This is a genomic window from Rhodoferax sp. U2-2l (assembly GCF_020594515.1).
In the GTDB taxonomy this organism is placed as follows: Bacteria; Pseudomonadota; Gammaproteobacteria; order Burkholderiales; family Burkholderiaceae_C; genus Rhodoferax.
Map to the genome: position 1 here is coordinate 56,143 of NZ_JAJCTH010000007.1, position 113,193 is coordinate 169,335.

The 113,193-nt window shown below is 61.1% G+C and carries 111 protein-coding genes and 4 tRNA genes (2 of these 115 cut by a window edge); 57 read left to right on the forward strand and 58 right to left on the reverse strand.

The window, feature by feature from the left end; genetic code table 11:
* The 5 genes in view from hemW to LHU53_RS08190 are tightly spaced (at most 56 nt apart) and all read right to left on the reverse strand, a layout consistent with a single transcriptional unit that may run on beyond the window.
* Positions 1-343, reverse strand: partial view of a radical SAM family heme chaperone HemW gene (gene hemW, locus LHU53_RS08170; protein WP_227332149.1) — the start only. 896 nt of this gene lie to the left of the window's left edge; 343 of the gene's 1,239 nt are visible here — the first part of the coding sequence; its start codon is at positions 341-343; its stop codon lies off the left edge, out of view.
* Positions 340-939 carry an RdgB/HAM1 family non-canonical purine NTP pyrophosphatase gene (rdgB, locus tag LHU53_RS08175; protein ID WP_227332150.1) on the reverse strand — a complete coding sequence of 200 codons (600 nt, stop codon included), beginning with the start codon at positions 937-939 and terminating at the stop codon, positions 340-342. The genes hemW and rdgB overlap by 4 nt, the downstream gene beginning before the upstream one ends.
* A 56-nt stretch (positions 940-995) precedes the next feature.
* Positions 996-1,718, reverse strand: a complete 723-nt coding sequence (rph, locus tag LHU53_RS08180; protein ID WP_227332151.1) for a ribonuclease PH — start codon at positions 1,716-1,718, stop codon at positions 996-998.
* A gap of 24 nt (positions 1,719-1,742) precedes the next feature.
* Positions 1,743-2,660 (reverse strand): PP2C family serine/threonine-protein phosphatase, encoded by a 918-nt coding sequence (locus LHU53_RS08185; RefSeq protein ID WP_227332152.1) that lies wholly within the window; start codon positions 2,658-2,660, stop codon positions 1,743-1,745.
* Positions 2,660-3,664 (reverse strand): serine/threonine-protein kinase, encoded by a 1,005-nt coding sequence (locus LHU53_RS08190; RefSeq protein WP_227332153.1) that lies wholly within the window; start codon positions 3,662-3,664, stop codon positions 2,660-2,662. Before LHU53_RS08190 ends, LHU53_RS08185 begins: the two co-directional genes overlap by 1 nt.
* 76 nt (positions 3,665-3,740) lie before the next feature.
* Between LHU53_RS08190 and LHU53_RS08195 the strand changes: the two genes are divergently transcribed.
* The 4 genes from LHU53_RS08195 to LHU53_RS08210 all read left to right on the forward strand — a co-directional run bounded on the left by LHU53_RS08195 (position 3,741) and on the right by LHU53_RS08210 (position 7,892).
* Positions 3,741-4,658, forward strand: a complete 918-nt coding sequence (locus LHU53_RS08195; RefSeq protein ID WP_227332154.1) for a YicC/YloC family endoribonuclease — start codon at positions 3,741-3,743, stop codon at positions 4,656-4,658.
* Positions 4,659-4,662: 4 nt separating this feature from the next.
* On the forward strand, positions 4,663-5,283 hold the full coding sequence (gmk, locus tag LHU53_RS08200; protein WP_227332155.1) for a guanylate kinase: 621 nt from the start codon (positions 4,663-4,665) through the stop codon (positions 5,281-5,283).
* A 26-nt stretch (positions 5,284-5,309) separates the two neighbouring features.
* Positions 5,310-5,513, forward strand: a complete 204-nt coding sequence (gene rpoZ / locus LHU53_RS08205) for a DNA-directed RNA polymerase subunit omega (RefSeq protein ID WP_227332156.1) — start codon at positions 5,310-5,312, stop codon at positions 5,511-5,513.
* Positions 5,514-5,606: 93 nt separating this feature from the next.
* The gene (locus LHU53_RS08210) at positions 5,607-7,892 is read left to right on the forward strand and encodes a bifunctional (p)ppGpp synthetase/guanosine-3',5'-bis(diphosphate) 3'-pyrophosphohydrolase (protein WP_227332157.1); all 2,286 of its coding nucleotides are present in this window, start codon (positions 5,607-5,609) and stop codon (positions 7,890-7,892) included.
* Positions 7,893-7,922: 30 nt separating this feature from the next.
* Here LHU53_RS08210 and LHU53_RS08215 read toward each other — a convergent pair whose 3' ends face one another.
* From LHU53_RS08215 to LHU53_RS08265, 11 genes are all read right to left on the reverse strand, one after another.
* Positions 7,923-9,026, reverse strand: a complete 1,104-nt coding sequence (locus tag LHU53_RS08215) for a sugar phosphate nucleotidyltransferase (protein ID WP_227332158.1) — start codon at positions 9,024-9,026, stop codon at positions 7,923-7,925.
* 96 nt (positions 9,027-9,122) lie between these two features.
* The gene (locus tag LHU53_RS08220) at positions 9,123-11,531 is read right to left on the reverse strand and encodes a glycosyltransferase family 2 protein (RefSeq protein ID WP_227332159.1); all 2,409 of its coding nucleotides are present in this window, start codon (positions 11,529-11,531) and stop codon (positions 9,123-9,125) included.
* Between the two features lie 18 nt (positions 11,532-11,549).
* Positions 11,550-12,521 carry a glycosyltransferase family 32 protein gene (locus tag LHU53_RS08225; RefSeq protein ID WP_227332160.1) on the reverse strand — a complete coding sequence of 324 codons (972 nt, stop codon included), beginning with the start codon at positions 12,519-12,521 and terminating at the stop codon, positions 11,550-11,552.
* Positions 12,522-12,624: 103 nt separating this feature from the next.
* Complete coding sequence (locus tag LHU53_RS08230; RefSeq protein WP_227332161.1) at positions 12,625-13,947, reverse strand: UDP-glucose/GDP-mannose dehydrogenase family protein; 1,323 nt, start codon at positions 13,945-13,947, stop codon at positions 12,625-12,627.
* 79 nt (positions 13,948-14,026) lie between these two features.
* On the reverse strand, positions 14,027-14,797 hold the full coding sequence (locus LHU53_RS08235) for a glycosyltransferase family 25 protein (protein ID WP_227332162.1): 771 nt from the start codon (positions 14,795-14,797) through the stop codon (positions 14,027-14,029).
* Positions 14,798-14,817: 20 nt separating this feature from the next.
* Positions 14,818-16,272, reverse strand: a complete 1,455-nt coding sequence (locus LHU53_RS08240) for a lipopolysaccharide biosynthesis protein (protein WP_227332163.1) — start codon at positions 16,270-16,272, stop codon at positions 14,818-14,820.
* A 90-nt stretch (positions 16,273-16,362) separates the two neighbouring features.
* Complete coding sequence (locus LHU53_RS08245) at positions 16,363-17,154, reverse strand: WecB/TagA/CpsF family glycosyltransferase (protein ID WP_227332164.1); 792 nt, start codon at positions 17,152-17,154, stop codon at positions 16,363-16,365.
* A 6-nt stretch (positions 17,155-17,160) separates the two neighbouring features.
* The gene (locus LHU53_RS08250) at positions 17,161-18,297 is read right to left on the reverse strand and encodes a hypothetical protein (protein WP_227332165.1); all 1,137 of its coding nucleotides are present in this window, start codon (positions 18,295-18,297) and stop codon (positions 17,161-17,163) included.
* A gap of 149 nt (positions 18,298-18,446) precedes the next feature.
* Positions 18,447-19,457 carry a glycoside hydrolase family 5 protein gene (locus LHU53_RS08255; RefSeq protein ID WP_227332166.1) on the reverse strand — a complete coding sequence of 337 codons (1,011 nt, stop codon included), beginning with the start codon at positions 19,455-19,457 and terminating at the stop codon, positions 18,447-18,449.
* Positions 19,454-20,587: a glycosyltransferase family 4 protein gene (locus tag LHU53_RS08260; RefSeq protein WP_227332167.1), complete on the reverse strand. Its 1,134-nt coding sequence runs from the start codon at positions 20,585-20,587 to the stop codon at positions 19,454-19,456. The genes LHU53_RS08255 and LHU53_RS08260 overlap by 4 nt, the downstream gene beginning before the upstream one ends.
* Positions 20,584-21,894, reverse strand: a complete 1,311-nt coding sequence (locus LHU53_RS08265; protein WP_227332168.1) for a polysaccharide polymerase — start codon at positions 21,892-21,894, stop codon at positions 20,584-20,586. Before LHU53_RS08265 ends, LHU53_RS08260 begins: the two co-directional genes overlap by 4 nt.
* A gap of 148 nt (positions 21,895-22,042) precedes the next feature.
* Here LHU53_RS08265 and LHU53_RS08270 point away from each other — a divergent pair, with 148 nt between their 5' ends.
* Positions 22,043-22,417, forward strand: a complete 375-nt coding sequence (locus LHU53_RS08270; protein WP_227332169.1) for a VanZ family protein — start codon at positions 22,043-22,045, stop codon at positions 22,415-22,417.
* Here LHU53_RS08270 and epsG read toward each other — a convergent pair.
* From epsG to LHU53_RS08305, 7 genes are all read right to left on the reverse strand, one after another.
* A complete protein-coding gene (gene epsG, locus LHU53_RS08275) occupies positions 22,404-23,291 on the reverse strand; it encodes a chain length determinant protein tyrosine kinase EpsG (protein WP_227332170.1) in 888 nt (295 codons plus the stop codon). The two genes, LHU53_RS08270 and epsG, sit on opposite strands and share 14 nt — an antisense overlap.
* Positions 23,288-24,637 carry a chain length determinant protein EpsF gene (gene epsF, locus LHU53_RS08280; protein ID WP_227332171.1) on the reverse strand — a complete coding sequence of 450 codons (1,350 nt, stop codon included), beginning with the start codon at positions 24,635-24,637 and terminating at the stop codon, positions 23,288-23,290. The genes epsG and epsF overlap by 4 nt, the downstream gene beginning before the upstream one ends.
* Positions 24,637-25,446, reverse strand: coding sequence for a polysaccharide export protein EpsE (gene epsE / locus LHU53_RS08285; RefSeq protein ID WP_227332172.1), 810 nt, complete (start codon positions 25,444-25,446; stop codon positions 24,637-24,639). The genes epsF and epsE overlap by 1 nt, the downstream gene beginning before the upstream one ends.
* A 79-nt stretch (positions 25,447-25,525) precedes the next feature.
* A complete protein-coding gene (gene epsL / locus LHU53_RS08290; RefSeq protein ID WP_227332173.1) occupies positions 25,526-26,737 on the reverse strand; it encodes an XrtB/PEP-CTERM-associated polysaccharide biosynthesis outer membrane protein EpsL in 1,212 nt (403 codons plus the stop codon).
* Positions 26,738-26,740: 3 nt separating this feature from the next.
* Positions 26,741-28,147, reverse strand: a complete 1,407-nt coding sequence (locus LHU53_RS08295; RefSeq protein WP_370632252.1) for an undecaprenyl-phosphate glucose phosphotransferase — start codon at positions 28,145-28,147, stop codon at positions 26,741-26,743.
* Positions 28,148-28,252: 105 nt separating this feature from the next.
* Positions 28,253-28,423, reverse strand: a complete 171-nt coding sequence (locus tag LHU53_RS08300; protein WP_227332174.1) for a PEP-CTERM sorting domain-containing protein — start codon at positions 28,421-28,423, stop codon at positions 28,253-28,255.
* 193 nt (positions 28,424-28,616) lie between these two features.
* Positions 28,617-29,144, reverse strand: a complete 528-nt coding sequence (locus tag LHU53_RS08305; RefSeq protein ID WP_227332175.1) for a Crp/Fnr family transcriptional regulator — start codon at positions 29,142-29,144, stop codon at positions 28,617-28,619.
* A gap of 151 nt (positions 29,145-29,295) precedes the next feature.
* On the opposite strand from LHU53_RS08305, the gene epsA reads away from it, so the two are divergent.
* Positions 29,296-30,273, forward strand: a complete 978-nt coding sequence (gene epsA, locus LHU53_RS08310; RefSeq protein WP_227332176.1) for an XrtB/PEP-CTERM-associated transcriptional regulator EpsA — start codon at positions 29,296-29,298, stop codon at positions 30,271-30,273.
* Between the two features lie 151 nt (positions 30,274-30,424).
* On the opposite strand, the gene LHU53_RS08315 is transcribed toward epsA, so the two are convergent.
* The 3 genes from LHU53_RS08315 to hrcA all read right to left on the reverse strand — a co-directional run bounded on the left by LHU53_RS08315 (position 30,425) and on the right by hrcA (position 31,634).
* Positions 30,425-30,501, reverse strand: a tRNA-Arg gene (locus LHU53_RS08315).
* A gap of 27 nt (positions 30,502-30,528) precedes the next feature.
* A tRNA-Ile gene (locus tag LHU53_RS08320) sits at positions 30,529-30,605 on the reverse strand.
* Between the two features lie 24 nt (positions 30,606-30,629).
* Positions 30,630-31,634 carry a heat-inducible transcriptional repressor HrcA gene (hrcA, locus tag LHU53_RS08325; protein WP_227332177.1) on the reverse strand — a complete coding sequence of 335 codons (1,005 nt, stop codon included), beginning with the start codon at positions 31,632-31,634 and terminating at the stop codon, positions 30,630-30,632.
* A 28-nt stretch (positions 31,635-31,662) separates the two neighbouring features.
* Between hrcA and LHU53_RS08330 the strand changes: the two genes are divergently transcribed.
* Genes LHU53_RS08330 through rapZ form a run of 3 tightly spaced genes read left to right on the forward strand, consistent with a single transcriptional unit; the run spans position 31,663 to position 35,106 of the window.
* Positions 31,663-32,565: an NAD kinase gene (locus tag LHU53_RS08330; protein ID WP_227332178.1), complete on the forward strand. Its 903-nt coding sequence runs from the start codon at positions 31,663-31,665 to the stop codon at positions 32,563-32,565.
* Positions 32,562-34,214: a DNA repair protein RecN gene (gene recN / locus LHU53_RS08335; RefSeq protein ID WP_227332179.1), complete on the forward strand. Its 1,653-nt coding sequence runs from the start codon at positions 32,562-32,564 to the stop codon at positions 34,212-34,214. The genes LHU53_RS08330 and recN overlap by 4 nt, the downstream gene beginning before the upstream one ends.
* Before the next feature lies 1 nt (position 34,215).
* Positions 34,216-35,106 (forward strand): RNase adapter RapZ, encoded by an 891-nt coding sequence (gene rapZ / locus LHU53_RS08340; RefSeq protein WP_227332180.1) that lies wholly within the window; start codon positions 34,216-34,218, stop codon positions 35,104-35,106.
* Between the two features lie 159 nt (positions 35,107-35,265).
* On the opposite strand, the gene mutY is transcribed toward rapZ, so the two are convergent.
* The 3 genes from mutY to mutM form a co-directional block, all read right to left on the reverse strand.
* Positions 35,266-36,312, reverse strand: coding sequence for an A/G-specific adenine glycosylase (gene mutY / locus LHU53_RS08345; RefSeq protein WP_227332181.1), 1,047 nt, complete (start codon positions 36,310-36,312; stop codon positions 35,266-35,268).
* Entirely contained in the window at positions 36,302-38,257 is a 1,956-nt protein-coding gene (locus LHU53_RS08350; protein ID WP_227332182.1) for a dynamin family protein, read from the reverse strand. The genes mutY and LHU53_RS08350 overlap by 11 nt, the downstream gene beginning before the upstream one ends.
* 67 nt (positions 38,258-38,324) lie before the next feature.
* The gene (mutM, locus tag LHU53_RS08355) at positions 38,325-39,140 is read right to left on the reverse strand and encodes a bifunctional DNA-formamidopyrimidine glycosylase/DNA-(apurinic or apyrimidinic site) lyase (RefSeq protein ID WP_227332183.1); all 816 of its coding nucleotides are present in this window, start codon (positions 39,138-39,140) and stop codon (positions 38,325-38,327) included.
* A gap of 83 nt (positions 39,141-39,223) precedes the next feature.
* Between mutM and LHU53_RS08360 the strand changes: the two genes are divergently transcribed.
* The 8 genes from LHU53_RS08360 (at position 39,224) to LHU53_RS08395 (ending at position 45,396) form a co-directional block, all read left to right on the forward strand.
* A complete protein-coding gene (locus LHU53_RS08360) occupies positions 39,224-40,909 on the forward strand; it encodes a tetratricopeptide repeat protein (protein WP_227332184.1) in 1,686 nt (561 codons plus the stop codon).
* Between the two features lie 122 nt (positions 40,910-41,031).
* Positions 41,032-41,424 (forward strand): lipoprotein insertase outer membrane protein LolB, encoded by a 393-nt coding sequence (locus LHU53_RS08365; RefSeq protein ID WP_255631962.1) that lies wholly within the window; start codon positions 41,032-41,034, stop codon positions 41,422-41,424.
* A 27-nt stretch (positions 41,425-41,451) separates the two neighbouring features.
* The gene (gene ispE / locus LHU53_RS08370; RefSeq protein WP_227332185.1) at positions 41,452-42,288 is read left to right on the forward strand and encodes a 4-(cytidine 5'-diphospho)-2-C-methyl-D-erythritol kinase; all 837 of its coding nucleotides are present in this window, start codon (positions 41,452-41,454) and stop codon (positions 42,286-42,288) included.
* Positions 42,289-42,330: 42 nt separating this feature from the next.
* Positions 42,331-42,407, forward strand: a tRNA-Gln gene (locus tag LHU53_RS08375).
* A gap of 63 nt (positions 42,408-42,470) precedes the next feature.
* Positions 42,471-43,448: a ribose-phosphate pyrophosphokinase gene (locus LHU53_RS08380; RefSeq protein ID WP_227332186.1), complete on the forward strand. Its 978-nt coding sequence runs from the start codon at positions 42,471-42,473 to the stop codon at positions 43,446-43,448.
* A gap of 95 nt (positions 43,449-43,543) precedes the next feature.
* On the forward strand, positions 43,544-44,200 hold the full coding sequence (locus LHU53_RS08385; RefSeq protein WP_227332187.1) for a 50S ribosomal protein L25/general stress protein Ctc: 657 nt from the start codon (positions 43,544-43,546) through the stop codon (positions 44,198-44,200).
* Between the two features lie 69 nt (positions 44,201-44,269).
* Positions 44,270-44,938: an aminoacyl-tRNA hydrolase gene (pth, locus tag LHU53_RS08390; RefSeq protein WP_227332188.1), complete on the forward strand. Its 669-nt coding sequence runs from the start codon at positions 44,270-44,272 to the stop codon at positions 44,936-44,938.
* Positions 44,935-45,396 carry a hypothetical protein gene (locus tag LHU53_RS08395; RefSeq protein WP_227332189.1) on the forward strand — a complete coding sequence of 154 codons (462 nt, stop codon included), beginning with the start codon at positions 44,935-44,937 and terminating at the stop codon, positions 45,394-45,396. Before pth ends, LHU53_RS08395 begins: the two co-directional genes overlap by 4 nt.
* On the opposite strand, the gene LHU53_RS08400 is transcribed toward LHU53_RS08395, so the two are convergent.
* The 6 genes from LHU53_RS08400 to LHU53_RS08425 all read right to left on the reverse strand — a co-directional run bounded on the left by LHU53_RS08400 (position 45,393) and on the right by LHU53_RS08425 (position 50,279).
* Positions 45,393-45,668 carry a YfhL family 4Fe-4S dicluster ferredoxin gene (locus LHU53_RS08400; RefSeq protein WP_227332190.1) on the reverse strand — a complete coding sequence of 92 codons (276 nt, stop codon included), beginning with the start codon at positions 45,666-45,668 and terminating at the stop codon, positions 45,393-45,395. The two genes, LHU53_RS08395 and LHU53_RS08400, sit on opposite strands and share 4 nt — an antisense overlap.
* 39 nt (positions 45,669-45,707) lie before the next feature.
* Positions 45,708-46,163 carry a universal stress protein gene (locus LHU53_RS08405; RefSeq protein ID WP_227332191.1) on the reverse strand — a complete coding sequence of 152 codons (456 nt, stop codon included), beginning with the start codon at positions 46,161-46,163 and terminating at the stop codon, positions 45,708-45,710.
* 21 nt (positions 46,164-46,184) lie between these two features.
* Positions 46,185-46,685, reverse strand: a complete 501-nt coding sequence (gene coaD, locus LHU53_RS08410) for a pantetheine-phosphate adenylyltransferase (RefSeq protein WP_227332192.1) — start codon at positions 46,683-46,685, stop codon at positions 46,185-46,187.
* Positions 46,686-46,752: 67 nt separating this feature from the next.
* Positions 46,753-47,382 carry a 16S rRNA (guanine(966)-N(2))-methyltransferase RsmD gene (gene rsmD, locus LHU53_RS08415; RefSeq protein ID WP_227332193.1) on the reverse strand — a complete coding sequence of 210 codons (630 nt, stop codon included), beginning with the start codon at positions 47,380-47,382 and terminating at the stop codon, positions 46,753-46,755.
* Between the two features lie 31 nt (positions 47,383-47,413).
* The gene (locus LHU53_RS08420; protein WP_227332194.1) at positions 47,414-48,790 is read right to left on the reverse strand and encodes a pitrilysin family protein; all 1,377 of its coding nucleotides are present in this window, start codon (positions 48,788-48,790) and stop codon (positions 47,414-47,416) included.
* Between the two features lie 19 nt (positions 48,791-48,809).
* Entirely contained in the window at positions 48,810-50,279 is a 1,470-nt protein-coding gene (locus LHU53_RS08425) for a M16 family metallopeptidase (RefSeq protein WP_370632255.1), read from the reverse strand.
* A 29-nt stretch (positions 50,280-50,308) separates the two neighbouring features.
* Here LHU53_RS08425 and ftsY point away from each other — a divergent pair, with 29 nt between their 5' ends.
* The 3 genes from ftsY (at position 50,309) to LHU53_RS08440 (ending at position 54,594) form a co-directional block, all read left to right on the forward strand.
* Entirely contained in the window at positions 50,309-51,493 is a 1,185-nt protein-coding gene (gene ftsY, locus LHU53_RS08430; RefSeq protein ID WP_227332195.1) for a signal recognition particle-docking protein FtsY, read from the forward strand.
* Between the two features lie 120 nt (positions 51,494-51,613).
* Positions 51,614-53,347 carry a type IV-A pilus assembly ATPase PilB gene (pilB, locus tag LHU53_RS08435; protein ID WP_227332196.1) on the forward strand — a complete coding sequence of 578 codons (1,734 nt, stop codon included), beginning with the start codon at positions 51,614-51,616 and terminating at the stop codon, positions 53,345-53,347.
* Positions 53,348-53,367: 20 nt separating this feature from the next.
* Positions 53,368-54,594, forward strand: coding sequence for a type II secretion system F family protein (locus tag LHU53_RS08440; protein ID WP_227332197.1), 1,227 nt, complete (start codon positions 53,368-53,370; stop codon positions 54,592-54,594).
* Positions 54,595-54,642: 48 nt separating this feature from the next.
* Here the strand turns inward: LHU53_RS08440 and LHU53_RS08445 are convergent, their stop codons facing one another.
* From LHU53_RS08445 to LHU53_RS08455, 3 genes are read right to left on the reverse strand one after another with little or no spacing between them, the layout of a single operon-like run.
* Positions 54,643-54,927, reverse strand: a complete 285-nt coding sequence (locus LHU53_RS08445; protein WP_227332198.1) for a YqjK-like family protein — start codon at positions 54,925-54,927, stop codon at positions 54,643-54,645.
* The gene (locus tag LHU53_RS08450; protein WP_227332199.1) at positions 54,920-55,315 is read right to left on the reverse strand and encodes a phage holin family protein; all 396 of its coding nucleotides are present in this window, start codon (positions 55,313-55,315) and stop codon (positions 54,920-54,922) included. The genes LHU53_RS08445 and LHU53_RS08450 overlap by 8 nt, the downstream gene beginning before the upstream one ends.
* A gap of 11 nt (positions 55,316-55,326) precedes the next feature.
* Entirely contained in the window at positions 55,327-55,638 is a 312-nt protein-coding gene (locus tag LHU53_RS08455) for a YqjD family protein (protein ID WP_227332200.1), read from the reverse strand.
* Positions 55,639-55,877: 239 nt separating this feature from the next.
* Between LHU53_RS08455 and LHU53_RS08460 the strand changes: the two genes are divergently transcribed.
* Genes LHU53_RS08460 through LHU53_RS08475 form a run of 4 tightly spaced genes read left to right on the forward strand, consistent with a single transcriptional unit; the run spans position 55,878 to position 58,338 of the window.
* Positions 55,878-56,735, forward strand: coding sequence for an A24 family peptidase (locus tag LHU53_RS08460; RefSeq protein ID WP_227332201.1), 858 nt, complete (start codon positions 55,878-55,880; stop codon positions 56,733-56,735).
* A 3-nt stretch (positions 56,736-56,738) separates the two neighbouring features.
* Positions 56,739-57,380, forward strand: coding sequence for a dephospho-CoA kinase (gene coaE, locus LHU53_RS08465; protein WP_227332202.1), 642 nt, complete (start codon positions 56,739-56,741; stop codon positions 57,378-57,380).
* On the forward strand, positions 57,377-58,132 hold the full coding sequence (zapD, locus tag LHU53_RS08470) for a cell division protein ZapD (protein WP_227332203.1): 756 nt from the start codon (positions 57,377-57,379) through the stop codon (positions 58,130-58,132). The genes coaE and zapD overlap by 4 nt, the downstream gene beginning before the upstream one ends.
* On the forward strand, positions 58,129-58,338 hold the full coding sequence (locus LHU53_RS08475; protein WP_227332204.1) for a DNA gyrase inhibitor YacG: 210 nt from the start codon (positions 58,129-58,131) through the stop codon (positions 58,336-58,338). The genes zapD and LHU53_RS08475 overlap by 4 nt, the downstream gene beginning before the upstream one ends.
* A gap of 81 nt (positions 58,339-58,419) precedes the next feature.
* Here the strand turns inward: LHU53_RS08475 and LHU53_RS08480 are convergent, their stop codons facing one another.
* On the reverse strand, positions 58,420-59,187 hold the full coding sequence (locus LHU53_RS08480) for a sulfite exporter TauE/SafE family protein (RefSeq protein WP_227332205.1): 768 nt from the start codon (positions 59,185-59,187) through the stop codon (positions 58,420-58,422).
* 17 nt (positions 59,188-59,204) lie between these two features.
* Here LHU53_RS08480 and LHU53_RS08485 point away from each other — a divergent pair, with 17 nt between their 5' ends.
* The 11 genes from LHU53_RS08485 (at position 59,205) to LHU53_RS08535 (ending at position 70,732) form a co-directional block, all read left to right on the forward strand.
* The gene (locus tag LHU53_RS08485) at positions 59,205-59,843 is read left to right on the forward strand and encodes a trimeric intracellular cation channel family protein (protein ID WP_227332206.1); all 639 of its coding nucleotides are present in this window, start codon (positions 59,205-59,207) and stop codon (positions 59,841-59,843) included.
* Between the two features lie 35 nt (positions 59,844-59,878).
* Positions 59,879-60,313, forward strand: coding sequence for a DUF1841 family protein (locus LHU53_RS08490; protein WP_227332207.1), 435 nt, complete (start codon positions 59,879-59,881; stop codon positions 60,311-60,313).
* A 71-nt stretch (positions 60,314-60,384) separates the two neighbouring features.
* Entirely contained in the window at positions 60,385-61,239 is an 855-nt protein-coding gene (locus LHU53_RS08495) for a MoxR family ATPase (protein ID WP_227332208.1), read from the forward strand.
* Between the two features lie 18 nt (positions 61,240-61,257).
* Complete coding sequence (locus tag LHU53_RS08500; protein WP_227332209.1) at positions 61,258-61,854, forward strand: GNAT family N-acetyltransferase; 597 nt, start codon at positions 61,258-61,260, stop codon at positions 61,852-61,854.
* A gap of 55 nt (positions 61,855-61,909) precedes the next feature.
* Positions 61,910-62,251, forward strand: coding sequence for an antitoxin (locus tag LHU53_RS08505; RefSeq protein WP_227332210.1), 342 nt, complete (start codon positions 61,910-61,912; stop codon positions 62,249-62,251).
* Positions 62,248-62,652: a type II toxin-antitoxin system VapC family toxin gene (locus tag LHU53_RS08510; protein WP_227332211.1), complete on the forward strand. Its 405-nt coding sequence runs from the start codon at positions 62,248-62,250 to the stop codon at positions 62,650-62,652. The genes LHU53_RS08505 and LHU53_RS08510 overlap by 4 nt, the downstream gene beginning before the upstream one ends.
* Positions 62,649-63,542: a putative phage abortive infection protein gene (locus LHU53_RS08515; protein WP_227332212.1), complete on the forward strand. Its 894-nt coding sequence runs from the start codon at positions 62,649-62,651 to the stop codon at positions 63,540-63,542. Before LHU53_RS08510 ends, LHU53_RS08515 begins: the two co-directional genes overlap by 4 nt.
* Positions 63,536-64,750, forward strand: coding sequence for a VWA domain-containing protein (locus tag LHU53_RS08520; RefSeq protein ID WP_227332213.1), 1,215 nt, complete (start codon positions 63,536-63,538; stop codon positions 64,748-64,750). Before LHU53_RS08515 ends, LHU53_RS08520 begins: the two co-directional genes overlap by 7 nt.
* Entirely contained in the window at positions 64,747-66,678 is a 1,932-nt protein-coding gene (locus LHU53_RS08525; RefSeq protein ID WP_227332214.1) for an autotransporter assembly complex family protein, read from the forward strand. Before LHU53_RS08520 ends, LHU53_RS08525 begins: the two co-directional genes overlap by 4 nt.
* Positions 66,675-70,610, forward strand: a complete 3,936-nt coding sequence (locus LHU53_RS08530; protein ID WP_227332215.1) for a translocation/assembly module TamB domain-containing protein — start codon at positions 66,675-66,677, stop codon at positions 70,608-70,610. Before LHU53_RS08525 ends, LHU53_RS08530 begins: the two co-directional genes overlap by 4 nt.
* 47 nt (positions 70,611-70,657) lie before the next feature.
* A tRNA-Arg gene (locus tag LHU53_RS08535) sits at positions 70,658-70,732 on the forward strand.
* Between the two features lie 27 nt (positions 70,733-70,759).
* Here LHU53_RS08535 and LHU53_RS08540 read toward each other — a convergent pair.
* The 8 genes from LHU53_RS08540 to LHU53_RS08575 form a co-directional block, all read right to left on the reverse strand.
* Entirely contained in the window at positions 70,760-71,143 is a 384-nt protein-coding gene (locus tag LHU53_RS08540) for a hypothetical protein (RefSeq protein WP_227332216.1), read from the reverse strand.
* Between the two features lie 309 nt (positions 71,144-71,452).
* Entirely contained in the window at positions 71,453-72,646 is a 1,194-nt protein-coding gene (locus LHU53_RS08545) for a phosphoglycerate kinase (protein WP_227332217.1), read from the reverse strand.
* Between the two features lie 160 nt (positions 72,647-72,806).
* Positions 72,807-73,475 (reverse strand): HAD-IA family hydrolase, encoded by a 669-nt coding sequence (locus tag LHU53_RS08550; RefSeq protein WP_227332218.1) that lies wholly within the window; start codon positions 73,473-73,475, stop codon positions 72,807-72,809.
* Between the two features lie 8 nt (positions 73,476-73,483).
* Positions 73,484-75,553: a transketolase gene (gene tkt, locus LHU53_RS08555; RefSeq protein ID WP_227332219.1), complete on the reverse strand. Its 2,070-nt coding sequence runs from the start codon at positions 75,551-75,553 to the stop codon at positions 73,484-73,486.
* Between the two features lie 157 nt (positions 75,554-75,710).
* A complete protein-coding gene (locus LHU53_RS08560; protein WP_227332220.1) occupies positions 75,711-76,586 on the reverse strand; it encodes a phosphoribulokinase in 876 nt (291 codons plus the stop codon).
* Between the two features lie 155 nt (positions 76,587-76,741).
* Positions 76,742-77,839 (reverse strand): class 1 fructose-bisphosphatase, encoded by a 1,098-nt coding sequence (locus LHU53_RS08565; RefSeq protein ID WP_370632260.1) that lies wholly within the window; start codon positions 77,837-77,839, stop codon positions 76,742-76,744.
* Positions 77,840-77,886: 47 nt separating this feature from the next.
* Positions 77,887-78,585 (reverse strand): ribulose-phosphate 3-epimerase, encoded by a 699-nt coding sequence (gene rpe, locus LHU53_RS08570; RefSeq protein WP_227332222.1) that lies wholly within the window; start codon positions 78,583-78,585, stop codon positions 77,887-77,889.
* A 45-nt stretch (positions 78,586-78,630) separates the two neighbouring features.
* Positions 78,631-79,350, reverse strand: coding sequence for an HAD-IA family hydrolase (locus LHU53_RS08575; protein WP_227332223.1), 720 nt, complete (start codon positions 79,348-79,350; stop codon positions 78,631-78,633).
* Positions 79,351-79,490: 140 nt separating this feature from the next.
* Between LHU53_RS08575 and LHU53_RS08580 the strand changes: the two genes are divergently transcribed.
* Entirely contained in the window at positions 79,491-80,402 is a 912-nt protein-coding gene (locus tag LHU53_RS08580; RefSeq protein ID WP_227332224.1) for a LysR family transcriptional regulator, read from the forward strand.
* 20 nt (positions 80,403-80,422) lie between these two features.
* Here the strand turns inward: LHU53_RS08580 and LHU53_RS08585 are convergent, their stop codons facing one another.
* Positions 80,423-81,334, reverse strand: a complete 912-nt coding sequence (locus tag LHU53_RS08585) for a bestrophin family ion channel (protein ID WP_227332225.1) — start codon at positions 81,332-81,334, stop codon at positions 80,423-80,425.
* Between the two features lie 135 nt (positions 81,335-81,469).
* On the opposite strand from LHU53_RS08585, the gene LHU53_RS08590 reads away from it, so the two are divergent.
* A complete protein-coding gene (locus tag LHU53_RS08590; protein ID WP_227332226.1) occupies positions 81,470-81,745 on the forward strand; it encodes a hypothetical protein in 276 nt (91 codons plus the stop codon).
* 102 nt (positions 81,746-81,847) lie between these two features.
* Positions 81,848-82,042: a hypothetical protein gene (locus tag LHU53_RS08595; RefSeq protein WP_227332227.1), complete on the forward strand. Its 195-nt coding sequence runs from the start codon at positions 81,848-81,850 to the stop codon at positions 82,040-82,042.
* 83 nt (positions 82,043-82,125) lie between these two features.
* On the opposite strand, the gene LHU53_RS08600 is transcribed toward LHU53_RS08595, so the two are convergent.
* Positions 82,126-82,893: a ParA family protein gene (locus LHU53_RS08600; protein ID WP_227332228.1), complete on the reverse strand. Its 768-nt coding sequence runs from the start codon at positions 82,891-82,893 to the stop codon at positions 82,126-82,128.
* Between the two features lie 246 nt (positions 82,894-83,139).
* Between LHU53_RS08600 and LHU53_RS08605 the strand changes: the two genes are divergently transcribed.
* The 3 genes from LHU53_RS08605 to LHU53_RS08615 all read left to right on the forward strand — a co-directional run bounded on the left by LHU53_RS08605 (position 83,140) and on the right by LHU53_RS08615 (position 88,231).
* Positions 83,140-84,519: a ribulose-bisphosphate carboxylase gene (locus tag LHU53_RS08605; protein WP_227332229.1), complete on the forward strand. Its 1,380-nt coding sequence runs from the start codon at positions 83,140-83,142 to the stop codon at positions 84,517-84,519.
* Between the two features lie 565 nt (positions 84,520-85,084).
* Positions 85,085-85,891 (forward strand): CbbQ/NirQ/NorQ/GpvN family protein, encoded by an 807-nt coding sequence (locus LHU53_RS08610; RefSeq protein WP_227332230.1) that lies wholly within the window; start codon positions 85,085-85,087, stop codon positions 85,889-85,891.
* Between the two features lie 15 nt (positions 85,892-85,906).
* Positions 85,907-88,231, forward strand: coding sequence for a nitric oxide reductase activation protein NorD (locus LHU53_RS08615; protein ID WP_227332231.1), 2,325 nt, complete (start codon positions 85,907-85,909; stop codon positions 88,229-88,231).
* 112 nt (positions 88,232-88,343) lie between these two features.
* Here the strand turns inward: LHU53_RS08615 and LHU53_RS08620 are convergent, their stop codons facing one another.
* Together LHU53_RS08620 and LHU53_RS08625 are read right to left on the reverse strand one after the other, a co-directional pair.
* Entirely contained in the window at positions 88,344-88,763 is a 420-nt protein-coding gene (locus LHU53_RS08620) for a hypothetical protein (RefSeq protein ID WP_227332232.1), read from the reverse strand.
* Positions 88,764-88,831: 68 nt separating this feature from the next.
* A complete protein-coding gene (locus tag LHU53_RS08625; RefSeq protein ID WP_227332233.1) occupies positions 88,832-89,803 on the reverse strand; it encodes a carbamate kinase in 972 nt (323 codons plus the stop codon).
* A 393-nt stretch (positions 89,804-90,196) separates the two neighbouring features.
* Here LHU53_RS08625 and LHU53_RS08630 point away from each other — a divergent pair, with 393 nt between their 5' ends.
* The 12 genes from LHU53_RS08630 to LHU53_RS08685 all read left to right on the forward strand — a co-directional run bounded on the left by LHU53_RS08630 (position 90,197) and on the right by LHU53_RS08685 (position 104,152).
* On the forward strand, positions 90,197-91,750 hold the full coding sequence (locus LHU53_RS08630) for a xanthine permease (protein WP_227332234.1): 1,554 nt from the start codon (positions 90,197-90,199) through the stop codon (positions 91,748-91,750).
* A 52-nt stretch (positions 91,751-91,802) separates the two neighbouring features.
* The gene (locus LHU53_RS08635; RefSeq protein ID WP_227332235.1) at positions 91,803-92,984 is read left to right on the forward strand and encodes an ankyrin repeat domain-containing protein; all 1,182 of its coding nucleotides are present in this window, start codon (positions 91,803-91,805) and stop codon (positions 92,982-92,984) included.
* Between the two features lie 21 nt (positions 92,985-93,005).
* Positions 93,006-94,070 (forward strand): DUF2877 domain-containing protein, encoded by a 1,065-nt coding sequence (locus LHU53_RS08640; protein WP_227332236.1) that lies wholly within the window; start codon positions 93,006-93,008, stop codon positions 94,068-94,070.
* 55 nt (positions 94,071-94,125) lie between these two features.
* Positions 94,126-95,673, forward strand: a complete 1,548-nt coding sequence (gene fdrA / locus LHU53_RS08645) for an acyl-CoA synthetase FdrA (protein ID WP_227332237.1) — start codon at positions 94,126-94,128, stop codon at positions 95,671-95,673.
* Positions 95,673-97,106: a DUF1116 domain-containing protein gene (locus LHU53_RS08650; protein WP_227332238.1), complete on the forward strand. Its 1,434-nt coding sequence runs from the start codon at positions 95,673-95,675 to the stop codon at positions 97,104-97,106. The genes fdrA and LHU53_RS08650 overlap by 1 nt, the downstream gene beginning before the upstream one ends.
* A gap of 105 nt (positions 97,107-97,211) precedes the next feature.
* Positions 97,212-98,471, forward strand: coding sequence for an amidohydrolase family protein (locus LHU53_RS08655; protein ID WP_227332239.1), 1,260 nt, complete (start codon positions 97,212-97,214; stop codon positions 98,469-98,471).
* Between the two features lie 147 nt (positions 98,472-98,618).
* A complete protein-coding gene (allS, locus tag LHU53_RS08660) occupies positions 98,619-99,554 on the forward strand; it encodes an HTH-type transcriptional activator AllS (RefSeq protein WP_227332266.1) in 936 nt (311 codons plus the stop codon).
* A 291-nt stretch (positions 99,555-99,845) separates the two neighbouring features.
* Positions 99,846-100,091 carry a hypothetical protein gene (locus LHU53_RS08665; RefSeq protein ID WP_227332240.1) on the forward strand — a complete coding sequence of 82 codons (246 nt, stop codon included), beginning with the start codon at positions 99,846-99,848 and terminating at the stop codon, positions 100,089-100,091.
* A gap of 210 nt (positions 100,092-100,301) precedes the next feature.
* Positions 100,302-101,921 carry a tetrathionate reductase family octaheme c-type cytochrome gene (locus LHU53_RS08670; RefSeq protein ID WP_227332241.1) on the forward strand — a complete coding sequence of 540 codons (1,620 nt, stop codon included), beginning with the start codon at positions 100,302-100,304 and terminating at the stop codon, positions 101,919-101,921.
* Between the two features lie 11 nt (positions 101,922-101,932).
* Positions 101,933-102,529, forward strand: a complete 597-nt coding sequence (locus LHU53_RS08675) for a cytochrome b/b6 domain-containing protein (RefSeq protein ID WP_227332242.1) — start codon at positions 101,933-101,935, stop codon at positions 102,527-102,529.
* Positions 102,530-102,557: 28 nt separating this feature from the next.
* Entirely contained in the window at positions 102,558-102,950 is a 393-nt protein-coding gene (locus tag LHU53_RS08680) for a hypothetical protein (protein ID WP_227332243.1), read from the forward strand.
* A 41-nt stretch (positions 102,951-102,991) separates the two neighbouring features.
* Positions 102,992-104,152, forward strand: coding sequence for a rhodanese-like domain-containing protein (locus LHU53_RS08685; protein WP_227332244.1), 1,161 nt, complete (start codon positions 102,992-102,994; stop codon positions 104,150-104,152).
* A 34-nt stretch (positions 104,153-104,186) separates the two neighbouring features.
* Here the strand turns inward: LHU53_RS08685 and LHU53_RS08690 are convergent, their stop codons facing one another.
* The 7 genes from LHU53_RS08690 to LHU53_RS08720 all read right to left on the reverse strand — a co-directional run bounded on the left by LHU53_RS08690 (position 104,187) and on the right by LHU53_RS08720 (position 109,351).
* Positions 104,187-104,891, reverse strand: coding sequence for a Crp/Fnr family transcriptional regulator (locus LHU53_RS08690; RefSeq protein WP_227332245.1), 705 nt, complete (start codon positions 104,889-104,891; stop codon positions 104,187-104,189).
* Positions 104,892-104,948: 57 nt separating this feature from the next.
* Positions 104,949-105,284 (reverse strand): helix-turn-helix transcriptional regulator, encoded by a 336-nt coding sequence (locus tag LHU53_RS08695; RefSeq protein WP_227332246.1) that lies wholly within the window; start codon positions 105,282-105,284, stop codon positions 104,949-104,951.
* 153 nt (positions 105,285-105,437) lie between these two features.
* Positions 105,438-106,745, reverse strand: a complete 1,308-nt coding sequence (locus LHU53_RS08700) for a dihydroorotase (protein ID WP_227332247.1) — start codon at positions 106,743-106,745, stop codon at positions 105,438-105,440.
* Between the two features lie 28 nt (positions 106,746-106,773).
* The gene (locus tag LHU53_RS08705) at positions 106,774-107,736 is read right to left on the reverse strand and encodes an aspartate carbamoyltransferase catalytic subunit (protein ID WP_227332248.1); all 963 of its coding nucleotides are present in this window, start codon (positions 107,734-107,736) and stop codon (positions 106,774-106,776) included.
* 2 nt (positions 107,737-107,738) lie between these two features.
* A complete protein-coding gene (gene pyrR / locus LHU53_RS08710; RefSeq protein WP_227332249.1) occupies positions 107,739-108,236 on the reverse strand; it encodes a bifunctional pyr operon transcriptional regulator/uracil phosphoribosyltransferase PyrR in 498 nt (165 codons plus the stop codon).
* Positions 108,233-108,673 carry a Holliday junction resolvase RuvX gene (ruvX, locus tag LHU53_RS08715; protein WP_227332250.1) on the reverse strand — a complete coding sequence of 147 codons (441 nt, stop codon included), beginning with the start codon at positions 108,671-108,673 and terminating at the stop codon, positions 108,233-108,235. Before ruvX ends, pyrR begins: the two co-directional genes overlap by 4 nt.
* Positions 108,674-108,751: 78 nt before the next feature.
* On the reverse strand, positions 108,752-109,351 hold the full coding sequence (locus LHU53_RS08720) for a YqgE/AlgH family protein (protein ID WP_227332251.1): 600 nt from the start codon (positions 109,349-109,351) through the stop codon (positions 108,752-108,754).
* A 33-nt stretch (positions 109,352-109,384) separates the two neighbouring features.
* Between LHU53_RS08720 and LHU53_RS08725 the strand changes: the two genes are divergently transcribed.
* From LHU53_RS08725 to LHU53_RS08735, 4 genes are all read left to right on the forward strand, one after another.
* Complete coding sequence (locus LHU53_RS08725) at positions 109,385-110,860, forward strand: deoxyribodipyrimidine photo-lyase (RefSeq protein ID WP_227332252.1); 1,476 nt, start codon at positions 109,385-109,387, stop codon at positions 110,858-110,860.
* A gap of 524 nt (positions 110,861-111,384) precedes the next feature.
* On the forward strand, positions 111,385-111,885 hold the full coding sequence (locus LHU53_RS08730) for a saccharopine dehydrogenase NADP-binding domain-containing protein (RefSeq protein WP_227332253.1): 501 nt from the start codon (positions 111,385-111,387) through the stop codon (positions 111,883-111,885).
* A gap of 107 nt (positions 111,886-111,992) precedes the next feature.
* Positions 111,993-112,127, forward strand: coding sequence for a hypothetical protein (locus tag LHU53_RS19685; RefSeq protein WP_255631963.1), 135 nt, complete (start codon positions 111,993-111,995; stop codon positions 112,125-112,127).
* Positions 112,120-113,193, forward strand: the 5' portion of a protein-coding gene (locus LHU53_RS08735) for a flavodoxin family protein (protein ID WP_227332254.1). Its footprint extends 12 nt past the window's final position; 1,074 of the gene's 1,086 nt are visible here — the first part of the coding sequence; it begins with the start codon at positions 112,120-112,122; the stop codon falls past the right edge of the window. The genes LHU53_RS19685 and LHU53_RS08735 overlap by 8 nt, the downstream gene beginning before the upstream one ends.

Here is a 113,193-nt window from a genome sequence, read left to right on the forward strand (position 1 = left end):
TACCGCCCAAGAGTTGATCAATGGCTGCTGGCGAAAACAGGCTGGGCGTGCCACCCCCAATGAACACGGTCTGCACGCTGCGACCCCAGATGAGCGGCAGCGATGCTTCCAGATCGGCCATCAGGGCGTTGATGTAAGCCTGCTCAGGCAGCTCGGACGTGCGCAGTTCGTGGGAGTTGAAGTCGCAATACGGACACTTTTTCAGGCACCATGGTAGGTGGATGTAGAGCGACAGTGGTGGCAGGCTGGTGAGCTGCAGCGTGCCTGGGCGCATGTAGTGCTGGATATCGTGCGGCTGCACGGCCTGCTCTGGCGCGTCTGATGTTGGCTGGATCGGGATCACAGCCAGCGCTCACGCATCAGTGCCACCATGGCCGCCGCCGCCCGACCGCGGTGGCTGTGGGCGTTTTTCACCTCGGTGGGCAACTGGGCAAAGGTCTGGCCAAACGCGGGGATGAACATCACCGGATCAAAGCCAAATCCATTGCTGCCCAGACGCTCGCACGCAATCTCGCCCACCACCCGGCCCACCGCCACCAGTGGCTCGGGGTCTTGCGGGTTGCGCACGGCTACCAGCGTGCTGACCATCGCGGCGCGGCGGTTCTCTACACCCGCCATCTGCTCCAGCAAGGCACGCACATTGTTGTCGTCGCTCTTGGGGTAACCAAACTGGGTGGCGTAATACGCGGTTTGCACGCCGGGCAGACCACCAAACGCGTCCACGCACAGGCCGGCGTCATCGGCCACCGCAGGCAGACCGCTGTGCTCGGCGGCGTGGCGGGCCTTGGCCAGCGCGTTTTCAATGAAGGTGTGAAACGGCTCGGCCGCCTCCGCAATGCCCAGGCTGCCCTGGGTGATCAGCTCAAAACCCAGCGGCGCAAACATGGCCTGCAATTCAGCCAGCTTGCCGGGGTTGTTGGATGCCAGAACGATTTTCATGAGACAAATAAGCGTCAAGCGCTTTTAGATAAGGGAAGGGGCACAGAGCTGTCAAATCAATAAGCGGCCCGTTGCAGTTGGATCAGTTCACGAATGCCCTTGTCGGCCAGCGCCAGCAGCGCATCCATCTCGGCACGGGTGAAGGCCGCGCCCTCGGCGGTGCCTTGTACTTCGACAAAATGACCGGCACCGGTCATCACCACATTCATGTCGGTGTCACAGGCCGAGTCTTCCACATAGTCCAGATCCAGCAGCGGCGTGCCTTGCACAATGCCCACCGAGACGGCGGCCACGTGGTTCAGGATCGGTGACTCGGTGAGTTTGCCCTGCGCCAGCAGCCAGTTGACTGCGTCCTGCGCCGCCACAAACGCGCCGGTGATCGCCGCAGTGCGGGTACCGCCGTCAGCCTGCAACACGTCGCAGTCCAGGTGGATGGTGCGCTCGCCCAGGCGTTTCAAATCAAACACGCTGCGCAGCGCGCGGCCAATCAGGCGCTGAATCTCTTGCGTGCGGCCGGACTGTTTGCCGCGGGCGGCCTCGCGGTCGCTGCGGGTGTGGGTGGCGCGCGGCAACATGCCGTATTCGGCGGTAACCCAGCCTTCGCCGCTGCCTTTTTTATGGCCGGGTACTTTCTCCTCAACAGAGGCGGTGCACAACACCCGGGTGTTGCCAAACGCGATCAGCACCGAGCCTTCGGCGTGCATGGTGTAGTGGCGGGTGATGGTCACCGGGCGCAAAGCATCTGCGGCGCGCGCCTCGGTGCGTAAAAAATCAGTCATCAGGGATACCTTTGCAGTCAAAAATCAGGTCTTTTTCTTCAGGGATGAGCGGCGAATGGCCTCGTTGATCTCGGCAATCGAGCGCTCGATGGCGTCGTCATCCAGATCGTCCGAGTCCGGGTCCAGCCAGCCACCCTGCACCGTGGAGGCAAACACCCCGTCCAGAATCGAGTCAGTGGTGATCGAACCCCGGGTAGATTCAAACGTGTCGGGCGTTTCCCAAGCCATCGCCAGGCAGGTGACGTTATCCGATTTGCGACCCGCCAGGCGCAAGGCCTTCTCCACCAGCTCCGGCACCGCCACATCCACCGGTTGACGGGTCAGATCAGCAACGATGTCCTCTTCCTTCAGGGCCGACCACAAGCCGTCGGAGCACAGCATGATGCGGTCACCCTGTTGCAGGTTCACCGGCCCCACCACCGAAAACACGGGCTTGGTGGGCGAGCCCAGGCAGGTAAACAACACGTTGCGGTTTTTGGGGGCTTGCGGCTGCGATGCCGAGGGCTTGAGCAAATCGTGCTCCAGCAACGAGTGGTCACGCGTGCGGGTCAGCAGCTCGCCACGGCGAATCAGGTACAGCCGCGAGTCGCCACAGTGCGTCCAGGCGACGCAGCCTTCTTGCACCACGGCCACCACCAAGGTGGTGCGCGGGGGGTCGAGCATGGCGCGGTCCATGGCGTAACGCAAGATTTGCCGATGCGCCGCCCGCACCACATTGTTCAAAAACGCCTGTACATCAGGCAGTTCGGGGCGGGCCTCGTTCTGGAACATGGTGGCGATGGTCTGTACCGCCAGCTGCGCCGCCACCTCACCATCGGGGTGCCCACCCATGCCGTCGGCGAGCATGAAAATGGCCGATCCGCTGGTGTAGCAATAACCCATGCGGTCTTCGTTTTTGTCGCGCCCGCCTTTGCGGCTCACCTGAAAAACGGAGAACTTCATCACACTTTGTGGCTGGGCCCCGTGGCCTTGAGCACGGTCTTTTTGGTGCCAGTGACCATGTTGTCAAACTGCAGACGCACCTTGTCGCCCACGCTCAGCCGGGTGTAGCGCCGCTCGCCGGGGCTATTGAACTCTCTTTGCAGGGCAAACACCGACTGCGGGCGCGCCAACGGGTCCAGCGCCATGCACCACTGCACCACCTCGATCAGGTTGTCGGAATAGATGCCCTGCAGCCGCTTGAAGGCTTGCGCCATCGGATCGGTGGCGACACGTTGCGGCGCCTCGTTGGGCGGAAACCCCTGCATGCAGGCGAAGATACAGGCGCCAATGGCGTAAATATCGGTCCAGGGGCCCATGGCACTGTCGCGCCGGTACATCTCGGGGGCGGCAAAACCTGGCGTGTACATCGGGCGGATGAAGTTGCCCTCTTTGCTGAGCACCTCACGCGCCGCGCCGAAGTCAATCAGCACCGCCTTGTTGTCGTCGGTGATGAAGATGTTGGCCGGCTTGATGTCCAGGTGCAGCATCTTGTGCTGGTGCACGATGCGCAGGCCACGCAAGATCTCCTCAAACAGCGAGCGGATGGTGGACTCGCGAAACACCTTGGGCTGCTTCAGGTCACGCGCGATGATGATGAAATCCTGCAGGCTGGCGCCTTCCAGGTAGTTCATCACCATGTAGACCGTGTCGTTTTCCCGAAAAAAATTCATCACACTCACCACCGAGGGGTGGGAGATCTGGGCCAGCGACCGGCCTTCCTCAAAAAAACTTTTCAAGCCCAGCCGGTACAAAGACAACTTTTCAGGCGCCACCTGCGGCGCCAACTCACCCGGCTCGCGGCTGGTCAGCGACGCGGGCAAATACTCCTTGATGGCCACTTGCTGGCCCTCAGCGTCGGTGGCCTGGTACACCACGCCAAATCCCCCGGCCGCCACCTTGCGCACAACCTGATACCCACCAATCAAGGTGCCAGGCGGCAGGGGAGATGGCTTGACCTTGGACATATTTTTCAATCGGGGAACCGCGCACTGGGTGAGAACCGGGTTATTCTCAAACTCACCCCATTTGAAGAAGATCGCAATGTCAGTTTACAGCATGACTGGTTACGCCAGCGCCCAGTACAGCCCTGCCAAAGAGGCCTCTGACGGTGATGGCAAGAGCCCCGCAAGCCCGCGCTTGGGGCTGGAAATCCGGGCGGTGAACAGCCGTTTTCTGGACCTGTCTTTTCGCCTGCCCGAAGAATTGCGTGCCTGCGAACCCGCCCTGCGCGAAAAGCTGGGCGCACGGCTCAAACGTGGCAAGGTCGAGTTGCGCGCAGCCATTGAAAGCACCACCGCCAGCGTCGTCACCGAACCCTCCACCCGGCTGCTGCAACGCCTGAACGCGATTCAAGACAATGTGAGGGCGTGGTTGCCCTCGGCGCAGCCGCTGAGCGTGGCCGAGGTCATCCGCCTGGCGGTGAACGAATCACCCCCTGGCAAAGAATGGCAAACCGAGGCACTGCAACTGGCGGATGATGTGCTCAACGCCTTGATGTCGGCGCGTGAGCGCGAAGGCGCCCGGCTCGCGACCATGCTGTTTGACCGCATCGGCCAACTGCGTTCCCTGGCCGCCCAGGCCGAGCCGCTGATCCCGCAACTGGTGGCGCAGCAACGCCAGCGCTTTCTGGACCGCTGGGCCCAAGCCATGGAGATAACCGACGGCCAGGCCAAGTCCGACATGGCGCAAGACCGCGCCCTGACCGAGGCCACCGCCTTTGCCATCCGCATTGATGTGGCCGAAGAACTGACGCGGCTGGCATCGCATCTGGACGAACTGGAGCGGCTGGTGAAAAAAGGCGGCGAAATCGGCAAACGACTCGACTTTTTGATTCAGGAATTACACCGCGAGGCCAACACGCTGGGCTCCAAATCCGCTGCGCTGGAGCTCACCCATATCTCGGTTGACATGAAAGTACTGATCGAGCAAATGCGCGAACAAGTGCAAAACATAGAGTAAACGTATGGACTACCCGGGAAACCTTTTTGTCGTGGCGGCTCCCAGCGGGGCTGGCAAATCCAGCCTGGTCAAAGCGCTGATGGAAGTGGACTCGCACGTGCAGCCCTCGGTGTCACACACCACACGGGCGCCGCGCGGGCAGGAAAAACACGGGCGCGAGTACTTTTTTGTCTCAGAGACAGAGTTCGACGCGATGGTGCAGGCCGACGCCTTTGTCGAGTGGGCCCATGTGCACAACCACCGCTACGGCACCTCCAAAAAAGCCATCGAAGAGCGCATGAGCCAGGGTGCTGACGTGATCCTGGAGATTGACTTTCAGGGCGCCTTGCAGATCAAACAAGTTTTCGCCAATGCGGTGACGATCTTCATCCTGCCGCCCAGCTGGGACGAATTACGTTCCCGGCTGGAGCGGCGCGGCGAAGACGCCTCCGAAGTGATCGAAGTCAGGCTGCATAACGCCGCGCTGGAGATGGCGCAGGTGAGCCAATTCGACTTCGTTATAATCAACGAGTTGTTTGACCGGGCCGTGTTTGACCTCAAATCCATTGTCCACGCTCAACGACTCAAGTATCTGGCGCAGCGCCGCGCCAGGGCTGAAACATTCAAAGCACTGCATATTTCTTAGTGCGCCCACCTGGTTTTGGAGAAGTCATGGCCCGTATCACTGTTGAAGACTGCCTGGTGCAGATTCCCAATCGCTTTCAGCTGGTGTTGGCCGCGTCCTACCGTGCCCGCATGCTGAGCCAAGGTCACACCCCCAAGGTCGAGAGCAAGAACAAACCGGGCGTGACCGCCCTGCGCGAAATTGCCGCTGGCAAAATCGGCATCGAGATGCTGAAGAAAGTGCCGCTCTGATCTGAGGCGCATTTGCCCCCAGCCAAGCACCGCTTTGCGGTGCTTTTTTGTTGCCAGTGCGCCAAAGGCTGACCCGCAAGCTATATTCAAGGCATGAGCACCCCCGTCAAGCCCGAATCGGCAGCCCCAACGCGATCGCCCAAATCAGCCCCGCAGGTGTTGACCTCGGCGGGTGCGAACGCAGCTGCGGCCAGCCTGGCGAGCCTGACCAACAAGCTGGACTATTTGAGCCCGACCGATCTGGCCAACGTTCGGCTGGCTTACCGGTTTGCCGACGAAGCCCACCTGGGCCAGCTCAGAAACAGCGGCGAGCCCTACATCACCCACCCGATTGCCGTGGCGGCGCAGTGCGCCGAATGGAAGCTCGACGCCCAGGCGCTGATGGCGGCCTTGTTGCACGACGCCATGGAAGACTGCGGCATCACCAAGGCGGAGCTGATCGAACGCTTTGGCCCGTCGGTGGCTGAATTGGTCGATGGCCTGACCAAGCTGGAGAAACTGCACTTCAACACGCGCGAAGAGAACCAGGCCGAGTCTTTTCGCAAAATGCTGCTCGCCATGGCGCGCGATGTGCGGGTGATCCTGATCAAGCTGGCCGATCGCACCCATAACATGCGCACCTTGTCAGATGCGCCGCGCGAAAAGTGGGCGCGTATTGCCTCGGAAACGCTCGACATCTACGCACCCATCGCCTACCGGCTTGGCCTGAACCAGACCTACCGCGAGTTGCAGGACCTGTCGTTCAAACACCTCAACACCTGGCGACATGCTGTTCTGACCAAAGCCGTGGCCAAGGCGCGCGGCCGTCGCCGCGACCTGATCCAAAAGGTGCAAAGTGACCTGGAAGCCACTTTTGCGCAACACAACTTGCCCGTGCGTATTGCCGGGCGCGAAAAAACCATCTATTCCATCTACAAGAAGATGGACGAAAAGAACCTGAGTTTTGCGCAGGTGACCGACATCTACGGCTTTCGTATCATCGTGCCGCACCTGATCGACTGCTACACGGCGTTGGGCCTGCTGCACCAGCTTTACAAACCTGTGCCGGGCAAGTTTAAAGACCACATCGCCATCAGCAAGATCAACGGCTACCAGTCGCTGCACACCACGCTGGTCGGCCCATCTGGCATCAACGTCGAGTTTCAGGTCCGCACCGAGGCCATGCACCTAGTGGCTGAAACCGGCGTGGCAGCGCACTGGCTCTACAAGGAAGTGGCCCAGACCGACGTCCAGCAAAATGACCGCATGGGCACCCAATGGTTGCAGTCGCTGCTGGACATCCAGGACGAAAACCGCGACGCCACCGAGTTCTGGGAACACGTCAAGGTCGATCTGTTTCCCGACGCGGTGTACGTCTTCACCCCCAAGAGCCAGATCATGGCGATGCCGCGCGGCGCTACCGTGATCGACTTTGCCTACGCCATCCACAGCAATGTGGGCGACCACACCCTATCGGCCAAAGTCAACGACGAGCCGGTTCCCCTGCGCACCGAAGTCAAAAATGGCGATGTGATCGAAGTCATCACCTCCCCCGATGCCACGCCCAACCCGGCCTGGCTGGGCTTTGTCCGCACGGCGCGTGCGCGCTCCAAGATCCGCCAGCACCTCAAGACCCTGGCGCAAACCGAGTCGGAAAGCCTGGGCGAGAAGATGCTGCTCCAAGCCGTTCGCTCAGAAGGCATCGAGAACTTGCCGGATACCACTGGTCAAAACGCCGCTGTTTGGGATAAGTTGCTGCGATTTAGCGGCAACAGAACCCAGGCCGAGCTGATGACTGATATTGGCCTGGGCAAACGCATTGCCAGCATCGTTGCCAAACGCTTGGCGAAATTGCTCGCTGATATTGGTGAAAAGCCCGACGCGTTGTTGCTCACCCGCGAGCGTTTTGTCACTGGCGACAATAGTTCTCAGGGCGCCGTTTTGATCGACGGCAGCGAAAGCACCTCGGTTCGTTTTGCCCACTGTTGCCGACCCATCCCGGGCGACAACATTGTGGGTTACCTCGGCCGTGGCGAGGGCCTGACCATCCACACCAGTGACTGCCAGGTTGCCCGAAAACTCAACCACAAAGACAGTGAGCGTTTCATCAGCGTGGAATGGTCCGATGAACCTGTGCGCACGTTCGAGACCGGCATCGTGGTCACCGTGACCAACGGCAAAGGTGTGTTGGCCAGCGTGGCCAGCGCCCTGGCGGCCGGTGGCGCGGACATCAACCAGGTCGACATGACCAATGAGTCATCCCACGGCGTGATGGACCTGCGCTTTGTCATTGCCGTGCGCGACCTGAGCCAACTGGAAACCGTCTTCAAAAACCTGCGCCGCACAACGGCTGTGCTCAAGGTGCAGCGCTCCAAAAACACCTCACCCATCCCCGGGTAACGCATGTAGCGGCGCGCTGGTGCGCACCGGTCAGGCGCGCGCATCGCCCCAGCGCAATTGGGCGGTTTCATCGCCGCGGTATTGGGTGTCGCCACGGCGGTCCACGCAGTACTCGGGCGACACGATCATCTCAAAGAAGCGCATGTCGGCCGCGATGCGGGTGTACTCAAATAACACGCTGCGCACCACCTTGGCGCCCGTGCGCAGGTGGCTGCCGTGGCCGATCCAGCTCGGCCCGGTGATGCTCACGCCCGGCTCAATGCGCACACTCGAACCAATGTAGACCGGCCCCTCAATGGCCACCTGATCCCACGGAATGGATGTGTTCAACCCCACCCACACGCCCGGCTTCACTTCGCGCCCGGGCATGTCCACCTCGGCCACGGCGCCGCGCAGCACCCGCTGCAACACCGACCAGTAGTCACTCACCCGACCAATGTCAATCCAGTTGAAAAACCGGTTCTGCACAAAAAACGGCAGCTTGTCGGCCACCAACTGCGGAAACAGCTGCAAACCAATGTCGTACACCTGGCCGGAGGGCACCAGGTCCAGCACCGCGGGCTCAAAAATATAGATGCCGGTGCTGGCCAACGTTGATTTGGCCGCGGCGGGGGTCGGCTTCTCTTGGAACGACACGATCTGGCCGCCCGGCTCGGCCACCACAATGCCGTACGCCTGAACCTCGACGGGTTGCACCTCCAAGGCCACCAGGCTGGCCAGCGCACCTTTGGTCTTGTGCTCATGCAGGGCCGAGCCAATGTCCAGGTCAATCAACGCGTCGCCACACAGCACCAGCGTGGTCTCGTCAAAAAAGCCGCTGAAATCCTGAATGCGCCGCATGCCTCCGGCCGAACCCATCGGGCGCGGCACCACCTCGCCGTGCGCCATCACCCCCTCAAACGAGTAGCCAATCTCGACCCCCCAGCGGTGGCCGTCGCCAAAATAGCGCTCGATCTTCTGGTGGTGGTAGGCCACATTCACCATGATCTGTTTGATGCCGTGGCGCGCCAGATGCTCAATCTGATACTCCATCAGCGGCTTGCCCAAAATGGGCACCATCGGTTTGGGTAAATCCGTGGTCAAAGGTCGCACCCGTGTGCTCTGCCCCGCCGCCAAAATCATGCCTTTAGCCATGTCAGTTACTCCCTCTCGAACCTCACAGTTACCAAACAATGGATGTGGTGGGCGCTTTTGATCCTGACGGACAAAGGCCCCTGGCCAAACCCCCGATCACCTTCCGACACGCGCCAGGCCCGCATCACACAGTGCTTTTGCGGCCGCTGGCGTGGCGGCTTCGGCGTAACAACGCAACTCGGGGGCGTTGCCGCTGGGGCGCAGGTGCACGATGTCTTGGTTGGCAAAGGTCACGCGCAGGCCGTCGGTCTGGTCGACGCTTATCACCGCACCGGAATCGGGTGCCAGCGTGCGCGCCATGTCTGCCGGGTTGGCCAGCAGGGTCTGGATCAGTGAGCGGCTCTTTTCATTGGCAAAACTTTGCAGCCGGTCGCTGGCGGTAAACCGCTTGGGCAAGTCGGTTGACAGCTCAGACAGCTTGCAGCCGCGCTGACGCGCCAGGCACAGCAACGCCAGCATGGGCAACACCGCATCGCGGGTTGGCAGGCGGGCCAACTGCCGGCTGCCCTGCTGCACGTCACTGCCCAGCAAAAAGCCGCCATTGGCCTCAAAACCCACCACGGTCCCGGCGCCCTGCGCGGCGTTCATACCCGCAATCACATACGGTGAGCCAATGCGGGTGCGAATGACCTGGGCAATGTCCTCAGGGCGTACCGCCTCGGTGTCGATCGGCACAAAGACTTCGGTTCGGCCCAGCGCCAGCACGTCGGCGCCCAGCCCCAGCAAGATCGCACGCAGGATGTCGCGCCCCACGCTCGAATGCTCATACACCGCCACCCGCAACCCGGCCAGCGCGCTGCTGCCAAAAAACTCCGTGTAGCGCTGCACGTAGGCGTCAGCCACGCGGACATCCGGCGCTGGCAAGGGGGCCGGTTCCAGGCTGGCGGGCAGCGTCACCGTGGCGGCCAGCATGGCTTGTTCATCGGCCTTGCTGATCTCGCCATCGACGCGGTAAAACTTGATGCCATTGCGATCGAACGGTATGTGGCTGCCGGTGATCACCACCGCCGGCACACCCAGCTGCGCCGCGTGATACGCCAGCGCCGGTGTGGGCAACGCCCCGGCATAAATCACTTTGGCACCGTGGTCGGCAGCCGCCGCGGCACACGCTGCCGCCATGCGCGGGCTGCTGGGGCGCAGATCGTGACCCAGTACCAATGTGGTGGCGCCCTTGGCCACCGTCTGCAGGAAGGCGCTGGCATAGGCGTAACACAACTCGTCGGTCATCTCGGCCACCAGGCCGCGTGCACCGCTGGTGCCAAAAGCCACCCCGGAGCGGTGGATGAGTTGGTTCATGCACATGGAGGTCATTGGCGTCATGGGAGTCATGTGGGGGCTTGGCAGCACATCGTTGCATCGCTTGAACGGATGGCGCGCAAGATTTGCAGGGTGATGTGATGGGGCCTGTGATCCATCGATGGCTTTCTTGGACAGATAAGAATCGAAATTTTCATTGGATTGAATCAGACCCGCCGTCAGCAAGGAGCTGGAATCCGCATACTTTTTACTCCCGGGATAAAACAAGACCATACCGGGATTCTGCTGGGTATGCCTCAGGTATCTTTTGTATTCGAGCGAGCCTCCAAAATGGACGCCTCTTGACACTTCGTTCTTGGCTTTCTCGTGAAAGTCTGCGAAAAATTTGAAATGCAGGATGGCACCGGTTATCAGGGATACTTTTGACCCAGGTGGCGCAAGAATGACATGGTTTGACAACCGCTTTACCCCCGTGGCCCATTTGACCAGCGGCATTTTTATCAAAGCCGGTGCGTAATGTGGCCGATCCTGCTTCAAAAAAGTCAGGCGTTCGCCAATTTTGATGGCAACCGTATTTAACAGTCGGTTTATAAAATCGACACGTTTTTGACGAGGGTAGAATTTTCTGATTCTTGGACCTCCCACCACTCTGATCCGGGGAAGTTCGTTGATTTGGCTGGTTCTGGCGCTGATTTTTCTGAAAATATAATCCGCATCAAAATAGGGACAAATCTCAAAAAACGGCTTGTCTGGCACACACACACCCGTCGACAAGTCGTCTTTCGGATACATATCCAGCAAAAAACCAAAAAGAGCCAAACTACCCTCTTCCTCCAAATAACGACACAGTTCTGGCAGTTTTATTCGCTCCATGTGAGGATATGCCAGCAATTCATCCGCGTCTGCCACGAGGGTCCAATGGCCCACGCCGCATTCATCCAGCAACATATTTTGCCAGTCCACGCCAGCACGAGATTCCTTGAAAGTATTGGACGGCTCGAAAACACGGCAATCCTTTTGCGTCAACAGGTACTCTCTTGAACCATCATTGGATTTGTCATCGACGACGAAGAATTGTTCGACACCCAGATTTCTGTAATAAGTCAGAAGATAGGGCAATCGGGTGATTTCGTTTCTCTCCACCAAGAAAAGTCGGACGTCGTTGGCATGCTGCGCCATGCAATGCGAATCCAGGCGTTTCAGCGTGAATTTATGATCAGGAGATGTAAGGACCGACATGTTTTCCATGATGCGACGCGTCCGGTTTTATGGCGTATTTTTTTGACTTGTGATGACTGTGCGCATTTTCTTGTAAATAAATCTGATCATGGTATAGATTTTGAATATAAAAATATGCCCCGAATCTGTCAAAATCACGACGGAGTCACCCAGCGCCCTGTAATGTGGCTTGACCACCAATGACAAATGGGACGGCCCCTGCAAGGCACAATAGCTCAAACTGATGTCAGCGTCGCGTCGGACCCTGCGATGGTCATACCGATGTAGCAAAGGAAGAATAGCCAAGGTGTAAGCAATAGGCCCAGTTAATCTGACGACACCGCTGCCACCCACACCATGCAGCCATGGCCGGTAATGATCGATATTATTAAGTATAGATAATATGACGGCTTTGAGAAAAGGATGTCCTGCAGCGGCAATGATGTGCCATTGCTGAAACTCGCCACCGGGAACCTGTGACAAGTCCTTCCACAGGCCAAAACCTTCGCGGTCCTCACCTGGGTCGTTACACCAATGCGCGAGTAAAAAACGATCTGTCGGCAGAAGTATGTCATCGATGGGCCGGGTAAAACTGCTTTTGATATCCAGATAGATACCACCGAGCTTGTACATCAACAGATACCTGAAAAGATCCGCTCTCGCAGCGCCATATTTCGGATCAATCCGGTTGAAATAAGCAAGCACCGAAGGCTCATAATTTATCGAAATGAAATGAATGATGTCGTCATCATCATAGAACCTGTACTCATAATTTTGATTATGACGCAACAGGTCTTGGACATTTTGTTGAAATTTCTCCGGCAGATATTTGGTAAAGTAAGTTTGATGAATAACACGTGGAATGTGGTCCCCCTGCGCCACATCGGCCAGCCGATGGTGGCCAGCGCCGTTGTTCAATGGGGAAAAGAAAACAGATTTCAAAGATTGGCCAACAGAAATCGATTTCGACCAGGTACTGTCATTCAGTGGCCTTGTGGGATTGATATTGGCGTTCTTCATGTTTTATTTTCTGATGGTGGTAAGGATGTGATCGTCTCCATCGCCGCCTTTGGTGGTTTGGCGCCCCTGTCTACAGATTGGCCAAGGGTGCACTCATCCTGGCCTAGCGCCCAATCGCGCAATACTCAAACCCAAGCTCGCGCACCATCCTGGGGTCGTACAGGTTGCGGCCATCAAAAATGATCGGCGCCTTGAGTTGGGCCTTGAGGTTGTCAAAGTCAGGGCTGCGAAACTCCTTCCACTCGGTGACGATCACCAGCGCATCGGCGCCGGCCAGGGCCGCGCTCTGGTTGTCGGCATAACGCAAGCCGGGCTCGTTGGGGAAGCAGTGCCTGGCCTCCGGCATGGCCACTGGGTCATAGGCGGTGATGCTGGCACCGGCCGCCAGCAAATCCTTGATCACCTCGCGGCTGGTGGCTTCGCGCATGTCGTCGGTATTGGCCTTGAAGGCCAAGCCCCACAAGGCAAAGTGCTTGCCAGTCAGGTCGGCGCCAAAACGTGCCTTGATCTTGTGGCCCAGCACGTGTTTTTGCTGGTCGTTGGCGGCTTCCACCGCGTGGAGCACCTTGAGCTCGATGCCGGCCTCCACGCTGGCCGTCTTGATCAGTGCCTTGACGTCTTTCGGGAAACACGAGCCACCATAACCAGCACCTGCGTACAGGAAGTCATACCCGATGCGCGGGTCCGAGCCAATGCCCCGGCGCACACTCTCAATATCGGCACCCAGCTTTTCGGCCAGGTTGGCCAGCTCGTTCATGAAGCTGATGCGGGTGGCCAGCATGGCGTTGGCGGCGTATTTGGTGAGTTCCGCGCTGCGGATGTCCATCACGATCAGGCGGTCGTGGTTGCGCTGGAACGGGGCGTACAGGGCGCGCATGTTGTGCGCGGCCTGCTCGTCATCACAGCCCACCACGATCCGGTCAGGCTTCATGAAGTCGTCGATGGCCGCGCCTTCTTTCAGGAACTCGGGGTTGGAGACGACGCTGAAGGGGGTGCTGACGCCGCGCTTTTGCAGTTCTTCGGTGATGGCGGCGCGCACAGCGTCGGCTGTGCCCACCGGCACGGTGCTTTTGTCGACCACCACTTTGTAGTCGGTCATGTATTTGCCGATGTTGCGGGCGGCGGCGATGACATATTTCATGTCGGCCGAGCCGTCCTCGTCAGGCGGCGTGCCCACGGCGATGAACTGCACGGTGCCAAAGTGGGCGGCGCGCTCGATGTCGGTGGTGAAGTGCAGCCGCCCGGCAGCGACGTTGCGTTTGACCATGTCCTGCAGGCCGGGCTCGAAGATGGGGATGCCACCGTCTTCCAGAATCTTGATCTTGGCGGGGTCCAGGTCCAGGCACAGGACATCATTGCCCACCTCTGCCAGACAGGTGCCAGACACCAGGCCAACGTAGCCGGTGCCAACGACGGTGATTTTCATGAGCACCTGCTTTCAAAACCCATAGATTGGATTCGGACCTGCCCCATCCCTTGGCAACGGCATGTACAAAAATGGACCATCATTTGAATTCAATCCTTTTATAACCTAACAAAGTTCGATATAAAGCACGCCCGATAACCAGTGGCGACATGCGCCCGATTTTGTTCCTCCATACTTCACGATGTGTCAACGGTGATTCAATATTACTGTAAAACTTTCCGCCTCCCGTTACTAAATGTTTATCCTGCGTACACAGTGCGGGGTTGAATTGAAGGATATTAAACCGGGTGCTGATGGGTGAATCTGAAAAGTTATACAACATGGCGTCTGCGGGTTCATGCGTATGCCAGGGCAAATCAAGCAACGCCTGTGCGGCTTGCCGACTGATGAGATAGCCGCCTGCACACCAACTGGTGGATTGAACGCCATATGCAGTGCGGTTCGCCTGGGTCAGAATTGCCTGCGACGTTAAACGCACCCGATTCGTCGACGTTTCCAGCCGAATAATATCGACACCATCCGGTATCCATGCATCATTCATCAAAATCCATGCCAGGTCGTCAGATATATGAATATCATCCTCGAAAACAGCGCAAAACCGTTGATCACCGGATGCCACTTTCTGCCAAACCAGGTAATGGCTTAAAAAACAACCCATTTGCCCCCGAGCCCAATCCTTGTTGTGCCTCGGGCGATCCTTCATGAAAGCCTGATATTCATCATCCGATACCACCCGCCCGTCCACGGCAGCAACGCGCTCGAACGCCAAACCCAATTTTTTAAAATTTGACTCGAAAAACTCAAGACGAGCGACGTCCTTGTCGAGATTGATCACATACGATTGAATCATGGTAGATGCACGCCGTTCATTCAGTTGACCTTTCCCATCGTGATTTTTAAAAATCCAAAAAATTGGATAAAAGATTTCCGATCTGAAACGTAATACGACAGCACATAAATCAAGCCGCCTAGAGGAACAAATATCAAAACACTGACATACGATGGCATCGGGATATTTTGACGCACCGAATGTACCAAACCAGCTGCAACAAGCGACAAGACAATTGGCAGACTGACGACTTTGAGATACTCTGTCCAACGCATTTTCAACAAATTCAGCGCCAAGGCAGTCACAATGGGCGACACAATGATGGTTTTCGCCACAAATGCCCATGCCAAATAAATCAAACCATATTTGGCGAAAACCATCAAAAAAACAACGTTGAGTCCGGCATCCACAAAAGACAGCGCTGTTTGCCAATGAACCTTTTGTTTGATCAGCAATATATTGGTACTGTACTGCGTGACCATACGGGTAAAGCCAATGATGGAAAGAATGGCCAGCACGGGTGCCGCATCCGACCAATTAGGACCCAACAATATATGGATCACATCTAGCGACAGTACTGCCAGGGCCGCATAGATAGGCGCAGTCAAGAGCGCGGTCAGACCGACACCCATCAAAAAAGAACGTTTCAATTTTTCTGCATCGTCAGAAATGGCAGCCAATGCCGGCAAGGCGACACTGTTCAACCCGCTGCCAACGATCAGCGCTATCGCCGTCAGCAGTCGCTTGGCAGCGTTGTAGACACCCGTGGCAGCAGCGCCCAGGTAATAAGAGGACAGAGCGACATCGCTTTGCCCGCCAAGAAAATTGGCGGTTGAGTTGAGGGAGACAAACTTGCCGTATTGGATGATCGCCACCACGTCGGTCCGTTTGAAATCAAAATCAGGTCGCCAAGCACATGACGCCCACAGCCACACGGCGCTGATCAACGCAGTCACAATCTGCTGCGCAATCAAGCTGTCGATACCGTACCCACGGACCGCCATCACAATCCCAACGGCGCCGCCGATACCGATGGATAGGATTGATCGAATAGCCAACATCTTGAACCGGAGATGTTTTGTCAACCAGATTTCGTGCATTTTCGAAAGCCCGGTCGTGAGCAACAGGACCGATATCCATTGGAGCGTCGTTTCAAGATCGGCATGTCCAAAAAATAGGGCGAGTGACTTGGCGCTAAAAAATATCAACACGCCGGACAATAATCCACCTGTCAAGATGACAAAAAAACCGGCGCTGTAATCGCTGTTGGTGGGAGATTTTTTGGCGTAAAAGGTTGTACCCACACTTTCAATCAGCACCTGTCTGAACAACTCGATAGCCAACATGGCCATCGCCATGATCCCAAAATCCACTTTCGAAACAAACCGTGCTGTCACCAAAAAAACAAACAGAACCAAAAACTGCCCCACGCTTTGGTTGATCAGGGACCAAAACGCGCCTCGTCCTATCTGTCTGATGGTGATATTTTTGGTCATTCTTTAGCGAGCGCGTGATGATGGATGGCGGTGTGTCGTGGAGACAAGTTGAAACAGAACGATAGATATAAGTGACTATGAAGGAGAATACTATTTTCTATCTGCTTTATGTGTGGTCGGTGAGTAACCGAAACACAGAAAAAGAAAACTCACAATATCGACGGTATAACGCCGCATGAGACGCCGGGGTTCCCGATACAGACGGTAAAGCCATTCCAAACGAATGCGTCGAATCCATGTGGGCGCGCGCGGCACGCGCCCCGAGACAAAGTCGAAAAATGCCCCAACGCCGATCAAGAGTTTGGCGTCAAGTGCGTGCATGTGGGTCTCAATCCAAACCTCTTGCAAAGGGTTACCCATTGCCACCACCACGATGTCTGCGCCGGATTGGTTGATTGTGTGACGCAAATCCAAAGGTGACAGTTGGGTATAACCGTCCAGATAACCGGCGATTTTCAGACCGTACAGTTTAAAAGCTTGAGCCGCTGCCTCTGCAACGCCAGCCTTTCCCCCAAGCAAGAAAATCCGATGACCGCTCAGATGGTTTTTGAATAAATACGGTAAAAAATCTGTACCGCCAAGGTTGGCTTGATAGGATTGACCGTGAATTATTTTGGCGACAATATCCAAACCAATGCCATCGTTGAGAAGAACCACCTGTTCTGAATGGAGCCATTGGCGTAAAAACTGGCATTTCAAAATGAAATTGGTGTTGGCGAACAACAAAGCGGTAGGTTTCATGGCCATCAATCTGGCCTTGACCAGTTTTCCAGCCGCCTCAGCAGTCATGGAGTTGATGGGGTAGCCCGCCAGCGGAAGGCGCGTGACAACCAGCGGTTGCTGCATGGTGGTTATCTCATCTGTCAAACGATGTTCAGCCATGGCGATTCAAATCGTGGTGTCGGCAAATTGCGTGGGATTGAGCAGGCGATCAACCAGCTTTTTCCAGCTGAGAATTTGTCGTGATCTCAAGTGAGGTGCCGCCAAGGCGGACGATATGGCCGATCGAATGGTGTCCGATTTACCCGGGTTGTAACCAAATCGGGAACGGTATTCGCCGGTCACGCTGCTCGGGCAAACTGTCGGCAACGCGAAATAGTCGTATTGCAGCATTTTCAGGGAGCTGTCCGCCAAATAGACAGGCACATCGTCGGAAATATAGGGAGCGATACCAATATCGGCATGCTTGATATACCGGATGGTTTCCGAGTATTTCATGTCGTCGTAAACAATCACGTTGCTGTTGTACCCGGCAGCGCGTGGGTGGCCCGTGCCTACCAGATGAAACGTGACATGGGGGAAAGCATGGCTCGCCACTTCAAAAAAGCCTGGGTCAAAAAGCATCGAACCGATGGCGACCGCATGCACCCCTGCACCGTAGGGCGACGGGTCACCCAGCGCGTCAATGTCATCATCCAGCCCGTTGGGAACATAATAAATATTATTTTTGCTCGGGATGTTATCGGCCATGCGTTTTGACAACAGACATAGCGAATCCATTTGACCGCATATGGCGTCGAAACTACGACGCGCGTAACTGGCAACGTTGATGGTCCCCAAATCATCTGAGCCGCGGTAGATATGTTTGGCTGCCGGATTTAGTCGCTTGGCCTGTTCGAAATAGATGAGCGCAATGCCGCTTTCATAAATGATGACATCGGCTTGTTTGATCCAGTCAATCAGCACTGGACTTGGCCATTTTTTATATACCCAGAATAGCCAATCCTCCAAGCCTTTGAGGTAACGGTTCTTGACGTTGAACGGGTGAAGAGGTGTTTTCCACAGAAAGCAATCCACATTATTATGTTTTTGTATTGTGTTAGCGCTGGCGTCGACAACGGTACGGATATCTCCCTTGCGCTTGGACAAAAAACTATACCGCAGCGAGAAGAACTTTACCTGACCACGTTTGGCCAACTCATCCGCAATAAAATGAATACTGGACCGACGTGGTGTGCGGTAATCATGATGGGCGGTGATGATGAGGTATTGATCATCGTCACGTGGTGCGGTGGCTGCTGTCATATAGGTGATGATTTCGAGTAAAACATGCGTGGTAATGACTTATCTTTTAAACTGTTGACAGTATTTGATATCAAAATAAAAAAGGTCAAATATTTCTGATGCGTCGTCTTCCAACTGTCGGGTATCTGGATGCCGGATCGGCATGCCACTTATTCCAAGTACCGCCGCAACACCTCCATTTGCGGTGCGTCGATGCCGTGGTTTGGTTGAATACTGAGCGGGTAGTTTCCCCACCACGGCCCGGCTGACCAGTAGGTCCAACCCAGCCAGATATCCTGGACTTGCATGGACGCGAGCAAAACCTGCAGTGCCGCCAGACATTCACCTGACCGCCCGACGCCAAATTCCCCCAGGAACAGGCGTTTTTTTTCTTGTTTGGCCCAGGCACTGACCCCCGTCATGATCGCCTCGAGACGTTCAGCGCTGATGCATTGGCTGCCCGTTCCGGCGTAGTTGGGATCGGTGTATTGGTGAAGTTCGATGGCAAAGTTGTGGCCGGGATCGATGAAACTGCGAAAAGCCTCGGTCGCGGTGACGCCATCGAATGGCTTGGCGAATTCATGGGCCCCACTCCAGCGGCCACTGCCCACCAGAATCAAGTTCTTGCTCCCGGCCCGGCGCAAAGCGAGCACGGTGTGTTGGGCCAGCGTCATCCATTGCGGCACGGTGATGGCAGAAGGTTCATTCATCAGGCCGAATGCGGTGGTGTCGGGGTTGCCAAAAGCCTGGTGCAAACGCAGCCAGACATCGGCGAAGGCGGCTGCAGGCACTTCCGCACTGCCGATCGGGCGGCCAAAATAGGCGCCGTAGTTATGCAGGTCGAGGATCACGCACATGTCCAGTTCCGTTGCCCAACCCACCAGCTGGCGGAGTTGCGCCAGTTCTCCCGGGTCAAGCGGGGCGAAGGTTTGCCGTTGCACGCGCTCCCAACGAAATGGCAGGCGAATCACATTCATCCCCGCGGCCTTGAAGTAGGCGAGATCGTTGCGCGACGGGTAGGTGTAATTTTTGTGGCGCAGGCCGGGCAGATTCTTGGAATTGAACTCGGCCCCCGACAGGTTGACCCCGCGCAGTTGCGGCGCATCAAGGCAACCGGCATACCCACTGGACATGCACAGCAGCCAGAGCACGCTGAAGATGTGGCGCAGGTGCCGCATCATGGCGCCATCACCGCGTCATATTGCTGCACATAAGCGGCAGCGACCCCGCCCCAGGAATAGGGTGCGGCGGCGCGACGGGCAGCCTCACGGCGGTTGGGCACGCTGTCTGCCTGGGCGCCTTGGCGTGCATGCAGGCTGGCGACCTGGTGCGCCTGACTGTCTGGCGAGGCGGGCTCCAGGATCAGACCGACCCCCGTGTTTTCCACCAACCGTTTGAATGGGGCAATGGCGCTCAAGATGGGCACCAAGCCGGCGCTCAGGGCCTCGATCGGGGCGATGCCAAAACCTTCATGGCGTGACATGCAGATGAAATAACTGGCCTTGCCAATCAAATGGCGCAAGTCCGCGCTGGTCGGGCTCGAAACGATCTGGACACGGTCTGACAGCCCGCGCTGGCTGGCATGCGCCAGGAGGGTCTCGGTATGGAGATCGTATTCGCGCCCGGCAATGATCAGCTGCCACGGGGTGTCAGGTTGCTGCCGGGTCAAGGCAGCCACGATGTCCAGCGCTTCCAGGATGCCTTTGTTGACAGACCAGCGGCCAAAATAGATCAACACCGGCTGCAAAGCGCGCGACGAGGCATCGTCAAACTTTTGGATATCCACGCCGTTTTCGATGGTCATCAAGCGGTCCCGGCCGACCACCTGGCTGAAAATTTGGCCGTCGTTGTCGCTGGTGGCGATCACGCGCTGGTAGGCCCGTGCGGACACGCGGGTCGCCGTGTTGAAGTAGACCCGCTTCAGCCGCTGGGCAAACAGCGTATGGAAAAAGCCGCCATGGGTCGAGACGATCAACGGTTTACCGTGCAGCCAGCGGGTCAGCGCCAGGTAGTCAAAAAAGAAATCGATGCCATGCACATGGACCAGATCGGCCTCACGCAGTGCCCCCAGCACCTGTGGACACAGTGGGTAACGCTCAGACCCCCGATAGGGCAAGCGTTGGACCGGGATGCCGTCCAGGATGTCGCTCGGCGGCAACGGCACATCCGGCGCACGAAACACCCGGTCCAGCGTGATGACCGAGGGCGCATATGGCGTTTCTGTCTGTTGATATTGGACGAGGTTGCGCACCACTTCTTCCATGCCACCAATGGAGGGCAGGTATTGACGCACGACGTGGACGACTTTCATGCGGGTATGTCCATCATGGCTTGCGGTTGGAAGGGGGCTCGAAGCGGTTCGAGCCCGACTTTTTGGGGCGCCAGATCGGCCGACGGGTTTGCCCTTTCGGCGGGCAAGGTACTCAGCACACCGACCAAAAACCACAAGATGCCGGCTGACTTGAGTGCAAAGACCGACGTGCCGCTGATGGCCAGGTTGGCAAACACATACAGCACGATCAGGATGCGAAACCGCCTGGCGCGGTCATTGGGCATGGGGATCAGGAACAGCGTCAGGACCAAGGCGATCGACAAAGGCGCACCAAATCGGGACAACAGGTAGGCAAAGCCCATGTCCCCAAAATTGGGCAGTGGGCTGCCCAGCCCCAGCAGCATCCGCCAATCAAACTCAAGCACGGCCAGGCCGCTGGAGGTGACCCGACCGACAAAATTGTCGTCCGGACTGGGTAGGAACACCGTCACGGCCAGCACCAGGCCCAGACTCAACACTGGAAGGGCTGGGGCCACTTTGCTGCTGAGAGACAGTGGCAGCCAGCGGAAAAAAACCAGCATGGCACTCATCAGCAGCCCGAACCGCGAGTCACTCAGGGTGATCAGCAAGACCGCGCCGAAGGTAAAGATGTGCGCCCTGCGGATTTCCGGCCAGGGTTTGCTCAGTGCCCAGGCCAACACAATGACGGCGAAATTACCGAGCCCGACCGGCTCCAGGAACAACGACGATGTGCGGTGCGACCCCAACAAAAAAGGCAGGATCGTGCGCCCGATGCCTTCAGGCCGGTAGCCATTGAGGGACAACATTTGCCCCTTGAACATGGCGGCGTCTTCGCTCACGCCGGTCACTTGCCGGTAAAACGCAAAGGTGTTGAACAGTTCAGCGTAGGTGTCGGTAAAGACGGCTTCAAACAGACCCACGCTGACCACCATGATCACGATCAGCTTCAGGCCCTTCTCGGCAACGCCTGCGTCAGCAAGGTGTCGCCCAAGTGTCAGAAACAGAATGGGGATGATCAGATCGCGCAGCGTCTTGGCATCGGCGCTTTGCCGCATCAGCCAGGTAAAAACAATCCAGGCAAAGGCACACAAGGTGAACGCAACGGTGGCCATGGGCAAGCGTTTGCCCAGAACGTAGAGACACAGCGCATAGATGGCCACCTCAAACAGGCCGACCAGCGCGGGTGAGGCGCTGATACCCCTGGCATTGAGAAAACTGATGACCGGCAGGTAGCCCACAGAAGCCACCAGAATGAACAGCACCAGCCGGGCCGAGCAGGTCGGATTCAGGCCTTGTGGCGGGGCGTACAGCGGAAGGTGTGGCATGCGTCTAGGAACTGAAAAATGTCAGTGCCAGTCAACCTGGCGGGGCACGGGCAACACCGTCAGCCCGACAATGGCGCCGTGTCCGGCCAGGGTTGGCGGCACACGGCAGGTCTGGATGGCGGCAAAAAGGTTCATGGGAGGAGTCCGGGTGGTCACAACACGTGTTTCAGGCAGCAGGCAACGGGTGGTGCGGGTGTTGGCCGTGTTGCTGACGGTGGGGCTGCCACTGGGTTTGTGGGTAGGCGGTGCCCAACCCGTGGCGGTGGGGCTGATTCCGCCACCGTGGGACAAGCTGGCACATGCCTGCGTGTTCGCCGTGTTGGCGCTCTGCATCGGCTACGCCAGCGGCTGGCGCGGGCGCCGACTGTGGCTGCTGGCTTTCGGCGGCGCCGTGACGGTGGGCGTGCTCGATGAGTGGCACCAGGCCAGCTTGCCCGGCCGCAGCGCCGGTCTGGATGACCTCGCCGCGGATGCGCTGGGCGCTGCGCTGGGGGCGTGGTTGATTCATCTCAGGCATCGTTAAGCACCGAGCCCACCAACGCCACGCCGCTGCCCTGCAGGCGCTGGGCCAGTTGGGTGGTCTGGGCGAGCAGGCTGATGTTTTTGCGCGCCACCATCACGGCCGCACCGGCGCGCGCGGCAATCAGCTCGGCATCGGCAAAGTGGGCACCTGCCGGGGTGTCGATCAACACCACATCGAATTGGCTGGCCACTTGCTGCAGCAGCTGGCCAAAGTTGGGCCTGCCCAACAACTCCTGCGGGTTGGGCGGCATTGCGCCAGCGGGCAACACCACCAGGTGGGGCAAGCTGGGCACGGCCTGCAGAGCTTGCGCCAGGCTGGCCCGATCGGCCAACACGGCTGACAAGCCGACACCCCGCGCCAGCTTGAACAGGCTGTGCTGGCCGCGCTCTGGCGGGGTGCGCAGGTCGGCGTCCATCAGCAGGGTGCGCTGGCCTTGCTGGGCAAACACAATGGCCAGGTTGGCAGCCACAAAGCTGCGCCCCTCCCCCGCACCTGCGCTGACCACCGCCAGCATCTGATGGCCAAGCTCGCCATTGAACCAGCGCAGCAACAGCTGGCTGCGCACCGCGCGCAAGTTTTCGCTGGTCACACCAAAGGGCTGGTAAGCGGCCACCAGTTCAGGGCTCAGGCTGGTGTCGGTCGGGCTGAGGTAAGCGTAGTCAAACTGCTGGCTCAGGGCCAAATCGATGTCGGCCTGGGTGAGCAGGTTCAGTGCCTTGGCAGTTTCACCAAATGGAATCTGGTTGTGCGCCTGGCTGTCCAGAATGCGCTGCAGATCAGCCGGTCGCAGACGGCCGCTGCCCACCAGCAAGTCGCCCATGGTGCGGTTGCGATCATGGGTGATCAATTTGGCCATGGTGTTGATGGCGTTCATGCGCGGGCTCCAGTAGGGGCAATGCTGCCCAGCACGGGCAGGCCAAGGGCATCGGTCAGGTCGGCCGTGCTGCGCACCCGGCGTTGGGCCATCTCCAGCACCAGCGCCAGGCCCAGCCCCAACAAGCCACCCATCAAGATCGAGAGCAACATGTTCAGCAACAGCTTGGGTTTGGATGGATCCGATGGGGCAAACGCGGGGTTCAGCACGGCAATATTGGTCTGGTTGGTTTGGCTCTCCAGATTGGTTTGGGCGGCGCGTTGGCTGACCACCTCAAACGCGCGCTGGGCCGACTCCATGTCACGGCGCAGCACATTGAGCTCGTCGCGCTGTTTGTTGAGCAGCAGCACCCGGTTTTTCTGCCCGGCCAGCGCACCCTGCAACTGGGCCTCACGCTGTCGGCTGACCTGGTAGCTCGTCTCAATGCTGTTCGTGATCCGGCGGGTTTCCAAGTTCAGCTGGGCTTTCAGGGTGGCTAACTCGGCCTCGCTGCGCTGGGTTTGCGGGTGGTTTTTTCCCAGGTTGCCACTGCTCTCGGTCAACTTGGCCTCCAGGCGTGCCACGTCGGCCTTCAGGCCGTTGATGAGCGAGCTTTGCATGACTTCGGCCACGGTGTCGGTCTGGCTGCTTTGGCGTTTGCTCTGGCTGTCGGTGGTTTGACCCTGAATGGCGGTGAGTTGGCTGCTGGTTTCGTTCAGCTTGGCGGTTTCGAAGTCCAGCGACTCGTCGGTGGCGGTGATGCCGTTTTGCTGCTGGTAGTCAGACAAGGCTTTTTGGGTGGCGTCCAGTCTGGCGCGGGCGGCTTTGGTTTGCTCGTCAAAAAAGGCCGCGTACTGGCGGGCCGGGGCCAGGCGCAGGTCCAGGTTGACGTTGATATAGGCGCGGGCAAACGCGTTGGCCAGGGTGGCGGCCTGTTCGGGGTCCGCGCTGGTGTAGTTGACCTGGATCACATTGCTGTCGCGGCTGGGCAGCACACTCAGGTTTTTTTGCAGCCCGTTGGCCAGCCAGTCGGCCAACTGGCCTTTGCCGCCGGCACCGGCCATCCATCGGGCCTGGGTATCCGGGTCGTCATCGAGCTTGAGCAGGCGAACCACCGCTGTCGCCACGCGGTCGCTGTTGATGATGTCGACCTGGGTGGCCATGTAGCCGGGGGTCATCATGCCTTGCAGCATTTGCCCCGTGACGGGGTCGGGCGACCTGACGTCAAGCACCACAACGGCGCTGGCGGTGTATTGTTTGGGGAGCAACAGACTGACCACGGCCGTGCCCACCACCGAGACCAGAAACACCAGCAGTACCACGGGGTAGCGCGCTCTCAGAATGAGCAGGAGTTGTTGGAGTGTCATCAGAACAGGCTTTCTTTGACATAGAGGACGTCGTTGGGCAAGACGGCGTCGGTGAGCGCCGGCGTCAGCTCGGTGATGCTGCTGTTGGCGCCTTTTCGGTGCAGACGCAGACGTTTTTCGGAGCCACGGGCGGTTGGGCCACCGCCCTGGGCCAGCGCCTGCATCACCGTCATGCCACGCTCGATACGGTAGGCACCAGGGCGCTGGGCTTCGCCGTAGATGTAGAACACGGGGGCACGGTGCACGTAAATAGCGTCGCCGCCCTGCAGCACCATGTCGTCTGGCGCGCCATCGGACAGGAACAGTGACGCGATATCGATGCGTTTGCGAAAGGCTGTGCCGCCGCGCATGCCGCTGATGATGGCCACATCATCGCCCGTGGCGGTGGCTCCGCCGGCGTTGGCCAGCATGTCGGAGACGCGGGTGTTGGCCGTTTCCAAGGGAAATCGACCCGGGCGGTTGACCTGACCAAGCACCGCCACCTGATTGCCGCGGATTTGCGTGAGCAGGATGGTGACCTGGGGCTGCTTGAGAAAGCCGCCTGCCTCAAGCGCGGTGGCAATTTTCTTCTCGGCCGCGCCAATCGACAGGCCGCCCAGGCTGACCGTGCCGATCAGCGGGTAGCTGATCGAGCCGTTGTCAGAGACCCGGGTTTCCATCGTGAGGTCAGGGTTTTGAAACACCTGGATGCGCAGCGCATCACCCGCGCCCAAGGGGTAATCGGGCTGGGTGTTGGGCTGGGCAACAGCGTGGAGGCCCGTGGCAGCCAGCACGATGGCCAGCAGATATCGCACAAGTCGAAGGTGCATGGGGTCCGTCCTGGTGGGGTTGGGGGGGGTGGCCGTGGCGGCGGGAAGGTGTGGCATGGCGGTATCCATAAGGCGTGGGCTAGAAGCTGAACTGAGCCGTCAGGCTCGCGGTGTGGCTGCGGTAGTCCAGTGGGGGCAGATTGGTCACCGTGGCATCGCGCGTGCTTTTGGTCAGTGCAGCGCTCAGGGCCACCAAGGGATAGGGCTGCCATTTGAGTGACAGGCTGGTGTCGCGCAGGGTGTCCTGGCGCTGCGCGGCGGGCACCGCGGTGGACGCGCCAAGGTAGTCGATCCGGGTCAGGTCGTACCGCAGGCCCACCGTGGTTTTGCGGCCCACTTGCCAGGTCGGGCCCAGCGACAGCCGGTCAGCTTGGGTGTAACTGGCGTAGCTGGTCTGGTAGCTGCCCAATTGGCGCACCCAGCTCGCGGCCAGCGCAGTTTTGCCGGTGACGTTCCAGGTGATATTGACACCGGTGTTGAAGCCGCTGTAGTCGCGCCGGGGGTCGCTGGGGTGGCTGCGGTTGATGTGGGCGGCCATCAGACTGGCGCTGGTCTTGCCGCTGAGCACCCAGGCCAGACGCAGTTCGTTGTCAAGTTGGCTGAATTCGCTGTTGTTGTCGCTGGTGGTGAGGTATTTGCCGCTGGAGGTCTTGACGATGTAGCTGAAGGTGCTGTTGGAGCCCGAAGCACGGCGCACGCCCACGCTGGCCGAGTTGGCGCTGTAGTCGTCACCGGTGCCCAACGTCAGTTGGTTGGTCTGGTTGATGCGCGACACGCCGGCCAGCAGGCTCCAGGTACCGTCCACGTCGTAGCTGGCATCCAACGCGCTGGTGGTATTGGCGCGCAGATTGCGCTGGTCGACGGGGGTCAGGCCCTGATAGTCTGCAAAGCTGTTGAGCGTCTCCTGACGGGCGGTGCTCAGGCTGCCATGAAAACGCGGCGTCAGGCTCCAGCGCCAGGCGGCGGCGTAGTTGTTGGCCGTGTAGCTGAACTGGTTGAAGTTCTGATAGTCGTAGTCAACCAGGTTCAGGTCCAGCTCAAGGCGCTGCAGGCTGTAGGCCTTGTTGAACGACAAGCCTACCGTGGTGATGGCGATACGCTCGGCGGCGCTGTCGCGGCCCGTCTTGGCCAACACATCGTCGCTGGACGACAGCCGGTACAAGTTGCTGTCCGTCTTGAGGGTGTGGTCGGCGCGAAGCCTGAGCGTGTCGGGCTCCTGCGCCCAGACGGGTGCCACGCTGAAACACATCAGCATCGACACCGGCAACAGGGGGCAGGCGCGCAGCAACATGGCTCAGTACGCCTTCTGGTCTTTGAGGACCAGCCGGACGGTTTTGATGATGATGTCGATGTCAAGCTGCAGCGACCAGTGGCGCAGGTAGTCCAGGTCGTAGTCGATGCGGCCCTGCATTTTGTCGAGGGTGTCGGTCTCGCCCCGGTAGCCGTTGACCTGCGCCCAGCCGGTGATGCCGGGTTTGACCTTGTGGCGCACCATGTAGCCCTTGATGAGCTTGCGGTACAACTCGTTGTGCGCCACGGCATGGGGGCGGGGGCCGACGATGCTCATGCGGCCCTGCAACACGTTGACAAATTGGGGCAGCTCATCGAGCGAGGTGCGGCGCAGAAAAGCGCCCAGCGGGGTGATGCGGGTGTCGTTCTTTTGCGCCTGCTGGATGGTGCCGCCATCCTCGGTCACACTCATCGAGCGGAACTTGTAGACCAGAATTTCCTCGCCATCCAGGCCGTACCGGCGCTGCTTGAAGATGATCGGGCCGGGTGAGGTCCATTTGACCGCCGCGGCGATCGCCAGCAGGATGGGGAAGATCAGCAGCAAGATCACCAGCGAAAAAACCACATCGCTGATGCGTTTGACGGTGCCGTTGGCTGCCTTGAACGGGGTTTCGCACACCGAAATCACCGATGTGCCACAGACGGCGGCGGCTCGACCCTGGATCAGGTCGGTGACAAACATGTCGGGCACAAAATAAATCGAGGCGGTGGTGTCTTTGAGTTCATCCAGCACATGCAGGATGCGCGGCTGGGACGCCATGGGCAAGGACAGGTAGATGAGTTTGATGTTGTGCTTGCGCACGATGTCGGCCAGTTGCTCATGTTTGCCCAGCAGGGCGTAACCCTGGTTGGTGTCGAGCCGCTCGTCGCTACGGTTGTCGACGAAACCAATCAGCTTGATGCGGCAGTAAGCCGACGCGTTGATGCTGTTGGCCAGCGCCAGCCCCTGCTCGTTCATGCCGACAATCAAGGCGCGCTGGGCCGGGCCGTGCCAGCTGAGCAGCGTGGGCGCCATGCTGCGCAGGGCAACGGCGGCGCCGAATTTGCCCAACGGCGCCAGCCACAGCCAGGTGTAAAGAACGGGCTCGGGGAACGCATTGATGTACCCGGTGACCCACCCCATGAGCAGCAACAGGCTGGCGGTCCAGGCCCAGTTCACCACACTTTCACCGGCCAGCGATGCCACCGATGCCTGCAGACGGGCCGCACCCGGGAACGAGATGGCGAAGGTGACCAGCGACAACACTAGGTACTGAGGCCGGATCGCCCCCTCAAAATACTGCGACAACGCCCACAAAGACAGAACGTAGGCCACCGGACCGACAAACGCCTCCAGTTGGCTCAGCAGGTTGTCATTGCCCGCGGTGGACGGCCCTGCCGGCCGCTTGGGGGCCGCAGATGGCAGGGCCACGGGGCCATCCATCAGGTGGGAGCTTTCAGGCATAGCTGGCTAGATTGCAGACGGGGCCCGCCGCCTGGTCGCGGTGGCTGTGCGACAGACCCGGTGCCAAACAACTCACGCGTTGCCGGACTTGAGACGGCGCCAGACGATCACACCCATCATGCCCACACCCAGCAACATCATGTGGGAGCTTTGTGGCTCATGAGGGAGATTCGCCGTGGATGCAAAAGCGCCCAGGCAGGACATCGTGAACGCTGCTGCGGCAATGACGGATTTCAGTGTCATGGCGTATTCCTCCAAGACAGGTAGCAAGATCACTACGGGTAAATACTAGTTGCACACCTCTTTTGCGTCGATAGTCCATTCGGACTATGCTGACCTGGCCGGGTCACGCCGCACTCAGGCCATGAGGTGACGGGCCACGCAGGGTTGAGGCAACTTGTCTTTGGATGGGCTTGGGCACAACGGGCCGCCCCCATCAAAGAAAACCGAAGTCCACCATGCTGGGCAGCATTTCTTTGGTCGCGCGGCGCAGGCGGCCGGCGGTGATGTGAAGCAGTGCGAGCAGGACCTTGTTGCTCAGCCGCGGGTGTTCAGCCAGCATGGCCTCAAAATTGGCCATGCTGAGCACCGCAAAGTCGCTGGGCATCGTGGTGACGCAACTGGCAAACCGCTTGCGCCGTTCGATCATCGAAATGTCACCGATCATGTCGCCGGGGTCGACGACGCAGACCAATTTTTCGGTGCCGTTGTGCTGCTTGGTGATCACGGCGCCGCCAGTGACCAAAATGGCCAGAAAGTCGCCCTCGGCACCCTCGCGCAACACGGTGCAATGGCGTGGGACGCCAAAACATTCCAGGTAGCCACTGAGCAGCAAGGTGTCACGGCGGCTGAAGCCATCGAGCAAGTTGCCAGCCTGAACAGCAGCGACGAACTCGTTGACATAGTCCCTGACGTTGCCGAGGGGTTCGACGTCGGGCTGTCGCTCGGCAAAGTGGGAAGACATGGTCAGAGAACTCCTGAGGAATCGTTGAGGGGTTCGGGCCAATTGTCCCGTGGGGTGGGGCGGCACAACAATAGTCCTAATGGACTAAATGGGGCCATGAAGACGGGGTTTTTGAGACCAGACGACGCTGTCGGCTTGACCTGCGCTGGCCATGGCGCAAAGCGGTTGGATGGCAGTGTTGGGGTTTGCGGATACACCTGTGTACGCTAACGAACGGATGACGACCCCATCACCGGCCACAGTCGGGCATCACGGATGGTCCAGCGCACAGCGACGCTTTTGCCCTATAAATCGACCTATTTCCAGCTCACCCGATCTTCACAGCTTGCAACTATTCCACCCCCCAGCATCACCCGTTGATGTCCAACACTACCACCGCGTGGTCTCACAGGCGGTGCAGATTCGCACCCATTTCGACCTGCTGATCTGGTTGCAGGGAGAAATGCAGTACTACCTGCCCCATGACATCCTGATAGCAGCTTGGGGCAGTTTTCAGGACGGCAAACTTTGCCATGACGTCATTTCTCCCATCGCGGGCGTTAGATCGCAAAACGCAGATGCCGAAACCCTGACACCGCTGATGCTGCAGCTGTACCAGCGTTGGACCGAGTTCAAAAAGCGCCCATACGCGATGAAGGTGGGCGAAAGCGGATTTCTGCTGGAAAACACCGGGCTTCAGTGCATGCTCGGCAACGCCCTGAAGGTCATGCGCAGCGCCATGGTGCATGGCATAAGTGATGAGCGGCACGGCATCGAGTGCCTGTATGTCATCTTCAGTGGCAGGTTGGAGTACAGCCAGGCGGACCGAGCCACCGTGGGCTCACTCCTGCCCTACGTTGACTCGGCACTGCGCCAGGTGAGCCATCTGCCGGATCAAACGCCAGATCGGACACTCTTGGAACCGGCACTGAAGGATGTCATTCCGACGCCAAGCCACAATTTGTCGAACCGGGAAGCAGAGATCATGCTGTGGGTGGCGCTGGGCAAAACCAACCCGGAAATTGGCTGCATTCTGAACATCAGCGAATTCACTGTGAAGAACCACATGCAGCGGGTGTTCAAGAAACTCGATGTGACCAACCGCGCGCAGGCCGTGGGCAAGTTCCGGGAGCTTTGCGAGTCGCCCTGATCTGGATGCGGCTACGCTGCCATGACCGAGCGTGGCCTTCGTAGCAATCGTTGGGCTGCTGTGGCTTGCACGACAACCATCCGGCTACCAGAACACACAAGGGCAAGAAAAAAGGACTTACATCCTTTCGAATGTAAGTCCTTGTTCTGTATGGTGCGGCTGGCAGGAATTGAACCCACGACCCCTTGGTTCGTAGCCAAGTACTCTATCCAACTGAGCTACAGCCGCTAAGCTATGAATTATAGCCTAAAAATTTGGTAGGGCGTCACAGACTTGAACTGTGGACCAAAGGATTATGAGTCCTCTGCTCTAACCAACTGAGCTAACGCCCCCAACCGAACCGAGGATTGTAGGGGCTACTTGTGGTGGCTCAGCGCGTTGCTGACCAGCTTGGAGGTGATGTCCACAATCTGGATCATGCGGTCATACGCCATGCGGGTGGGGCCAACCACGCCCAGCGTGCCCACGACCTGCCCATCCACTTCGTAGGGCGCACTGACGATGGACAGGTCTTCAAACGGCACCACCTGGCTCTCGCCACCGATGAAGATGCGCACACCTTCGGCGCGCCCGGTGACGTCGAGCAGGCGCATCAATTGGGCTTTTTGTTCAAACAGGTCAAAAGCGCGGCGCAGGTGCCCCATGTCGTTGGCGAAGTCGCTGACCGACAACAGGTTTCTTTCGCCGGAGATGATGACTTCGTCAGCGGTTTCAGCCAGCACCTCGGTGTTGGCGGCCAGTGCGGCGTTCATCAGACTGGCAATTTCGGCACGCAAGGACTCGACCTCGTTTTTCAGGCGCTCGCGCACCTGCTCGATGTCCAGACCGATGTAGTTGGCGTTGAGATAGTTGGCGGCTTCCACCAATTGCTGCTGCGCGTAGTCCACCTCGGTGAAGATAACCCGGTTTTGCACGTCGCCTTCCGGGGACACGATGATCACCAGCAGGCGTCGCTCGGACAAACGCAGAAACTCGATATGCCGGAACACCGAGGTCCGTTTGGGTGCCACCACCACGCCGACAAACTGCGACAGGCTCGACAGCAGGTTGGCCGCATTGGCGATGACTTTTTGCGGCTGGTCAGGTGCCAGGCTGTGCTCGCCAAAATGGCCGCGCTGCACCGTGAGCATGGTGTCCACAAACATGCGGTAGCCACGCGCCGTGGGAATACGCCCGGCCGAGGTGTGCGGGCTGACGATGAGACCGAGGTCTTCCAGGTCAGACATCACATTGCGGATGGTGGCGGGCGACAACTCCAGGCCGGACGCCTTGGACAAAGTGCGTGACCCTACCGGCTGGCCATCAGCGATGTAGCGCTCCACCAGCGCTTTGAGTAATAACTTGGCACGGTCATCCAGCATGATTTCATTTTAGTGATGTAATTTATGGATGGATTCCAAATTTAAGCTCGTCGCCTTGATCGGCAAGTACCAGACGTCGGCAGGCGCTGCGACCCTTGCCGGTTCACGCGCGGCGCTGGAGGCCGTCGCGCACTTTTTGCATGATCAGGGCTGCGACGTGGTGCTTGAGCGGGACACGGCCCGCAACATGGGCATTGCTGATTACCCTGCATTGACCGTTGCGCAAATCGGCGAGCAATGTGACCTGGGTCTGGTGGTGGGGGGAGACGGCACCATGCTGGGCATTGGGCGGCAGCTGTCGTCCTATGGTGTGCCGCTGATCGGCATCAACCAAGGGCGTCTGGGGTTCATCACAGATATTCCTTATGACAGCTTTGCCAGTTGCCTGAGCAAGATGTTGCGCGGCGAGTATGTGGAAGACCACCGCAGCCTGATGAATGGCCGGGTGATCCGCGACGGCCATTGTGTTTACACCGCCATGGCGCTCAACGATGTGGTGGTGAACCGGGGCGCGACCTCAGGCATGGTGGAGCTTCGCGTGGAGGTGGACGGCCATTTTGTGGCCAACCAGCGGGCGGACGGCTTGATCATTGCGTCACCCACAGGTTCGACCGCCTATGCACTCTCGTCAGGTGGGCCGCTGTTGCACCCCGCCATTCCTGGCTGGGTGATGGTGCCGATTGCGCCGCACACCTTGTCAAACCGGCCCATCGTGCTCGCCAATACGTCGCATATTGCGATTGAAATCGTGGCAGGGCGGGACGCCAGCGCCAGTTTTGACCAGCAGTCGCTGGCATCGCTCATGCATGGTGACCGGATCGAGGTCACCCGGTCGAACCACCATGTGCGGTTTTTGCACCCCAAGGGCTGGTCGTACTTCGACACCCTGCGGGAAAAGCTGCACTGGAATGAAGGAGTAGCCTCAACGTGAGTCTGAAACGCATCATCCTGCGCGACTTTGTCATCGTCAGAGAGCTTGATCTTGAACTGGCCAGCGGTTTTACCGTGCTGACCGGCGAGACGGGCGCCGGTAAATCCATCCTGGTGGACGCCTTGCAACTGGTCACAGGCGGGCGCGCCGATGTGGCGCTGATCCGCGAGGGCGCGGCCCGCACCGATGTCAGCGCCGAGTTTGAGGCGACTGCGGCGGTAGCGGGCTGGCTGGATGAGGCCGGGTTTGAGAAAGACGCCAGCCTGCTGCTGCGCCGCACCATCGACACCCAGGGGAAAAGCCGCGCCTGGATCAATGGCAGCCCGGCCACCGCCACCCAGTTGCGCGCCTTGGGTGAGCAACTGCTGGACATTCACGGCCAACACGCCTGGCAAAGCCTGACCCGCCCGGAATCGGTGCGGGGCTTGCTGGACGCGTATGCCAACGTGTCGACCCATGCCGTGTCAGCCCAGTGGCATGCCTGGCGCGCAGCGCAGGACAAGCTGACCCAGGCCCGCAGTTCACAAGACTCGCTGTTGAACGAACGCGAGCGGCTGACCTGGCAGATTGGCGAACTGGAAAAACTGGCCCCGGCGCCAGACGAATGGCACAGCCTGAACGCCGAGCACACCCGGCTCTCCAACGCCCAGGCACTGCTGGACGCTGCCCAGTCAGCCTTGCAACTGCTGGACGAAGATGAGAACAGCGCCAGCAGCCGGGTTGGGAGCGCCAGCGATGCATTGCAAAAACAAGCGCACATCGAACCCGCCTTCCAAGAATTGAGCGAGGTTTTGACCTCCAGCCTGGCGCAGCTGGAAGACGCCGTGCACTCCCTGCGCGGCTACCTGCGCAAAACCGAGCTGGACCCGGACCGGCTCACGGCGCTGGACGAACGCATGGGCTTGTGGGTATCGCTGGCGCGGCGCTACAAACGCAGCCCGGAAGATCTGACTGACCTGCTGACCGGCTGGAAGCAACAATTACAAGCACTTGACGCCGCCGCCGACCTGCAGGCGCTGGAGCGCGCGCTGGACGCTGCCTGGCAAGGCTATGTGCGCGAAGCTGGCAAGCTGACCCAAGCCCGCAAAAAGTCTGCGCCCAAGCTGGCCAACACCATCACCCTGGCCATGCAAGGGCTGGGCATGCAGGGTGGTCAGTTTGAGGTGCAGTGTCAGGCAGCTAGCCAACCGCTGCAAACCGGGCTGGAAGAGGTCAACTTCCTGGTGGCCGGGCATGCGGGCAGCACACCGCGCCCGGTCAACAAGGTGGCTTCGGGGGGTGAGTTGTCACGCCTGGCGCTGGCCATTGCGGTCACCACCAGCCAGCTGGGCACGGCGCAAACGCTGATTTTTGATGAGGTGGACGCCGGTGTCGGCGGTGCTGTGGCCGAAACCGTGGGGCGGCTGATGCGCCAGTTGGGTACCGACAGGCAAGTGCTGGCCGTGACCCATCTGCCGCAAGTGGCGGCCTGCGCCGACTCGCATCTGGTGGTGAGCAAACAGCTGGCTGGCGCCGCTACCGTCAGCTCGGTCACACTGGTCGAAGGTGAAAAACGGGTCACCGAACTGGCACGTATGCTCGGCGGTGAACGCATCCTGGCCAGCACGCTGACCCACGCGCGCGACATGTTGCAACTGCAAGGTGCCTGAGATGCCCACTTCGAGACAAGACGTCCAAATTGTGCTGATCACCGGCATGTCCGGCTCGGGCAAATCGGTGGCATTGCACGCGCTGGAAGACCTGGGCTTTTACTGCGTGGACAACCTGCCGCCTGAATTGCTGATGCCGCTGGTGGACCTGGAGCACAGCCACCAGGTCAAACGTCTGGCGATTGCCATCGACGTGCGCAGCGCCAGCTCGCTGCCGCTGGTGCCGGAACAGCTCAAGGCCTTGAAGACGCAGGGGTTTCAGCTGGACTGCATTTTTCTGGACGCCACCACCGACACCCTGATCCGGCGCTTTTCCGAAACCCGCAGGCGCCATCCGCTGTCGCAAGGCGCGCAAATGGGAGCCCTGCTCGATCAGAACCATGTGCTGGCCGAGGCCATTGAGGTGGAGAGGGATTTGCTGAGCACCCTGCGCATGCAAGCGCATGTGATTGACTCCAGCGTGATTCGCCCCACGCAACTACAAAGCTACGTAAAAACCTTCATTGGGGCACCGGGCGACCAATTGACCCTGGTGTTTGAGTCATTTGCGTTCAAACGCGGCATACCCAGCGATGCGGACTATGTGTTTGATGTGCGCATGTTGCCCAACCCGCATTACGAGCCGGAGCTGCGCGCGCTCACCGGTCAGGACGCGCCCGTGGCCGACTTTCTGAAGCGGCAACCCGAGGTGCAGCGCATGCTGGACCACATCCACGGCTTTCTGGACAGCTGGATGGATGATCTGGCCCAAAACCACCGCAGCTATGTGACTGTGGCGATTGGCTGCACCGGCGGTCAACACCGCTCGGTGTACCTGGTGGAGCAGCTCACCGACCTGTTCAAGGCGCGCTGGGTGACCCTGAAACGCCACCGCGAGATGGACGCCCGTTAGTACTGCGCCACAGAAATACAGGAACATGAAAACGCATCTTTTCCTGCCTGGCGTTGTTGTTCGTCGTTGCCATAGCTACGGCTATGTCGCCTCCTCTCGCCTAGCCAGTCAGAAAAATCTGTCGTTTTCATTTTGTTCCTCCATTTCTCTGACGCAGTACTAGGCGCTCAGCAACTTGCGGATCGGCGCTGGCAGGCCCAGCCGGGGCCAGCGGTCAGCATGCACCCAGTCACCCGGCACCGCTGGCGACCCGCCTTGGGGCATGGCGACACGCACCGGGTGCAAATACAAGTCTTTGTGCGTCAACACGTGTTTGATGACCGGCTGATCTTCCAACACGCCCGTCGGGCCAGCTGCCACGGCTGCCTGCAAGGCGTCGCGGTCATCAAACAGCGCCAAGCAATACAAACCCGCCCAAACCCCGGGCGTGGGCCGCTGACTCAGCCAGACCGCACCGTCAGGCGAGACGGCCCACAGCAACCAGAGGGTTTGCGCTGTGCGTTTGAGTTTGCGCGTCTTGACCGGGAAGGCTTCCGGATTGCCCTGCGCCTGCGCCTGGCAAGGCCCTAGCATCGGGCACATCTGGCAGGCAGGTTTTCGGGCGGTGCAGACGGTGGCACCCAGGTCCATGATGGCCTGGGTGTAGCGCGGCATGGTGTTGGCCAGGTCATCGTCCGGCAACAGCCGGGTGGCCTCCTGCCACAAGCGGCGCTCGTTGGCGGCACTGGCCAGATCGGCCTCAAAACCCAGATACCGCGTCAGCACCCGCTTGACATTGCCATCCAGAATGGCCACCCGCTCGCCAAAACAGATGGAGGCCACGGCCGCAGCGGTGGAGGGCCCGATGCCCGGCAAGGTCTGCAACTGGGCCGCCGTGGCGGGGAACGCGCCACCGTGCAAAGCCATGACTTGTTGCGCGCACAGGTGCAGGTTGCGCGCACGACTGTAGTAACCCAAGCCACTCCACAAGCCCAACACGTCGTCCAACGGGGCCTGCGCCAAGGCCGCCACATCGGGAAAACGCGCCAGGAACCGGGCGAAATAGTCTCGCACCGTCACCACCTGGGTTTGCTGCAGCATGATCTCGGACAGCCAGACGCGGTACGGATCGCGCTGGGTTTGCCACGGCAAATCATGCCGTCCATGCGCCAACTGCCAGCGCACCAGCGCCTGCGCGAAGCTGTCGCTGGGGGAACTAGGCCGCATGCATGGCCACCCCAAAACGCGCCGGGGTGGTCATCTGCAACAGCGAGTCGGTCAACTCAACCAGCTTGCGCTCGGCCTGGTCCAGCTCGGCGCTGCGGCCGTTGATTTCGGCAATGCGCTCGTCCAGCCCGGTGGACGCTTGCGCAATACGGTCGATGGCTTCCAGCCGCCGCACAAAATTCTTGCGCCGTTCACGTAGCTGCGAATCCAGCTGGGAGGCTGCAGACTTGCTCCACGCCTCGATGTCGCTCAAAGCGGTTTCATTGACGCTGCGCAGCCGGTTGCTGAGCGCGCGCACCAGCCGGTCGGCAAACTCGGGCTGCGCCAGTCTGAACGCGTTGCTTATGCCCAGATACTGCACATGGCTGCGCTCAATCAGGTCCAGATCATTCAAATAGGGTTCAACCTGTGGCTCATCGGGCACCTGCAGCGAAAAACCATACTCGGTGTTGAGCTGCAAAAAAGTGGCCACCAACATGGCGTGGATTTCCAACCCTTTGACGTGCACCTCGCGCACATTGGCACGCAGACGCTCAAAGGTTTCTCCATAAGAGCGCTTGATGCCCAGCTTGAAGCCTTTTTGCTTGAGCGCGCCAGTGAGCTGCGCCATCTCGTCCTTGAGTGCCTGCGGCCCGAGCAAAGCGAAAATTTCGCGCATCAGCTTCATGTGCACCGAGCGCACGGCGTGAATCTTGACGCCGGCCGCATCAAACTCGGCCTGCTCCTGCGCCACCCGCGCACGCATGTTTTTGATGACCGGCTTGTTCTTGCCCTGCAGGCCCTGGAGTTCAAGCAACTGCTCGGTCAGATCCCGGCGCCGCACCTGCACAAACCGCCCCGTTTCGCCGCGCAGCGCAGCAATGCCCCGCGCCACGGCGGCGCCCAGAATCTTTTGCCGCCGCCCCATGATGTCGTGACTGAGGGCGTCTTCCAGTTGGTCCAGACAACTGCGCTTGAGCAACGCGGCGTCGTTCTTGACCTTGCCGACCAGCCCTTTTTGCGCCGACACGGCCACCACCTGATCCTGCGTAATGCCCAGAATCTCGGCTGAACTGCGTTTTTGCCGCTCGATCTGCGCCTGCACCTCTTGCGGGCTGTCCAGCGCGTCCCACAAGGTGTCGATCTTGTTCAGCACCACCAGGCGGGTCGACAGGTCTTGCCCGTCTTCCACCAGATGTTCGCGCCAGATCGACAAATCAGATTGGGTCACACCCGTGTCGGCACCCAGGATGAAAACCACCGCCTGCGCCTGCGGGATCAGGCTCACCGTCAGCTCAGGTTCAGCGCCAATCGCGTTCAGGCCAGGCGTGTCCAGAATGACCAGGCCCTGTTTGAGCAGCGGGTGCGCGATATTGATCAGGGCATGCCGCCATTTGGGCACTTCCAGCAAGCCATTGGCGTCCGGCACCGGGTTGCTGTCGCTGGACTGGGCGTGCCAGAAACCCAGCGCGCGCGCTTCTTCCTGCGTGACACGCCGCGTCTCGGCCACTTTGGCAAAGGCTTCGGACAGCTGTTTGGGGTTGCTGACCTCCAGGTCAATACGCTCCCACTTCTCCGGCACCATGCGCCACTCCATGAGCGACTGGGGATGCAGGCGGGTCTCGATGGGCAACAGGCGCAGGCAGGGCGGCACCTCGGCATCAAACCCCATCTCGGTGGGGCACATGGTGGTGCGCCCGGCGCTGGCGGGCATGATGCGACGACCGTAACCGGCGAAGAAGATGGCGTTGATCAGCTCGGATTTGCCGCGCGAAAACTCGGCCACAAAAGCCACCATCACCTTGTCGACCCGCACCTGGGCTTCCAGCCGATGCAGCCGGTCTTCGACCGAGGCGTCCATCAGGTCCTGATCCTGCAACCACTGGGCCAACAGCTTCAAACGCAACGCAAACTCACGCCGCCAGACACTGTGCTGGTCAAATTTTTCGTTGAATGACGTTCCCAATCTGCCTCCAAAACGTGAGCATCCAACCAATATAGCACCCTTGCCAACGCGTTTTGGGCACGGTTTTTTATGGCTTTTGACAAACGGGACAGTAAAACGTGGCGCGCTGACCCTGGCGGATCATCTTGATCAGAGCGCCGCATGGGTGGCACGGTTGACCCGCGCGACCGTACACCCTGGCTTGCAGCTGGAAATACCCGGCGTGCCCATCGGCGTTGGAGAAATCGCGCAAGGTGCTGCCGCCCTGTTCCACCGCCCGGGCCAGCACATCACGGATGGCGGCGTGCAGACGCGCCACGCGTGGCCGACTCAACCGGTTGGCCCGGCAAGTGGGCCGTATGCCAGCCAGAAACAGCGCCTCGGACGCATAAATATTGCCCACCCCCACCACCAGATCCCCGGCCAGCAACACCTGTTTGATGACCGATTTGCGCAACTCGAGACCCTGGGCAAATTTCTCCAGCTCAAAGTCTTCCGAGAGCGGCTCCATGCCCAGGTGCCCCAGCAATTTCAGCGCGGCGGGTGACGTCAGGCTGTCGACATACACCACCGCACCAAAACGCCGCGGGTCGTTCAGACGCAAGCTGCCGTGGGTGGTGCACAGTTCAAAATGATCGTGCGCCCCGGGCGCGGGCAAATCACGTGCAAACCGCAAGCTGCCTGACATGCCCAGGTGCAGCACCAACCAGCCATCGCTCAAGGCCATCAATAGATACTTGCCGCGCCGGCCCACCGTGCGCACCGTTCGTCCCACCAGGGCATCGGGCAGACAACCCAGCGGCCAACGCAGCGGTTTGCCCAGGTGCAGCGCCGTGATTTGCGCCCCTTCAATGGCGTCGACGAAACTGCGCCGGGTCACTTCAACTTCGGGTAATTCAGGCATGGAGACCAGTCGGGGAAAGCATGGATTATTATGAACGGATGCGCCTCAAAACAGTTTTATTGCCCCTTTTGATCTCTTGCACAATGGGCTTGCACGCCCAGACGGCCAGCCCGCCTGAGCCGGTAGCCAAAAGGTCGGCGCTGACGGCACCGCTTTTTTATGAAATTTTGCTCGGTGAACTCAACGCCCGTGCGCAAGAACCTGGCGCCGCGTTCTCGCTGATGCTGGACGCCGCCCAAAAATCTCGCGACCCAGCAGTGTTCAAGCGGGCGGTCCAGATTGCGCTGCAGGCGCGCTCGGGTGAGTCGGCCTTGCAAGCCGCCAAGGCCTGGCGCCTGGCGCTGCCCGACTCGCGGGAAGCCAACCATTTTGTGCTGCAGATTCTGCTGGGGCTGAACCGGGTGGCCGACACGCTGGAGCCGCTCAAGCGCGAGATTGCTCTGGCGCCGGCCAAAGATCGGCGCGACCTGATCTGGTCGTTGCCGCCTGCCTTTGAGCGACTGGGCGAGCGGCATCTGGCGGCGTTGACGTTTCAGAAAGCGCTGGCCAACTGGCTGAACGACCCGGCCGTGGGCGCCACCGCCTGGGCGTCGATCGGGCGGGTCTGGCTCGCTGCCGGCGACAAGACCAAAGCGTTGGAGGCCGCCGCGAAAGGCTTGGCGGTTGATGCCAAATCCGAACACCCGGCGCTGTTGGCCCTGTCGCTGATGAGCCCTGAGACACCGTCGGCAGAACTGCTGGTCAAAAAGCACCTGCCCCACGCGCGGCCGCCCTACCGCATGGCCTACATCAAGGCACTGCTGCGAAACCAGCGTGAAGACGATGCCAAACGCGAATTGCAACGCATCAGAACCCAGACGCCCGACTACGCCGATGCCTGGCTGATTGACGGCGCGCTGGCACTGCAGGCGGGTCAACTCGATCTTGCCGAGCAGCAATTGCAGCAGTATCTGGCGCTGGTGGATGCCGCGCCCGCCGAACCGCCACACGCCGACACCCAGCGCGGTCGCTCGCAAGCGTTTTTCTCGTTGTCAGAACTGGCCGTCAAACGCCAGGACCTGACCAGTGCGCAAAACTGGCTGCAGCGTGTAGACACCCCCGAAGACATGCCACGGGCGCAAATTCGCCGGGCCGCCCTGATGGCGCAACAAGGCCAGGTGGATGATGCAATCAACCTGATCCGCGGGCTGCCCGAGAACTCGGACGCAGACGTCCGACTCAAACGCACCGCTGAGGCGCAATTGCTGCGCGACAACAAACTTTTTGAGCGGGCCCGCGACAGGTTGCAAACACTTGCTGCGCAATACCCGGAGGATCTGGATCTGGTCTACGAATTGGCCATGGCGCACGAAAAACTGGGCAACCTGCCCGAGATGGAGCGCCTGCTGCGCCAGCTGATCGCCGCCAAGCCAGACGACCCGCACGCCTACAACGCCTTGGGTTACTCGCTGGCCGACCGCAACCTGCGTCTGCCCGAGGCCATCGCGCTGATCAACAAAGCGCTGGAACTCGCGCCCAAAGACCCCTTCATCATCGACAGTCTGGCCTGGGCACAATTTCGCAGTGGCAACCTGGCCGAAGCCTTGCGCCTGCTCAAGGGCGCCTTCAGCGACCGGCCCGACGCTGAAATAGCCGCCCATCTGGGTGAAGTCCTGTGGGTGGCGAACCAGCAGCAGGAGGCTTTGGAAGTCTTTCGTGCCGGCCTCAAGCTCAACCCCGACAACGACACACTCACCGAGACGCTGAAACGGCTGCGTGTCTCGCCGTGACACATCGCCGTACCGTCTTGGCGCTGGGCGCCCTCATCGCCACATCATGGGTGGCTGGGTGCGCCACCAACAGACGCATCGTCGACCCAAATGTTGGTCCAACATCACTCTGGCAGGGGCGCTTGTCGGTCCGCGTGCAAGCTGCGCCCGATGCCGGCCAGGCGCCAGACCAGTCGTTCAGTGCGGCATTTGAATTGCAGGGCAATGCCAGCCTCGGCGACTTGTTCTTGTTCACGCCGCTGGGCAGCGTTGCCGCGGCCATTCACTGGAGTCCTGACGGCGCGGTGCTGCAGGCGCGTGGCGAAACACAGACGTTCAGTGATCTGGCGCAACTGATGCAACAGGTGCTGGGCACCGATGTGCCGGTCACCGCCCTGTTTGCGTGGCTGGCTGGCCAAATTCAGGAGGTGGATGGCTGGCAGGTGGATTTGTCGCGCCAGCGACAGGGCAAAATCGTGGCCCGCCGCGGCGCACCCGCCCTGCCCGCCGAACTGCAAGTGCTGCTTGACCAGTGAGCCCCCGCCGATCCGCCTTTTTTCACCATGACATCCATCCACGACATTTGCGCACCAGCCAAGCTCAACCTCTTTCTTCACATCGTGGGCCGCAGGCCGGACGGCTACCACTTGCTGGAGTCGGTGTTCATGCTGATCGACTGGCACGACACCCTGCACGTGGAGTTGCGCCGTGACGGCCAGATCAGCCGTGAAGACCTGACCACCGAACTGCCGCCCCATGACTTGATCGTGCGGGCGGCGCTGGCGCTGCAGCAGGCCAGCGGCACGCGCCAAGGTGCCCATATCGCCATCGATAAACAGATTCCGGCACAAGCCGGTATGGGCGGTGGCTCGTCGGACGCGGCCAGCACCTTGCTGGCACTGAACCGGCTATGGGGGCTGAATCTGAGTCTGGTCGACTTGATGGCCATTGGTCTGAAACTGGGTGCCGACGTGCCTTTTTTTCTGGGTGGCCACAACGCCTGGGTCACCGGCATCGGTGAAATCATGCAGCCTGTCGATGTGCCCGAGGCGCGCTTTCTGGTGCTCAAACCCGGCGTCGGGTTGGAGACCCAGCGAATTTTTTCGCACCCAGGTTTGAAAAGGGACACCAAACCCGCTATACTTTCAGGCTTCGCTGCAAACACCTTTGACTACGGTCGAAACGATTTGCAGAGCGTTGCCCAGCAGTTGTGTCCCGAAATTGATCAGGCTTTGAACTGGTTAAATGCTTCAGGACTCAAAGGCAGGATGACAGGCTCTGGAAGTGCGGTGTTTGCTCGGCTGTTGCATGACGTTGATACTTCCAGTCTTCCTGGGCAGTTTCAATACAGGTTATGCAACAACCTGCCAGTTCATCCCCTACACGGGTGGGCTGTTTAGGACAAGGTTATCGGTGGGTCATGTTGAATGGTCCGCCCGTGTAGGGGAGTCGCCAAGCTGGTTAAGGCACTGGATTTTGATTCCAGCATGCGAAGGTTCGAATCCTTCCTCCCCTGCCAAATTTCCAAGCATGTTGTTCGCCAACATGCACAAACAATAGCGACTTAACTGTTGGGAACACCATGCAAGCCGATCAAGCCCCCGATTTCATGGTATTCACAGGCAACGCCAACCCATCGTTGGCGGCCGATATTGCCAGCCACCTCAAGACCGGTTTGGGTGCAGCCGAGGTGGGTCGGTTCTCTGACGGTGAAGTCACCGTCGAAATCAAACAAAACGTGCGTGCCCGCGATGTGTTCGTGGTGCAAAGCACCTGCGCACCCACCAATGAAAACCTGATGGAACTGCTGATCATGGTGGACGCGCTCAAGCGCGCTTCCGCCGAACGTATCAGCGCCGTCATTCCGTATTTTGGTTACGCCCGGCAGGACCGCCGCCCGCGCTCCAGCCGTGTGCCGATCACCGCCAAGGTGGTGGCCAACATGTTGCAAGCGGTTGGTGTGGCCCGAGTGCTGACCATGGACTTGCACGCCGACCAGATTCAGGGTTTCTTTGACATTCCGGTTGACAACATTTACGCCTCGCCCGTGTTGCTGGGCGACTTGCGCCAGAAAAATTATGACGACCTGATCGTGGTGTCTCCCGATGTGGGTGGTGTGGTTCGAGCCCGTGCGCTGGCCAAACAACTCGACTGCGATCTGGCCATCATCGACAAACGTCGGCCCCGCGCCAATGTCAGCGAAGTGATGCATGTGATCGGCGAAATTGAAGGCCGCAATTGCGTCATCATGGACGACATGATCGACACCGCCGGCACGCTGGTCAAAGCGGCCGAGGTGCTGAAAAAGCGCGGCGCGAAAAAAGTCTACGCGTATTGCACCCACCCCATTTTCTCCGGCCCGGCCATCGATCGCATCAGCAACGGCCAGGCGCTGGACGAAGTGGTGGTGACCAACACCATCCCCTTGAGCGCCAACGCCCTGGCCTGCCCGAAAATCAGGCAACTGAATGTGGCGCCCCTCATTGCGGAGACCATCCACCGGATTGCCCTGGGCAAGTCGGTCATGAGTTTGTTTTCTGATCAGGACAACCTGTTCTGACCAGAATCCCCAGTGGCTCGTGCACCCATCCGGGGTGCCGGGCTTTTTTAATCCGGGTCGCACTGGTCGCGGTCGGCCCCATCAGGAGTTAGTTTATGAACATCGTCGCTTTTGAGCGCGCCAAGCAAGGTACGGGTGCGAGCCGCCGTCTGCGCATCACCGGTCGCACGCCCGGTATCGTTTACGGTGGAGCAGCCCAGCCACAACTCATCGAAGTTGATCACAACGCCCTGTGGCATGCCCTGAAAAAAGAAGCCTTCCACTCCAGCATTCTGGACATGGACATCGCCGGTACCGCCCAAAAGGTTTTGTTGCGTGACGTGCAAGTGCACCCGTTCAAGCAACTCGTGCTGCACGTGGATTTCCAGCGTGTGGACGCCACCACCAAGCTGCACATGAAGGTGCCGCTGCACTTTGTCGGCGACGACCAGTCGATGGCTATCAAGTCTGAAGGCTGCATTGCCAACCACGTGATCAGTGAAATCGACGTGCTATGCCTGCCCGCCGACCTGCCTGAGTTCATCACCGTGGACTTGAGCGGTCTGCGCAAAGGCAGCTCGCTGCACCTGCAAGACGTGCCGATGCCCAAGGGTGTCAAGGCCATCACCCACGGCAGCGACAAGAACCCGGTGGTAGTCTCTGTGGTGGTGGTGGCTGCGGCTGAAGCTCCTGCCGAGGCAGCCCCCGCGGCTGACGCCAAGCCAGCTGGCAAGGGCGGCAAGCCAGCTGCCAAGCCTGCTGCCAAGAAATAAGTCCACAAGGACTGTCCAAGAGCCCACTTCGGTGGGCTTTTTTACGCCTGCACTTGCATAATTCGCACCATGATTCGACTTTTTGTTGGCCTGGGAAACCCCGGCCCGGACTACGACGCCACCCGCCACAACGCAGGTTTCTGGTGGATCGACGCCGTTGCCAAAGCCTTGAACGTGACCCTGACCATGGACAAAAGCTACCACGGCATGGTGGCCCGAACCGTGGTCAATGGGCAAACCGTGTGGCTGCTCAAACCACAGACATTCATGAACCTCAGCGGCAAGTCGGTGGCAGCACTGGCCAATTTTTTCAAAATCAGCCCGCAAGAGATGCTGGTGGCGCATGACGAACTGGACATTGCGCCCGGCGAAGCCAAGCTCAAACTCGGTGGCAGCCACGCTGGCCACAACGGCCTGCGCGACATCCACGCCCAGTTCGGCACCGACCAATACTGGCGCTTGCGCCTGGGCATCGGTCATCCGGGCAACAAGGCGGAAGTGGTCCACTGGGTGCTGAAAAAACCCTCGCCAGACCATCACATTGCCATCGATCAAAGCATTGACCGGGCACTCAAAGCCTTGCCGCAGCTGCTCAGAGGCGACATGGAGCAGGCCACCCGCTTGATCCACACCAGCAAACCGCCACGGCCCAAGATCCCCAAACCGCAGCCCACCCAAGCGCTCACGCCTGGCCCAGCCCAAAAACCTGCCACGATGTCCGAGAAGGAGCCGCCATGATCCGCACGCGCTGTTGGGTGATGTCCGTCTTGATCGCTGCCAGCACTTTGTCGACGCTGGCCACCGCCGAGAACGTCTACAAATGTGGCAACACCTACAGCCAGTCGCCCTGCCCGGGTGCCAAACTGCTGAACATCGACGACAGCCGCGACCCGCAGCAGAAAAAGCTCAAAGACGAGGTGACCCGGCGCGATGCTGAATTGGCCAACGACATGGAAAAAACCCGGCTGGCCAACGAAGCCGCCTTGGCGGCGCAGCGCACACCACCCGCCCAAAACGCTGGCAAACCCCAACGTGTCAAGGTCGTCACGGCCGAGCCAACATTGGTCTACGCGCGCAAGCCGCGCCTGAACCGGCCTCACAAACCGAAAGCCTTTACCGCTGCGGTGCCGGACACGGTGGACAAACCCGGCAAGCCCGGCAAACCGCGCACCCACCGGCCAGAGGGCGCGCGCTAGAGACCGGGTGTCTCCGGCGCTGCCAATTGCGCCTGCAGGCGCTGGTACTTTTTAAACAGCGTCTCGCGGTCTTCCACATGCGCCGGGTTGACCGGAATGCAATTCACCGGGCATACCTGCACACACTGGGGCTCGTCAAAGTGACCCACACACTCGGTGCATTTGTCCGGGTTGATCTCGTAAATGTCCTGGCCCATGAAGATCGCCTGGTTTGGGCACTCGGGCTCACACACATCACAGTTGATGCACTCAATGGTGATCAGCAGCGCCATGCCAGACTTCCGAACGGTAAGCGAGGCGAAAACAGGGGCCTAGGCTGCCGCATCAGCCTCGGGCTCTTCAAAGCTCTTCACGATCATGACCGGCACCCCCGCCGCATGCAGCAGCTCGTTGGAGACCGAGCCCAGCAGCGCGCTGCGCAGCGTGCTGGTGCCGCTGGCGCCCATCACCACCATGTCACAGCCATAGTTCTCCAGGATGTCGACCAGCGTGTGCGCGGGGTCACCGGTGGCCACTTCAGACTCGAAATCAATCCCCGCCTCTTCCAGCAACGTCTGCGCAGGTTTCAAGGTATTCACACCGGCGGCGGCGCTGACCTCCTCGATGAGTTGCGGGTCGTGCGCCACCATCAATTCGTACAGGCTGGCTGGCTCCTGCACATTGGCCAGCACCACCGAGGTGTTGAGGCCGCTGTCCGCCAGACGGATGGCCATCAGCACAGCCTCCAGTGCAGCGGTCGAGCCATCAAAGGGCAATAATATTTTCATGGTTTTCTCCAGATAAACGGATCAAGCGGCAGATGGGCCGCGCACTTTGTCAAGCAAGCGCTGGTTGACACCAGGCGACACAAACGGGGCCACCTCGCCACCCAAGGTGGCAATCTCACGCACCAGGGTGCTGGAGATGAACTGGTATTTGTCACTGGGGGCCAAGAAAATGGTTTCCACGGTGGGCATCAGGGTGCGGTTCATGCCAGCCAGCTGGAACTCGTAGTCAAAGTCGGTCACAGCGCGCAAGCCGCGCACCATGGCCTTGGCACCGCTGGCGATGACAAAGTCACGCAGCAGGCCGTGAAACTCGGCCACTTCCACACCTGGCACATCCGCCAGGGCCAAACGCGCCATCTCGACGCGCTCTTGCAAGGTGAACAGCGCCTTTTTATGGTGCCCTGCCGCCACGGCCACAATCACGCGGTCAAACAATTGCGCGGCGCGGCGCACGATGTCTTCGTGTCCGAGGGTGATCGGATCAAAGGTGCCGGGGTAAACCGCGATCTGGTGATGGGGCATGGGTCAATTCTTTCGGGCCAGGGAATGCCGCTGATTATCGTGCGGGTGTTTGGCAAGGCAGGGCAGCTCAGGCCACCGCAGCGGTGATGCGTTGCAGCAAATGGGCGTGCACCGCACCGGCCTTCAGGTGGCGGTAGAGCTGCAGTTGCGCGGCCTGCAGGCGCTCATCCGTCCACCGCACGGGGGCTTCGAGGTACACAAACCCGCTTGGTTTCACCGCCTGGGCTGCCGCCAACACCGCGGCGTCGAACACCTCCGAGTCAAACGGCGGGTCCAGAAAGATGACGTCCAGGCTGCTGGGGGCGGCTTGCCTGAGCGCAGTCACACCATCGGCACGCGCCACCTGCACGGTCTCCAGCTTGAGTTGCGAAGCGATCCGTTTGAGCTGGTCCACCAGCGCCGCGTCGTTCTCGATGAGACGAACCTCGGTCGCCCCGCGTGAGGCCGATTCGAACCCCAACGCACCGGTGCCCGCAAACGCGTCCAGGCAGCGCCAGCCCGTCAGGTCCTGGCCCAGCCAGTTGAACAGCGTCTCGCGCACGCGGTCAGGTGTGGGGCGCAGGCCGGGGTTGTCGGCCACCGGCAACTTGGTGCGTTTGAACAGGCCGCCAATGATGCGGACTTCGTGGGTTTGCACGGCGCGCGGGCGCACCGGCTTGCGGTAGGGAGCGGGGGGAGCTTTTTTCATCATCGGCATGTTATCCCGGCTGGACGGCCGGGCCGATGCCTCAGGGCTTGGCGGGCGCACCACCCAGCACCACGGTCACCATCCGATCGGGCTGCAGTTTGCGCGCAAAAGCGGCCTGGATGTCGGCCAGGGTGACTTGGGCTACCTGCGCTGTCCAGGTGTCCAGATAGTTCAGCGGCAAGTTGTTCCAGGCCATGTTGGCGACATTGCCAAGCAGCTTGCGGTTGCTGTCAATCAGCAGCGGGAAACCACCCACCAGGTTGTCCTTGGCGGCTTGAAGCTCAGCCTGGGTCGGACCATCGGTCACAAACTTGGCCACCACCTCACGCACCACGCGCACTGCCTCGTCGGCCTGATCGGGCCGGGTTTGCAGGCCCACGCTGAAGGCGCCTGCGTGCTGGCCGGGTGCAAACCCGCTGTAGACGCTGTAACTCAAGCCCCGCTTTTCACGCACTTCCTGGGTCAGGCGCGAGACAAAGCCCCCGCCGCCCAGGATGTAGTTGCCCACCGTCAGCGCGAAATGGTCAGGGTCGTCGCGCCGGTACCCTGGCTGCCCGATCAACACTTGTGCCTGGGCCGACTCAAACGCGATGCGCTGCTCACTGCCTGCGGCCAGCGGCTGCACCTCAGCCACGGCGGGCAGCGGCGCGCAGGCGTCGGCCTGGGCCTGACGCTCAGACGTCAGCCTGGCCAGCAACTGCTGCACCAGCATGTCAGCCTGTGGGCGGTTGACCGCGCCTACGATAGTGACTTTGGCACGGCACGGGGCCACCATCTGGCGGTACAGGGCCGCCATGTCGGCCACCTCGATGTTGGCCAGCGTGGCCTCGGTCATCTCATAACCGTAGGGGTGCGCGCCATACACAGCCTGGGCAAAAGCACGGCCCGCCAGCGTGCCGGGCCGAGTGTTGGCCTCTTTGATGGCCGCCTGCAGGCTGCCACGTTCACGCTGCCAGATAGCCAGCGGGAAGGCGGGCTGCGCCAACTGCCGCGCGGCCAGTTGCACCGCCTGCCCCAGCAGATCAGGGTAGGTGAGCGAGCGCAGCGAAAAACTCATGCGGTCATCGCCTGCGTGAGCTGAAAAGCTGGCACCCAGGTCGGCCCAGGCCTCACCCAACGCGTTTTCGTCCAACGCGGGCTCGTTGGCACCCGCGCCTGCCAGCACGCCCTTGCTGACCATGCTGGCGGTCACACTGGCCAAACCGGCTTTGTCGGCCGGGTCACGGCGGCTACCGGCGTCCAGGTCGATTTGCACGTCCACCATCGGAATGGCCGGGCTTTGCACCAGATAAACCTGCGCGCCGCTGGGCTGGGTCCAATGTTCAATGGGAATGCCCGCCCAGGTCAGATTGACAAAACACAGGGCTGCGGCGCCAGTCCTGAGGGCGTGAAATGCGATATTTTTCAGAGTCGTCATAAATTATGGAAACGATGTGTCAGTGTCTGGAACCGGCGGGTGGGGTGCGCGGTTTGCGGCTTGTGTCCAGCGGCTGGGGCAGCAGGTGCGCCACGGTGAGCTGGTCATCGCCAAAATACTGGCGTGCCACCTGCTGCACCTGGGGGGCGGTGACGGCGCGCAGGCGCTGCAGCAGTTGCTCGCCGGCATCCACCGGCAAACCTTGCGCCCACTGGGTGCCCAGTTCACGCGCCTGGTTGAACAAGGAATCGAGCTTGTAGACCTCGCTGGCGACCCACTGGGTTTTGACACGGGCCAATTCGGCTTCGGTGATGCCCTCGGTGCCAATGCGCTGCACCTGCGCACGCAGCGCCTGCTCGACCTGATCCGCCGTTTTGCCCTGGGTCGGCACGCCGGTCAGCATGAACAGCTGCGGGCCACGGCCCCACAGGCCGTTGTAGGCACCGGCGCTGTCGGCCACGCGCTGCGGGCCTTGGGTCAGGGTGCGCTCCAGGCGGGCGCCCTGGTAGCCGTCCAGCACGGCCGCCAGCACGGTCAATGCCAGCGCGTCAGTGTCATTGGGTGAGCCTTCCTGCCATTGCAGCGACGGCACCTTGTAGGCCAGCACCACATGCGCCTGCTCGGCGGGTGCCTTGAAGGCCAGGCGCTTGATGCCCGCCTGGGCAGGCTCGGCGCGCGGCTTGCGCTCTGGCACGGCACGGGTCGGCAGGCTGCCGTAGTATGTGTCGGCCAGGGCGCGCACCTGAGCCACATCCACATCACCCGCCACCACCACGGCGGCGTTGGCGGGCACATACCAGCGCTGGTAAAAGTCACGTGCATCCGCTGGCGTCAGGGCCTCGAGGTCGCTCATCCAGCCCACAATCGGGCGGCGGTAGGGCGAGGCGACAAACACCGTCGCATTGAGCGCCTCATACATCAGCGCTTGCGGGTTGTCTTCGGTGCGCAGGCGGCGCTCTTCCTTGACCACTTCGAGCTCTTTTTTGAACGCGTCGTCGGCCCACTGGCTGTGGGCAAAACGGTCCGATTCCAGCCGCATCACGTCTTCGAGCCGCTGCACCGGCACCATCTGGTAATAGCCGGTGTAGTCGCGGCTGGTGAATGCGTTGTCACGCCCGCCCAAAGCGGCCACACGCCGGGAGAACTCTCCCGCGGGCACCTTGGGCGTGCCCTTGAACATCATGTGCTCCAGCACATGGGCCACGCCGGACGTGCCGTCCACCTCGTCCATGGCGCCGACTCGCACCCACAACATGTGCACCGCCGTGGGCGCACGCCGATCAGGTTTGACGATCAACGTCAACCCATTGGCCAAGGTGAACTGCTGGGCACGGACCGGGGCCGCCGTGGCCACATCGTGTGGGGGGGGTGCCGGTGTCGGCTGGGCCAGCGCGATGGCCGAGGTCGTGAAGTTGATCGCTGTCAATAAGGGCAAAAAGCAGCGCCTGGCGAAACCAAATGGGGGGGGCAGAGGGGTTGGACGTTTCATAGAATGCAGTGATACCACGAAACGCCAAAATGTTCAGTTTCTTTAAAAAAAAGTCCGCCTCCGCCCCGCCCCCTCCACCTGCGTTGCCTGAAGCGGGCGCACCGCTGATTGGGTCGGCGTCCGTGTCCACGGCGGCCCCGGCTGCCACCGACACGACGACCGGCGTGCCTGCCCTGACCCCAGCGCATCCGGCGGCCTTGACCAAGCTGGTACCCCCTCCCCCCGAGGCGGTAGCGCCCGCCAAACCGGCAACCGAATCCCCCGTGCGCACGTCATGGCTGGCCAAGCTCAAGACCGGCCTGCGCAAAACCGGCGCCAGCATCGCCACCGTGTTCACCGGCACCCAGATCGACGATGCGTTGTACGAAGACCTGGAAAACGCGCTGTTGATGGCGGACACCGGCGTCAAGGCCACCTCGCATTTGCTGGAAGACCTCAAACGCCGCGTCAAGGAGGCCAAAACCACCGACCCCGCCGCCGTCAAAGGGCTGCTGGTGCAGTCGCTGGCCCAGTTGCTGACACCGCTGCAAAAGCCGCTGCTGATTGGCCAGTTCAAACCCACCGTGATCATGGTCGCAGGTGTCAACGGCGCGGGCAAAACCACGTCGATTGGCAAACTCACCCGGCATCTGGCCAGCGAAGGGGCCACCGTGCTGCTGGCCGCGGCCGACACCTTCCGGGCGGCTGCGCGTGAACAGCTTGGCATCTGGGCCGACCGCAACACGGTGGACATCATCAGCCAGGACGGGGGCGACCCGGCGGCCGTGTCGTTTGATGCGGTGAGTGCGGGCAAGGCGCGCGGGCGCGATGTGGTGCTGGTGGACACCGCCGGGCGCCTGCCTACCCAATTGCACTTGATGGAAGAGCTGAAAAAGATCAAGCGTGTGATCCAGAAAACCGGCCCGCTGGCCGACCTGGCCGACCTGGCCAACCCCAGCGCAGCCAGCGCCGCCAGCGTGCCGCCGCATGAAATCCTGCTGGTGATTGACGGGAACACCGGCCAGAACGCACTCAGCCAAGTCAAGGCGTTTGACGACATCCTGGGGCTGACCGGCCTGATCGTGACCAAGCTCGACGGCACGGCCAAAGGCGGTGTCCTGGCAGCCATTGCCCGCGAGCGCCCGATACCGGTGTATTTCATCGGTGTGGGTGAAAAGCTGGAGGATCTGGAAACGTTCAACGCCCAGGAATTTGCGCAAGCCCTGCTCTCCTGAGGCCAAACCGGCAGCCACGCGGGCTGATCTGCCCAGGACGTCGCGTATTTGCCAATTCACACCTTGTCGTCCCCGGCAGGTCATTTGAAAAAAACCGATCAGGTAGTACATTCTCCCCTTATGTCTATGACCGAAACAATGCCACTCAGCACGCCAGTCAGCACCTTGCCAGGGCTGGGACGCACGCTGGTGATGGCAGGCAAGTTGGAACAAAAGTACGCCGAAGAGATTTTTCGCAAGGCACAGTTCAAGCGGTCCAGTTTTATTGCCGAACTCACCGGATCGGGCGCGGTGTCTGCCAAAGATCTGGCGCACACCTTGTCGCTGGCCTTTGCGGTGCCCATCATCGACCTGGACGCCATCAACCCGCAGCTGTTGCCGCGTGGTTTGCTGGACAACAAAACCTGCCAGGACTACCGCCTGGTGGTGCTGGGCAAGCGGCAGAACCGGTTGATCGTGGCCACGGCGGACCCATCTGACCAGCAAGCCGCCGAAAAAATCAAATTCTCCACCCGCCAGAGCGTGGACTGGGTGGTGGCCGAATACGACAAACTGCTCAAACTGGTGTCGAGCAGCACGCTGACGGCCACCGAGTCAATCGACAACATCGTGGGCGACGATTTCGAGTTTGACGAGCTGATGACCGAACAGGTCAATGACAGTGCGACCGCAGCGTCATCCGAGGTCGACGACGCGCCGGTGGTCAAGTTCCTGCACAAGATGATGCTGGACGCGTTCTCGATGCGCGCCTCTGACCTGCACTTCGAGCCCTACGAGCACAACTACCGGGTGCGTTTTCGCATTGACGGTGAGCTGCGCGAAATTGCCTCACCCCCGATTGCGATCAAGGACAAGCTGGCCTCGCGCATCAAGGTGATCTCGAAGATGGACATCTCCGAGAAACGGGTGCCGCAAGACGGCAAGATGAAGCTCAAGGTCGGGCCGGACCGGGTGATCGACTTCCGTGTCAGCACCCTGCCCACCTTGTTTGGCGAAAAGATCGTGATCCGGATTCTGGACCCCAGCACCGCCAAGCTGGGCATTGACGCGCTGGGTTACGAGCCGGAGGAAAAAGAGCGGCTGATGAACGCCATCGGTCGGCCCTACGGCATGATCCTGGCCACCGGCCCGACCGGCTCGGGCAAAACCGTGTCGCTGTACACCTGCCTGAACCTGTTGAACAAGCCCGGTGTCAACATCGCCACGGTAGAAGACCCGTCTGAAATCAACCTGCCGGGCGTGAACCAGGTCAACGTCAACGAAAAGGCCGGGCTGACCTTTTCGGTGGCGCTCAAATCTTTTCTGCGGCAAGACCCCGACATCATCATGGTGGGTGAAATCCGCGACATCGAAACCGCTGATATCGCCATCAAGGCTGCGCAGACGGGTCACCTGGTGCTGTCCACCTTGCACACCAACGATGCGCCGTCCACGCTCACGCGTATGCGCAACATGGGTATAGCACCGTTCAATATTGCCTCCAGTGTGTTGTTGATTTCGGCGCAACGCCTGGCGCGCAGGCTGTGCGCCACCTGCAAAAAAGCCATTGAGGTGCCTGAGAAAGCCTTGCTGGACGCCGGTTTCAAGCCCGCCGAGATTGATGGCAGCTGGAAGCCCTATCACCCGGTGGGATGCAACGCCTGCAACAACGGTTACAAAGGCCGGGTCGGCCTGTACCAGGTGATGCCCATCACGGAAGACATCCAGCGCATCATCCTGCGCGATGGCAGCACACTTGAGATTGCCGAGCAGGCCCGGCGGGACGGCGTCAAAACCATGCGGGAAGCGGGCTTGCAAAAAGTCAGGATGGGATTGACCTCGCTGGAAGAGGTTTTGGCAGTCACCAATGAATAAACCAACACACACGGCGCACGATGGCAACTGAAAAAACAAAACAAAAAGTAGTCGTCAAGGAATTCGTCTTTGAGTGGGAGGGCAAGGACCGCAACGGCAAACAGGTGCGTGGCGAAACCCGCGCCGCCGGTGAAAACCAGGTCACTGCCGCGCTACGACGCCAGGGCGTGATGCCCACCAAGATCAAAAAGCGCCGCATGAGCGCTGGCAAGCGCATCAAGCCCAAAGACATTGCCATCTTCACGCGCCAACTGGCTACCATGATGAAAGCCGGTGTGCCGCTGCTTCAAGCCTTCGATATCGTGGGCCGTGGCAACCCCAACCCAAGCGTGACGCGCCTGCTCAATGACATTCGCAACGACGTGGAAACCGGCACCTCGCTGAGCACGGCGTTTCGCAAGTACCCGCTGCACTTTGACGCGCTGTACTGCAACCTGGTCGAAGCCGGTGAAGCCGCCGGTATCCTGGACCAGCTGCTGGACCGCCTGGCGGTCTACATGGAAAAGACCGAGGCGATGAAGTCCAAGATCAAATCCGCCTTGATGTACCCGATTGCGGTGCTGATCGTGGCCTTTGTGGTCACCGCGGTGATCATGATCTTTGTGGTGCCGTCGTTCAAGGAGGTGTTCACCAGCTTCGGTGCCGACCTGCCCGCCCCCACGCTGCTGGTGATCGCCATGAGCGAGTTTTTTGTCGCCTACTGGTGGCTGATTTTTGGCGGTCTGGGCGGTGGTTTTTACTTCTTCATGCAGGCCTGGCAGCGCAACAAGAAGGTGCAGATCTTCATGGACCGGCTGATGCTCAAGCTGCCCATCTTTGGTGTGCTGGTGGAAAAATCCAGCATTGCCCGCTGGACGCGCACGCTGTCCACCATGTTTGCTGCCGGTGTGCCGCTGGTCGAGGCGCTGGATTCGGTGGGCGGCGCCGCAGGCAACTACGTGTACGAGGCCGCCACCGTCAAAATCCAGCAGGAGGTGTCCACCGGTACCGCGCTGACGGCGGCCATGACCAACGTGAACCTGTTCCCGTCAATGGTGCTGCAGATGTGTGCCATTGGTGAAGAATCCGGCTCCATCGACCACATGCTGGGCAAGGCGGCCGACTTTTACGAATCCGAGGTGGACGACATGGTGGCCGGCATTTCCAGCCTGATGGAGCCCATCATCATCGTGATTCTGGGCACGGTCATCGGCGGCATTGTGGTGGCGATGTACCTGCCCATCTTCAAGCTCGGTCAGGTGGTGTAAGGGTCTAGAAAAGCTTCAGGCAGGCTCGCTTCAGCTTTCAGAGGTGGGTCACCGTCGGTACAGCGCGCGCTGCACGCGTTGCCAGGTTTGCCAAGTCCACCAAAGGCGCCCGGTCCACCGCAAGGCCCGGCTTGGGCGCAACACCACAAGCAACGTCACCGCACCCAGCGGCACCAGCGGATGGTCGTACAGCCATTGCAGGCCACGTTGCGCTGTGTCAACCGCAGCCAAGGGCCGCTGAACAACCGTCGACTGCTCTGCCAGCGACGCGCGCAGCTGCTGACTGCGACCCAACAACATTTGCTGACGCAGCAACAAATCGGTGTTATTCATGGTCAACCGTTGGGACCAGCCCGGCCCGATCGCGTTGCAACTCTGACAAGCTGGCAGTGAACATACCTGATGAATTGCGCATACGCCGCCGGGCCGACTGCATGGACAAGACGCCAGCGCCAAGAAACAGCACCGCCAACGTCCCGACGGCTGCCAGACGGTAGCCGTCCCACAGCAACAGGATCACAAAACCGCACAGCAGGACCAAGCCCAGACCCAGCAACAGCACCGCCATGCCAGCCCACAGCAGCCCGTCAAAGAGCCGCCGTTTTTCAAGCTCGATCTCGGTGCCCAGCAGCTCCAACCTGACCTGGGCGATGTCGAGCAAGGTGCCGACAAACTGGCGCAGCGAGGCCAGCAATCCTCTGGCTGGTGCGGGGCCTGACATGCGCCGAGCGACTATCGCCGACTGATCAGCAAACCAATGACCAGACCAACGCCAGCGGCGATGCCGATCGACTTCCAGGGGTTTTCGTGGACAAACTCATCCGTCACATGACCGGCCTCTTTCACCTTGGCCACAGCGACCTGCTGCAGATGTGCCAGCTCTGCCTTGGCTTGGTTCATGCGTTCCACGATCCGTCGACGCAGGTCGGAGGCGCCTTCACCCACTTCGTCAGATGTCATTCGCAAGAGTGCCTCAGCGTCGCCAATGACGACCTGCAAGTCACTCATCAACTTTTCTTTTTGGGCTGCGGTGTAAGTGCTCATAAAAACTCCTTGAAATATTGACAGAGGGCAAGCAACCAAGTCTAGTCCTGGCCAGACATCACCGCAAGCAAAGCTTCGGTGTATCCGGACCACTTGTGGCAGTTAAGGGCCGCCGGGCCGACACCTGCCCCCTTTGGCGTGGCCTCGCATTTGAAACACCTATCTTTTAAGGTGAACGTGCTGATTCGTGCACCGGTGCATCGTAAGATCGATAGCAACTTTTGAGGAGATGGACGGACATGCTGAGCCAAGCCTATTTAGTATCAGCCGGTATTGATGCCGGGCTATGGGGTTTGCTGGGGCTGCTGATAGGCAGTTTTCTCAACGTGGTGATCTACCGCCTGCCCGTCATGCTGGACGCGCAATGGCAGGCCGAATGCGCTGAGATGACCGGCAAGGAGCCGCCCGAGACCGCACCTTTCAACCTGATGGTGCCGCGCTCGCGCTGCCAGACGTGCGGCCACCAACTGTCCTGGCTGGAGAACATACCGGTCCTGAGCTACCTGGTGCTGCGCGGCAAGTGCAAACACTGCGGCGCACCCATCAGCCTGCGTTACCCGGCGGTGGAGCTGGTGACCGGGGCGCTGTTTTTCTTTTGCGCCTGGCGCTTTGGCCCGACCCCTGCGGCGCTGGTCTGGAGTGGCTTTGCCGCCGCGCTGATCACGCTGTGCATGATCGACTGGGACACTACCTTGCTGCCTGACGACATCACCCTGCCCTTTGTCTGGGCAGGTCTGATCGCTTCGGCCTTGGCCTGGACATCGGTCAGCCTGCCCGACGCCCTGTGGGGCGCGGTGGGTGGCTACATGTCGCTGTGGCTGGTGTATTGGGGCTTCAAGCTGGCCACCGGCAAGGAAGGCATGGGTTTTGGTGACTTCAAGCTGTTTGCCGCGCTGGGCGCCTGGTTCGGCTGGCAGGCCTTGGTGCCCATCATCCTGATGGCATCGGTGATTGGCGCCATCGTGGGCATCGCCATGAAGTTTTCCAGCGGCCTGCGTGAAGGCGGCTACATCCCGTTTGGCCCTTTCCTGGCGGGTGCCGGGCTGACGGCCATGATTTTTGGGCCGCAAGCCATTTTGAGCACGGTTGGCTTGTAAGCGATGGCACGCGCTTTTCGGCTGGGGCTGACCGGCGGCATTGGCAGCGGCAAAAGCACCGTGGCCGGTTTTCTGGCCGATTTGGGCGCCGCCGTCATCGACGCAGACGCCATCGCCCGTGCCGTGACCGCGCCGGGTGGTCTGGCCATTCCCCTGATCCGTGACGCTTTTGGCGACGCCATGATCACACCCGAAGGTGCGTTGGACCGCGACCACATGCGCACACTGGCGTTCTCGGACCCCGCTGCCAGGAAGCGGCTGGAGGCCATCATCCACCCTTTGGTTGGGCAGGAAACGGGGCGACAGGCCGCGGCGGCCGAAGCCGCCGCACACCGCTGCCTGGTGTTCGATGTGCCGCTGCTGGTGGAATCCGCCCACTGGCGCTCGCAAGTCGATGCCGTGCTGGTGGTGGACTGCCTGCCACAGACCCAGCTGGCCCGTGTGGTGGCCCGCAACCAGTTGGACCCGGCCACCGTGCAGGCCATCATCCAGGCGCAATCACCCCGCCTGCGCCGACTGCGGGCCGCCGATGCGGTGATCTTCAACGATGCCCTGTCTCTGGGGGGTTTACGCGCCGAAGTGGCCGCGCTGGCCGTGGGCTTCGGGCTATCATTGGCGCAACTTCCACACCCCCCAATCGCGTGATTCTTTACGAATATCCCTTACACGAACGCATTCGCACCTATCTGCGGCTAGAGCATTTGTTTCTGCGTCTGCGGCAACTGGTGATCCGCGTTGACGCGCTGGACCACCACTTTGCCCTGGTCACCTTGTTCGAAATCATGGATGTCGCCGCGCGGGCCGACCTGAAGGCCGACCTGCTGAAAGATCTGGACAAACAAAAACACCTGCTCGACAGCTTCCGCGGCAACCCCGCCATTGCCGAGACGGTGCTGGACAAGGTGATCGCTGACATCGACCAGTGTTACACCGCCCTGAACACCCAGCAGGGCAAAGCCGGGCAGCCGCTGACCGAGAACGACTGGCTGATGAGCATCCGCAGTCGCATCAGCATTCCCGGTGGCACGTGCGAGTTTGACCTGCCTTCGTATTACGCCTGGCAGCACAAACCCGGCAGCAGCCGTCAAGCGGATCTGCACCAGTGGACCAGCTCGCTCGGCGCCCTGTCTGACGCGGTGCAACTGCTGCTTAAATTGCTGCGCGACTCGGGCTCGCCTCAAAAGGTGATCGCCAATGGCGGGCAGTTTCAGCAAAGTCTGCCGCAGGGGCGCACTTTCTTGCTGCTGCGTGTGGCGCTGGACGCAGCGCAGGCGCTCATCCCCGAGATCAGTGGCAACCGGCTGATGGTCTCAGTGCGGCTGATGCAACTGGGTGAAGACCAGCGCCCGCACCTGGTCGATGATGATGTGGCCTTTGAACTGGCGCTGTGTTCATGACCTCACCCGACGCGCCACCGCTGATCCCGGAAAAATGGGTCACCTGTCCCCAATGTGGTGGCCCCAGCCTGTACGCCGCCAGCAACAAGTTCAGACCGTTTTGTTGCGAACGCTGCAAGCAGATCGACCTGGGCGCCTGGGCCAGTGAACAGTTTGCGGTGCCCGCGCAGCCAGGTCCGGACGACGGTTTATCGCAGGCCCACTGAACCCGATTTTCAAAGCCACCCTGGCGACAACCATTGCCTCAAAAGGGTGTGATGCTCTATTTTTTACAGTAGCGTGCGCGGTTACTTGAAAGCATCCCACAGCAGTTTGACGCCGGTCAGCAGCATCCCGGCGTACAAAAACCGGTAAAACAGCACCTGGCTGATGCGCCGCGCCAGCCACACCCCGACCCACACCCCAATCGGCGCAATCGGCAGCAGCACCAGCGAGGTCGCCATGTTGCGCCAGTCCAGCAGGCCCAGCCAGGCGTACGGAATCCATTTGGACAAGTTCATCACAAAGAAGAAAAACGCCATGGTGGCGGTGAAACGAACCGGTGACAGCCGCATCGGGATCACATAGGCGTTGACCGGCGGCCCGCCCGCGTGGGCAATAAAACTGGTGAAGCCCGAGGTGGCCGTCAGCACCGCACCCAGCCATTTGGGTGGTGCCGCGCTGTTTGGCTTGGGCGGGAACGCCACCCGCTGCGCCAGAAACAACAAGGTGAACGCCCCGACCAGCCCCGCCACCACCTGCGGGTTAAGGACCTTGAAGAGCAACGCGCCAATCGCGATCCCCACCAACCCCCAGGGCAGCAAAAAGCGCAGCAGCTTCATGTCAAAGTCTTTGCGAAAGGCCGCCATGCCCAGGATGTCCATCACCAGCAGCACCGGCATCAAAATCGCCGCCGCCTGCGGCACCGTGACTGCCAGCGCCATCATCGGCACCGCCAGCGAGCCAAAACCGGCGCCAAAACCACTTTTGCTGATACCCATCAACAGCACGGCAGGAATGGTGACCACGTAGAAATACGGGTCGGTGATCAGGGGAAAAGTTTCAAACAAGGCCATAACGCGACAATTCAGACATGAACAACTTTCAACAGTGGGGCGAAACGCTCAGATTACTGGTCGAACTGGCGGGCACCACGGCGTTCGCATTGTCCGGGGTTTTGGAAGGCGCCCGAAAGCGGCTGGACGCGGTGGGTATTTGTGTGGTGGGGTTCCTGGCGGCCTTTGGTGGTGGCACGCTGCGCGATTTGTTGCTGGATCAGCGGCCGTTTTTCTGGGTCCGACATGTCGAAATGTTGTGGGGCGTGCTGCTGATCTGCGCATTGTCGATGCTTTTTTTACGCAGCCACCATTTTGAAGCGACCCAGAAACACATCGCCGTGCCCGATGCGCTGGGCCTGGGCCTGTTCGCCGCCAGTGGCGTGCATCAGGCGCTGGCGGCCGACATGCCCGCCCTGGTGGTGGTGCTGATGGGCGTGATCACCGGTGTGTTTGGCGGCGTGCTGCGCGACATTGTGTGCAACGAAATCCCCACCACCTTGCGCGACCACCAGCCCTACGCCGTATGCGCCTTTGCTGGCGGCTGGGCTTACCTGGGTGTGTGGGAACTGGGCGCGCCAGGCTGGGCAGCGATGCTCACCTGCCTGGGGGTCACGGCCGGCTTGCGCGGGTTGGCGTTGTGGCGCAAATGGCAGCTTCCGGTCTGGCTTGCGTGAGCCAAGTATCTTTCTCACTGATTTTTAAACACCTTATGTTCAGCCCCTCCCAAGCCGACGTTCGCCGCTTTTTTTGCACTGTTTATGCCAAAGCCCAGACCGGGCAAACCATGGAGGCGATTGAAACCATCGCGTCGTTGTGGATCGACGAGCACCCCGAATACCACGCCGAGCTGGCCGACGAGGCCGCCGCATTGGCCAGCATGGCGGTGCCAGAGGACGGCAAAAGCAACCCGTTTTTGCACCTGTCGATGCACCTGTCAATCACCGAGCAATGCAGCATTGACCAGCCACGTGGCATCCGCCAGGCAGTGGAGCTGCTCACCCACAGGCGCGACTCCCTGCACGACGCGCACCACGAGGTGATGGAATGCCTGGGCCAGATGCTGTGGGAAAGCCAGCGCGCCGGGCGCCCACCCGATGGCAACGCCTACATCGCCAACGTACAACGGCGGGCCACACAGGACTGAGCACACTGCTTTACCATGACAAGCTGGCTGCGCCGCGCTTGTTTCGACCCCTACTCACCCGACTGACCACCATGAAATTCCAAGGCACCCCAAACTACGTCGCCACGACTGACCTGATGTTGTCGGTGAACGCCTCCATCACCCTGCAGCGCCCGTTGCTGGTCAAGGGCGAACCCGGCACCGGCAAAACCATGCTGGCCGAGGAAGTGGCGAGCGCGTTGAACCTGCCGCTGCTGCAGTGGCACATCAAAAGCACCACCAAGGCGCAGCAAGGCCTGTACGAGTACGACGCGGTGAGCCGCCTGCGTGACTCGCAGCTGTCGGACATAGACGGTGGTGAACGGGTCAAAAACATCCACAACTACATCGTCAAAGGTGTGTTGTGGCAGGCCTTCACCGCCGACCAGCCTGTGGCGCTGCTGATTGACGAGATCGACAAGGCCGACATCGAATTCCCGAACGACTTGTTACGCGAAATCGACCGCATGGAGTTCTACTGCTACGAAACGCGTGAGCTGATCCGCGCCAAACACCGCCCGCTGGTGTTCATCACCTCCAACAACGAGAAGGAACTGCCCGACGCGTTTTTGCGCCGCTGCTTCTTCCACTACATCAAGTTCCCCGATGCGGCGACCATGAAGCAGATTGTGGACGTGCACTTTCCGGGCCTCAAAGCCGAGCTGCTGCAGGCCGCGATGAAGACGTTTTTTGACATCCGCAACCTACCGGGCCTGAAGAAGAAGCCGTCCACCAGCGAACTGCTGGACTGGCTCAAATTGCTGATGGCGCAAGACATTCCCGCCTCGGTGCTGCACACCGAAGGTGACAAGGTGGCCGTGCCGCCGCTGGTCGGGGCCTTGCTCAAAAACGAGCAGGATGTGACGCTGTTTGAGAAGCTGGTGTTCATGCAGCAGCGCAACCGTTGATGTTTTTGGAGTGATTGAATGGCATTTGTTGAACCCGTTTCCCTGAGCGCCTGCGGCATCACCCTGCTGCCTTTGAGTCTGGACCACGAAGATGGCCTGCGTGCCGCCGCTGCCGATGGTGAACTCTGGAACATCCGCGTCACCTCGGTACCCGAACCCGAAAACACCCGCCAATACATCAACGATGCCCTGGCCATGCGTGAGGCCGGTAACCGCTTTGCGTTTGCCGTGCTTGAGGCAGCCACCGGCAAGGTGCTGGGCACAAGCAGCTACCACGACATCCTGCCTGCCGTGAAACGCTTGGAGATTGGCTACACCTGGTACGCCAAAAGTGTGCAGCGCACCCACGTCAACACCACCGCCAAGCTGCTGTTGCTGACCCATGCGTTTGAGGTGCTGGGCTGCCATGTGGTGGGCTGGCGCACCGACAACTTCAACTTTGCCAGTCAATCTGCCATCGAGCGCCTGGGCGCCAAAAAAGACGGCGTGATCCGTGGCCACGCGCTACGCCGCGACGGCAGCATCCGCGACACCGTGATGTACAGCCTGCGCAGCGGGGAATGGCCGGAAGTCAAGGCGCAACTGCTGTATTTTCTGGACAAACCGCGGGCCTGATCTGGACACGGCAACTCAGCGTATATACACTCACCATATACACAAGGAGGTGCCCATGAACGCTCGTTTACCCAACAAAGCCATGCCAAAACGCAGCCTTGTGGAAACAACGGTGTTCCAGTCCGGCAACAGCCAGGCTATTCGTATTCCCAAAGAATTCCAGTTCCACACCAAGCGCGTGGAAATATTCCGGGAGGGCAATGCCATCGTGCTGCGCCCTCTGCCAACAACCGCCGCCGAAGCGCTAGCCGACCTCGCGCCCCTGAGTGCCGCTGAAGGCCTTGCGCTGGATCAGGCCATGGGTCATCTGGACGACCTGTTGGCGCTGGATGAGCCACCTTCTGACCCGCTACCGCGTCGCTCCAGCACCACCGCGCGCAAGCCCAGCGCACCATGACACCAAGTTATCTGCTCGATACCGATGTGTTCTCGCTGATGGTCAAGGGCCAGGACGAGGCGCTGAATGTGCGTATGCAAACCCTGGCCAAAGGTGAAGCCGTGTTGTCGGTGATCACCACGGGTGAGTACTTTTATGGGGTGGCACACGCGCCGGTATCGGCTCTGCGCGAAAAACGCGCTCAGCGGCTGATGGACTTTTTCGGTGTCTTGCCGCTGGATGCCGAGGTGAGCATCAGCTATGGCGCCATCCGTGCCGACTTGCGGGCCAAGGGCACACCCATTGGCCCCAATGACCTGTGGCTCGCCGCCCAGGCGACAGCCCACGGTCTGGTTCTGGTGACACGCAACACGCGTGAGTTCAAGCGGGTTAAGGGGTTGAAGGTGGAGGATTGGCTGTGAAAAAGCTGTTTTCTCCTTGGTGGCTGCTGGCCATTGCCGTATCGGGTACGGCCTTACTTGCTTGGGCCTATTGGGGTGGTTGGAACATTCACCCCCATGCCAACGCAGGAGAGCTTGGCCAGTTGGGAGACTTTTTTGGAGGGATGCTGAATCCTTTGGTGTCAGCACTGACTCTTTTCGTTGCCATCAGTGTGTGGCGGCTTCAAAAGGACGAGTTGGAACTGACCCGAAAAGAGCTTGAAAACTCACGTCTGGCGGTGGAGGAACAGGCTGCAACTGCCGAGCAGCAGCGCAAGGAACAGCGATTTTTTGACTTTTTAAATCTATATCAAGTCACACTTGAAACAATTAGTTTTGAAGAGCGCACTACAAGCGCTTTGTCTGCCGTATTTGGTTCTGAGAAACCCACGACGTCTCCTGTAACTCGTACCGGAAAATCTGCATTTAAGTTGCTCACTTCATCATGGGCTTCACCAATCAGATCGCTCTCTACTCTGTTTGTCGCTAACAACGAAAATTCAGACCCGATGCCAGCAGAAGAAACCATCATAAAAAGTTGGGATAGACAATCTCCTTTGCTAGATCACTACTTTCGTACTGTATTCACCCTACTGAGGGAAGCAAAGCCGATTCTGAAAAACGACCATTTCCGTTTTGTCAAATTATTCCGTGCTCAGCTTAGCCGTGATGAGGTCAATCTGCTTGCAATGAATCTCCTCTATGACGAGGAGGGTCAAAAGATGCGCGATTTGGTCGCAAGCTATGGCATTCTGAAACACATGCCAGCAAACCATTTGAGAACTATTGCCGAACGAGATCTAGACCCTTTGTCTTTCGGCCGCAAGTGGGCGGAGAAGCACTTGGCGTCTACCCAAGCCACACCATGCTGATCGACTTCTTCTACACCCTGCGCGCCGCCAAGTTGCCGGTCTCGGTCAAGGAATTCCTGACCCTGCTGGAGGCGCTCAAGCTCGGGGTGGTCGGGCCGAAAACGCCACAGTCAGACGACGGGGACTGCGCACCCAGCGGCTACAAGATCGAGGACTTCTACTTCTTGAGCCGCGCCACCCTGGTCAAGGACGAAAAACATTACGACAAGTTCGACAAGGCGTTTGCCGCCTACTTTCACGGTGTCGAGTTAATCACCGACATCACTAAAGACATCCCGCTCGATTGGCTCAAAAAAACACTGGACATCCACCTGACGCCTGAGCAAAAAGCCGCCATCGAAGCGATGGGCTGGGACGAGCTGATGGAGACGCTTAAAAAGCGCCTGGAAGAACAAAAAGAACGCCACGAAGGTGGCAGCAAGTGGATCGGCACTGGCGGCACCAGCCCGTTTGGCCATGGCGGTTACAACCCCAAGGGCATCCGTATGAGCGGGCCGGGCCAGAACAAAAGTGCGGTCAAGGTCTGGGAGCAACGCGCTTACCGCGACTATGACGACACCCAAGAGCTTGGCACCCGCAATATCAAGGTCGCGTTACGTCGCCTGCGCAAGTTCGCGCGTGAAGGCCATGTGGAAGAGCTGGATCTGGACGACACCATTCGTTCCACCGCCGCCAACGCGGGTTACCTCGACATCAAGATGCGCCCGGAGCGCCACAACAACGTCAAGGTGCTGTTGCTGATGGACGTGGGTGGCACCATGGACGAACACATCGCGCGGGTGGAGGAGCTGTTTTCTGCGGCCAAGACCGAGTTCAAACACCTGGAGTTTTACTACTTCCACAACTGCGTCTACGACTTTGTCTGGAAGAACAACCGCCGCCGTTTTGCCGAGAAGTTCCCGACCTGGGACATCGTGCGCAAGTACAACAAGGATTACAAATTGATCTTCATCGGTGACGCCACCATGAGCCCCTACGAAATCCTGCAACCCGGTGGCAGCGTCGAATACGGCAACGAAGAGGCCGGTGCCGAATGGCTGGGCCGGCTGACCCACGCCTACCCGCAGTTCGCCTGGATCAACCCCGAGCCGCAAGGTGTCTGGCAGTACCGCCAAAGCATCGCCATCGTTCAGCAGCTCATGAGCCAGCGCATGTTCCCGATGACGCTCAAGGGCCTGGAAGACGCGATGCGCCTGCTGAGCAAATGAAGGCGATCTGGTCCGCCGCAGCCTGTCTGCTGTTGCCGCTGCTAGCAGCCGCGCAGGCGGTGCCGCTGGTGGATGACACCCCGAGCCCGCCCAACCCTGAAACACAGGCGGTGGACAACACCGTCGAGACCACCGAGCCAGACGCACCAGAACCGCCGACCGACCCCGACGCCGAGCCCAACAGCACCGCGTCCGGCACGCCCGCTTTTTTACTCACTGTCTCCGCCACCGACGAGATCAAGACCCTGCTGGAGCGGCACTTGGAGATTCAACGCTACCGCGCCCTCACCGACCTGAGCGACGACGAGCTGGATCGCCTGCTCGACATGGCCCGGCTGGACGCGCAGAAGCTGCTGGCCACGCTGGGCTATTTTTCACCGGTGATCGAGATCACCCGGGACCGTGCTGACCCAACGCCCGGGCGCGCCGTGCACATCAGCGTGGTGGCGGGCGAGCCGGTGCAGGTCAGCCAGGTGCAGCTGCGTTTTAGCGGCCCCATCGCCACCGACCCGCAGGCCGCCGCCCAGCGCGCCCTGATCGAAGACACCTGGCTGCTGCCCGCAGGCAACCGGATGACGCAGTCGGCCTGGTCGGCTGCCAAACAGCAGGCGCTGCGCCAGCTCACCAGCCAGCGTTATCCCACCGGCACCCTGGTCGACACCCTGGCCGATGTGGACCCGATCACCCACACCGCGCACCTGAGCGTGACGCTGGACTCCGGCCCGGCCTACAAACTGGGGCCGCTGGTCACCACCGGCTTGCAGCGTTATGACGCTGACCTGGTGCGCCGCCTGGCCCGGCTGCCAGCGGGCGACGACTATGACCTGACCGAACTGGTGGCAGCACAGCAGCGCCTGTCAAGCAGCGGGTATTTCAACTCGGCCTTCATGCAGGTGGATACCAACTCCAACCCCGAAGCCGCACAAGTGATGGTGACCGTGCGCGAGGCCCGGCTGCAAAAGGTCACGCTGGGCGTGGGTGCCAGCACCGACAGCGGCGCCCGCCTGAGTGTGGAACACCACCACAACCTGGTGCCCGGGCTGGGCTGGCAGGCCCTGAGCAAGATCGCCGTTGACCGCGAAACGCAAACCATTGGGGTGGAGCTGACCGCCCCGCCCGATGACCGCGGCTGGCGCTGGAACACCTCGGCGCTGTTGCAAAACGAACGCAGCGGATCATTTGACATTGGCAGCCACCGCCTGCAGTTCGGGGCCACCCGGCTCAGTGAACGCATTGACCGCAGCTACTACGTGCAATATGACCGCGCCGACACCGCCACCTCGGACGCCCTGACCGCCCAGGTGGCCGAGTCGGTCAGCGTCAACTACGCCTTCACGCTGCGCGAATTTGATGCCCTGCCGTTCCCGTCCAGCGGCTGGGCGGTGGGGGTGGAGCTGGGTGGCGGCACCACGCTGGGCCATGATCGTGCGCCGTTTGGCCGGGTGCTGACCCGCTGGCAGGCGTTCTGGCCCCTGGGCGCCCACGGCGATGACGCCGCCTCAGACCGGCGCGCCGGGCGCCTGGCGCTGCGCGCCCAGGCGGGTGCGGCGGTGGTGCGCGACGGCGTCAGCCTGCCTGCCACCCAGCTGTTTCTGGCCGGTGGCGCCAACAGCGTGCGCGGCTACCGCCTGCGCAGCATCGGGATTGAACTGCCGGACGGTCAGATCACCGCCGGACGCTATCTGGCCACCGGCAGCCTGGAGTGGCAGCGCCCCATCACCTCCAACGGTCGTCTGACCGACTGGGAAGGTGTGGTTTTTGTCGACGCGGGCTCGGTCGCCAACCAGGCAGCTGACCTGAACACGCAGGTCGGGGTGGGTGCCGGTGCACGCTGGAAAACCCCGGTGGGGCCGCTGCAGATTGACTTGGCCTATGGTGTGCAGGTCAAAAAACTGCGCTTGCACCTGAACGTGGGGTTTGTGTTTTGAAGCCGCTGCTGCGCCGCAGCCTGATGGGGTTGGCGGCCCTGCTGGGGCTGCTGGCCGGGTTGTGGGTCTGGTCGGGCAACGACAGCTCGCTGGCCGTGGCCTTGCAGCAGGCGCAGCGTGTGCTGCCCGCCGGTCAGACACTCGAAACACGGGAGGTCAGTGGCTCGCTGCGACAGGGCGGGCGTATTGGCTGGCTGCGCTGGCAAAGCGGCGGACTGAGTGTCGAAGCGCATGAGGTCACCGCCGCGTGGGCGCCCGCTGCGCTGCTGCGGCGCGAGCTGCAGTTGAGCCAGCTGAACGTGGGGCAACTGGTGATCCACGACCAGCGCGAGCCCACACCCGCCACCGCCAGCCAGCCGCCGACCGATCTGGGCTTGCCTTTTCGGGTGGATGCTGCAGTGCGGGTGGACACGCTGGAATGGGTCGGTGTCAGCACCCAGCGGCTGGACAAGCTGAGCGTCCACTACATGTTTGATGGCAAATCGCACAAGCTTGAGAGCGGCCAAGGCGTGTTTTCGTCCAACACCTACCGCTTCTCGGGTGAATTGGAAGCCAGTGGCCCGATGGCACTCCAGCTGCAGGCGGGTGGCGTGGTGGACGCGCCCGTGCCCGGCAACACCGTGCCACTGCGCCTGGACGCCCTGGCCCGCATCACCGGCGCGCTGGCCGGGCCGCAGGCCGAGCTGGTGGTGCAGGCCGACCTGACACCGCAAGCGCCAGCTAACGTACCGCCCACCGCTGGCAGCCCAACCCCTCCCGCCGCCATGCAGGCGAGCCTGTCAGCCCACATCGCCCCCTGGCAGGCGCAAAAAATCATCCGCGCCGATGGCAACTGGCAGGCGCTGAACCTGGCCAGCCTCTGGCCGCAGGCACCCCAGACCGGGCTCACCGGCCGGGCCAGTGTCAGCCCACAAGGCCCCGGCTGGCAGGCCGAGATCCAATTGGACAACAGCCTCAGCGGCCCCTGGGACCAGCAGCGCCTGCCGCTGCAGCAGCTGCGGGCCGGGCTGACCTACACCGATGGCCATTGGCTGCTGCAGCGCCTGCAGGCGCAGGCGGCCGGTGGCCGGGTCGAGGGTCGTGGCCAAATCGGCACCGGCACCAGCACTGACGCCGCCGGACTGTGGCAGGGTGAGGCTCAGGTGCAAGGCATCAACCCGGCCGCCATCGACACCCGCCTGGCCAGCGATGCCATCAGCGGCACCCTGAGTGCGCGCCAGACCCCGGCCAGCGACACAGCGCCCAGCACGGGTCAGGCTGCCAGCCCGGGCCTGGCGACCGCGTTCAGTTTTGACATCGCCCTGCAGTCCGGCAGACAACGCACCGCCAAACCCGCCAGCCAAAAGGACGACCTGCTGGGCGGTCTGCACTTCAACCGTCTGCTGGCGCAGGGTGTGTGGTCAGCGCCGCAGCTCAGCCTGAGCACCGTCAGCCTGGACGTTGACCAGGCCCAATTACAAGGTCAACTCAAACTCAACACCGCCAGCCTGGCGACCCAAGGCCAGCTGAGCCTGCAGTTGCCGGGGTTACAGGCACAGGTCAATGGCCATGCCGCCCCGGCTGACGGGCTGGGCACACTCAGTGTGCAACTGCAAGATGCCGCCCAGGCCAGCCAGTGGCTCCAACGCTGGCCGGGTCTGGGCAGCCAGCTGGCCAACCTGCCCACCAGTGGCACGGCAACGCTGGCCGCGCAATGGCAAGGCGGCTGGCAGCAAAACGGCCAAGCTATGCGCGTCGACGCCAAGCTGCAGGTGCCGCAATTGAACTGGACCACGACCACAACACCGCCCCCGGTCACGACCCGCCTGCAAAACGTCCAGCTCAATCTGGCCGGACGCATCAACCAGCTGGCCATCAGCAGCCACGGGCAATGGACCCAAGGCACACAACAGGCCGAATGGCAAACCCAGGCCAGCGCTGGCCGGGGCCAAGACGGCCACTGGCAGGCCAGCCTGCGGCAGGTGCAACTGGCGCTGCGCCAGCCAGGCCACGCCAACCCGTGGCAGCTGCAGATTGGCGCCCCCGATGGCGGGGCGCCCGGCCCCCTGACCCCGCCGGTGACGCTGCGCTGGCAAAGCAACACCAGCACGCTGGCCGTATCGGCGGGCACCGCACGCCTGCGCGGGCCGCTGCCCGGCAGCGCAGACATCAGCTGGCAAGCAGCGCAATGGTCACCCGCGGCGGGCCCTGGCAAGCCCGCCCAATGGCGCAGCCAGGGGCGCATCGACGGTGTGCCGCTGGCCTGGCTGGACAGCTTCACCGACAAGTCCCTGGCCGATCTGGGCATCGGCAGCAACCTGTTGCTGGCAGGCAGCTGGGACGCCGCGTCCACCGACATGTTGCACGTGCGCGCCACACTCGAGCGCAGCGCGGGGGATGTGCGGCTTCAGGCCGATGCCGGGCGCGCCACCGCCGTGCCCGCGGGCATGCAGGAAGCCTGGCTGCAGGTCAACCTGGACGGTGAACAGGTGGCAGGCACACTGCGCTGGGACAGCCAGCGCGCGGGCAAAGCGCTGGCTGCCTTCAGCACCCGGCTGCGGCATGACAACAACGGCTGGGCCTGGCCCGACAGCGCCCCGCTGGGCGGCAGCCTGCAGCTGCAATTGCCCCCGGTGGACGCCTGGTCGGCGCTGGCCCCGCCGGGCTGGCGCCTGCGCGGCACGGTGGACAGCCACATCGACCTGATGGGCACCCGGGCACAACCCGAGTGGGCGGGCACGCTGCGCGCGCGCGACCTGGCGGTGCGCTCGGTGGTGGACGGCATCGACTTCAGCCAGGGCACGCTCGACGCCCGGCTGCACGGGCAGCAGTTGGACATCCAGAACTTCACCCTGCGCGGCGCGGGCACACCACAAGACGCCAACGCGGGCGGGCAGCTCAGCATCACCGGATCGGTGGTCTGGCTGGCCAAGGCGGGCCAGAGCAGCCCGGCGCAACAGGTGCAAATGGCGCTGCAAGCCAAGCTCAGCGCCCTGCGCCTGAGCGCCCGCCCGGACCGTCGCCTGACCGCGTCCGGCCAGTTGCAGGCCGATCTCACCGACGCCCGCTTGACCCTGCGTGGCAGTCTGGTGGCCGACCAGGCCCTGATCACCCTGCCCGACGACAGCACCCCCACCCTGGACGACGATGTGCGGGTGCGCACGCCAGCCACGGCCACGCCGGGCAAAACCGCCACCGTGGCACCGGCAGGCGCCAGGACGGAGGCGCGCATCCGCACCGATGTGGCGGTCAATCTGGATCTAGGGCCAGACTTCCAGTTGCGCGGGCGTGGCTTGCAGGCGCGGCTGGCGGGCAAGCTGGCGTTGACGGCCGAGGACGGCGCAGCGCCTGAGCTGACCGGCTCCATCCGGGCAGTCAACGGCACCTACCAGGCGTACGGGCAGCGGCTGCAGATCCAGCGTGGTCTGATCCGTTTTTACGGCCCCATCGACAACCCGGCGCTGGCCATTCTGGCGATTCGCCCAAAACTCACCCAACGCGTGGGGGTGCAGATCAGTGGCACCGCCTTGTCACCGGTGGTGTCACTGTATGCCGAGCCCAGCCTGCCGGACGTGGAAATCCTCTCCTGGTTGGTGCTGGGCCACTCCGGCAGCGGGGGCGGCGCCGAAGCCGCGCTGATCCAGCAGGCAGCCCTGGCGCTGCTCGGGGGCAATGGCAATAGCCTGTCGGACAGCCTGAGCAGCGCGCTCGGGCTCGATGAACTGAGTTTCAGCGCGGGCGGTGACGGCAGCGATGGCAACACGGCCAGTGGCACCTCGGTCACGCTGGGCAAACGCCTGTCGCAGGACTTTTATGTGGCCTACGAGAGCAGCCTGACCAGCGCCATGGGGATGTTTTCCATCTTCTACGACATCACCAAACGGCTCACGCTGCGGGTGCAAACCGGCGAACAAAGCGCGGTGGACCTGATTTTCACCATGCGTTATGACTGACCGACGCCTGCCGTAGCCCCTGAGACGGCCTTTACAATCCCCCGTCCCTCGCCATAGTTCAATGGATAGAACGAGTGCCTCCTAAGTGCTAGATGCAGGTTCGATTCCTGCTGGCGGGACCACATTCCAACACCAAATTCCAATCAGCGTCACCCCCGGCTCAAGCCCAGTGCCAGCAGTTCTTCGTTGGTTAACTTCTCAAGTGCCGCCTGGCGCAGCATCGACAGCTTGCTCCTGCGGTTGAAATCCAGATCAACGGCCTGGAGCACCGGGCTGGCACCATCCCCCAGCGCATAGGCCTCGCCCAGCGTTTCGTTGATCAGAACCCACATGCGGCGCACGTCACCACGCTGCCCGCCACTGAGGTGTTTGTTGGCATACGACTCGGCATCATCGCGCCGCGTGAAAGCAGCCTTCAGGTAATCCTCCTGCAGCAAACGCATCCACACGCCCCAGGCTTCGCGGTAGCTGGCTTGAAAACGTTGGTCCGGACCTTGAACGGCTGGGTGCTCTGGCGTTTCGATGGTTGTCATGGGTCGATGCCCCCTTCAAGGCTGGTTGGTGAACCCGGCTGTCAATGCCGATTGAGCTGCGTGTGAGGTGTTGACGCATCAGCCGGGTGCGGGCGTGCCGTGCCGCCGATCACCACCCCAAACGCTGTCGCAAGACGCGCACCGCGCTGCCCGGGGTCGTCAAGACCGGCAGGTTGATGGCCTGCCCGACCGCCGTGTGTGTGCGGGCCATGCTGAACTGGGCCAGCGCCATCACATCACACCCCTGACACGATGCGACCAGATGGCGGCAAGCCGCGCCGCCCCGGTCAGCCCCGCAGGGCTTGCGCCTTACGCTTCGGCGCGTTTTTGCAGGATCTCAAAGGCCGGCAAGGTTTTGCCTTCCAGCACTTCCAGGAACGCGCCGCCGCCGGTCGAGATGTAGCCCACGTCTTTTTCAATGCCGTATTTGGCAATGGCTGCCAGGGTGTCGCCACCACCGGCAATACTGAACGCGTCGGACTCGGCAATCGCCATGGCGATGGTTTTGGTACCGCCTTCAAACGCGGGGAACTCGAACACACCCACCGGGCCGTTCCAGACGATGGTGCCGGCGGCCTTGAGTTGCGCGGCCAGTTTGGCGGCGGTGACCGGGCCAATGTCCAGGATCATGTCGTCGTCTTCCACGTCGGTGGCGGCCTTGACGGTGGCGGGTGCGTCGGCCGCAAAGGTTTTGGCGCAGACCACGTCGGTGGGGATCGGCACGTCGGCGCCGCGCGCCTTCATGGCTTCGATCACGGCGGTGGCTTCACCCACCAGGCTGGGTTCGGCCAGGCTCTTGCCGATTTTCAGACCAGCGGCCAGCATGAAGGTGTTGGCAATGCCGCCACCCACAATCAGGTTGTCCACATTCTTGGCCAAAGCTTGCAGGATGCTGAGCTTGGTCGAGACCTTGGAGCCCGCCACAATCGCCACCAGCGGGCGCTTGGGGTTGGCCAAGGCTTTGTTGATGGCATCAATTTCAGCCGCCAACAAGGGACCCGCGCAAGCGATGGGCGCAAACTGGGCGATGCCGTAAGTGGTGCCCTCGGCGCGGTGCGCGGTACCAAAGGCGTCGTGCACAAACACGTCGCACAGGGCGGCCATTTTTTTGGCCAGCTCTTCGTTGTTTTTCTTCTCACCCTTGTTGACGCGGCAGTTTTCCAGCATCACCAGTTGGCCGGGTGCCACGTCCACGCCGTCGACCCAGTTGGCGACCACGGGAATCTCGCGGCCCATCAGTTCACCCAGGCGCTTGGCCACAGGTGCGAGGGAATCTTCGGGTTTGAACTCACCTTCGGTCGGGCGGCCCAGGTGGCTGGTGACCATCACAGCGGCACCAGCGTCAAGCGCCATCTGGATACACGGCACGCTGGCGCGGATGCGGGTGTCTTCGGTGATGTTGCCGGCATCGTCTTGCGGCACATTCAAATCGGCCCGGATGAACACCCGCTTGCCCTTGGCGGCACCATTGGCAATCACATCGGCAAAACGTACAACTTTCATTCTCTAGCTCCTTGGTTAAATGCGACGACACGACCTCATTGTTCAATGGCGTCGCGTTATCCCGCCGATTGTCGTACCAAGCCAGGCCCTGATGGCCGTGGCTTGCCCTCTTGATGGCTCACCAGCGCGCCATCCCGGGAAATCGCTACCGTGATAGCACTCAAACCAACAAGACGGAGATGTCCGGGATGATGCGATCCGGCGCGCAGGCCTCAACCGGCTCACCCATGTTGTAGCCATAGGGCAGCATCCACACCGGCACCCCCGCGGCACGCGCGGTGGCCACATCAATGCTGGAGTCGCCGACAAACAGGGCGCGCTCAGGCGTCACCCCAAACTGCGCCAGACAGTGGCTCACCCCGGCCGGATCAGGCTTTTTGGTGACCAAGGTGTCCCCACTGATGACGGCGTCAAACAGGTCGCCGAGCTGGTGCGCCGCCAGCACCACCTGGGTGTAACGGCCTTCCTTGTTGGTCACCACCGCCAGCCGGGCGCCTTGTTGACGCAACACCGTCAAGGTTTCGCGCACCTGCGGGTACAGGTGGCTGCGGGTGCCGCAGCGCGCGTTGTACGCCATGTTGTACACCGGCACGATCTGGGCCAGCAGCGCGCTATTGCTCACCACCTCGGGCGCAAACCCGGTGATCTGTGCCAGCGCCTTGACCAGCAGCGCCAGCGTGCCGTGGCCAATCCAGTCGTCCACCTGCTGTTGCGACACCTCCGGCAAGCCAAAACGCCCAAGGGCGTCGTTGACGGCATCCAGAATCTCGGGCGCCGTCTCCACCAAGGTGCCATCCAGGTCAAACATGACCAGATCAAAACTGGACATAGTCACCTTCAGTTGATGGAGGGCACAACCGTGTCGGGCAGCGGTTCGGCGCGTTTGCTGGCAGCGCGGTGCACGATGGTGCGGATGTTGGTCACCACACGCTCCACGGTGATGCCAAAGTGCTGGTACAGCTTGGGCGCCGGGGCCGACTCGCCAAAGCTGGGCATGCCGATCACCACGCCATGGCGGCCCACATACTTGCGCCAAAAGTCCGGGTGCGCCGCTTCAATCGCCAGCGACGGCATGTTGAACGGAATCACCATCTCTTGGTAGGCGTTGGTCTGGCGGTCAAACACATTGGTGCAAGGCATGGACACCACGCGGGTGGCAATGCCCAGGGCCGCCAGCTCAGCCTGCGCCTTCATGGCGATCTCGAGCTCGGAGCCGGTGGAGACGATCACCGCCTGGGCGCCTTCCATGTCTGACAGGATGTAGCCACCCTTGCGGATGTTCTCCACCATGCTGACATCGGTCAGGCGCGGCAGGTTCTGGCGCGACAGGCACAAGGCGCTGGGGCCGTCCTTGCGCTCCACCGCACTGGCCCAGGCCACGGCGGTTTCCAGGCCGTCGGCCGGGCGCCACACGTCCAGCCCCGGGATGATGCGCATGCTGGGGATGTGTTCGATGCTTTGGTGCGTCGGGCCGTCTTCACCCAGGCCAATGCTGTCGTGGGTGAACACATGGATGACACGGATCTTCATCAACGCGGCCATGCGGATGGCGTTGCGGCTGTAGTCGCTGAAGGTCAGGAAAGTGCCACCGTAAGGAATGTAACCACCGTGCAGGCAGATGCCGTTCATGATGCCGGCCATGCCGAACTCACGCACACCGTAGCTCAGGTGGTTGCCCCATTTGTCACGACCGGCGCGGATGCAGCCCTTGAAGTTGGTCAGGTTGGAGCCGGTCAGGTCGGCGCTGCCGCCAAAAAACTCGGGCAACAGCGGTGCAATCGCGTCGAGCGCGTTTTGGCTGGATTTGCGGGTGGCGATCGAGGTCGGGTTGGCGGCAATGGCCTGCAACAAACCGGGCAGCTTGTCGGCAAAGTCGGCGGGCAAATCACCGGCCATACGGCGTTTGAACTCGGCGGCCTCGACCGGGAAAGCAGCGCTGTAGGCGGCAAACTTGGCGTCCCAGGCATGTTCAGCGGCAACACCACGCGCCACCGCGTTCCAGGCGGTCGCAATGTCGGCGGGGATTTCAAACGGCGCATACGGCCAGCCCAGCGCTTCGCGGGTGGCGGCCACTTCGGCGGCGCCCAGAGCGGCACCGTGCACATCGTGGGTACCGGCCTTGTTGGGGGAACCCAGGCCAATCACGGTCTTGCAGCAGATCAAGGTCGGTTTGCCATCGGCCAACACGGCCTGGGCCTTGGCGGCTTGGACGGCGGCGTCCACCGCAGCCGGGTTGTGGCCGTCCACACCGGCAATCACGTTCCAGCCATACGCATCGAAGCGTTTGGGGGTGTCGTCGGTGAACCAGCCTTCGACGTGGCCGTCGATCGAGATGCCGTTGTCGTCGTAAAACGCCACCAGCTTGGACAGGCGCAGTGTGCCCGCCAGCGCGCAGGCTTCATGGCTGATGCCTTCCATCATGCAGCCGTCACCCAGGAACACATAGGTGAAGTGGTCGACGATGGCGTGTTGGTCCTTGTTGAACTCGGCGGCCAGAAGCTTCTCGGCCAGCGCCATACCCACCGCGTTGGAGACACCCTGGCCGAGCGGGCCGGTGGTGGTCTCCACCCCCGGGGTCACGCCGACTTCGGGGTGGCCGGCGGTTTTGCTGTGCAGCTGGCGGAAGTTTTGCAGCTCGCTCATCGGCAGGTCGTAGCCGGTGAGGTGCAGCAAGGCATAAATCAGCATCGAGCCGTGGCCGTTGCTCAAGACAAAACGGTCACGATCTGCCCAATGCGGGTTGGCGGGGTTGTGCTTGAGGTGGCGGTTCCACAGCACTTCGGCAATGTCGGCCATGCCCATGGGCGCGCCGGGGTGGCCGGACTTGGCCTTTTCAACGGCGTCAACGGCCAGCATGCGGATGGCATTGGCCATTTGTTTGGCAAATTCAGGGGTGGGTGTGGTCATGGTTCGTGATCAGTAGGTGATGAGAGGTAAAAACAAAGCAAGGCTACGCGTTTGGGTCGGGTCCTGGGCCTCTATCTTAGTCAGTTGGGAGCGGCACACAGCACATCATCAGTTTCCAGTAAGTTATGCCGTCGCTCGCAGGTGCGCGGGTAGGGGGTCAGGCGGCTTTTTTCTTGCGCTCCATCATGCGCCAGACAAAGGGCGTGAAGATGAGCTGCATCGCCAGTTCCATCTTGCCGCCGGGCACCACGATGGTGTTGGCGCGGCTCATGAAGCTGCCGTCGATCATGCTGCGCAGGTAGGGGAAGTCGATGCCTTTGGGGTTGGCAAAACGGATCACCACCATGCTCTCGTCAGGGCTGGGGATGTCGCGTGCGATGAACGGGTTGCTGGTGTCGACCATCGGCACCCGCTGGAAGTTGACATGGGTGTGCTCAAACTGCGGGCAGATGTAGTGCACGTAGTCGGGCATGCGCCGCAAAATGGTGTCGGTCACCGCCTCGGTGCTGTAGCCACGCTGCTTTTTGTCGCGGTAGAGCTTTTGAATCCACTCCAGGTTGATCACCGGCACCACACCAATGAGCAAGTCCGGATGCTGGGCGATGTTGACCTCAGGCGTGACCACGGCGCCGTGCAGGCCTTCATAAAACAGCAAATCGGTGCCGGCCGGAACATCTTCCCAGGCGGTGAAGGTGCCCGGTTCTTGTTGGTAGGGCGCGGCCTCCTCCAGATCATGCAGGTATTTGCGGCGCTTGCCGGTGCCGGTTTCGCCGTAGGCGCGAAACAGCTCGGCCAGCTCGTGAAACAGGTTGTTGGCAGGGCCAAAGTGGCTGAAGTGCTGGTTGCCAGCGGCTTCGGCCTCGGCCGCCTTGAGCTTCATCTCCTTGCGGTCATAGCGGTGAAAGCTGTCGCCTTCGATCACGGCGGCATTGATGCTCTCGCGCCGAAAGATGTTGTCAAACGTGCGGGTGACCGAGGTGGTGCCGGCGCCGCTGGAGCCCGTGATGGCGATGATGGGGTGACGAATGGACATGGTGCGTGTCTCCTGAGGATGATGAAAACCGGATCAAGCAGTCTCTGGCTGCTGCCTGATGTGTGTGGGGGACGCTTGTTGGGGACGGTCAGGGCGGGCCAGGCCCGCCCTCCGTGGATCCCGGATCCCGTCCGGGATGACAGCCAACCTCACGGTCAATCGCGAAACAGGCTGCGTTCGGCAAACAGCGGGTTGGTCAGCTCGGAGGTCACGGGTTGGCGGTGGTAACGCTCGATGCGCTCCACCTCGTTTTTGGAACCAAACACACACCCGATGCGCTGATGCAGGCTGGTGGGCATCACCTGCAGCATCGGGACCTCGCCAGTGGAGGCGCGGCCACCGGCCTGCTCCATGATCATGCCCACCGGGTTGGCCTCGTACAGCAGGCGCAGACGCCCGGGTTTGCTCAGGTCTTTGGTGTCGCGCGGGTACATGAAGACACCGCCACGCATCAGGATGCGGTGCGCCTCGGCCACCATCGAGGCGATCCAGCGCATGTTGAAGTCTTTGCCTCGCGGGCCTGTCTTGCCGGCCAGGCATTCGTCCACATAACGCTTGACCGGCGCTTCCCAGAAACGCGCGTTGGAGGCATTGATGGCAAATTCCTGGGTGTCCTCCGGAATACGCAGCTTGGGGTGGGTCAGCATGAATTCGCCCAGGTTCGGGTCCAGCGTGAAGCCGTTGACACCGTCACCCACCGTCAGCACCAGCATGGTGGTGGGGCCATACAGCGCATAACCCGCTGCCACCTGCTTGACGCCGGGCTGGAAGAAATCGGCATCCACCACGTCGCGGCCCGAGTCGATCACGTCCTGCGGCGCCCGCAGGATGCTGAAAATGCTGCCCACCGACACGTTCACATCGATGTTGCTGGAGCCGTCCAGCGGGTCAAACACGATCAGGTAGTTGCCACGCGGGTAGTGCTTGGGGATCTGGTAGGGGGCATCCATCTCCTCCGAGGCCATGCCCGCCAGGCTGCCCGACCATTCGGTGCGCTGCATGAAAACATCGTTGGACAACACGTCCAGCTTTTTCTGCGTCTCGCCCTGCACATTGACCGAGCCCCCGGCATCTGCCGCGTGGTTGCCCATGACACCGGCCAGTTCGCCATAGGCCACCGCCTTGGCGATGCCTTTGCAGGCCAGCGACACATCCAGAATCAGCGAATTGAAATCACCGCTGGCGCTGGGAAAACGACGGCGCTCTTCAATCAGGAACTGCGTCAAGGTCGAACGGTTGGAACGAAGGGTCATGGGCATGGCGAAACTCCCGATTAATTAAATTTTGTCGTGCCTGAGGCTTATGCCGCCTGGGCTGCCGTGCGCAGCGCCTGCATGATGGTCTTGTAGCCGCCGTCGGCATCGGGCGCGCCAAACACGGCGCTGCCCGCCACGCAGGTGTCGGCCCCTGCAGCCACAATCTCGGCGATGTTGTCGGTCTTGACGCCGCCATCCACTTCCAGCCAGATGGGCTGGCCACCCGCGGCCACATGCGCGTCGATCCGGGCGCGCACCGCACGCAGCTTGTCCAACGTGCTGGGGATGAACTTTTGCCCGCCAAAACCGGGGTTGACACTCATCAGCAAAATCATGTCGAGCTTGTCCATGACGTGGTCCAGCACGCTCAGCGGGGTCGCCGGGTTGAGCACCAGCCCGGCCTTGCAGCCCAGCTCGCGGATCATGGCGAGACTGCGGTCCACGTGTTTGGAGGCTTCAGGATGAAACGTGATGATGTTGGCACCGGCCTTGGCAAACAGCGGGATGATCGCGTCCACCGGTTCCACCATCAGGTGCACGTCGATCGGGATGCTGACATGCGGCCGGATGGCTTCGCACACCAGCGGGCCAATGGTCAGGTTGGGCACGTAATGGTTGTCCATCACATCAAAATGCACCAGGTCACAACCGGCGGCTTCGATGGCACGCACCTCCTCACCCAAGCGGGAAAAGTCGGCCGACAAAATGCTTGGGGCCAAACGCAGAACGGGGTTGGAGCTCATGGGGGGTCTTTCAGAAGTTTAAAAAAGGGGGTGGCCGAGGTGCGCTCAGGCTCGCCAAGAATTCTGCCAGTCGCGCAGTTGTGCCAATGTGACCTGGCGCAAGTCGGGCACAACGCGTAGCGCATCACCGAAGTCGTGGTGCAGCGTGTAACGGTTGGTGGTGATCAGCGTTGCCAGACCCGCCGCCGTGGCAGCGCGCAGCCCGTTGCTGGAGTCCTCGATCACCAGGCACTGGCAAGCGGGCAAATCCAGCTCGGCCAGCACCTGCAGATACACCTGCGGGTGCGGCTTTTTGAGCGGTGCGGTGGCTGCATCACCAATGGCGGCAAAGTGCTCGCGCCAGTGTTCGCCCAGCGGACCACGCAACAAAGCGGCAATGTTGACCGGCGTGGTGGTGGTGGCAATGGCCAGCTTCAGCCCCGCTTGGCGCGCCTCGTGGATCAGCGCCAGCACGCCAGGGCGCAAGCTCACCCGGCCGCTGTTGACCAGGTTTTCATAGATGGTGGTCTTGCACGCGTGGATCTGGTCAATCTGCCCTTGCACCGCCTGCGCATCCAGCGCCGGGTCCAGCTGCTGCCAGTAGCGCAGGATGCGCTCCTTGCCGCCCGACACATCCAGCAGATGCAGGTACATCTCGTCGGTCCAGACCCAGTCCATGCCCTGCTCGGCAAAAGCGCGGTTGAAAGCCTCCAGATGGGCACTTTCGGTCTCGGCCAGCGTGCCATCCACATCAAAAATCAAGGCTTGCAAAGCACCAGAGGCCATGGAAAAGTGTCCTTTAGTTAACGCGGGGATACCGACAAATGTGCGACATAGGTTTACTTTAATCGCGCCAACTCATAAACTCTAATCACGTTTTATTGAAAAATCATCAGTGCAGCCTGATGAAATACAGGGATAAGCAGATGCGCCCTTACACCTTCAAACAGATCCAGACGTTCATGGAAGTGGCGCGCCAGCGCTCGGTGTCCAAAGCAGCCGAACGGCTGTTTGTGACCCAGCCCGCGGTGTCGATGCAACTGCGCCAGCTGGAGGACGCTTTTGGCCTGGCGCTGGTGGAGCCGATGGGGCGCAACATCCGGCTCACCGCCGCTGGTGAAGCGTTCTTGACCTACGCCACCAACGCCATGGGCCAGTTCAAGGACCTGGAAGCACTGATGGCCGAGCATGTCGGCCTGAAAAAAGGCCGCATCGATCTGGCCGTGGTCAGCACCTCCAAATACTTCATCCCGATGCTGCTGGTGCGCTTTTCCAGGCTGTTTCCGGGCATCGATGTGCACCTCAACATCGACAACCGCGACAACGTGCTGGGCCTGATGACCCGTTTTGAGGCCGATCTGGTGGTGATGGGCCGCGCGCCCAGCCACCTGGACTGCGAGGCCACCGCCTTCGCCACCAACCCGCTGGTGATGGTGGCGCCGCCCGACCACCCGCTGGCTCGGCGCAAAAATCTGCCCTTCGAGGTGCTGGCCGAGCATCGCTTTGTGGTGCGTGAAGACGGCTCGGGCACCCGCGCGGCCATGCAACGCCTGTTTGAAGAACACCACACCGAGCTGAAAGTGGTGATGGGCCTGCCCAGCAACGAAACCATCAAACAGGCAGTGATGGCCGGCATGGGGCTGAGCTTTCTGTCGATGCGCACGATTCGCCACGAACTGGCCAGCGGCCACATCGCGCTGCTGGATGTGCAAGGCCTGCCGCAGATCAACCACTGGTATGTGACGCACCTGAGCAGCAAAAAACTCTCCCCCGCGGCCCGCGCATTCAAGGAATTTCTGATCGAGCAAGGCGGTGCGCTGATGGACACCTGGAGCTGAGCCAGGGCCGGTCGTCGGCGTCAGGTCAGCAAAAAGTTTGCATCCGGCTGGGGCACGGGCGGGGGCACCTCGCCCAGCATTTCCAGCAGGCTGGCGTGGACGCTGGCCACGATGGCATCCAGCGCCAGGTCGTTGTCGGCCAGGCCGAACGGGTCCTCAATTTCGTCGCTCAGGGCCTCCAGGGCGAAGAAGGTGTAGGACACAAAGCTCACCACCAGCGGTGTCATCAGCCCGATGCTGTCCACCAGCCCAAAGGGCAACAGCGCACAGTACAGGTAAACGCTGCGGTGCAGCACCACCGAATAAGCGAACGGCAAGGGCGTGTTGGCAATGCGTTCGCAGCAGCCCAAGGCCAGTGACAGGGCGTCCAGTGAGCTCTCCATCTTCTGTGCCAGCATCGGGTCGAGCCGCCGGGCTTCGCGCCAGCCCTGCAGCTGGCGGCCAAGCCACAGCAACACCAGCGTCGGGGCCGAACGGGCGCTGATCAACTGCCTGCACACGTCGTCAGGCAGCAAGTCGTCGGTTCCAATCGTTGCTTTTTGACCACGAAGCTGGTTGCGCATGGTGCAGGAAAACGCCATCAGACCCAGCACAAAGGGACGAACCGGCGAACCTGCGGTCACCAGGGTCAGGGCCTGACGGGTCAGGTTACGGGATTCCACCAGCACACAACCCCATTGCTTGCGAGCCTCCCAGTAACGGTCGTAACTGGCGTTGATGCGAAAACCCAGAAAAATGGCGAACGCCACACCCATCAACGAAAACGGACTGGCATTGAGCGTCACTTTCCATAAAAACAACTGCCCGTGCGCCATCACCACGACACACGACAGGGCAAAAATAAACAGCTGCTGACCGTAAATACGGTGCACCAGGGAGCCCCGGCGCACAAACAGCAAACGGATCCAATGGGGACGAGGACGAACAATCACAAGGGCATGTGCGGCCAGTGCGGCCGCTTTAGTCAGAGCGGCCGATTGTCACACCGCCCGTCAGGTCATTCACGGTTTATTAGGGTTTACCCTATACTGCGGTGCAACATTATTGGTTTCGAAAGGAACAACACCATGACAGAAGCCACTTTGAAGCCCTCAAGTCAGACCCCAAACACCCAACGCCTCGCTGGCGTCCTGCAAGAAATGGCGATCGCCACCAAAAAGCAGGCCACCGCCTGGTGGACCACCCTCACCCATCGCGCCCACCCCGGCCCGCTGACCAGCGCGCGCCAGGAAGCCGACACATTGCGCGAGTATGCCGACCAGCTTTACCGCACCGACCCGCGCTACGCGCACGACCTGTACGCCGCCGCCACCCGGCACGAACTCGCCGCCACGGCCACCTGAACCCTGCCAACCGCGCCTGAGGCGCACACCGGCGTCATTTTTTCTCCCCGCAGCAACCGGGCGACCCCCGACTTGACCTGCACCCACTTTGGAGGACTTACCATGTCCCTGATCACCAACTTCGGGCAAACCACTGCCCTCATCCTGGGCTTGCCCTTTGACCTGGCCCGCGCCAACTACGCCAGCGCTGTGCGCCTTGGCCTTCTGGAAAACTCGCTGCTGGAATCGGCCCGCTTTGAGCGTGAGCTCAGCAAAATCGAACGCCTGAGCCTGGGGCTGTGGGCGCGGCGGGTGTAAAGCCCCCTCCACCGGGATACCCCCCAAGACGGCCAACTTCAGCCAACATCACCCAGACATGCGCTTCTGGCGCATCGTCCCCGCTACCCTCGCAAGCCGTTGTGCAGCGCAATGAGCGCCAGCGTGATCTTGTGGCTGGGGTCGAGGTAAACCATGGGCAAACACCGCTCATGCGACTCGCGGATGCGCACCGACGCTGGCAAATACGGCTGCAGCACCGGCAGGCCTTCGTCAATCAGCTCGGCGACCATGCGCTGGGGCAGGTTGGCGCGCGGCTGAAACTGGTTGACCACGATGCCGTCCACCTGCAGCTCAGGGTTGTGATCGGCGCGGATTTCCTGCACGTTGTCGAGCAGGGTGTAGAGCGCCTGGCGCGAGAAGCTGTCGCAGTCAAACGGAATCAGGCAGCCGCTGGCGCCGATCAGCGCGGCGCGGGTGTAGAAGTTGAGTGCGGGCGCGGTGTCGATGTAGATGCGGTCATAGGTGGTGGCCAGTTGCTGCAGCGCCTCGCGCAGCTTGTAGATTTTCTGGCGTGATTCGAGCTTGACCACCAGCTCGGTGAGCGCCGGGCTCGATGGCATCACATCCAGGTTCTCAAACGGCGACTCCACCACAAAATGCGTGGGAGGTGTGCTCTTGAAACTGTAGCTCAGCGTGTTTTCAAAAAAGTCTGCCACGGTGGGCTGGCCCTCGGCCACCGGGCCGCCCAGCAGGTAACTGGTGGAGTTGCCTTGCGGGTCCAGGTCGATCACCAGGGTGCGCAGCCCCTGGCTGGCGCTGATGGCGGCCAGGTTGCAGGTGATGGTGGACTTGCCAACGCCCCCTTTTTGGTTGAACACGACGATGGGCATACAAAACTCCTTTGAGGCTGCAAAACGGGTGCGGATGTGCGTGCCATTGTCTTTGAAATTGATGGCTTTCTTGACAGAGAACGTTGCCGTGGTGGCTTTGACCGAGGTGCGTCGGGCCGTGGGGGTGGACTGTCACCCATCAGATTTTTCTGATCAGACTGGCAATTTATTTGAATTTTCATGATGAATATGCCTGTCTATAGTTCAGACCATCACTAACCCGACTGCACTCACAGGAGTTACCCCATGGATCAATCGAACCGCTACGCCGACCTGAGCCTCAAGGAAGAAGACCTCATTGCCGGGGGTAAACACATTCTGGTGGCCTACAAAATGGCACCGAAGCCCGGCTATGGCTACCTGGAAGCGGCGGCGCACTTTGCGGCGGAATCGTCCACGGGGACCAATGTGGAAGTCAGCACCACCGACGACTTCACCCGCGGTGTGGACGCGCTGGTGTATTACATCGACGAAGCTACCGAAGACATGCGCATTGCCTACCCGATCGACCTGTTCGACCGCAACATGACCGACGGCCGCATGATGATCGTGTCGTTCCTCACCTTGGTGATCGGCAACAACCAGGGCATGGGCGACATCAAACACGCCAAGATCCACGACTTTTACATGCCTGAGCGCGCCATCCAGCTGTTTGACGGCCCGAGCAAGGACATCTCCGACATGTGGCGCATCCTGGGCCGCCCGATGAAAGATGGCGGCTACATTGCCGGCACCATCATCAAGCCCAAGCTGGGCCTGCGCCCCGAGCCGTTTGCCGCAGCTGCCTACCAGTTCTGGCTGGGTGGCGACTTCATCAAGAACGACGAGCCACAAGGCAACCAGGTATTCTGCCCAGCCAAGAAGGTGTACCCGTTGGTCTATGACGCGATGAAGCGCGCCCAGGACGAAACCGGCCAGGCCAAGCTGTTCTCAGCCAACATCACCGCCGACGACCACTACGAAATGTGCGCCCGGGCTGACTTCATTCTGGAAGCCTTCGGCCCGGACGCCGACAAAGTGGCTTTCCTGGTGGACGGTTTTGTCGGCGGCCCCGGCATGGTCACCACCGCGCGCCGTCAGTACCCCAACCAGTACCTGCACTACCACCGCGCCGGCCACGGCATGATCACATCACCATCGGCAAAACGCGGTTACACCGCCTTTGTGCTGGCCAAGATTTCGCGTCTGCAAGGGGCCAGCGGCATCCACGTCGGCACCATGGGATACGGCAAGATGGAGGGCGAGAACGATGACCGCAACATCGCCTACATGATCGAGCGTGATGAGTGCCAGGGCCCGGTTTATTTCCAGAAGTGGTACGGCATGAAGCCCACCACCCCGATCATTTCAGGAGGCATGAACGCCTTGCGCCTGCCGGGCTTCTTCAAGAACCTGGGCCACGGCAACGTGATCAACACCTCGGGCGGCGGCTCCTACGGCCACATCGACAGCCCCGCAGCCGGTGCCATTTCTCTGCGTCAGTCGTATGAATGCTGGAAGAGCGGCGCTGACCCGATCGAGTTTGCCAAGGAGCACAAAGAGTTTGCCCGCGCATTTGAGTCGTTCCCGGGTGACGCCGACAAGTTGTTCCCGGGCTGGCGCGAGAAGCTGGGCGTGCATAAATAAGCATTTCGCCCATAGCGTCATCTCGGAGCATTGGTAAAAATGCAACTGCGGGGTAGTTTGTTGCGGCAGGCTACCCCGCGTTTTTTGTGCAGCGTTTTGCTTGGCGAAGGGGTTTCGTCTCCTTTTTTGGGAGTTTTGGGGCGACAAGTTACCGTGGGCGACTTTCGTGGAAGGCACGTTGCGACGGGATGCCCTGCGCCGCGAATGTCCCCCGAAAGCGGCCTCCCGGCCACTTTCTCCTCCTTAATTTCGCTCTGCAGGGCAACCCATCACAACATGCCCGAGACGACGTTGGTACCAAACATAGGGGAAATTCATTCATGCACTTTGATTGCCCACACCGTCAAGCAGCGTGCGTTGGGTATCTGACGCAGCGGCATCAAGGAGGAGCCCGCAGGGCGGGGGACAGCCGCGGAGTCGGATACCCAGCGCGCGCTGCGGTTAAAGCCAACAGTCTTCTGACCTCTGACTCAAACCCCAACAGCGTCAAAAATCCCACCGCCCGCGCACACCAGACGACCTGACCAGTAACCTGTCAGCCACAACGATCACGCAGGAACCCACCATGACCACCCTGGCCCAGCAATACACCATCACCCAAGAGCCGTTCTACCAGCCGCAAAGCAACGAGGTGGCACTGTTTGAGGCCGCCTACAAGGCCAGGCTGCCGGTCATGGTCAAAGGCCCCACCGGCTGCGGCAAATCGCGCTTTATCGAATACATGGCTTGGAAACTGGGCAAACCGCTCATCACCGTGGCCTGCAACGAAGACATGACCGCCTCCGACCTGGTGGGCCGCTACCTTTTAGAGGCCAACGGCACCCGCTGGCTCGACGGACCGCTTAGCGTTGCGGCACGCATCGGCGCGATCTGTTACCTGGACGAAATTGTCGAAGCCCGGCAAGACACCACCGTGGTCATCCACCCGCTGACCGACCACCGGCGCCAGTTGCCCCTGGACAAAAAGGGCGAGCTGATCCAGGCCCACCCCGACTTTCAACTCGTCATCTCCTACAACCCCGGCTACCAGAGCCTGATGAAAGACCTGAAACAAAGCACCAAACAGCGCTTTGTCGGCTTTGATTTTGACTACCCCGCGGCAGAGCTGGAAGCCAGCATCATCACCACCGAGACCGGCGTCAACATGGCCGACGCAGTACGGCTGGTCAAGATTGGGGCCACGGCCCGCGCGCTCAAAGGCCATGGCCTGGACGAAGGCATTTCCACCCGCCTGCTGGTGTACGCCGCCACGCTGATCAAAGCCGACGTGGACCCGCTGGACGCCTGTCGCATGGCGCTGGTGCGCCCGATCACCGATGACTCCGACATCCGCGCCACGCTCGACCACGCGATTGACGCGGTGTTTGGCTAAACCGGACCTGCCGCCATGGCCCCTGCCGTGTTGCCACCGTTGATGCCCAGCGCGCTGCCGCCCACGAGCGCCAGTGGCAGCCCAACCGCCACCATCAGCGCCGATCAGTTCCTGGCCTGGCGCAAGCAGCTGGACTGCGGTTTTGCCCAGATCGACGATGTGTTTGAGGCTTGTTTGGCCGAGGCACAGGCCAAGCTCAGCGCCGAAGGGCTGGACGACTACCTGACCCAGGCACGTTTTCTGGGAAAGATGGGCCGGGGCGTGGAGCCGGCGCTGACCTTTTTGCAGGCCTGGCCCTTGGTGGCCCACAACGTGGGCGAATCCGCGCTGGACGCCGTCATGCTCACCGTTCGGCAGATCAACAAGTCACCCAATGGCCGCGCCATTGCGCCGTTTTTACAAGCCCTCGGCCCCGTCAGCCAAAGGCTGGCAAGCCAACATCAGCTACAGCACTACCTCGACTTGTGCCTGCTGCTGATGGAGCGCACCAGCAGCTCCATCCACGGCATCCACAAAACTTATGCCAGCCCGAGCTTGGGCGTCTTTTTTGAAAAAGCACCGCTGCTGGTGGGCGTGCTCAGCTTGCAGGGCCTGAGCAATTGGGTCAACTACGGCATTCGCAACTACAGCCACCACCCCGAGCAGCAGCGCGATTTTTTCAGCCTGAGCAGTGCCGACAGCCGCGCCGTGCTGCAGCGCGAGCGCCACGGCACCTTGCTGATGGACCACACCCGCGCGCTGGACCTGTACCTGCGTGCGCTGTGGCAGGACGGCGATGTGCTGGTGCCTTACTCCACCACCTTTGACGTGCAGCGCCAGCCCATGCCCTACTTTGACGCGCTGGGCATGCGCCTGCCCGACGTGTACGACGAGCGCGCGGGCATCAGCGGGCTGGACCGTTACCGCGCGGCGCTGGCCCACATGGCGGCGCACCGGCGCTGGAGCACACCGATTTTTGCCGACAACTTCAGCCCGGCGCAGCGCCTGGCCATCGAGTGTTTTGAAGACGCACGCATGGATTGGCTGACGCTGCGCGAGTACCCCGGCATGCGGCGCATTTATTCGGCGCTCCACCCCAAGCCGGTCGATGGCGCGTGCAACCCGGCCACCCATTCCTGCCTGCGGCACCGGCTGGCGATGTTGTCACGCGCCTTGCTGGACCCACCCAAACGCTTTGAGAGCCCGCAACTCGCCGAGTGGGTGCAGCGCTTTCACGCGCTGCTGGCCCAAGGTGACGCCAGCACCACCGACATGGCCAGCTTGAGCCTGAGCTACCTGGCCAAAACCAGCCTTCAGAGTGACCGCTTGCCTGACACCTGGTTCCAAGACACCGAGGTCGATTACCGCGACGACAACCGCCACCTGTGGCGCTTTCACGAACTCAGTGACGACGAAGACAACTTCGACAACCCCGACCAGACCCCGTCCACGCAAGAGCTGCAAACCCTGCCGCCGCGCCACTACCCTGAGTGGGACTACAGCAGCCAAAGCCTGCGCCCGGACTGGGTCAGCCTGTACGAGCGCCTGCACCCCAGCGGCAACCCGGCCGACATCGACGCGCTGCTGGCCAAACACGCGGCGCTGGCCAAACGGCTCAAGCGCCTGCTGGACCTGCTCAAACCGCAGGACAAGGTGCGCGTGCGCTTCCAGGAGGACGGCAGCGAGCTGGACCTGGACGTGGCGATCCGCTCGCTGATCGATTTAAGGAGCGGCAGCCAGCCCGACCCGCGCATCAACATGAGCCACACCACCAATGGCCGCAGCATCGCGGTGACCTTGTTGCTGGACCTGTCGCAGTCGCTGGGCGACCAAGCGCGTGGCTCGGCGCAGACTGTGCTGCAGCTCAGCCAGGAAGCGGTTTCCTTGCTGGCCTGGTCAATTGAACAACTGGGCGACCCGCTGGCCATTGCCGGCTTTCACTCCAACACGCGGCACGATGTGCGTTATTACCACCTCAAAGGCTTTGGCGAACGCTGGGGCGATGAGGTCAAGGCCCGCCTGGCCGCCATTCAGGCGGGCTACAGCACCCGCATGGGCGCCGCGCTGCGTCATGCCGCCCGCACGCTCGGCACCCAAACGGCGGATAAAAAGCTGCTGCTGGTGCTGACCGACGGCCAGCCGTCAGACATTGATGTGAAAGACGAGCGCCTGCTGATCGAAGACGCCAAAGTGGCGGTACGCGAGCTGAGCAACCAAGGGATATTCACCTACTGCATCAACCTGGATGCCGCGGCAGACACCTATGTGAGCGACATCTTTGGCCAGCAGTACACGGTGATTGACAACATTACCCGCCTGCCCGAACAACTGCCCAAGCTGTTCATGGCGCTGACGCGCTGACGCCGGGTTCGCGTCCAGAAGGCGGCGCAACAGCGCGATGCCATGTGGCACCGTGCCAGTTGGATCACGCCATCACCTACCTCGGGTTCTCTGGCTGATTCAACCCGTTAGCTCATCTGCGCCCAATGCGCTCATACAAACGGTCCAGTTGATAGTGGCCCAGCGTTGCAGCCGCGCGGCTGCCCAGTTCGGCGCTCGCCTTGGTCTGCATCAACAGTCGCAGAATCAACAGGCCTCGCATCGTCGTGAAAGCCCGCGACTTGTTTTTTCCGCCAGACAAGTCGGTATTGGCGATGACGCTGTCCACCATCCCAGTCTGGCCGAGATCAATCTTGCAGGCCAATGACAGCCGGTATATCTGCAGATCAAGGTTGCCAAACTGTCGGGACCAGCGCTCAAATTGATAGTGGGATATTTCAGTCATGGCAATACGGATGGCGAACTGGGCCTGTGCGACATGCGCTGGCCAAGTTGGATGGCGCGTCTGCCCCGGCAGTGAGCGGCTCGTTCGCCAGAGCTGGCGAGCGGTCAAGCCCGGGCAGATACGGTGGTGAGGGTGTGTTGCCCGCCAGGTGCTTCACCTTGGCGGGCGCGGCACCGTTAAAGATCTTCGTCCCGAACAATGTGCGTGCCGGTGTCGCCACGCAGGGCAGGCACGGCGGTGTCCAGGCTGGTGACGATGACCCGTTTGCCACCCGCTTCCAGGAACAGCAACGCGGCTTCGATTTTTGGCCCCATGCTGCCGGCAGGAAAGTGACCCTGGGCTTGGTAGGCGCGCATCTCGGACAGCGACACCCGCTTCAATTCACGCTGATCGGGCTTGCCAAAATTGATGGCCACGCGCGGAACGGCGGTGAGAATCATCATGTCACGGATGCCCAGCACATTGGCCATCACGCCCGTGGTGAGGTCCTTGTCAATGACCGCGTCAACGCCATGGCGTCGGCCGTGCTCGTCACGAACCACGGGAATACCGCCACCGCCACCCGCGATGACCACGGTGCGGGTGCACATCAGAGATTCAACCAATGAGATGTCGCACACATGCTTGGGCATGGGGGATGGCACGACATAGCGCCACCCGCGCCCGGAATCTTCCTTGACCGTCACCCCCAGCTCGGCGGCCAGCGCTTGGCCTTCGGCTTCGCTAAAGAACGGGCCAACAGGCTTGGTCGGATTCTGGAATGCCGGATCATCACGATCAACTTCCACTTGCGTGACCAGGCCGACGACGTGGCGTGGGTTGCCCACTTCGCGCAAAGCGTTTTCAAAGGCCTGCGCCAGGATGTAAGCCATGGCGCCTTGCGTCTGCGCCACCAGGATGTCCAGCGACTGCGGCGCCACGCGTTCACGCGCAATGGCATTTGCCAACAGCAACTTGCCGACCTGTGGGCCGTTGCCGTGGACCAGCACGAGCTGGTTGTCCAACTCGAGCAGGGGCAGCATGGCCTTGGCGGTTGAGTAGGCGATGGCCTTCTGCTCCTCTGGTGTTCCCTTGCCTTCAGCGGGGTCCATGGCGTTGCCACCAATGGCAACAATGAGCCGACGCGGGATGTTGACTGAGCTTCTCATGGGTAATTTCCTTGACAGTGCGAAGAGATGATGAAGCGATTCAGTCTAGCTTTGGGCCCCACGCCCACTGTGGAAGATTCTTGAACAATGACGGCGCCAATGTCGAAATCGAATGGCCTGCCGCGCGCCACCCCCATCGATGCCAACCGCACTTCAGCGGTCGCCCAAAAAGCGCTTGAACGTGAATATCACGCCAAATCCGAACAATCGGTAGGGGTTTGTTGAAACGTTTGGAAGCGCGCTTGTGGACTTGAATTGGCGCACCTACTATCCGCCGCAGTGGCTCAAAGATGCCCATCCGTCGCGATCAACGATGGTCGGGAGGATCTGAGATCCACCCGAAGATGGCTTAGGCCATACATCAATGACTAACAGTTAATAGAGCTAAACATCATGACCAAAGATATTTTGTGGAGAAAAGGGGATTGGGCTGCCTTCTTCGGGCTGCTAACCAACAACCTCACCAACCTGCTGACAATGATCGGCCTGCTGATATTCGTTGTCGGCATCCCGCAGGACATGGTTTATGGAACCATCGCACCTGCGTTCGGCCTCGCCGTCATGTTGGCAAGCTTGTTTTACGGGTGGTTTGCCTGGCAACTGGCCAAGAGCACGGGTCGAACCGACGTCACCGCTTTGCCCTCCGGGCCGAGCGCTCCCTCGATCTTCACGGTCACGTTCCTGGTGATCATGCCCGTCTACAAGACCACAGGGAACGCTGAATTCGCCTTGCAGTTGGCCTTGGTGTGGTGCGTTCTTGAAGCGTCCATTCTTTTCTTTGGCGCCTTCTTCGGTGACACGTTGCGGCGCATGATTCCGCGCACCGTGCTGCTGTCGTGCCTGGCCGGCCTGGGCATCATGCTGTTGGCGATGAACCCGTTGTTGCAGTCCTTCGAGGCACCCGTGGTGGCCTTCGTTGTGCTGACGCTCATCTTCATCAACTGGTTCGGCAAGTCACCGCTGTTCCCGAAGATCCCCACCGGTCTGCTGCTGCTCGTCGTTGGCGCGGCGCTGGCCTGGGGCTTCGGACTGCAGAGCCCCGAGGCGATCACCAACGCGCTGAGCTTGGCTGGCTTCAACCCGCCCGGCTTGCATGTGGACAGCTTCCTGCAAGGCCTGCCGCATTCGCTGCCTTATCTGGCCTCAGCAGTTCCGCTCGGCCTGGCCAACTACGTTTTCGACCTGGAGAACATCGAAAGCGCCCACGCTGCTGGTGACTCCTACCCAACCCGCAAGGTGATGATGGTCAACGGCGCGGCATCCACCGTCGGCGCGATGCTCGGCAACCCCTACCCGGTGACGGTTTACGTCGGCCACGTGGGCTGGAAGTCTCTGGGTGCAGGCATCGGCTACACGGTGGCCAGCGGCGTGACGATGTTCCTGGTCACGCTCTTTGGGCTGGGCTCTTTCCTGCTCGCCCTCATCCCGATTGCGGCGATTGTGCCGATCCTGGTCTACATCGGCATCGTCACCGCCAATCAGGTGGTGCGCGAGTCACCCAAGAATGAAGTGCCGGTGATCGTCGTCGCCTTGTTCCCCTGGGTGGCCAACTGGGCTTTGACAATTGTGAACAACGTCATGGCAGCTGCAGGGACCTCGATTGCCACCTTGGGCACCAAGACACTGGCCGCCAAAGGGGTGTATTACGTCGGGCTGTCTCACCTTGGCAACGGCGCACCCATGTCCAGTTTGCTGTGGGGTTGCATCGCCATCTTCGCCATCCTCAACCAGCCGCTGCGCGGTGTCGCGGCAGCACTCGTGGCCGCTGCATTGACCTATGTGGGCTTTATCCACTCGCCGACAGTCGGCATCGTTGCCCCCGGCTCCACCGCCATGGGACTGGTTCAAGGCTACGTCATGATTGCCGGCGTCTTCGTCCTGAAGTATGTGCTGGATCGGCGTGAAGCGGCCAAGTTCGCCCCATCGACCACGGCGGCAGCGCGGTGAGCGATGTCCGTGAATTGAGCCTGAACCAACACCGTTCCAAAAAGGCATTGACATGAACGAAAACAATCTAGCGACAGAACTGTTCGCCAAGGTCGAACAAGAAGACCTGGCGGCAGTGGAGCAACTGCTGTCTGCGGGCGCAGCGGTGGACACCCGCGACGCGAGTGGCCGCACCGCCCTGATGGTGGCGACGCAAAAGAACAATTTGCCCTTGGTCAAGCGGCTGATTGCAGCGGGCAGTGATGTCAACGCCAGAGACGTGACCGAGCTGACGCCCTATCTTTGCGCTGGCGCCAATGGTTTCTCCGCGATTTTGCGGGTGATGATCGACGCAGGCGCTGACCGCAGCAGCGTGAACCGCTTTGGCGGAACCCCGTTGCTGCCATCAAGTGAAAAGGGTTACCTTCGCACGGTCCAGGTGGCCATCGATGCCGGCATTGCGGTCAATCACGCCAACAAACTCGGCTGGACCGCCTTGATGGAGGCCGTGATCCTGGGTGACGGCGGCAGGCTTTATGCCGACATCGTCTCCACACTCTTCGCCGCGGGCGCAGATGCCAACATGGCCGACCGTGATGGCGTCTCTTCCCTGGCACATGCCCGCAACAATGGCCAGACCCGTGTGATCCAGATCCTGGAGGGGGCGGCTGCCCCCAGCCAGGCCTCGGAGCTGCAGGAAGTGCGCTCAGCCATTCGCGCGTACGACGACGCACGCGCCCTTCTCCTGCTCGAAACCGCGGCGCACACAGGTTCCATCGATCCGTTGGACATTGCCTACTACAAAGGCTACGTCCTGGGTGAACTGGGGCGCCACGAAGAGGCCCTGCAGGCGTATCGCTCTGCGCTGGCGGCACAGCCGGATGCGCTGGAGTTCTATTTCTACACCGCCAACTGCCTGCGCGCCATGAAGCGGCCTGAGCAGGCGCTGAGCGAATACGACACCGCGATCGCCGCGGCGCCTACGCAAACTTACTTCCGCTACCACAAGTCCAACTACTTGCGCGAGCTGAACCGGCATGAGCAAGCGGTGGCAGAGATGCACCTGCTGCTTGAAGGACGCGCCCATCGTTATGACTATTGGTTTCATTTGGCCAACAGCCTGCGCTCGCTGGGACGCCATGAGCAAGCCGCGGCAGCGATCGAGAACGCCATTCAAGCGGACCCGACGAATCCGCTTTACCAGGCGCACAAGGCGCAATCGCTGACGCTGTTGGCAGCCAGCACGCAAGTGTGACCTGAGTGGCTGGATCACGAGATGAACGCTTTGAATCACCTGTTGAGCCCCGCACACGAGGCACCGTCTGCACGGCGTGTGACGCTCGTCGCGTCGGCACGCAGCGCCGATCAAGCGTTCATGTGTGATCTGGGCGCCAGCGCGCACTGGCGCGGGCGGGTGCACAGCGTTTTCCAACACGTCATCAACATCGAAGGCGCCAGTGGCGAGCTGTTCACATTGGCCAGTCGCGACATCGACAATGCACCCAACACGATGGTGGTGGACATGGTCGATTTCAGCAACACCGGTGTCGCGATGTGCCAGCAGGTGGTGGCCACCGCCGGGGTGATGCGTATCGACAGCGCCCTGGAAGTGCATTTCGACCACGCCAAGGGGTGGCATGGCACATTGCCTGTCTACAACATGGCGTCGGGGCGCTTGGGGTGCAACCTGGATGCGATGGCGCAGTTTCTGCAACGCGAAAACTCTCTTGCCGGCATGCTGCGATCGGCCCTGCTTGGCAACGACGATGGCCTTGCCGAGGGCACCGATTTTGACCATGCGGTGTCCAGGATGTTGTCAAGCACAACATCGCGTCTGCGCGATGCGATCCTGCGCCAGGATTCTTCTGATGCTTGTGCGCAGGCGCGCTTGTTGATGGGCCTGGGGCCCGGTCTGACGCCGTCGGGCGACGATTTCCTGGTCGGCCTGTTTGCTGTGCTGCATGTCAAGCAAAGCCCCCTGTTTGGGCTTGGCGCCCTGTGCCTGGAGATGGTGGCTGGGGCCGTGCACACGACCAACGCCATCAGCTACGCCGCACTGTCCAAGGCCGCTACCGGTCGCGTGCGCGCCTGCATGGCGGAATTGATTCAACAACTTCTTCATGGCGAGGCAGACGCATGGACGGCCCCGCTGCGGCGCGTGCTGGCCATCGGATCGACGTCCGGCAGCGACATCGTCGCCGGCATCGTCTGCGGTCTGCGCCTGCAGCTTGAATTCGAACGGTCTGGCAAACCCTGGCAGCCTGCACTGCCAACGGTCAGCAGCGCGCCATCACTCATGGCGCTGCCGACCCGCCTCGCACTACCGGGTCAGCCGCAATAGGGCGGTTGACCCATTCTTTCAAACCAGTTTTTTTGCACCTAGGAGGTTATTTGTCATGGCAGTGAGAGTCACCATAAAAACCAGTACCTATTTCGATTCGGTATCGCTGATGTCTTTGTCAACGAAAGCCAACCAGATCGAAGGCGTTGACCAGGCGGTCGTCGCCATGGGTACCGAGATGAACAAAGGCGTTTTGCGAAACGTCGGCCTGTTCGTACCGCAAATCGATGAAGCCGGCGCCGGCGACCTGATGATTGTGGTCAAGGCAGCCGACGACGAGGCGTGTGCGCTGGCCCTCGAGAAAATCGAGGCATTGATGAAGACCCGGCGCAAGTCTGGCGGCGCCAAGGAGATGAGCTTCGCCACCCTGTCCAGTGCGTGTGAGCATGTGCCTGAGGCCAATCTGGCCATCGTCGCCGTGCCGGGCGAGTACGCAGCACGTGAAGCGCGTCAAGCGCTCGAGCGCAACCTGCACGTGCTCATGTTCAGCGACAACGTGAGCATCGAGGACGAAGTGGCGCTCAAGCAGTTGGCCCACGACAAAGGTTTGCTGATGATGGGACCTGATTGCGGTACCGCGATCCTTGGCAACACGGGTCTGTGCTTCGCCAATGCGGTGCGCCGCGGCAACATCGGCATCGTCGGCGCGTCGGGCACGGGTAGCCAGGAAATCAGCGTGCGCATCCACGATTTTGGTGGTGGCATCTCGCAGCTGATCGGCACGGGCGGACGCGATCTGTCGGAGCGCGTGGGCGGCATCATGATGATTGACGGCATCCGCGCCTTGGCGGCTGACCCGGCAACCGCGGTCATCGTCCTGGTGTCCAAGCCTGCCCCCAAGAGCGTGGAGAAGAAGGTGCTGGCCGAAATCAAGGCTTGCGGCAAACCGGTCGTGGTCTGCATCCTCGGCGGCGCGGAAGACGCTGTGGTGGAAGCTGGCGGCCATTTCGCACGCGCCACCAAGGAAGCGGCCTTGAAGGCGGTGCTCCTCAGTGGTATCGCTGAATCGGGCATCAACAAGCGCGCCTTGAATCTGCCCCTGATCGCCGAAACACGTTTGAAACTCACGGCCGAGCAGAAGTACATCCGGGCCCTGATGTGCGGCGGCACGCTGTGTGACGAGTTGATGTTCCTGGCCAAGGAGAAGTTCGACAACGTCTACAGCAACATCGCCAAGGATCCCGCGCACCGGATGCGTGATCTCGACGTGAGCCAGGAGCATACGTTCATCGATTTCGGTGATGACGATTTCACCCGCGGTCGTCCGCACCCGATGATCGACCCCTCGCTGCGCATTGAGCGCTTCAAGCGCGAGGCCCAAGACCCGTCCGTCGGCGTCATCGTCATGGACTTCATCATCGGTTTTGGTGCCCACGCCGACCCGGTTGGCGTGACGCTGCCAAGCATCATGGAAGCCAAGGCGCTCGCAGCGCAACAGGGACGTCACCTTGAAATCCTGGCCTATGTGCTGGGCACCGAAATGGACACCCCGGCGCTGAACGAGCAGGTCAAGAAGCTAGAGTCCGCTGGTGTCACGATCGCCAGCAGTTGTACTAACGCCGGTCTGCTTGCGCGCGGCTTTGTTGAAAAGGATGTGAAGTAATGAAACCCATCGAATCTCTCTTTCAGGGTGTCAATGTCGTCAATATCGGCATTGAAATGTTCAAGGACGACATCGCCCGCCAAGGCGCCCCCGTTGTGCATCTGGACTGGCGTCCGCCGGGTGGCAGCAACCCTGCGGTGGTGGCGGCACTGGACAAACTGGCTGATCCCGCATTGGCCGAGCGCATCGAGCGGGCCAACGAGCAGGCGGTGCAGCGCATCATCAACTCGCACCCGGTGCTGGTGGGCTACGGACGGGCGATCGATGTCGTGCCGGGCATGACCAAAACGACCATTCTGCACGCTGGCCCCCCGATCGCCTGGGAGCGCATGAATGGCGCCATGCGGGGTGCTGTCACTGGCGCCCTGGTCTTTGAAGGTCTTGCCACTGACCTCGAAGATGCAGCGCGCGTTGCAGCGTCCGGCGCGATTACCTTCTCGCCCTGCCACGAGCACGCTTGCGTTGGCTCCATGGCCGGCGTGACCTCGGCGTCGATGTACATGCACATCGTGAAGAACAAGACCTATGGCAACGTCGCTTACACCAACTTGAGCGAACAGATGGCGAAGATTCTTCGCATGGGCGCCAACGACGCGAGCGTGATCGAACGCCTGAACTGGATGCGCGATGTCCTGGGCCCGATGCTGAAGGCGGCCCTGGAGCGCGCTGGCGAGATCGACCTGCGACTGATGTTGTCGCAAGCGCTGCATATGGGCGACGAGTGCCACAACCGCAACGTGGCGGGCACCACCTTGTTGATTCAGGCCCTGGCGCCGCACATCCTGGAGGCGGAAGGCTTCACCACAGCGCAAAAGCGTCAGGTGTTTGACTTTGTCGCCAGCAGCGACTACTTCTCGGGTCCGACCTGGATGGCACTGTGCAAGTGCGCGCTGGACGCCGCCCACGGCGTCCCGGACAGCACGATCGTGACGACCATGTGCCGCAACGGCGTCGAATTCGGCATCCGGATCAGCGGCATCCCGGGCAACACCTGGTTCACAGGGCCGGCGCAGCGCGTGGTCGGACCGATGTTTGCGGGCTACAAGCCGGAGGATTCGGGACTCGACATTGGCGACAGCGCCATCACCGAAACCTATGGCATTGGTGGCTTCGCCATGGCGACCGCGCCGGCCATCGTCGCACTGGTGGGCGGCACCATCGACGATGCGATCGGTTTCTCGGTTCGCATGAGCGAGATCACCACGGCAGAGAATCCGAACGTCACGATTCCGTTGCTCGATTTCAAAGGCATCTCCACCGGCATTGACATCCGCAAGGTGGTGCAGACCGGTATCTTGCCGGTCATCAACACCGCCATCGCGCACAAGGACGCCGGTGTCGGGATGATCGGCGCTGGCATCACCTACCCGCCAGCCGAGTGCTTCTATCAAGCACTGTTGGCCTTCTCGGCCAAGTTGTCGGGCGAACACTGATGCTCTAGCGGTAGTATGGCGGCGCGGCGGTAGCGCGGTGGGTGCAGAGCCCACCGCCGCCGCCGCGCCGCCGTACACTTTTTTGCATCACTGGAAGGCCGCGCCATGGACCTCGTTTTTCGCCAAGCACGCATCGCCGACGACACGCCTTTGATGGATGTTGCGATCGAGGGTGCACGCATCTGCGCGATCGCCCCCCAACTGCACGGCCACGGCGCCACTGAGATTGATGCCGCCGGTCGGGTGCTGATGCCTGGGCTGGTGGACTCTCATCTGCATCTGGAGAAAGCGTTCGTGTCAGAACGCCACCCCAACCGCTCCGGCACCCTGCAAGAAGCCATCCACATCACGGCGGCACTGAAGCCGACCTTTACCCACGACGACATCATGTTGCGCGCGCGCCGCTTGCTGCGGGAGCTGTCGCGCTTTGGCTGTACCCACGTGCGGGCCCATGCCGAGTTCGACCCGGCGCAGGGTTTCACCGGCTTCGACGCCGTCCTGGCGCTGCGCCGGGAGTTTGCCGACATCCTGACTATTCAGGTTGTCGCCTTCCCGCAAGAAGGCATTTTGAAGACCCCGGGCACCGACGCGATGATGGTTGAGGCCATGAAGAAGGGCGCGGACGTCGTCGGTGGCATTCCCTACAACGACATGGACGCGCATGCCCACATCGATTGGGTGTTCCGACTGGCACGCGATTTCGACAAAGACATCGATCTGCATCAGGATTTCAGCGATGACGCGCACGCCATGTCCGTCGAGTACCTGGCCCGCAAAACCATCGCTGAAGGCTATGAAGGCCGTGTCAGTGTCGGTCACCTCACCGCGCTGGATGCCTTGCCGCAAGAGCGGCGCAATACGGTGATCGCGCTCTTGCGAGATGCTGGCATGTCCGTCATGTGCCTGCCTGCGACCGACCTGCACTTGGGTGGCCGGCGCGACACAAGCCGGGTGCGCCGGGCGCTCACACCGGTTCGGGCGCTGCGCGCTGGCGGCGTGAACGTCTGCCTGGCCAGCAACAACGTGCGCAACGCCTTCACGCCGTTCGGCAATGGTGATTTGCTGCAGATCGCGGCTTTGGCCATTCCCGCCTGCCATCTTGGTGGCGCCGACGATCTACCGAGTGTCTTGCCGATGCTGACAACGAACCCGGCTCAAGCCATGCGCTTGCCCAACTACGGGCTGGCGGTCGGACGGGATGCCGATCTCGTCCTGCTTGACACCTTACGGGTGGCGGATGTCATGCTGGATTTACCGGTGCGCAACTTCGTCGTCAAACGCGGCCGCGTCGTGGTGAAAACGGCATGTTCGGTGACTCACCTGCATTCTGTTGGTCCCTGCGCTCAACCCGGCTCCTTCTTATAATCACTTTTTTCCCGGTTTGTCGGAGGATTGGCCAGCTGATGTAGATCACATCCGCGGAAGCTCTCCTGGCCGCTTCCGTGGTTCACCGTTTATCGCGGGTGCCACATGCGGCGCACTCGCAGGGGGTTTTACTTGCTCACTTCTCACATGGCCCGGTTTGATGCCGAGGCTTTGCACACCTTCTTCACCGTGGCGAAGCTGCGCAGCTTCTCTGAAGCGGCCGAGGTCTTGCACAAGACGACATCGACCGTCAGCTATCGCATCAAGACCCTTGAAACAAGTCTTGACACCCAGCTTTTCGTGCGGACAACCCGAACGGTGACTTTGACGCCGTCTGGCGCCGTGCTGTTTGCCAAAGCATCCCGCGTTTTCGAGTGGATGGAAACCTTACCGCAGGAAATTCAGCAGGCCAACGATGGCGTCGAAGCCCGCTTTGTGCTCGTCATCAACAACCTGCTTTACAACGCCGATGCCATCGCCTCACTGCTCGCACATCTGGCCAAGCGATTTCCCGGCGTCGAGTTGACGGTGCGGCAGGAGGTCTACATGGGGGTATGGGATGAACTGCGGCACCATGGCGGACAGATGGCGATCGGCGTGCCCGGCTTTGACACCATTGACGACAATTTTTCAACCGTGCCGTTGGGAATCATCAACTGGGTCTTCGTCGTGGCACCCGAGCATCCGCTGGCCACGGCGCCCAAGCCTTTGGGTAACGACAAACTTCGCCGTTTTCCAGCTGTCAATGTCGAAGATACCGCTTGGCAACTCACCAAGCGCACGGCGTGGCGGTTGTCCGGCCAGTCCGAAATCATCGTCCCGGATCTGGATGCCAAGATCGCCTGTCACGTCCGCGGCTTGGGCGGTGGCTTTCTGCCCAAAGCCATGGTGCGTCAACTGGTCCAACGGCATCAACTCATCCAATGCCCGGTGGTGGTGGGGCGTCAGCCCTCGCCGCTCGCGCTGGCCTGGCGGCGCGAAGGCGCCGGAAAGATCACGGCGTATCTGCGCGATCTTTGCCTGGCCCAAGACGATCTGGTCCAGCCGCTGTTTGCCGCCATGGACCCGGTACCGGCCACTTGAAGCCGTGTTGCGGGCTTGGTTGCTCGCAAGCGGCGGTCAAACCCAGGCCAGCGTCTGCAGACCATGATGAACAACAGCGCCTCTGGGCAATCCGGGGGGCAACGCCCGCCTGAATTAACCATCTTCCGAATTAGCCGACACGGCGTGCATGCTGAGCCACAACTCGGCCACCCAAGCCAACGAGCTGGGTGACACCATCTTGAAGGTGGTGACCGAAGCTTATCCCGCCAGGGAAGAAGCCTATGGCGCTGGCTTTGCGGTGCCGGTGTGCGCGGTGGTGAAACCCGTGACATGGTCAAGCTCTACAAACCCGAACCGAAAACCATGTTCCTAGACGCCAAGTTCACGTGGGCCAACGACGGCAGCTACACCTACAAGGCCAAGTATTCTGCGGACCCAACGACATTTTTTGCGGCGGCGAAACGCTCACATCCATTGGCGCTATCGGCCCCAAGAGAGGTTTTCGGGCTGCCAGACGCGGTAGATGCGGCCCTGCTTGCCAAGCTGCTCGATCGCCACCCCGCACCAGGCGACTGATCTCACGGCTCACGGCCTCCAGTTGTTGCCGCCCACTGCAGCCAGGCCACTCCACCAGCCTCGCCCGCGGGTTCAGGTGACGACACGCGTTGACTTGAATCATCCCTGTTGATTTATATCAATACTTGGTTTTATAAGAAACCCAAAATTCATTGGGAAAAATGCGTGTTTCATCACCATGTGAATGAGGGGCTTAACGTGAAGCCGAACTTGAAACCAGGTTACCAGCGCTTGATGCTTGCCGTCTTTTTGGCAGGATGCTTGGGCCTGGCCTCATTGGCAAGCAGCAACGCAACGCAAGCGCAAGAATCGGCCAAGCCGCTCAAGCTCACGACCTCCGCAGACCACGCCAAGTTCCAGGAACTCAAGCAGTTCTTCGCTTCGGGGCCGGAGTTGACCAAGGTGTGCATCAGCTGCCACACCGAGGCGGCGGGCCAGATCCACCGTACCAAACACTGGAAGTGGGAGTTTCTCAACCCCGACACCAACCAGGTGCTGGGCAAGAAAACGGTGGTCAACAATTTCTGCATTTCCATCGCCTCCAACCAGGCCTCCTGCACCGGCTGCCATGTGGGCTACGGCTGGAAAGACAACAATTTTGACTTCAAGTCCGAAGAAAACGTGGACTGCGTGGTGTGTCACGACACCACCGGCAACTACAAAAAACCCGCCGGATTGGCCGGCAACGTGGTCACCAAGGACATGGAGTTCCCCCCCGGCTCCGGCAAAATCCTCAAAGCCATTGACCTGAGCAACATCGCCCAAAAGGTCGGCAAGACCAGCCGCGACACCTGCGGCGGTTGCCACTTCAACGGTGGCGGTGGCGACGGCGTCAAACACGGCGACCTGGACACCTCCATGGCCGCGCCTGACTTTGAGCTGGACGTGCACATGGACGCCTCGGGCCTGGACTTCACCTGTGCCACCTGCCACAAGACCTCGGCCCATGACGTGGCCGGCAGCCGCTACACCGCCACCGGCAAAGACACCAAAGGCGCCCACCTGCGCGGCAATCCGGCCAACGGCAACCCGGCCACCTGTGTGTCGTGCCACGGCAATGGCCCGCACAAAACCAACGTGCGTCTGAACCAACACACCGCCAAACTGGCCTGCCAGACCTGCCATATCCCGGCCTTTGCCCGCGGTGGTGTGCCCACCAAAATGGTCTGGGACTGGTCAGCCGCTGGCAAACGCGACGCCAATGGCCAGCACATCGTGCTCAAGGACGAGAAAGGCCACATCACCTACGAGTCGCGCAAGGGCCAGTTTGTGCTGGCTGAAAACGTGAAACCCGAATACGCCTGGTTCAACGGCACGGTGAACTACACCTTGCTGTCGGACAAGATCGAAAAAAACGCCGAGCCCACCCACATCAACAAGCTCGACGGCAGCCCAACCGACGGCAAATCCATGATCTGGCCGATGAAGGTGATGCGCGGCACCCAGCCGTTTGATCCGATCAACAAAACGCTGATCACCCCGCACACAGCCGGCAACGACGACACCGGCTACTGGAAAAATCTGGACTGGGCCAAAGCCATTCCCGTGGGCATGGCCGATTCCGGCGCACCGTATTCCGGTCAATACGACTTCATCAACACCGAAATGGCCTGGCCGCTCAACCACATGGTGGCGCCCAAAGACAAGGCGCTGGCCTGTGTGGACTGCCATGCCAAGGATGGCCGCCTGGCCGGTCTGCCCGGCATCTACCTGCCCGGTACCCACAGCATGCCGCTGGTGGACAAACTCGGTTGGGGCCTGGCGCTGCTGACACTGCTGGGTGTCCTGGGCCATGGCGCGGTGCGGGTGATGTCCCGCCGCAAAGTTTGAGGAGAAGCCACATGACACAACGTGTTTATCTGTTCAAGGTGTTTGAGCGCCTGTGGCATTGGTCACAAGCCGCCCTGATCATCTTCATGCTGCTCACGGGCTTTGAAATCCATGGCACCTACACCGTGCTCGGCTTTGAGAAAGCGGTGGATTACCACGTGGTGGCCGCGTGGACGCTGGTGGGCGTGTGGGTGTTTGCCATCTTCTGGCACCTCACCACCGGCGAATGGCGTCAGTACATCCCCACTTTTGAGCGCATCGTGGTGATCTCCAACTACTACGCGTCGGGCATCTTCAAGGGCGAACCTCACCCCTTCAAACCCACGTCACAGCAAAAACACAACCCGCTGCAGCGCCTGACGTATCTGGCCATCCTCACGCTCTTGAGCCCGCTGATCTGGATCACCGGCTGGCTCTACCTGTTTTACGCCGACTGGGCCAGGTGGGGCATAAGCAGCCTGCAACTGGAGTGGGTCGCCGTGGGGCACACCATCGGAGCGTTTTTGATGCTGGCTTTTCTGATCTCGCACATCTATCTGATCACCACCGGTCACAAGATCACCTCCCAGGTCAAAGCCATGATCACCGGCTGGGAAGAACTCAGCTGACCCCCCCATTTTTTACAGGAGCATGGATATGACCCACTTCAAAGCACTCACGGGCGCGGCGCTGATCGCCCTGCTGGGCGCCTCGTTCTCGGCACAGGCCTATGACGCTGACTGGAAACGTGGCCGCGTGTATTACCGCAGCGTTTGCACCTCGTGCCACACGGCAGCGCCCATCGGCTCCATCAATCCCAGCACCAAGACCAAGGCCGAATGGAGCGCCTACCTGCTGCTTGACAAACACGCCAAGGGCAAAGACAAGGTCAGCCAATACGTCAGCAAAGCCTACCGCGCCAGCATCCAGGCCACCAACAAGGCGGCCGCCAAGTTTGCCGACACCCCTGATGCCGAACTGATGGAAGACATCAAGGCCTTCTTGATCAAGGGTGCCAAAGACGGTGACGCACCGGCCACCTGCAGTTGATCAGCCCGGCATTTTTCATTGCTTACTTTGTAGGAGCCAACATGATTTCGCACAGACACCCCATCCTTTCGGCGGTCTTGATGGTCGCCGTGACTGCTGGCGCAGCTTGGGTCAGCACCCCGGCACAGGCCCAGGAGGCACCCGCGGCGCAAGTGGCCAAAGCGGGCTGGTACAGCAAGCTGGTCAACGCAGAATTTGTGAAGCAACAAGCCGCCGTGGTCCCCCAAATCGCCGGTGTGATGCTGATCGATTCCCGCCCCACCGTGCGCAAATACGACGTGGGTCATATCCAGACCGCAGTCAACATTCCGGACTCAATGTTCGACAAGCTGGCCCCTACCCTGCTGCCCGCAGACAAATCAACCCTGCTGGTGTTTTACTGCAACGGTCTGGAATGTATGCTGAGCCACAACTCGGCCTTCAAGGCTGAAAAACTGGGCTACACCAATGTGCGGGTCTACGCCGAAGGTTTTCCGGACTGGCTCAAGAATGGCAACCTGCACGCCGTGAGCGTAGCGCATCTCAAGAAGCTGATGGATGAAAAAGCACCCATCACGGTGATTGATGCCCGTCCCAAAGCCCGCAAGTACGACCTGGGCCACATTCCGGGCGCCATCAACCTGCCCGATTCGCAGTTTGACAAGCTGGCCCCCGAGCTGCTGCCCGCCGACAAGGCCACCGCGCTGTTCTTCTACTGCGACGGTCTGGCCTGCAAACTCAGCAATGACTCGGCCACCAAAGCCATCAAACTGGGTTACACCAACGTCAAGGTGATTCCCGAAGGTTACCCGGCCTGGGCCAAGGCCTATGGCGCAGGTCCCACCGCCGCGGATGCCGCCCCCACCGTGAAAGCGGCGCCGGTGATGGAAGCGGGCAAGGAGTCGGGCACCATCACGGTGGCCTCTTTCGAGCGCATCTTCAAAGAGGCGCCCGACAGCGTTTACCTGATTGATGCGCGCGAGCCGCAGGAATTTGCCGCCGGCACCTTCAAGGGCGCGATCAACATGCCCATCAACAGCCTGGAACAAAACATCGACAAGCTGCCCACCGACAAGCCCATCATCTTCTTCTGCGGTGCCGGTGGGCGCAGCGGTGAAGCCCATGACATGGTCAAGCTCTACAAGCCTGAGTTGAAAACCGTGTTTCTGGACGCCGAAATCAAGTGGGCCAAAGACGGCAGCTACACCATCAAGGGCAAGTAGGCCGCGGGCCCACCCGCGTCGATGGCTGTTGACATCAGTCCAGCAAGAGGCTGTCGGGCTGCAAGACGCGGTAAATGCGGCCCTGCTTGTCCAGCTGCTCCATGGCGCCTTCACGCACCAGGCGACTGATCTCGCGGCTCACCGTCTCGAGCTTCAGGTCGAGCATGGCGCCCATGTCTTCGCGGGAAAACAGCATCGATATCTCGCGGTTTTCCGCGCTGCGCATCTTCAGCACCAGGTTGCCCACGCGGCGCCTGGCCGTCCCAAAATTCATGTCAGCCAGCCAATCGTCTGCTTCCTTGAGGGCGTGCTGCCATTTTTTCATCAGCTGGGCATGAAGCCTGGGGCTGCTTGACGACAGCTTGAGAACCACATCCTGGGGAATTCGGCAGACCGATGCCGGTGTCAAGGTGATGGCGTCGCTGTCGTACTGCTGACTGGCCAGCGCCTCCAGGCCCACCACGTCGCCTGCGCGCAACACCCGCACAATCCGTGGGCGCCCGTCCAGGGTGCTGCGCACCAGTTTTACCGTGCCCTGACGCAAGGTGAACACCCCCTTGGCAGCGCTGCCCTCGGTGAACAGGCTGGCACCGGCCGCGTAGTCCAACTCGTCGATGGGCGCGTGAATCAGGCCAAAGTCGTGCTCGTTGAGGTCGGCAAACAGCACCAGTTGACGAACACCACACACCTTGCAGTCCGCCGTACCCCGCCACGCCGACTCTGTCTTGATGGGGATCATGTTCACCTTTCAGGCCTGCAAGCCAGAGCTGGCAGTAGCGAGCGACCCATCGCCCACTCAGGAAGTCGTTTGGCCAGCGATGTGATGGCACATCGCTTCACAAATGGAGACGACGCGCTGGTCCGCGATGCGGTAGAAAATCTGAACGCCTTCGCGGCGCTTGGCCAAAATGCCTGCTTGGTAGAGGGTGTTCAGGTGCTGCGACATGTTGGGCTGCGTGGTGTTGACACGGGTCAACAGGTAACTCACGTTCTTTTCCCCGTCACACAGACAGTTGATGATCCGCAGCCGCATCGGCGCCGACATCACCCGAAACAGATCGGCAGCAGCCTCGAAGGTGGCGTCTGTCTTGACGACTTCAGACTTGTCGCTGTCTTGTGTTGGGGTCGCCATGCGAATACACCTTCGTGATGCCGTGCGGGTTGAATGGGGGTCAAAAAAAGATTGTAGTCCTGCACCGGTTTCCACACCCCTACAAATCAGCCCCGTCTTAAGCATCCAACCGTGGCCAATCCCCATGACCGGGCTGCCACCGACTGCGCCGGATCACCCGGCCCGGTACACCACCCGGCCACCAATCACGGTGCAACGCACCCGGCCAGGCAGCTCGTAACCCGAGAACGGCGTGTGTTTGCCCTGGCTTACCAGTGCATCGGCTCTCACCGTCCAGGCGGCTTGTGGGTCAAACACGCACACATCACCCAAGCCACCCACAGCCAGATGGCCGGTGCGGCCCTGGCGTGTGCCGATGGCCTTGCCCAGCAGCGCGGCGGGGCTGTCGGTGACGACCGAGAGGGCCCGTTGCAAGGGTGCGCCGCTGTCCAGATGCCACTTAAAAGCCAGGCTCAGCAGCAACTCCAGCCCGGTGGCGCCGGGTTCACTCTCGGCAAACGGCAGCATCTTGGCGTCGTCATCGACCGGTGTGTGGTCCGACACCAGCGCGTCAATCGTGCCGTCGAGCAGACCGGCACGCAGCGCGTCGCGGTCACGCTGCTGGCGCAACGGCGGGGTCAGGCGGGCGCGGCTGTCAAAGTAGCCCATGTCGGTGTCGGTCAGGTGCAGCGAGTTGATGCTGACATCGCAGGTCAGCAGCAAACCCTGCGCCTTGGCCTGGCGCACCAGCTCGACGCCAGCGGCGCTGCTGATGCGGCACAGGTGTACGCGTGCGCCGGTGGCACGCATCAGCTCAAAAATGGTGTGCATCGCAATCGTTTCAGCCATCACCGGCACGCCGCTCAGGCCCATGCGTGTGGCGAGCGGGCCGCTGGCGGCCACACCCTGGCCCAGGAACGCGTCCTGCGGGCGCAGCCAGACGGCGTAACCAAAAGTGCTGGCGTACTGGAAAGCCCGCTGCAGCACCTGGGTGTTGGAGAGCGCCACCTCAGCCTGACTGAAGGCGACACAACCGGCGTCGGTGAGTTCGACCATCTCGGTCAGCACCGTGCCTTGCAGGTTGCGCGTCAGGGCACCCAGCGGGTAGACCCGGGCCTGTTGCAATTTTTCGGCGCGAAACCGCAGCATCTCGACCAGACCGGACTCGTCGAGCACCGGGTCGGTGTCGGGCTGGCAGACCAGGCTGGTGATGCCACCGGCCACCGCCGCCGACATCTCCGACTCCAGCATGCGGGCGTGCTCGTAACCGGGTTCACGCAGGCGCACCGCCAGGTCCACCAGGCCGGGTAACACCAGGCAGCCCGTGGCGTCGATGGTGAGTTCGGGTGAAAAATCAGGCGCTACATCGCCAATAGCAAGCACGGCATTGCCAGCCAGGGCCACATCGGCTTTTTGGTCGTAACCGCTGGCCGGATCGATGACCCGCCCGCCTCGGATCAGCACAGTCTTGGGTGTGTTCATAACAGTCGTCTCGGTGAATGGGGGAGGCTCAGGGCTCGTTGCCGGCCACGATGCTCATGACCGCCATGCGCACCGCAATACCAAAGGTGACCTGCGGCAGGATCACGCTGTGCGCGCCGTCGACCACCGCCGAGTCAATCTCGACGCCACGGTTGATCGGGCCGGGGTGCATCACGATGGCATCACTCTTGGCCAGTTGCAGCTTCTCGGGCGTCAGGCCAAAACTCTTGAAAAACTCCTGGCTGGAGGGCAGCAGCGCGCCGCTCATGCGCTCGTTTTGCAGGCGCAGCATGATGATCACGTCGCAGCCTTTGATGCCTTCTTCGAGCGTGTGGCAGACCCGCACACCCATCTGCGCCATGTCGCTCGGCACCAGGGTTTTGGGGCCGACCACCCGCACCTCGGCGCATCCCAGGGTGGTCAGGGCGTGGATATCGGAGCGCGCCACGCGTGAATGCAACACGTCGCCGACGATGGCCACGGTCAGGTTGGAAAAGTCTTTTTTGTAGTGCCGGATGGTGTACATGTCCAGCAGGCCCTGGGTCGGGTGCGCGTGGCGGCCGTCACCAGCGTTGACCACATGCACATGCGGCGCCACATGCTGGGCGATCAGGTAGGGTGCGCCCGACTCGCTGTGGCGCACCACAAAAATATCGGCGGCCATCGCGGAAAGGTTGGCAATGGTGTCGAGTAACGACTCCCCCTTGGACGCCGAGGACTTGGTGATGTCCAGATTGATCACGTCAGCACTCAAGCGTTTGGCGGCGATCTCGAAGGTGGTGCGGGTGCGCGTGGAGTTCTCAAAAAACAGGTTGAAGACACTTTTGCCACGCAGCATCGGCACCTTTTTCACCTCACGGTCACTCACCGAGACGAAATTCGTCGCGGTGTCGAGCACATGGGTCAGCACACTTTTGGGCAGGCCTTCGGTGGACAACAGGTGAATCAGCTCACCGTGTTTGTTGAGTTGCGGGTTGTTTTTATACAGCATGGTCAGCGCACTTTCACGTTAAAACTGAAACGGCCGGACTCGTCGCGCGCCAGGCTCAGCGACTGGTTGGCCGCCAGATGGATGCGCGCGGCGCACATGTCGGCCGCAATCGGCAGCTCGCGCCCGCCCCGGTCCACCAGCACCGCCAGCTTGATGCTGGCCGGGCGGCCAAAGTCAAACAGCTCGTTGATGACCGCACGGATGGTGCGGCCCGTGAACAGCACGTCGTCGAGCAGCAGGATGTGCGACCCCGTCACATCAAACGGAATCTGCGTCTGGGCGGCGGCAGCCATGCCGCGGCTGGCGTAGTCGTCACGGTGCATGGCGGACGAAATCACGCCGATCGGCTCGGTCAGCCCCAGGTCTTGCTGCAGGCGTTGCGCCAGCCAGACGCCGCCGGAGGTGATGCCCATCAGGCGCATGCCGGGTTTGAACACCATCTTCACACTGGCCAGCAAGTCGCCATACAGGGCTTCGGCATCGAGTTCGAGCATGCTCATGGGGGCAGATTCCTTAAAAATTGTTCCAGGATGATGCAGGCGGCCGCCGCATCGGCATCGCGGGCGCCGCCTGACAGGGCTTCGGTGGTGGTGTAGCGCTCGTCCACCTCAAACACCGGCAGCTTGAAGCGCCCATGCAACTGGCGGGCAAAACGCCGGGCGCGCGCGGTGTTTTCATGCGCGGCACCGTCCGGGTGAAACGGCACGCCAACCACCAGCGCGTCAGGCTGCCATTCTTTGAGCTGGGCGGCAATCTTGACAAAGCGCGCGTCGCCCTCGGCGGTGATCGTGCCTTGCGGCTGGGCGGTGCGCAGCAGGCGGTTGCCCACGGCAAAACCGGTGCGCTTGATGCCAAAGTCCAGCGCCAGAAAGGTTTGCAGCTTAGGTGCGACGGCGGCTGTGGCGACGAGCGCTTGATCCGTTGGGGCTAGAACCATAGGGGATGCTCACTGTGTCGAAGCGCTTGCCCTTCAGGGGGAAGGCCGGGAGGGGGGCTGGCGCCCACTGGCTTCACGTCAGGCATGACCCGCTTCGCCCGACAACATCCAGGCCTCCAGGCCCAGCAGTTGCAAAGCCTGGGTGTAGCGCTGGTCCACCGGGGTATCAAAAATCAGCCGGGCATCGGCCTCGACCGTGAGCCAGGCGTTGTCGATCAGTTCTGACTCCAGCTGCCCCTCACCCCAGGCTGAATATCCCAATGAAATCATCACCTTGCGCGGCCCTGAGCCGGTGGAGATGGCCTCCAGCACATCCCGCGAGGTGGTCATCTCCAGGCCGCCGGGGATGATCATGGTCGATGAGTACACCGGGTCGGTGGGTTTGTCAGCGTCTTTGAAGATGGCTTCGTGCAGCACAAAACCGCGTTCGGTCTGCACCGGGCCACCGTAAAACACCGGGTCGTCGCTGAGGTCGGGGCGCATCAAGGGCAGTTCGACCTTGTCAAACAGGCCTTTGAGCGAAATGTCGCAGGGTTTGTTGATGACCAGCCCAAGCGCGCCGCGCTCGTTGTGTTCACACAAATAAACGACGCTGCGCGAGAAAAGCGGATCCTGCAGCCCGGGCATGGCGATCAAAAAATGATTCGTCAGGTTGGTGGAGGCAGAATCTGAGCTCATCAAACCATTTTAGCGACGAACATCCCGCAACCCATGAGCTACGAATTTGACACCGGATTGATGTGGTTCCGCCGCGATTTGCGTACCAACGATAACGCCACGCTACACCAGGCGCTGAGCCGCTGCCGCTTGGTGCACTGCGTTTTTGTGTTCGACACGACGATTCTGGACGCCTTGCCGCGTGTGGACCGGCGGGTGGAATTCCTCCGCGAATCCTTATCCGAACTGGATGAGGCGCTGCGACTTTTGAGCGGCCATGCGACCGGCGGCCTGATCGTGCGCCATGCGGTGGCCAGCGACGCGTTGCCACGTCTGGCACGGCAACTGCAAGTGCAGGTCGTGTTTGCAGGGCGCGACGATGAGCCGGACGCCCTGGCGCGTGATACCGCAGTGGCCGACGCTTTGCAGGTTGACGGCATCACACTGGTGACCTGCAAAGACCATGTGATTTTTGAGCGCCGCGAAATCCTGACACAAGGCGGCACGGTGTATGGCGTGTTCACGCCGTACAAAAACAACTGGCTGTCGCGCCTGGCGCCCGAACATCTGGCCGACCACCCGATCAAGAACCTCGCGCACCGGCTGGCGCCGCGTCCGCCCGAATGCCGGGCGCCGGTGCCCAGCCTGGCCGACATCGGGTTTGCACCCAGCAACCTGGCCACCCTGAAAATCCCCACCGGCATGTCGGGCGGCGCCCAGTTGTTTGAAGACTTTTTTGAGCGCATGGACCGCTACGACAGCACGCGCGACTTCCCCGCTCTCAAGGGGCCGAGTTACCTGGGTGTGCACCTGCGTTTTGGCACGGTGTCGGTGCGCCAGCTGGTAGCCACCGCCTGGCAGCGGCAACTGGCGGGCAGCCGCGGCGCCGCAGTCTGGCTGAGCGAGCTGGTCTGGCGCGACTTTTATGTCTCTATCCTGGCGAACTTCCCGCATGTGGCCACACACGCCTTCAAGCCCGAATACGACGCCATCCAATGGGAAAGTGGCCCACACGCCGAGGCGCTGTTTGCCGCCTGGTGCGAGGGACGCACGGGTTACCCGCTGGTGGACGCCGCCATGGCGCAGATCAACGAGACCGGCTACATGCACAACCGCCTGCGCATGGTGGTGGGCAGTTTTCTGGTGAAAGACCTGGGGCTTGACTGGCGCTGGGGCGAGTCCTACTTTGCCACGCACCTGAACGACTTTGACTTGAGTGCCAACAACGGCGGCTGGCAGTGGGTGGCCTCCAGCGGCTGTGATGCGCAGCCTTACTTTCGCATCTTCAACCCCATCAGCCAGAGCGAAAAGTTTGACCCGCAAGGCAAGTTCATCCGGCGTTACCTGCCGCAGTTGGCCAAGCTATCCAATAAAAGCATCCACGCGCCGTGGCTCGCCAAACCGCTGGAGCTGCAGGCAGCAGGTGTCACGCTGGGTGGCAATTACCCACTTCCGGTGGTGCAGCACGATGAGGCCCGCGCCAAAACCCTGGCGCGTTACGCGGTGGTGAAAAAGGCCGCGGCCCAATAGGTCAGAAGCCTGATCAACCAGCGGACGCGGCTTGATCAGCGCTCAATCCTTGTGTGGCAGCGGGTAGGGTATTGGGGCCCACCTCAGACGCGCTTCGCTTTGCGACATCGGTGGTCCCCAATACCCCACCCGCTGCGGCAAGCGCCCGGGTTCGGCAACTTTCAAAGTTTGAGCGGCAATGCAGGGATTGGTGCAGAGGATGCAACCAAGTGACTCATTGACCCCTGTTACCCGTCTGTATGGTTCGCTTACGGGTGGCAGGTGATGGATTGGGGCGGCGTCCTCGTACTGTCAAAGGCCCAGAAATTGGCCGCTCCCCCTACCCATCTCCTGCATGCCGACGCTGTTGGAACTCCAACACGGGACTCAAAGTCAACCGATCGCAAGTGACGAGTCAGCAGCGGGAGCAGTCACAGATTTTTTGATCGTGAATGACTCTTGACGACCAGGAGCCGGTATTGGGGAGTGGCGCTTGAAAGCCGTCATTCGACACGCCGAATTCTCGATACCGGTCATCGCTCAGGGTGCCGCGGCACCTGTCTCACGTTCGGGATGACTGTGTTCTCCTCCTTGCCGAGTCCCTGGCTGGCGTCTGCGTCCTGCTGGACTGCGCCGGGCCGTTTGCCAACACCTCGGAGCCGCTGATGCGCGCCTGTATCGAGGCTGGCGCGCACTACCTCGACATCACCGCGGAGATCAACGTCTATCGGCTGGGCGAACGCCTCAGTTTGGAGTCCGCCCGCTCCTGTGTGATGCTGCTGCCTGGCGTGGGTTGGGACATGGTGCCGACCGACAGCCTGGCGCAGCAGTTCTCGCGGGTTGCACACCCCGTCTTGCCGCGAATTGCCCTGCAGGTTGCCACCGCCATGTCCCGTGGATCGGCCATCCGTGCCGGCGAGATTGTGGGCGCGTGGCTGATGGCGCGTGTGGACGGCGCATTGGTTTACACACCGCATGCCATGTCGGCACTGTTCAACTTCGGCGATGGGAATGTAACCTGTGCGCCGTTGACCACGATGCCATAACCGAACAACTATGGCCTCTTTGATGACGTCCAGTACGTGCGCCACCTAACAGACGCAGTCAGTCCTGGACAGCGTTAATTCGAACTATGCAACCAGACAAACTACCCGTGACACCTCAAGTTGGAACGACACCCCCGGCGCCACCGCCAGCCGTTTTGCCCGAGTGTGAGGAGCCGGATTTTGTCGAAGGCCATGAAGATCCGGCGCAGTCCGAAGAGTTGGAGCGACAACAAGATGCCTGATCAAACGCCTATTCGCATCCGAAAGGGGCAAGCGCCCAAACCCATCACCCGCGCCGAGTTCCATGCGCTATTCAATGTGCGTTTTTATGACCCTGCATTTGAGGTAGAGCGCGCAGCTATTGACCGACTCGAAGCCATCGCCTGGAAGGCGATTCAAGACGGGCGCAAAGCGCCGCTCACCCAGGCGGCTGGCCGTGGTTTTGCCGACCCGACCTACCAGATTTCGGTGCAGTGGCTGGACACCCGAAAACGGCTCAAGGCGGCCCAAAAACACTGGCAAGACCCGTCCACCCCAACCCGTGTCTTGCTCATCTGTGGCAGCGCCCGCAATGATGGGACCTGTCCGGGTGAAATCTCAAAGACCTGGCGCCTGACCGAGATGGCCCAACAGGTCGTGCAGAGTCTGGGGGCCGAGGCGGACGTGCTGGACCTCAGCCTGGTGACCTCAGAATATGGTCGGACCATCCAGCCGTGCAAAGGCTGTGTATCGAGCGCCATGCCCTTGTGCCATTGGCCCTGCACGTGTTACCCCAACCACGCACTCAACCAGGCCGACGACTGGATGGCCGAGATTTATGAGCGTTGGGTCGCCGCGCACGCGGTGATCGTCCTCACACCCACCTATTGGTACCAGTCACCCAGCCCATTGAAACTGATGATGGATCGCATGGTTTGTGCGGACGGTGGCAACCCCGACCCGACCACCACCCATGGCAAACGCGTGGCTGAGGCGAAGTTGATCGAGCAGCAAGGTTGGGACTACCCAAAACACCTGGCCGGGCGCGCCTTTGGTGTGGTCGTCCATGGCGACGTGGCGGGTGTCGAGTCGCACCGACGCAACCTGGTGGACTGGCTGGCGTGGATGGGTTTGATTGATGCGGGTGCCGCCGCCACACTGGACCGTTATGTCGGTTACTACGAACCCTACTTTGACAGCCACAACGCGCTGGACCGAGACAAAGCCGTTCAGGAAGAGGTGCGCAACGTGGCCCGCGCTGTGGTGGGTACAGCCAAGAAGCTGCGCGCGGCGCCGTTGGACCCCGCCGACCGCCCCCTCCGGTCCCCG

Excerpts from the sequence above, each read along its gene's own strand:
- LHU53_RS08230 (WP_227332161.1), bottom strand. The coding sequence starts at position 13,947 with ATGAAAATCACCGTCGTTGGCACCGGCTACGTTGGCCTGGTGTCTGGC.
- LHU53_RS08550 (WP_227332218.1), bottom strand. The coding sequence starts at position 73,475 with ATGTCCAGTTTTGATCTGGTCATGTTTGACCTGGATGGCACCTTGGTG.
- epsL (WP_227332173.1), bottom strand. The coding sequence starts at position 26,737 with ATGTTGCTGCGCGCCTGCCCCCTGTTGCCGGTGTCGATGCTGATGTGT.
- LHU53_RS08625 (WP_227332233.1), bottom strand. The coding sequence starts at position 89,803 with ATGAGAAGCTCAGTCAACATCCCGCGTCGGCTCATTGTTGCCATTGGT.
- tkt (WP_227332219.1), bottom strand. The coding sequence starts at position 75,553 with ATGACCACACCCACCCCTGAATTTGCCAAACAAATGGCCAATGCCATC.
- LHU53_RS08300 (WP_227332174.1), bottom strand. The coding sequence starts at position 28,423 with ATGACACTGAAATCCGTCATTGCCGCAGCAGCGTTCACGATGTCCTGC.
- LHU53_RS08630 (WP_227332234.1), top strand. The coding sequence starts at position 90,197 with ATGACCAAAGATATTTTGTGGAGAAAAGGGGATTGGGCTGCCTTCTTC.
- LHU53_RS08635 (WP_227332235.1), top strand. The coding sequence starts at position 91,803 with ATGAACGAAAACAATCTAGCGACAGAACTGTTCGCCAAGGTCGAACAA.
- LHU53_RS08395 (WP_227332189.1), top strand. The coding sequence starts at position 44,935 with ATGATCCGCACGCGCTGTTGGGTGATGTCCGTCTTGATCGCTGCCAGC.
- epsG (WP_227332170.1), bottom strand. The coding sequence starts at position 23,291 with ATGAACGCCATCAACACCATGGCCAAATTGATCACCCATGATCGCAAC.
- LHU53_RS08685 (WP_227332244.1), top strand. The coding sequence starts at position 102,992 with ATGATTTCGCACAGACACCCCATCCTTTCGGCGGTCTTGATGGTCGCC.
- LHU53_RS08385 (WP_227332187.1), top strand. The coding sequence starts at position 43,544 with ATGAACATCGTCGCTTTTGAGCGCGCCAAGCAAGGTACGGGTGCGAGC.
- LHU53_RS08560 (WP_227332220.1), bottom strand. The coding sequence starts at position 76,586 with ATGTCCATTCGTCACCCCATCATCGCCATCACGGGCTCCAGCGGCGCC.
- LHU53_RS08500 (WP_227332209.1), top strand. The coding sequence starts at position 61,258 with ATGGCATTTGTTGAACCCGTTTCCCTGAGCGCCTGCGGCATCACCCTG.
- LHU53_RS08610 (WP_227332230.1), top strand. The coding sequence starts at position 85,085 with ATGACCACCCTGGCCCAGCAATACACCATCACCCAAGAGCCGTTCTAC.
- LHU53_RS08475 (WP_227332204.1), top strand. The coding sequence starts at position 58,129 with ATGACCTCACCCGACGCGCCACCGCTGATCCCGGAAAAATGGGTCACC.
- mutY (WP_227332181.1), bottom strand. The coding sequence starts at position 36,312 with ATGCGGCCTAGTTCCCCCAGCGACAGCTTCGCGCAGGCGCTGGTGCGC.
- pyrR (WP_227332249.1), bottom strand. The coding sequence starts at position 108,236 with ATGAGCATGCTCGAACTCGATGCCGAAGCCCTGTATGGCGACTTGCTG.
- LHU53_RS08210 (WP_227332157.1), top strand. The coding sequence starts at position 5,607 with ATGAGCACCCCCGTCAAGCCCGAATCGGCAGCCCCAACGCGATCGCCC.
- LHU53_RS08580 (WP_227332224.1), top strand. The coding sequence starts at position 79,491 with ATGCGCCCTTACACCTTCAAACAGATCCAGACGTTCATGGAAGTGGCG.
- LHU53_RS08360 (WP_227332184.1), top strand. The coding sequence starts at position 39,224 with ATGGGCTTGCACGCCCAGACGGCCAGCCCGCCTGAGCCGGTAGCCAAA.
- LHU53_RS08665 (WP_227332240.1), top strand. The coding sequence starts at position 99,846 with ATGGTCAAGCTCTACAAACCCGAACCGAAAACCATGTTCCTAGACGCC.
- rsmD (WP_227332193.1), bottom strand. The coding sequence starts at position 47,382 with ATGCCGATGATGAAAAAAGCTCCCCCCGCTCCCTACCGCAAGCCGGTG.
- LHU53_RS08680 (WP_227332243.1), top strand. The coding sequence starts at position 102,558 with ATGACCCACTTCAAAGCACTCACGGGCGCGGCGCTGATCGCCCTGCTG.
- LHU53_RS08480 (WP_227332205.1), bottom strand. The coding sequence starts at position 59,187 with ATGGCCTTGTTTGAAACTTTTCCCCTGATCACCGACCCGTATTTCTAC.
- LHU53_RS08220 (WP_227332159.1), bottom strand. The coding sequence starts at position 11,531 with ATGGAAAACATGTCGGTCCTTACATCTCCTGATCATAAATTCACGCTG.
- LHU53_RS08330 (WP_227332178.1), top strand. The coding sequence starts at position 31,663 with ATGGATTCCAAATTTAAGCTCGTCGCCTTGATCGGCAAGTACCAGACG.
- rpe (WP_227332222.1), bottom strand. The coding sequence starts at position 78,585 with ATGAGCTCCAACCCCGTTCTGCGTTTGGCCCCAAGCATTTTGTCGGCC.
- coaD (WP_227332192.1), bottom strand. The coding sequence starts at position 46,685 with ATGCCCCATCACCAGATCGCGGTTTACCCCGGCACCTTTGATCCGATC.
- LHU53_RS08590 (WP_227332226.1), top strand. The coding sequence starts at position 81,470 with ATGACAGAAGCCACTTTGAAGCCCTCAAGTCAGACCCCAAACACCCAA.
- LHU53_RS08675 (WP_227332242.1), top strand. The coding sequence starts at position 101,933 with ATGACACAACGTGTTTATCTGTTCAAGGTGTTTGAGCGCCTGTGGCAT.
- LHU53_RS08265 (WP_227332168.1), bottom strand. The coding sequence starts at position 21,894 with ATGCCACACCTTCCGCTGTACGCCCCGCCACAAGGCCTGAATCCGACC.
- coaE (WP_227332202.1), top strand. The coding sequence starts at position 56,739 with ATGGCACGCGCTTTTCGGCTGGGGCTGACCGGCGGCATTGGCAGCGGC.
- LHU53_RS08405 (WP_227332191.1), bottom strand. The coding sequence starts at position 46,163 with ATGAAAATATTATTGCCCTTTGATGGCTCGACCGCTGCACTGGAGGCT.
- LHU53_RS08195 (WP_227332154.1), top strand. The coding sequence starts at position 3,741 with ATGTCAGTTTACAGCATGACTGGTTACGCCAGCGCCCAGTACAGCCCT.
- LHU53_RS08420 (WP_227332194.1), bottom strand. The coding sequence starts at position 48,790 with ATGACGACTCTGAAAAATATCGCATTTCACGCCCTCAGGACTGGCGCC.
- LHU53_RS08250 (WP_227332165.1), bottom strand. The coding sequence starts at position 18,297 with ATGACAGCAGCCACCGCACCACGTGACGATGATCAATACCTCATCATC.
- LHU53_RS08605 (WP_227332229.1), top strand. The coding sequence starts at position 83,140 with ATGGATCAATCGAACCGCTACGCCGACCTGAGCCTCAAGGAAGAAGAC.
- LHU53_RS08510 (WP_227332211.1), top strand. The coding sequence starts at position 62,248 with ATGACACCAAGTTATCTGCTCGATACCGATGTGTTCTCGCTGATGGTC.
- LHU53_RS08695 (WP_227332246.1), bottom strand. The coding sequence starts at position 105,284 with ATGGCGACCCCAACACAAGACAGCGACAAGTCTGAAGTCGTCAAGACA.
- LHU53_RS08445 (WP_227332198.1), bottom strand. The coding sequence starts at position 54,927 with ATGAATAACACCGATTTGTTGCTGCGTCAGCAAATGTTGTTGGGTCGC.
- LHU53_RS08245 (WP_227332164.1), bottom strand. The coding sequence starts at position 17,154 with ATGGCTGAACATCGTTTGACAGATGAGATAACCACCATGCAGCAACCG.
- rph (WP_227332151.1), bottom strand. The coding sequence starts at position 1,718 with ATGACTGATTTTTTACGCACCGAGGCGCGCGCCGCAGATGCTTTGCGC.
- pth (WP_227332188.1), top strand. The coding sequence starts at position 44,270 with ATGATTCGACTTTTTGTTGGCCTGGGAAACCCCGGCCCGGACTACGAC.
- LHU53_RS08215 (WP_227332158.1), bottom strand. The coding sequence starts at position 9,026 with ATGGCTAAAGGCATGATTTTGGCGGCGGGGCAGAGCACACGGGTGCGA.
- LHU53_RS08505 (WP_227332210.1), top strand. The coding sequence starts at position 61,910 with ATGAACGCTCGTTTACCCAACAAAGCCATGCCAAAACGCAGCCTTGTG.
- LHU53_RS08540 (WP_227332216.1), bottom strand. The coding sequence starts at position 71,143 with ATGACAACCATCGAAACGCCAGAGCACCCAGCCGTTCAAGGTCCGGAC.
- ftsY (WP_227332195.1), top strand. The coding sequence starts at position 50,309 with ATGTTCAGTTTCTTTAAAAAAAAGTCCGCCTCCGCCCCGCCCCCTCCA.
- epsE (WP_227332172.1), bottom strand. The coding sequence starts at position 25,446 with ATGCACCTTCGACTTGTGCGATATCTGCTGGCCATCGTGCTGGCTGCC.
- LHU53_RS08565 (WP_370632260.1), bottom strand. The coding sequence starts at position 77,839 with ATGACCCTTCGTTCCAACCGTTCGACCTTGACGCAGTTCCTGATTGAA.
- LHU53_RS08425 (WP_370632255.1), bottom strand. The coding sequence starts at position 50,279 with ATGAAACGTCCAACCCCTCTGCCCCCCCCATTTGGTTTCGCCAGGCGC.
- mutM (WP_227332183.1), bottom strand. The coding sequence starts at position 39,140 with ATGCCTGAATTACCCGAAGTTGAAGTGACCCGGCGCAGTTTCGTCGAC.
- ispE (WP_227332185.1), top strand. The coding sequence starts at position 41,452 with ATGACATCCATCCACGACATTTGCGCACCAGCCAAGCTCAACCTCTTT.
- LHU53_RS08525 (WP_227332214.1), top strand. The coding sequence starts at position 64,747 with ATGAAGGCGATCTGGTCCGCCGCAGCCTGTCTGCTGTTGCCGCTGCTA.
- LHU53_RS08595 (WP_227332227.1), top strand. The coding sequence starts at position 81,848 with ATGTCCCTGATCACCAACTTCGGGCAAACCACTGCCCTCATCCTGGGC.
- LHU53_RS08495 (WP_227332208.1), top strand. The coding sequence starts at position 60,385 with ATGAAATTCCAAGGCACCCCAAACTACGTCGCCACGACTGACCTGATG.
- gmk (WP_227332155.1), top strand. The coding sequence starts at position 4,663 with ATGGACTACCCGGGAAACCTTTTTGTCGTGGCGGCTCCCAGCGGGGCT.
- LHU53_RS08615 (WP_227332231.1), top strand. The coding sequence starts at position 85,907 with ATGGCCCCTGCCGTGTTGCCACCGTTGATGCCCAGCGCGCTGCCGCCC.
- rpoZ (WP_227332156.1), top strand. The coding sequence starts at position 5,310 with ATGGCCCGTATCACTGTTGAAGACTGCCTGGTGCAGATTCCCAATCGC.
- LHU53_RS08490 (WP_227332207.1), top strand. The coding sequence starts at position 59,879 with ATGTTCAGCCCCTCCCAAGCCGACGTTCGCCGCTTTTTTTGCACTGTT.
- LHU53_RS08185 (WP_227332152.1), bottom strand. The coding sequence starts at position 2,660 with ATGAAGTTCTCCGTTTTTCAGGTGAGCCGCAAAGGCGGGCGCGACAAA.
- LHU53_RS08720 (WP_227332251.1), bottom strand. The coding sequence starts at position 109,351 with ATGAGCTCAGATTCTGCCTCCACCAACCTGACGAATCATTTTTTGATC.
- LHU53_RS08450 (WP_227332199.1), bottom strand. The coding sequence starts at position 55,315 with ATGTCAGGCCCCGCACCAGCCAGAGGATTGCTGGCCTCGCTGCGCCAG.
- LHU53_RS08725 (WP_227332252.1), top strand. The coding sequence starts at position 109,385 with ATGAGCTACGAATTTGACACCGGATTGATGTGGTTCCGCCGCGATTTG.
- epsF (WP_227332171.1), bottom strand. The coding sequence starts at position 24,637 with ATGACACTCCAACAACTCCTGCTCATTCTGAGAGCGCGCTACCCCGTG.
- fdrA (WP_227332237.1), top strand. The coding sequence starts at position 94,126 with ATGGCAGTGAGAGTCACCATAAAAACCAGTACCTATTTCGATTCGGTA.
- LHU53_RS08705 (WP_227332248.1), bottom strand. The coding sequence starts at position 107,736 with ATGCTGTATAAAAACAACCCGCAACTCAACAAACACGGTGAGCTGATT.
- LHU53_RS08690 (WP_227332245.1), bottom strand. The coding sequence starts at position 104,891 with ATGATCCCCATCAAGACAGAGTCGGCGTGGCGGGGTACGGCGGACTGC.
- epsA (WP_227332176.1), top strand. The coding sequence starts at position 29,296 with ATGGCGCAAAGCGGTTGGATGGCAGTGTTGGGGTTTGCGGATACACCT.
- LHU53_RS08190 (WP_227332153.1), bottom strand. The coding sequence starts at position 3,664 with ATGTCCAAGGTCAAGCCATCTCCCCTGCCGCCTGGCACCTTGATTGGT.
- hrcA (WP_227332177.1), bottom strand. The coding sequence starts at position 31,634 with ATGCTGGATGACCGTGCCAAGTTATTACTCAAAGCGCTGGTGGAGCGC.
- allS (WP_227332266.1), top strand. The coding sequence starts at position 98,619 with ATGGCCCGGTTTGATGCCGAGGCTTTGCACACCTTCTTCACCGTGGCG.
- LHU53_RS08520 (WP_227332213.1), top strand. The coding sequence starts at position 63,536 with ATGCTGATCGACTTCTTCTACACCCTGCGCGCCGCCAAGTTGCCGGTC.
- LHU53_RS08305 (WP_227332175.1), bottom strand. The coding sequence starts at position 29,144 with ATGTCTTCCCACTTTGCCGAGCGACAGCCCGACGTCGAACCCCTCGGC.
- LHU53_RS08225 (WP_227332160.1), bottom strand. The coding sequence starts at position 12,521 with ATGAAGAACGCCAATATCAATCCCACAAGGCCACTGAATGACAGTACC.
- LHU53_RS08600 (WP_227332228.1), bottom strand. The coding sequence starts at position 82,893 with ATGCCCATCGTCGTGTTCAACCAAAAAGGGGGCGTTGGCAAGTCCACC.
- LHU53_RS08260 (WP_227332167.1), bottom strand. The coding sequence starts at position 20,587 with ATGAAAGTCGTCCACGTCGTGCGTCAATACCTGCCCTCCATTGGTGGC.
- LHU53_RS08700 (WP_227332247.1), bottom strand. The coding sequence starts at position 106,745 with ATGAACACACCCAAGACTGTGCTGATCCGAGGCGGGCGGGTCATCGAT.
- LHU53_RS08240 (WP_227332163.1), bottom strand. The coding sequence starts at position 16,272 with ATGACCAAAAATATCACCATCAGACAGATAGGACGAGGCGCGTTTTGG.
- LHU53_RS08655 (WP_227332239.1), top strand. The coding sequence starts at position 97,212 with ATGGACCTCGTTTTTCGCCAAGCACGCATCGCCGACGACACGCCTTTG.
- LHU53_RS08255 (WP_227332166.1), bottom strand. The coding sequence starts at position 19,457 with ATGATGCGGCACCTGCGCCACATCTTCAGCGTGCTCTGGCTGCTGTGC.
- rdgB (WP_227332150.1), bottom strand. The coding sequence starts at position 939 with ATGAAAATCGTTCTGGCATCCAACAACCCCGGCAAGCTGGCTGAATTG.
- LHU53_RS08650 (WP_227332238.1), top strand. The coding sequence starts at position 95,673 with ATGAAACCCATCGAATCTCTCTTTCAGGGTGTCAATGTCGTCAATATC.
- LHU53_RS08575 (WP_227332223.1), bottom strand. The coding sequence starts at position 79,350 with ATGGCCTCTGGTGCTTTGCAAGCCTTGATTTTTGATGTGGATGGCACG.
- ruvX (WP_227332250.1), bottom strand. The coding sequence starts at position 108,673 with ATGGTTCTAGCCCCAACGGATCAAGCGCTCGTCGCCACAGCCGCCGTC.
- LHU53_RS08440 (WP_227332197.1), top strand. The coding sequence starts at position 53,368 with ATGGCAACTGAAAAAACAAAACAAAAAGTAGTCGTCAAGGAATTCGTC.
- LHU53_RS08380 (WP_227332186.1), top strand. The coding sequence starts at position 42,471 with ATGCAAGCCGATCAAGCCCCCGATTTCATGGTATTCACAGGCAACGCC.
- LHU53_RS08235 (WP_227332162.1), bottom strand. The coding sequence starts at position 14,797 with ATGATTCAATCGTATGTGATCAATCTCGACAAGGACGTCGCTCGTCTT.
- LHU53_RS08460 (WP_227332201.1), top strand. The coding sequence starts at position 55,878 with ATGCTGAGCCAAGCCTATTTAGTATCAGCCGGTATTGATGCCGGGCTA.
- LHU53_RS08455 (WP_227332200.1), bottom strand. The coding sequence starts at position 55,638 with ATGAGCACTTACACCGCAGCCCAAAAAGAAAAGTTGATGAGTGACTTG.
- rapZ (WP_227332180.1), top strand. The coding sequence starts at position 34,216 with ATGCCCACTTCGAGACAAGACGTCCAAATTGTGCTGATCACCGGCATG.
- LHU53_RS08485 (WP_227332206.1), top strand. The coding sequence starts at position 59,205 with ATGAACAACTTTCAACAGTGGGGCGAAACGCTCAGATTACTGGTCGAA.
- LHU53_RS08400 (WP_227332190.1), bottom strand. The coding sequence starts at position 45,668 with ATGGCGCTGCTGATCACCATTGAGTGCATCAACTGTGATGTGTGTGAG.
- pilB (WP_227332196.1), top strand. The coding sequence starts at position 51,614 with ATGTCTATGACCGAAACAATGCCACTCAGCACGCCAGTCAGCACCTTG.
- LHU53_RS08545 (WP_227332217.1), bottom strand. The coding sequence starts at position 72,646 with ATGAAAGTTGTACGTTTTGCCGATGTGATTGCCAATGGTGCCGCCAAG.
- LHU53_RS08640 (WP_227332236.1), top strand. The coding sequence starts at position 93,006 with ATGAACGCTTTGAATCACCTGTTGAGCCCCGCACACGAGGCACCGTCT.